The organism is Sphingomonas sp. Leaf17 (assembly GCF_001421505.1).
Classification (GTDB): Bacteria; Pseudomonadota; Alphaproteobacteria; order Sphingomonadales; family Sphingomonadaceae; genus Sphingomonas.
The window spans coordinates 1-115,343 of record NZ_LMKL01000004.1 but is presented as its reverse complement, the minus strand read 5'-3'; the positions used below and the strand labels follow the sequence as shown (position 1 = coordinate 115,343).

Genomic DNA, 115,343 nt, shown 5'->3' with positions numbered 1-115,343 from the left:
CGGGGGCCATGTGGACCAGCCCGGTGCCGGCGTCGGTCGTTACGAAGTCCCCGGCCAGCAACGGACGCGGCGTCGCGAAAAATCCGCCCAGCGCATGCATCGGATGGCGCGCAGTCGCCCCCTCCAAAGCCGCGCCCTTGATGAACGCGACGAATTCATGAGCGTCGGCCCCGATCCGCTTCAGGAAGCCCGGCAGCAAAGGCTCGGCCACCAGCATCCGCCGGCCGGCAACCTCGATCAGCAGGTAATCAAGCGCCTCGCCATAGGCGAGCGCCTGGTTGACCGGAATCGTCCACGGCGTCGTCGTCCAGATGACCGCCAGCGCCCCTTCCGCGATGCGAGCCTCGGGCGCGTCGACAATCTCGAACCCGACGTCGATCTGGGTCGACACCACGTCTTCATATTCGACCTCGGCATCGGCCAGCGCGGTCTTTTCGACCGGCGACCACATGACCGGCTTCGCCCCGCGATACAGTTGGCCGCTCTCGGCAAACTTCAGCAATTCACCGACGATTGTCGCCTCGGCGGCATAGGTCATCGTCAGATACGGGTCGGCCCAGTCGCCCATGATGCCCAGCCGCTGGAACTGGTCGCGCTGCACGTCGACCCACCGGTCGGCATAGGCGCGGCACTCGGCGCGGAACTGCGCGACCGGCACCTGATCCTTGTCGAGCTTCTTCGCGCGATACGCCTCCTCGACCTTCCACTCGATCGGCAGGCCGTGGCAGTCCCAGCCGGGGACGTAGGGCGCGTCCTTGCCCATCAGGCTCTGGCTGCGGACGATGATGTCCTTCAGCACCTTGTTCATGGCGTGACCCATGTGAATGTCGCCATTCGCATACGGTGGGCCGTCATGCAGGATGAACCGCTCGCGCCCGTCGCGCTCGGCGCGCAACCGGTCGTACAGGCCGATCTTCGCCCAGCGTTCCAGGATCGCCGGCTCCTTGGCTGCAAGCCCGGCCTTCATCGGAAAGTCGGTCTTCGGCAGGAAGACGGTGTCGCGCCAGTCGCGCTGCGGTTCGGTCGTTTCGGTCATGGTTCGTTGCGCCTTAGGATGGCCCGGGCGGTCGCGCAATCGGCGTCCATCTGGCGGATAAGCGGCTCCAGCCCGTCGAACTTCGCCTCGGGCCGGATATAGTCGATCAGGTCGACCTCCAGCCTGCGCCCGTACAGGTCGCCGGCGAAGTCGAAGAAATATGGTTCGAGCAGTTCCTTGGGCGGATCGAAGCTGGGCCGGATCCCCAGATTGGCCGCGCCTTCAAGGATCGTCCCGTCATCCAGCCGCCCGCGCACCGCATAGATGCCGTAGGCGGGGCGCAGATATTTGCCCATGTCGAGGTTGGCGGTCGGATAGCCGATCGTCCGCCCGACCTTGTCGCCGTGCTGGACGACACCCTCGATCCGATAGGGCCGCGTCAGCAGCCGCGTGGCGGTGCGCGGGTCGCCGGCGCGCAGCGCGTCGCGGATGCGGCTGGACGATACCGCCTCGCCGTCCAGCGTCACCGGGCCGACCGTCTCGACCGCAAACCCCTGCGCCGCGCCCAGCGCCGCCAGGACGCCGACATTGCCGCTGCGCGCATGACCGAAGGTGAAATCCTCGCCCGTCACCACCCCGGCGATACCCAGCCGCGAAACCAGTCGCTCGGCCACGAAGGCGGCGGCGTCCAGCCCGGCGAGCGCGGCATCGAACCCGAACACGACCATCGCATCGGCCCCGGCTTCGGCGAACAGCCGCTCGCGCTGGTCCAGCGTCGTCAGCCGGAACGGACGGACGTCGGGCCTGAAGTACCGCACCGGATGCGGATCGAACGTCGCGACCAGCGCCGGTCGCCCCTGCGCGCGCGCCAGCGCCACCGCGCGGCCGACCACCGCCTGGTGTCCCAGATGAAATCCGTCGAAGTTCCCAAGCGCGACGATGCCCCCGGCAAGCCCGGGCGGCACCTGCGCGCTGCCGTCCAGCCGCTGCATCTGCCCGGCTATACGGATCGTATCAGGTCCGCGCCAGCGTTACGAAGCTGTGTGCCGGCGCTGTGCCGTCGACCGGCCAGTCCGTCCGCGACACCTCGTGCCAGCCGGCGAACGCGGGTACATGCGCGTCCCCTGCCGGCGACACATGCACCTCGGTCAGTTCGATCCGATCGGCCAGCGGCAGGAACAGCGCAAAGATCTCCGCGCCGCCGATCACCGCCACGTCGCCATCCCCGGCCAGCGCCAGCGCCTCGTCTACCGAATGGACGACCTCCACGCCCGCCGCCGACCATTGCGGATCGCGGGTCAGGACAATGTGCCGCCGACCGGGCAGCGGCGATGGAAAGCCGTCGAACGTCTTGCGCCCCATCACCATCGGCTTGCCCATCGTCTGCGCCTTGAACCGGCGCAGGTCCGCCGGCAGCCGCCACGGCAGTTGCCCGTCGCGGCCGATGACACCGTTGTCGGCACGGGCGAGGTGGAAGGTGATCGTCATGGGTGCGGGGTAAGGCCGGTGGCGGCGCATGTCGATGGCGATCAGCGTCCTCCCGTCGTCCTCGCCTGCGCGAGGGTTACAGAATGTCAGACCGCTACGTCCCCGCGGATAGGCGGATGCGGATCATAGCCCTCGACCACGAAATCCTCGATGGCATAGTCGTCGATCGACGCCGGATGCCGCGCGAGACGCATCGTCGGCACCGGGCGCGGGACGCGGGCGATCTGCTCGCGCACCTGATCCAGATGGTTCAGATAGATATGAACGTCGCCACCGACCCACACCAGTTCACCCGGCGTCAGCCCCGCCTGTTGCGCGATCATCAGCAGCAAAGCCGACGCGCCGGTCCAGTTGAAACTGGCCCCCAGGAACAGGTCGCAGGAGCGTTGATACAACAGGCAGTTCAACCGCCCGCGCCCGTCGACATGGAATTGATAAACCATGTGGCACGGCGGCAGCGCCATCTGGTCGAGTTCGCCGACATTCCAGGCGTGAAACAACATCCGCCGGCTGGTCGGATTGCTCCTGAGCGTGTCGATCAGCGTCGCGATCTGGTCGTGCGCCCGGCCCGCGTTGTCGACCCAGCGTCGCCATTGCCTGCCGTACACCGGTCCCAGTTCGCCCCAGGCGGCGGCGAAGTCGGCATCGGCGACGATCCGCGCCTCGAACGCGGCCTGCGTGATCGTCTCGCCGGTCGTCTTGCGGTAATGCGCCAGCGGCCAGTCGCTCCAGATCGTGACGCCGTTGACCAGCAGATCGCGGATATTGGTGCCGCCGGTCAGGAACCACAGCATCTCGCGCACCGCCGTCTTCCAGTAGACGCGCTTCGTGGTCAGGATCGGCACCTGTCCCTGCGACAGATCGAACCGCACCAGCTCGCCGAACACCGACCGCGTTCCCACCCCGGTCCGGTCGATCCGCTCGTCGCCCCGATCGAGGATCCGGGCGCACAGATCCTGATATTGCTGGTCGGGCGATGCCATCAGCTGAGCCGGCATGGTCGGATCGCCGCCGGTTCGGGCCGCGTGCCGGTCGGGCGAAACGCAGCGAGATACCCGCCCGCCGACCGCATTTCCTCCATCGCCACCTGGGTATAACCGACCGCCGCGAACTCGCACTTCAGCAGCGCGGGCGGCGTCCCGTGATTCCGCGTCGACCGGTTCGCATCGACCACCACGACCAGCCCGTCGGCCTTGAGCGACGGCCGCAACCGCCACAGAAACTCATAGGGCTGCGCGATCTCGTGATACATGTGAACCATCAGCACGCGGTCGAAACTGGCCGGCGGCAATTTGGGGTCGCTCGGCTCGCCCAGTTTCACGCTGACATTGTCCAGCCGCTCGCGCGCGACCCGTTCGGCCAGCGCATCGCGAAACGGCGGCGAAATATCCTCGGCCAGCACACGCCCGTCCGGCCCGACCCGCTGCGCCAGCCGGATCGTGTAATAGCCCTCGCCCGCGCCGATATCGGCGACCGTCATGCCAGGGCGGATCATCGCCTTGTCCATGACCAGCCCGGCCTCGTTCAACCGGTCGCGCGCCTCCTCGTTCGACCAGCGCGCCGACACGATGGTCGCGACCGGCCGGTCGGCCGCGGGGAATGGCCCCACGGTGTCGGGCTTGTCGCGGATCAGCGGTTTCGACCCGTCGCAGCCGATCAGCACCGCCGACAGCGCGAATGCGCCGGCGATGACGACGACACCGAACCGGGTCGAGCGACGCATCAATCCACGTCCTCCACCTCGACCGCTTCGCCACTGACGCGCTGCGACAGGGCGGCGGACATGAACTCGTCGAGATCGCCGTCCAGCACGTCGCCCGGCGCGGTCGACACCACGCCGGTGCGCAGGTCCTTCACCATCTGGTACGGCTGCAGGACATAGGACCGGATCTGGTGACCCCAGCCGATATCGGTCTTGCTGTCGTTTTCGGCATTGGCCGCCGCCTCGCGGATCGCCAGCTCGCGCTCGTACAGGCGGGCGCGCAGCTGGTTGTACGCTTCGGCCTTGTTCTTGTGCTGCGACCGCTGGTTCTGGCACTGCACGACGATACCGGTCGGGATATGCGTGATACGCACCGCCGAGTCGGTCGTGTTGATGTGCTGACCACCCGCGCCCGATGCGCGATAGGTGTCGATCCGCAGGTCGCTTTCGTTGTATTCGACCTCGATATTGTCGTCGATCACCGGATAGACCCAGACCGACGCGAACGACGTGTGCCGCCGCGCCGCGCTGTCATAGGGGCTGATCCGCACCAGCCGGTGGACGCCGCTCTCGGTCTTGGCGAAACCGTACGCGTTCTCGCCCTTCAGCAGCAGCGTGGCCGACTTGATGCCCGCCTGCTCACCCGAATGCTGGTCGATCAGCTCGACCCTCATGCCGCGCCGTTCCGCCCAGCGGGTGTACATCCGGCTGAGCATGCCGGCCCAGTCCTGGCTCTCGGTCCCGCCCGCGCCCGCATTGACCTCGATATAGGTATCGTTGCCGTCGGCCTCGCCAGCCAGCAGCGCCTGCACCTTGTCGTGGTTCGCGCGCTTGGCGAGCGCGGCCAGCGCCTCGACGCCCTCCGCCTCCATCGCGGTGTCGCCCTCGGCCTCGGCCATCTCGATCAGTTCGACGGTGTCGCTGACCTCGGACTGGATCGCCCGCGTCGCGGTGATCGCCTCGTCCAGCCGGCGACGCTCGCGCATCACCTCCTGCGCGGCCTTGGGGTCGTTCCACAACGCCTGATCCTCGACGCGCGCATTCAGCTCGTCCAGGCGGCGCAAAGCGCGGTCCCAGTCGAGGAAGCGGCGCAGCAGCGCCAGCGCGTCGTTGATGGTGTCGACATGTGCCTGCGCTTCAGCGCGCATGGGGTATTCTCCGAATGGATCGTGACGCCCGGACATACGGGCATCGGCAATATGGGGGCGCTAGTAGATTCCGCCCTCTCTTTGCAAGAAATCGCTGTCGCGCGGGGCCTGCGCGCGCGGTGCGGTGGCGGTCGCGCGCGCGGCGGGTGCAGCCGGTCCGGCCCGGCGCGCGGCACGGCGCGGCTCGCTCTCGGGCTTGAACGCTTCCCAGATCACAGCCGGTTTCGGATCGTCGAGCGACGGCCATGTGCCATAGACCGGCCGGCCGCTCGCGCGGTCGATGCGGACCATGCGGATACCCGGCGGCGCGCGGAACGGCAGGACCGGCAGGCCCTCATACGCCTTGGTCGCGAACTGCTTGAAGATCGGCGCGGCCAGCGTACCGCCCTGCGCCGCACCGCCCAGGTTTCGCGGCGTGTCATACCCGATGTACAGGCCACCGACGAATTGCGGGGTGCCGCCGATGAACCAGACGTCGGTCGGTCCGGTGTTCGTCCCCGTCTTGCCGAAGATCGGCCGGTTCAGATCGCGCAATGTCGTGGCGGTACCGCGCTGGATCACGCCTTCGGTGATGTGGACCATCTGGAACGCGGTCTGGGCGTTCATCACCTGCTTCTGACGAGTCACCGGCCGCGGCATCGCCTTGCCGTTCCAGTCGGGCGCATTGCAGTCGTCGCACGGCTGCCATTTTTCCGGCCAGATCACCTGCCCGCGCCGGTTCTGGACGAAATCGATCAGCGTCGGCGCACCGCCGCGCCCCTGATTGGCCAGGATCGCATAGGCGTTGACCATCCGGCTGACCGTCGTCTCGCCCGCTCCCAGCGCAAACGACAGGTACGGCGCATAGGTGCCGATCCCGACGCGCTTCATCAGGCCGGTGACCGGCACCATGCCGGTCTGCGCGGCCGCGCGCACCGTCATCAGGTTGCGCGACTGTTCGATGCCCCAGCGCATCGTGTGCGGCCCCGCGCCACGCGAATTACCGAAATTGCGGAAGCATTTCTGCCCCAGCCGCGCGCCCTGATAGACGCAGAACGGCCCGTCGACGATGATCGACGCCGGCGTCATCCCGCCGTCCAGCGCGGCCGAATAGACGATCGGCTTGATCGTCGATCCCGGCTGGCGCATCGCCTGCACCGCGCGGTTGAACGACTGGATCCGCGCGTCGAACCCGCCCTGCATCGCCAGCACGCGGCCGGTCGCCGGCTCCTCGACCACGAACCCGCCCGAGATCTTGGGGATCGAGCGCAACGCGAAGTGGCCGCCCTCGGGCGCGACGGCGATGATATCGCCCGGTTGCAGCGCGGCAAAGGCAGTCCCGCCCTTCGCGCGCACCGGCATCTGCGCGGCGCTGCGCGGCAGCTCGCCGGTCTGGCCGGACGCAAAGCCGATCCGCGCGGCCGAGGAATCGCGGTCGATCACGATCGCGGCACGCCAGTCCTTGTAATCCAGCCCGATGTTGGTCGCGACCAGCGCACCAAGCCAAGCCTCGTCCTCGAACGGCTTGCGCTCGATCGGCCCGGACCAGCCACGCCCGCGCTCGAACCGCAACAGCCCGTCGCGCAGCGCGTCCTGCGCCAGTTCCTGCAACCGCGTGTCCAGCGAGGTGCGCACCCACAGCCCGCCCGAATAGACGCTGTACGGGCCGTCCTTGGCATTCTCGCCGAACCGGTCGATCAGCTCGCGGCGCACCGCCTCGACGAAATAGCCGCCGACCGGCTGGAACTTCGGTGCACGGCGAACGATCGTCCCCAGCGGCGCGGCATTCGCCTCGGCAAAACGGCGCTGGTCGATGAAACCGTTCTTCAGCATCTCGCGCAACACGTAATTGCGCCGGTCGAGCGCGCGCTGGGTATGCCGCACCGGGTTATAGTTGGACGGTCCCTTGGGCAGGATCGCGAGATAGGCCATCTGCGCCAGGCTCAGTTCGTCCAGTTCCTTGTCGAAATAGGCGTGGCTCGCCGCCTCCACCCCAAACGCGTTGCGGCCCAGCGCGATCTGGTTGAGGTACAGCTCCAGGATCTGCGGCTTGGTCAGCGTATCCTCGATCTTGTAGGCGAGGATCGCTTCCTTCAGCTTGCGCGTCGGCGAATATTCGTCGCCGATCAGCAGGTTCTTCGCGACCTGCTGGGTGATGGTCGACCCGCCCTTGGCGCGCTTGCCCGATCCGATCTTCGACGCGTAATCGACCACCGCGCCGGCAAGGCCCGGATAATCGACGCCGTGATGCTCGAAGAACGTCTTGTCCTCGGCCGCCAGAAACGCGTTGATGAGATCCTTGGGATATTCGGCGAAGGCCAGTTCGACCCGCCGTTCACGCGCATAGGACTGGATCGGCGCACCATCTATGCCGCGCACGTTGGTCGGCAGCGGCGCCTCATAAGCCCGCAGCGAGTCGACCGACGGCAATTGCCGGATCACCAGCAACCACAGCAGGGCAACGCCGATCGCGGCCAGCAGGGCCACCGCCGCGATCGCCTTGACCCACCATCGCCCCCAGGCACGCGCGGCGAACCCGCGTACACGGCTGGTGACGGGAACGGGGTCTGCCCCAGCGGGTTCGGGAAAAGGGGACGCCATGACTATGGGGCTGCGTTTAGCAGGATTGGGCCGGGTTGGAAGCCGTCGTGACTTGCGGTCGGGCCGGACGGAATGATTGAACGACCAGCGGTGGCGTGCAGTCACCCCCCAATATCAACCGCCCCGGCGAAGGCTGGGGCCTAACAGGGAACATACGCCCGGCGGCGCGGGTCGCTCGTTTACGCCCCGTCCCGAAATTGGGCCCCTGCCTTTGCCGGGGGTGAAAGACAAAAGATGTCCCGGCTGTTCCCCCGCGCAGGTGGGGATCCAGGGCCACGACTGATGGAAATATTGGGCAAACCCGTCAATTGGCCGCCGGCAACCGCAACCGGACCATCAGCCCGCCCAGATCCTCGCTCTCCTCCAGCGCCACCGTGCCCTCGTAGATTTCCGCCACATCGCGCACGATCGCCAGCCCCAGCCCGGTGCCAGGCTTGCCGGAATCGAGCCGCACGCCGCGATCGAAGATCCGAACGCGTTGTTCCTCGGGGATACCCATCCCGTCATCCTCGATCAGGAACTCGACGAACCCGGCCTGCGCGCCGACCGTGACGAAGACGCTGCCGCCGCCATATTTCGCCGCGTTTTCGATGAGATTTCCGAGCATTTCGTCCAGATCCTGCCGCTCGACATGAACCTGCAGATCCCTTGGCCCGGCGACGTCGATCCGGACATGGCGATACAGCCGCCCGACCGCGCGCTCGACCGATTCCAGGCTGGGCCAGACATCGGCCCGGCTGTGCGCCGATCCTCGCCGGCCGACCGCCCGCGCGCGCGCCAGATGATGGTCGACCTGCCGCCGCATCGTCCGCGCCTCGCGCACCACCGTTTCGGCCAGGTCATCGGCCTGCGCGGTGGCGGCGTTCATGATGACGGTCAGCGGCGTCTTCAGCGCGTGCGCCAGATTGCCGGCATGTCGCCGCGCCTCCTCTGCCTGCCGCTCATTGTGAGCGATCAGCGCGTTCAGCTCCTCGACCATCGGCGCGACCTCGTCGGGCATCGCGCCATCGACCCGGTTGGACTGGCCGGCCCGCATCCGGGCGATCTCCTCGCGCACTTTGCGCAATGGCCACAGGCCGTAGAAGGTCTGGAGCGCCGCCAGAATAATCAGCCCCAGCGCGAGCAGGGCGAAACTGCGCACCAGCGTCCGCCGCAGCGTCGCGATCTGCGCGTCCAGCCCGTCGCGGCTCTGCGCCACCTGAAACCGCCAGCGCACCGGCGATTTCGGCAGAACCAGATCGCGCTCGACGATACGCAGCTTTTCGTCCGCGAACTGGCCGCTGTCATAGAAATGGATGCCGCGATCGTTATGCACCCCGCCATAGGTCAGCCGCCGGTCCCACAGCGACCGCGACGGGAACGGCTCACGCGCCTTGGCCGACACCTGCCAGTACAGTCCCGAATAGGGTTCCAGCACGCGCTGGTCGGCCAGTTCGCGGTTGAACCGCACCTCGCCCTGCGGGTCGATTTCCGCCGACACGATCAGCGCGTTCAGCACATATTCGAGCTGGTCGTCGAAATTGCGCGTCACCGCGGTCGACAGCACCCGATCCAGCGCATAGCCGCCGCCCGCCAGCAACACGACGATCCACACCGCCGCGATCAGGATCATCCGGCGCGACAGCGATCCCGTTGTCTTGGCCGGCACGCGCGGAGTCGGGTCGATCGTGTCGGTCATCGCGTCCGGGCCTTACGCCGCGGGATCTTCCAGGCTGTAGCCAAGACCCCGGATCGTCGTGATGACATCCTGACCCAGCTTCTTGCGGATGCGCGTAACAAACACCTCGATCGTATTGGAATCGCGATCGAAGTCCTGATCGTAGATATGCTCGATCAACTCGGTCCGGCTGACCACCTTGCCCTTGTGGTGGAGCAGGTAGCTGAGCAGCTTGTATTCCTGTGCGGTCAGCTTCACCGGCTCGCCCGCCCGCGTCACCTTGCCCGACCGGGTATCGAGGCGGATGTCCCCCGCGGTCAGTTCGGACGACGCATTGCCCGATGCCCGGCGGATCAGCGCGCGCAGGCGGGCGATCAGTTCCTCGCTCTGGAACGGCTTGGCGACATAGTCGTCCGCGCCCGCGTCCAGCCCGGCCACCTTGTCCGACCAGCTGTCGCGCGCGGTCAGGACCAGCACGGGCATCACCTTGCCCTCCTTGCGCCAGCGGTCGAGCACGGTCAGCCCGTCGATCTCGGGCAGGCCCAGATCCAGCACGACCGCGTCGTAATTCTCGGTCTGGCCCAGGAACAGCCCCTCCTCGCCATCGGTGGCAAGGTCGATGGCATAGCCCGCGCCCTCCAGCGTGTTCTTCAACTGGGTTCCCAGATTCGGCTCGTCCTCGACGATCAGAACGCGCATGCTATTTCCCTTTTCGTATGGGGCTATGGCTTTTCGACAGGCGGCGGGGTCAGCGTCCGGTCCGGCCGACGACCTGACCGGTCTGGCCATCGACATCGACCCAGATGACCGATCCATCGCGCAGGAACTTCAGCGTGTAAATGCCGCTGCGCGAATCGAAGTCGAAGCCGATATACTGGGCGCCGCCCATCGTCGGCACCACCCGCCGCTCGATCTCGGGCAGCGGCAGGATGCGACCGGTGCGCCGCGCGTCGAACGCGCGTTGCTGGTCGTTGCGCCGCTGTTCGGGTGCCTGGAACGCCATCGGTTCGGCCAGCGGAGGCTGAGCGATCGGCTGAGCGGCGGCAAGGGACGCAAGGAACAGGATCATCGTCATGGGGCTTTGCATAGGTCCACTGCGTTGAACAGCCTGTGAATGCGACCGTCAGCCAAGCGAAACTTGCCGCCGGCCCGCCTGTTCCCTAGGTGGCGCGGCATGGCCGCACCGATACTCGCATATGAAGGTCTGGGACTCGTACAGGGTTCCGGCTGGTTGTTCCGCAATCTCGACATCCACATCGGCGCGCGCGATCGCCTCGCGCTCATCGGCCGCAACGGCGCTGGCAAGACCACGCTGCTGAAGCTGATCGGCGGCAAGGTCGACAGCGACGAGGGCCGCCGCACGATCGTGCCGGGCACGCGCGTCATCCTGCTCGAACAGGAACCCGACCTGCGCGGCGTCGCGACCCTGCTCGACTATGTCATGGGCGGCGACGACGCGCCGCTCCGGCACGAGGCGGATGCGATCGCCGATCAGCTTGGCATCGACCTCTCGCGCGACGCATCGTCGGCTTCCGGTGGCGAGCGTCGCCGCGCCGCGATCGTCCGCGCGCTGGCGCAGGACCCCGACGTCCTGTTGCTCGACGAGCCGACCAACCATCTCGACATCGCCGCGATCGAATGGCTGGAGGACTGGCTGAAGCGGTTCCGCGGCGCGTTCGTCGTCATCAGCCACGACCGAACCTTCCTGACCCGCCTGACGAAGCAGACGCTGTGGCTGGACCGCGGCACCATCCGCCGCGCCGAAATCGGCTTTGGCGGGTTCGAGGCGTGGACCGATCAGGTCTATGCCGACGAAGCGCGGCAGGCCGAACGGCTCGACGCGCGGCTGAAGCTGGAGGAGCATTGGCTGCTGCGCGGCGTCACTGGCCGGCGCAAACGCAACCAGGGCCGCCTGACCAAGCTGCACGAGATGCGCGCCGAACGCGCGTCGATGCTGGGACCGCAGGGTGCCGCGAACCTGACCACCGCCAGCGACGATTCCAAGACCAAGGTCGTGATCGACGTGAAGGCGGTGTCGAAGGGCTTTGGCGAGGGCGACGCCCGCCGGACCATCATCGACACGCTGAACCTGCGCGTCACGCGCGGCGACCGGATCGGTATCGTGGGCCGCAACGGCGCGGGCAAATCGACGCTGCTGAAACTTCTGACCGGCGAGATCGAACCCGACAGCGGCTTCATCCGCCTCGCCAAGACGCTCGATGCCGTCGTCATCGACCAGCAACGCAGCCTGATGGCCCCGGAAAAGACGGTGCGCGAGGTCGTGGCCGACGGCGGCGAATGGATCGACGTGCTGGGCGTGCGCAAGCACATCCACGGCTATCTGAAGGAGTTCCTGTTCGACCCCAACATGGTCGAGGCCAAGATCGGCTCGCTGTCGGGCGGCGAACGTTCGCGCCTGTTGCTGGCCCGCGAATTCGCCCGGCCGTCCAACCTGCTGGTGCTGGACGAGCCGACCAACGACCTCGACCTGGAAACGCTGGATCTGTTGCAGGAGGTGATCGCCGATTACGACGGCACCGTCCTGATCGTCAGCCACGACCGCGACTTCCTCGACCGCACGGTCACGATCACGCTGGGGCTGGACGGGTCGGGCAGCGTCGATGTGGTCGCGGGCGGCTATGCTGACTGGGAACGCCAGCGCAAGCCCGTGGCGGGCGCGAAAAAGGCGACCAAGGCCCCCTCGCCCGCCGCACCGCCGCCCGCGCCCAAGGTCAAGCTGACCTACAAGGACCAGCGCGACTATGACCTGCTGCCCAAGACCATCGAGGGGTATGACGCCGCGATCGCCCGCGACGAGGCGCTGCTGGCCGACCCCACCCTGTATGTCCGCGACCACGCCACCTTCGCCAGGCTGACCAAGGCGATCGAAAAGGCCCGCGCCGACAAGGAGGCCGCCGAAATGCGCTGGCTGGAACTGGCGGAACAGGTCGAGGCGCTGGGCTGAACCCGTTGCGGAGGGGGCAATCCCCTCCCGCAACACCGGAACGACGCGCGGTCTGCGGTCGCGGTCACGGCGTGTCGGACATTGTTCGGCGGCTTGGGACGGCACTCGAACGCGGTCCGTGCGGACTGGCGGAGGGCCTCAAATCGCTGGATGCCCCGTGAGGATTCGAACCTCAATAGGCGGTATCAGAAACCGCAGTCTTACCATTAGACGACGGGGCATCATCAGCGAAGCGCGCCATTAGGCCGCCCTGCCGGGCTTGTCAACGCCGATCCGCTTGTCCGCTCAGCATCCATGCGCTAGCGTGTGCTCCAAGCACCGGGTGGGACGGTTTTCATCCCACGGCGGCAGAACAGATAAGTGAGCACACGGCATGGGGCAGACACCCGGAATGCCGTACCGGCAGGGACCCCCTGCCCGTCCGGCGACAGGTCGGCCAGCGCGTGGGCGCGGGGCCGATGCGCGGCACTTCGCCGCCCTTGATCTCGGCACCAACAATTGCCGGCTGCTGATCGCCCGGCCGCACGGGCCGGGCTTTGCGGTCATCGACGCCTTTTCGCGAATCGTTCGTCTGGGCGAGGGGCTGGCCGCAAACGGTCGCCTCAGCGACGCGGCGATCGAACGCACCATCGCGGCCCTGCGCGTCTGCGCCGACAAATTGCGCCGCCGCAACGTCACCCTCGCCCGCTCGGTCGCGACCGAGGCCTGTCGCCAGGCGGTGAACGGCCCCGCCTTCATCGCGCGCGTGCTGGCGGAAACCGGTATCCACCTCGACATCATTTCGGCCGAGGAGGAGGCGCGGCTCGCCGTCCTTGGCTGTCACGCGCTGATCGAGCCGGGTGAGGATCCGGCCTTGGTGTTCGACATCGGCGGCGGGTCGACCGAACTCGTGCTGATCGACACCTCGACGCTGGTGCCGACCGTGCTCGACTGGCATTCCGCGCCCTGGGGCGTGGTGTCGCTGACCGAGAGTGCCGGCGGCGGCGTCGGCGCGGATGGACGCGCGGCGGCCTATGCGCGGATGCGGAGCCTCGTTGCCGACAGTTTCGCCGGGTTCGCCGCCCGCCTGCCGCGCGGACTCCGTCGCCCGCGCCTGCTCGGCACCAGCGGCACGGTAACGACGCTCGCCAGCGTGCATCTGGGCCTCAGCCATTACGACCGGTCGGTGGTCGACGGGCTGATCGTGCCGGCGCCCGCGATGCGAAAGATCAGCAGCGACCTGTCGCAGATGGCGATCGAGGACCGCGCGAAACTACCCTGCATCGGTCAGGAGCGCGCCGATCTGGTCGTCGCCGGCTGTGCGATATTGGAGACGATCATGGACCTGTGGCCCGCCGAACGGATCGGGATTGCCGATCGCGGCATCCGCGAAGGCATCTTGCGCAGCCTGATGGGCAGCCCCCGCTCGTGAGCCGGGGTGGATCGGGCGGGCGCACCCGCGTCAAGACCTCGCGCGGGCGTACGCCGCAGTCGAACCGCTGGCTCGAACGCCAGTTGAACGATCCTTATGTCCGCCGCGCCAAGGCGGAGGGGTATCGCAGCCGTGCCGCCTACAAGCTCATCGAGCTGAACGAACGCTTCGGCTTTCTGAAAAACACCAAGCGCGTCGTCGACCTCGGCATCGCGCCCGGCGGCTGGACGCAGGTCGTGCAGAAGCTGGTGAAGAACGCCAGCATCGTCGGCATCGACCTCTTGCCGGTCGACCCGATCGAGGGCGTGACGATCTTCGAACTCGACTTCATGGACGACAGCGCGCCGCACCTGCTGTCAGAGGCGCTGGGCGGCGCTCCCGACCTCGTCCTGTCCGACATGGCCGCCAACACCGTCGGCCACCCCCAGACCGATCACCTGCGCACCATGGGGCTGGTCGAGGCCGCGGTCGACTTCGCCTGCGACGTCCTGCGCCCCGGCGGCGGCTTTGTGGCGAAAGTGCTGGCCGGCGGCGCGGACGACACGCTGGTCGCCACCCTGAAGCGCAATTTCACCAGCGTGAAGCACGCCAAACCGCCGGCCAGCCGCAAGGAATCGTCGGAATGGTATGTCGTGGCCCAAGGGTTCAAGGGACGGGTCGAGCGGGTGGAGGAGCAGGTACCGGTGGGGTGAGTGTGGGGAAGGCTGACTTCGATACACCACAAGGTACAACGTGCGAGGCAGGGTCATCGCTACCGGGATCATTGGGCTGGGCTGGGCATTGGTGACACGCTACGCAGCGAGAACGAGCCGCGCGCAACAATGCAGGTCGCGTTAGGCGTGTCATAATCGTGGGGCCGGGTAAGGGGTAAACCGTCACTCGGGAGTGTTTGATTGCCCTCTCACATATCCCTGACATTTTCAGGCCGTAGGCGGGTCTGGCTATGATAACCTTTGCAGAGCATAACGCCTCTGCATGATTTTTTCACACCGTTTCCGAATGATGGCGCAAGAGGGCCACCTAGCAAGCAACGCTTTGCTTACGGGCTTGGAAGGGCTTGCCAAGTCCGATCACTACCAGCCCGGAACAATCTACACGTCGCTTTTCAATCTTTCTATCGGCCTAGAACGCCTGATGAAGATCATATTTGTAACATATCACATGGCCACAAACGATTTAAACACACCTTCAAACAATACGCTGCGAAATAAATTTCGCCATTCCTTGGTTAATATATACGACCACCTGCGAATTGTCGGAGAGGACAACGGGATTAAGGATGGTTGGTATGAAGAAGCATCATTGCACTACGATGCACTAAATTTCCTTTCTATCTTTGCAGATAAATCAAGATACCACAATCTTGACCTTCTCTCTAAGGGAATTGGTGGAAGTGATCCATTAATTACATGGTATGGATTACATCTGCGTATTGCTGACGAAAGTCTGTCGTACCAGAGGCGGGCTGCAATAAATGAGCAAGCAATAGCATATTGCGACCGTAGCAATATGCATGGGTTTGCGATGGGTATGCGCGGAGAGTATGAGCTTATAGTCGATATTGTCTATCAGCTTGAATTAACAAAGCGGACAAGGGGTCATTGCGTTTGGACGATCTTGCAGATCATCAAGCCGCTATACCGATTGTTGTGCTGGGCTTGCTCTCAAGCGCACCAGGTCGAGATAGCGAAGGGCTTGCAGGAGCCGGTTGTCCCTCATCTTGACGAAATTTTCCCCTATGGCCTCATCACAAGGGGCGATGCGATACGCCGCAAAGCGTGGACGACATTGTTCTTCATGGGAGGGCACTACTGAAGTTGCTCGCTATCTGTCGGCAGGCTAAGCCCCTTGCCCCGGCTAATACAAAGAGCTAATATAACTGTCTAGACGCCCAGAAGAATGTCCTTTTTTTGTCAGTACTTACGGATTTACGAGCCGACCCCCTAGGCTCCACCATACAGTCTCCTTGGATTTTCCAATTCGGCTGCGTTTTGGATCTAAGCGATGATTACCTGAAAAATCGCTGTCCTATTCGGCCGCGATTTGCTTCACCCCTTTCGGTACCCGCAGCCGCCATACCATCGACGATGCGCCCCGCCTCCACCGACACCCCCCCCATGTGGATGTAACCTTTGCAACCTTTCGCCACCACAGCCCGCGCGTTCGTGGCGAGCGTCTACCTGCTAACTACCCCCCCCCGAACCCCGCCCCCCCCTGTCCACTTTTACCCGCCCCAGTACGCCCCCTCAAACCATACACCACCACCTTTTCGAACATCCGGTTTGCACACCACCCTTGCCCTTAGGCCCGCACCGGGCTAGCCAGACGCACCCCGGCAGGCAGCAAGAGCGTAGACATGGCCCTCGACCCCGAAACCTTCGACGCGCTGATCGACACGGTGCGGCGCTTCGTTGCCGACCGCCTTCGTCCGCTGGAGGCGGAAGTCGAGGCGGCGGATGCGATCCCCGACGCGGTCATCGCGGAAATGAAGGATCTCGGGCTGTTCGGCCTGTCGATCGCCGAGGAATATGGCGGCCTTGCGCTGACGATGAGCGAGGAGGCGCGGGTCGCGATCGAGCTTGGCCGGACGACGCCCGCCTTCCGCTCCAGCTTCGGCACCAATGTCGGTATCGGCAGCCAGGGGCTGGTGATGGCCGGCACGCCCGAACAGAAAGCCGAATGGCTGCCGCGCATCGCCAGCGGCGCAATCATCACCAGTTTCGCGCTGACCGAACCCGATGTCGGTTCCGATTCCGGCAGCGTGAAGACCCGCGCCGTGCGTGACGGCGATGTGTACCGCCTGTCCGGCACCAAACGCTACATCACCAATGCCGACAAGGCCGACCTGTTCACCGTCATGGCCCGCACCGGCGACGAAACCGGCGCGCGCGGCGTTTCCGCGTTTCTGGTGCCGCGCACGCTTGCCGGCGTCTCGATCGGCGAGCCGGAAAAGAAGATGGGACAGAAGGGCGCGAAGGTCGCCGACGTGATCTTCGACGACGTGGCCGTACCCGCCGCCAACCGGCTGGGCGTGGAAGGCGAAGGCTTCAAGATCGCGATGCGTGTGCTGGATCGCGGGCGGCTGCACATATCGGCGGTCTGCGTCGGCGTGGCCGAGCGGCTGATCGCCGACTGCGTCGCCTATGCCACCACCCGCACCCAGTTCGGCAAACCGATCGCCGATCACCAGCTGATTCAGGGCATGATCGCCGATTCCAAGACCGAGGCGCTGGTCGCCCGCGCCATGGTGCTGGAAACCGCGGCGGCCAAGGATGCCGGCAAGGACGTCGTGATGGAGTCGGCGGCCGCCAAATATTTCGCCAGCGAGATGGTCGGCCGCGTCGCCGATCGCGCGGTGCAGATCTTCGGCGGGGCCGGCTATATCTCCGACTACGGCATCGAACGTCTGTACCGCGACGTCCGCCTGTTCCGCATCTACGAAGGCACCAGCCAGATCCAGCAGGTCATCATCGCCCGCGAGACGATCAAGCGCGGCGGCTGACCTATCTCCCCTCCCACTTGGCGGGAGGGGTCGGGGGAGGGCGTGACCGCATGCGGCCGGCCTGAGACACCCCCTCCCCTAACCCCTCCCGCTCTCGGGAGGGGAATTAAGCAGAAGGATTATCATGGACACCAGCACCCTGTTCCGTCTCGACGGTCGCGTCGCCCTGGTCACCGGCGGATCGCGCGGCATTGGCCGGATGATCGCCGCCGGCTTCGTCGCGCAAGGGGCCAAGGTCTATATCTCCGCCCGCCGGGCCGAGGCGTGCCTTGCGACCGCGCAGGAGCTGGGAGAAAACTGCATCGCCCTGCCGCAGGATGTGTCGACTGTCGCCGGGTGCACGGCGCTGGCCGCGCAACTGGCCGAGCACGAGGAGCGGCTCGACATCCTGGTCAACAACGCGGGTGCCGCCTGGGGCGAACCGTTCGCGGACTTCCCCGAAAAGGGCTGGGACAAGGTCATGGACCTGAACGTCAAATCACCCTTCTTCCTGACGCAGGCACTGCACGGCGCGTTGCAGGCCGCGGCCTCGCCCGACCGCCCGGCCAAGGTCATCAACATCACCTCGATCGACGGCCTGCGCCTGAACGCGTGGGAGACGTACAGCTATCAGGCGTCGAAGGCGGCACTGATCCACCTGACCCGGCGCATGGCCGCGCGACTGGTGAAGGATTCGATCAATGTCTCCTCGATCGCCCCCGGTGCGTTTGCCAGCGACATGAACAAGGCTGCGCGCGATCACGGCGCGGCAGTGGCGCAGAACATCCCCGCCCGCCGCATCGGCGTGGAGGAGGACATGGCCGGCACCGCCATCTACCTCGCCAGCCGCGCCGGCGACTATGTCATCGGCGAAACCATCGCGGTCGACGGCGGCCTGGTCCACGCCTCGGTCGGGGCGTCGATCGACGGATAGGTACGCTATCGCAATCCCTCCGCCGCCACAGGAAGGGTTTCCGGTAGCGGCGGGACGCCGGAAATATCCCACCGATCCATAGTCATGGCGGAACAGGCATACGTCGCACGATTGTACAATGCCGCGGGCTTCAACGCCGCACTCACCGTTGGCTGCGACACCGACAAGGTGCGCCGCGCGTCAGTGATGTTCATCGTGTGGAACAGCTTCGTAGTCGTCGTGCCATTCGCCAGCTTCGCGTTCACTACGGGCATAAAGTCGCCGATGTAGGCGACCTCTCCCGGTCCGACGTGGAAGCCGGGTGCCCCGAAGCAGTTGATGGTGGTTGCCACTTTCGCGGCCACGGCGGTCGACGCGATGACGTAATCGCCGGGTGTGACACGCATCACCTGTACCTCGTAGGGTGCCTTGCGGTCGGAACTGCCGATGGAAAGGTCATAGACGGTCTTGTCGCCGGTCTTTTTCCAATTCTTGGGCCGATAGACAAGATCACGGCCGGTCACGTCGTGACGAGCGAGCTGGACCAGCGCGGATCGCCCGGCACTCCGTGGATCGGTGCGACGAAACGCCATGACGACCGCCGCCTCTCCGGGTGCCAGGACAAGGGGCGACGCGGCGTCGACCTTCTTCCCGAGAAACACGGTCCCCGCCTCGGCCAACGGCGTATCGAGCCGGATCGCCGGATCATCGATCTGGACGAAGCTGGTCCTCTCAGTCACGACCCCGTCGACTTGGGTCGCGCCGACAACCGTGTCGAAATAACGGCTGCGCTCGGCATCGGTCATGGCCTCGACCCGGATCGCGGCCGCAGTCGGCACTTCGACCATGCGCCAGCCGCGAATGAGCAGGCAGGTTTGCCGGTTGATACGACGCTGCTTCCCCTCCGCAATTACGTCGGCCAGCAAACCGCCAAGGCCCCCTCCAATTCCGGCAGCAACAGGAGACATAACGGCCGGATTATAGAAGAAGGGAATTGATCCGGATGGTGTTCGCGAGCCGCGGGCAATCAGGCGGCATGCTTGCCAGTCGGCATCATATTGGGCCCGGGTTGCGCCCGGACGATTGTAGAATCGGCGGCCCTTCAGATCGCGAGCGGAATCCTTTGCGATTTCCTCCGGCGTATCGTTTGCATCGGCAGGCGGCGTATGCATCACGGGAGCTGGCTTTGCCCCGCCAGTGGAAATGGACATCAGCGTCTGCGCCTGTACGGCGGCCACATCCATGTAAAGACAGGTCGCAAGCATAGCTGCGACAATAGCGTTCCTTCCCATATACTCCCCTCCCAAACCATGGCCCGGGACGCAGGGTATGGCCGGACCGGACCGAAGGGCAATCGCGCTTTGATCCGATCCGGATGTTTCAGCCTTGATGACTCACCGTGCGATGCCGCCTGCCGCCAGCACGGCCAGCGTCACCAGTTCGCCGGCAGTGGACGTCATCGGTGCGACCTGCACCGGTTTTTCCAGGCCGATCAGCATCGGGCCGATCACCGAATCGCCGCCAAGCTCGCGCAGCAGCTTGGCCGAGATGTGCGCCGACTGCAGCCCCGGCATGATGAGGACGTTGGCTGGCCCCGAGAGCCGCGCGAACGGATAGTTCGCCAGTTGCTTGGGGTTCAACGCCACGTCGGGGGCCATTTCGCCCTCATATTCGAACCCGACCTGCCGCCCGTCGAGCACGGTCACCGCGTCACGGATATTGTCGAGCCATTCGCCCTTGGGATTGCCGAAGTTGGAATAGCTGAGGAACGCGACGCGCGGTTCGTGGCCCATCCGACGCGCGACGGCGGCGGTCTGCTCGGCAAAATCGGCCAGTTGCTCGGCGGTCGGCCGCTCGTTGATCGCGGTGTCGGCGATGAACACCGTGTGGCTCTGGCCGACGACCAGATGGATGCCGAACGGCGTCTTGCCGGCTGCGGGGTCGATCACGCGGTAGACCTGGCGCATCGTCTCGCCATAGGTGCGGGTGATGCCGGTAATCATCGCGTCGCCCTCACCCATCTGGAGCAGCAGCGCGCCGAAGATGTTGCGATCCTGATTGACCATCCGTTCGCAGTCGCGGCGCAGATACCCGCGCCGCTGGAGCCGGGCGTAGAGCAGTTCGACCATGCGCGGCACCAGCGGCGAGATGCGGCTGTTGTGCAGCTCGAAACTGTCGGGATCGGTAACGCCCAGCGCGCGCAACCGGTCGGGCACGTCGTCGCGGCCGACCAGCACGGGCACGCCGTAGCCGCCCTCCTTGAACGCGATGGCGGCGCGCAGGACGACCTCCTCCTCCCCTTCCGCGAAGATCACGCGCTTGGGATGCGCGCGTGCGCCCTCATAGGCCATAGACAGGACGGCGGTGGTCGGGTTCAGGCGGGCGCGCAAGCTCTGGCGATACCCCTCCATGTCGAGGATCGGCTTGGTCGCCACTCCTGAATCCATCGCCGCCCTGGCGACCGCGATCGACACCAGTTCCATCAGCCGGGGGTCGAACGGCGACGGGATGATGTATTCGGGACCGAAGCTGTGCTGCACGCCATAGGCGACCGCGACTTCCTCCGGCACGCGCTGCCGCGCCAGTTCGGCGATGGCATTGGCGGCGGCGATCTTCATCTGGTCGTTGATGCCGGTCGCGCGCACGTCGAGCGCGCCGCGGAAGATGAACGGGAAGCAGATGACGTTGTTGACCTGGTTCGGATAGTCCGACCGGCCGGTCGCGACGATCGCGTCGGGTCGCGCCGCCTTGGCCAGTTCGGGGCGGATTTCGGGTTCCGGATTGGCCATCGCGAAGATGATCGGCGACGGGGCCATGTCCTTGACCATTTCCGGCTTCAGCGCACCCGCCGCCGACAGCCCAAGGAACATGTCCGCGCCGTGCAGCGCCTCGGTCAGCGTCCGGCGTTCGGTGACGGCGGCGTGCGCCGACTGCCACTGGTTCACGTCGTCGCGGCCCTGATAGATTACGCCGGTCTTGTCGCACATGATGACGTTGGCGTGGCGCACGCCCATCGCCTTCATCAGCTCGGTGCAGGCGATCGCCGCCGCGCCCGCGCCGTTGACGACGATCTTCACGTCCTCCAGCTTGCGTCCGGTCAACCGGCAGGCGTTGATGAGGCCCGCCGCGCAGATGATCGCGGTGCCGTGCTGGTCGTCATGAAAGACGGGAATGTTCATCCGCTCGCGCAGCGTCTGCTCGATGATGAAACATTCGGGTGCCTTGATATCCTCAAGGTTGATGCCGCCGAAGGTCGGCTCCATCAGTTCGACCGCGTCGATGAAGCGGTCGACATCCTCGGTCTTCAGCTCGATGTCGATCGAATCGACGTCGGCGAACCGCTTGAACAGCACCGCCTTGCCCTCCATCACCGGCTTCGACGCCAGCGCGCCGAGATTGCCGAGGCCGAGAATGGCGGTGCCGTTGGAGATGACCGCGACCAAATTGCCCTTGGCGGTATAGTCATAGGCGGTCGCCGGATCCTCGGCGATCGCGCGCACCGGCACCGCGACGCCGGGCGAATAGGCAAGGGACAGGTCGCGCTGCGTCGCCATCGGCTTGGACGCGATGATCTCGATCTTGCCCGGCCGGCCTTCCGAATGGAACAGCAACGCCTCGCGTTCGGAAAACTGCGCGTTGGTTTCGTCGGCCATGGTCACTCTCCGGTCTGCTGGCCTACAGCCTTTACGGACGCGGGGGCGTCAAGGGAACCGGGTAACGCGTCCTGCCGGGCCCCCGCCGCCAAACCGGTCGCGCAGGGCACGCCGACGCGATAGGATCCGGCGGATCAGGCATGGGGACCAACGATGGCAGGCTTCACCAGGATTCGGCTCGTCGGCGCGATCATCGCGGCGGGTGTCCTTACCACACACGGCGTCGCCGCCGGTCCGCCAAGGCCCGCCACCTTTGCCGAGCATCAGCGGCAATGCGCCGGCAAGGACGGCTGGAGCGATCCGGCACCGCCGATCCGCATTTTCGCCAATGTGTACGACGTCGGCACCTGCGGCATCGTCGTGCTGCTGGTCACCGGGCCGCAGGGTCATGTCCTGATCGACGGCGCCACGGCCGAGGCGGTACCCTCGATCGTCGTCAATATCCGGCGGCTGGGTTTCCGCCCGGCCGATATCAAGCTGATCCTGAACAGCCACGAACATCTCGACCATGCCGGTGGCCTGCGCGCGTTGCAGCGGGCGACCGGCGCAAGGGTTGTGGCGCGGGCCGCCGCCCGGACGACGCTGGAAACCGGCGTGGCGGCGGCGGACGATCCGCAGAAGGCGTTTCTACCACCCTTCGCCGGCGTCACGGTCGACCGGATCGTGCGCGATGGGGAGGCCGTGGTACTGGGACCGCTGCGCCTGACCACCCATGCGACCCCGGGTCATGCGGCGGGCAGCACGTCCTGGTCGTGGACCTCGTGTGACGGCGGAACATGCCATGCCATCGTCTATGCCGACAGTGTCCGGGCGACAGCGGCGGGGTCGTACCGGTTTTCGGACCATCCCGCCTATGTCGCCGCGTTCCGGGCGAGCCTGGCCAGGCTGGCCCGCCTGCCCTGCGACCTGATCGTCACCCCGCACCCGTCCGCCAGCGACCTGTACGACCGGCTGGCAGGTGCGACGCCGCTCAGTGATCCCGCCGCCTGCGTCACCTATGCCGCCCGCCACCGCGCGTTGCTCGACGCGAAGCTGGCCAGCGAGGCAAAGGCCATGCCACCGCGCGGGGGATAGCGCCCTTGGCCGCCGCGCCCGCATCCGCTACCCGCCGCCCCATGTCCGCAACGCCGTCCGCACCCACCCCGATGATGGTCCAGTATCTCGGCCTGAAGGCCGAGGCCGAGGATTGCCTGCTGTTCTATCGGATGGGCGATTTCTTCGAACTGTTCATGGAGGATGCGAAGATCGCCGCCGCCGTGCTCGACATCGCGCTGACCGCGCGCGGCGAGCATGAAGGCCAGCCGATCCCGATGTGCGGGGTGCCGGTCCATGCGGCGGAAGCCTATCTGGCGCGGCTCATCAAGGCCGGACACCGCGTCGCCATCGCCGAACAGATCGAAAGCCCGGCCGCCGCGAAGGCACGCGGCGGGTCCAAGACGTTGGTCGCACGCGGCATCGTCCGCGTCGTCACCGCCGGCACGCTGACCGAGGAGGCGCTGCTCGACGCGCGCGCCGCCAACTGGTGCGTGGCGATCGGCGAGGCAGCAGGCGGCGTCGCCATCGCCGCAGTCGACGTCTCGACCGGCCGGTTCGAGATCGTCGAGACTGACGCGCTGGGGCTTGGTGCCGAACTCGCCCGGCTGGCGGCGGCGGAGGTCATCGCCAGCGACGCCGGCACCTATACCGAGGCCGCGACTTCGCTGCGCCCGCGCGCCGATTTCGACAGTGCGGCCGGCGAGGCGGCGTTGAAGCGGATCCACGGCGTCGCGACGCTCGACGGGTTCGGCCAGTTCTCGCGCGCCGGGCTGGCCGCCGCCGGTGGCCTCATCGCCTATGTCGGGCATACCGCGAAGGGGTCGCTGCCCTTCCTGCGCCCGCCACGCGGCATCCGCACTGCCCACGCGATGGCGATCGACGCGGCCACGCGCGAGAGCCTGGAACTGACCTGCACCGCCAGTGGCCAGCGGAAAGGATCGCTGCTCGACACCGTCGACCGCACGGTGACGGGCGCGGGCGCGCGGCTGCTGGCGGCTGATATCGGTGCGCCGCTGATGGACCGGGCCACCATCGAGGCGCGGCACGATCTGGTCCAGCATTTCCACGACGATGCCGCCGCGCGCGAACGGCTGCGCGCAACGCTGCGCGCGTTGCCCGATATCGGCCGTGCGCTGGGACGGCTGGCGGCCGGGCGTGGCTCGCCGCGCGATCTGGGCCAGTTGCGCGACGGACTGGACGGCGCATGGACGCTGGGCGAGCGGCTGGACGGTCTGCTCGCGCCGCCGCCGCTGCTGACCGAGCTTGCGCCGTCGCTGCGCGGACACGGCGCGCTGATCGACCTGCTGAAGCGCGCGCTCGTCCCCTCCCCGCCGATCGACGCGGCGGCCGGCGGCTATATTGCCGGCGGCTACGACGCCAGCCTCGACGACCTGCGCGACGCGGGTGCCGGTGGCCGGCGGGCGATCGCCGCGCTGGAGGCGGAATTCCGCGCCTCGACCGGCATCACGACCCTGAAGATCCGTCACAACGGCGTGCTCGGCTATCATGTCGAGGTGCCCGCCCGCAGCGCCGACGCGCTGATGCGCGCCGACAGCGGCTTTACCCACCGCCAGACGCTGGCCGGCGTCGTCCGCTTCAACACGCCCGCGCTGCACGACGTGGCAGCAAAGGTGACGCAGGCCGGCGCCCACGCGCTGGCGGCCGAGGCGGCGCATCTGGAGGATCTGACCGCCGCCGCGCTGGCCACGCGCGAGGGCATCGCCGCCACCGCCGACGCGCTCGCCCGGCTCGACGTCGCAACGGCGCTGGCCGAGCGTGCGGCGGAAGGGCACTGGGCGCGGCCGACGTTGGTCGATCACGCCTGTTTCGACATCACCGGCGGACGGCATCCGGTGGTCGAGGCGGCGGTCGCCAAGGCGGGCGGGCGCTTCGTCGCCAATGACTGTTCGCTGTCGGAATCCTCGCGCCTGTGGCTGGTGACCGGCCCCAATATGGGCGGCAAATCCACGTTCCTGCGTCAGAACGCGCTGATCGCGGTGCTGGCGCAGGCCGGCAGCTACGTCCCCGCCACCGCCGCCACCATCGGCCTGGTCGACCGGCTGTTCAGCCGCGTCGGCGCGTCGGACAACCTCGCCCGCGGCCGCTCGACCTTCATGGTCGAGATGGTCGAGACCGCCGCGATTCTCGCGCAGGCGACCCCGCGCAGCTTCGTCATCCTCGACGAGGTCGGGCGCGGCACCAGCACCTATGACGGTCTGGCCATCGCCTGGGCGGTGGTCGAGGCGATCCACGAGGACAATCGCTGCCGCTGCCTGTTCGCAACGCATTACCATGAACTGACCCGGCTCGCCGAACGCTGCGAGGCGTTGTCGCTCCACCATGTCCGTGCGCGCGAATGGAAGGGCGAACTGGTCCTGCTGCATGAACTCAGCACAGGCCCGGCGGATCGCAGCTATGGCCTGGCCGTCGCGCGGCTGGCGGGGATGCCGCCGGCGACCGTGGCCCGTGCGAAAGCGGTGCTGGCCAAACTGGAGGCGGGACGCGCCAAGACCGGTGGTCTTGCCGCCGGGCTGGACGACCTGCCGCTGTTCGCCGCCGCCGCTGCGATCGAGGAACCGGCGACCGATCCGGTGCGCGATACGCTCGGCACGCTCGATCTCGACGCGATGAGCCCACGCGACGCGCTGGAGGCGCTGTACCGGCTGAAGGCGCTCGCGGCGGAGGGGTAATAGGCCCCCGGGTACTCCTGCGAACGCAGGAGCCCAGAGCCACGAGCGGCACCTCTTGTAACCCTGGATTCCTGCGTTCGCAGGAAAACCAGGCCGCTACCCCGCCATATCCTTCAACGCCCGCCCGCTATCCGCCAGATCCGCCGCCGCCACCACGGCCCGCGCCGTCACCAGCGCCCGCCCCTGCACATAATCCTTCACCGCGTTGACGCAGTCGAGCGCGATCACCCGACCCGCCTTCAGATACACCACCGAAAAGCTGCGCGTCGCCGGGTCGCCGCGCACCACCACCGCGTCATGGCCGCCAGACAGGCCGACCGTCTGCAGTTTCAGGTCATACTGGTTCGACCAGAACCACGGTACCGAATCATAGGCAGCGGTCTCCCCGGTCAGCGTCTTCGCGACCACGCCGGCCATGTCATTGGCGTTCTGCACCGATTCCAGACGCACGACCGCGCCATCGGCAAAGCCGTTGGCATGGGCCGCACAGTCGCCGATCGCGAACACATGCGGCAGGCTGGTCCGGCACTGGGCATCGACCAGCACACCGTTGCCGCCCGCCGCCCCGGCGCTGAGCAACGGCGCGACCTCGGGCAGGATGCCAATGCCGACGACGACCATCTGGCACGCCAGCACCGACCCGTCGGCCAGCCGCACCCCCGTCACCACCCCGTCCGCGCCGACGATCGAATCGACGCTCACCCCGGTGCGCAGATCGACCCCGTGCGCGCGGTGTTCGCTCTCGAAGAAGCGCGACAGCGGCTCGCCCGCCACCCGTGCCAGCACCCGGTCCTGCGCCTCCAGCACGGTCACATGCCGGCCGAGCTTGGTCAGCACCGCCGCCGCCTCCAGCCCGATATAGCCGCCGCCGACCACCACGACGCGGGTCACCCCGGGCAGTTCGGCGATCATCCGGTCGACATCCGCGCGGGTACGGACACCGTGGATCCCGGCCAGATGATGCCCCGCGCACGACAGCCGCCGCACGCTGCCGCCGGTCGCCCAGACAAGCGTGCCATAGCCGATCCGGTCCCCCGCCGCCGTCGTCACCACCCGCGCATCGGGATCGACCGCCGCCACCGTCTCGCCCAGCCGCAGCGTCACGTCGCGCTCGTCCCAGAACGCGGCCGGGCGCAGCAAAATACGGTCGAACGCCTTGTCGTCGGCCAGATAGTCCTTCGACAGCGGCGGGCGTTCGTAGGGCAGGTCCGGTTCCGCCCCGACCAGCGCGATGCTCCCCGAAAACTTGCGCTGGCGAAGGCCGATCGCGGCCTGCGCGCCGGCATGGCCCGCCCCGACGATGACGACATCGAACCGCGTCTCGGCCATCGCCGGCAAACCCCTTTGCGTCCATTTCGACGGATCGGCCCCGTCCAGCAACGGGACGGCTACGCCGATCCTTGCGGGTTTGACAAGCCGGACGCACCGTTCCTAAAAGAACATATTAGGAACATATCATGCCCGAATCGACTGTCCCACCTGATCGCGTTCGCCCCGATCATCTGCGTCGTGCCATCGCCGGCATGGAGGGCGCGCGCGACGCCACCGACCTGTTCGCCTCGGGCCATCCCGACATGGATGCGTGGCTCGGCGGCGGGCTGGCGCGCGGGCGGATGCACGAAATTCACGGCGATGCCGCCGATGAGGCGGGGGCGGCGATGACCTTTGCCGCGCTGCTCGCCGCCCGTGCCGATCGGGGCGCGAACGCGCTGTTGTGGCTGCGCAGCGATACGGCGGAGCGGCGGTCGGGCCGGCTCTATGCGCCCGGTCTGGCCGAACTGGGGATCGACCCCGCACGGCTGGTGCTGGGCGTGGTGGAGGACGACACCGCGCTGTTGCGCAGCGCACTGGACGGCGCGCGGTGCGGCGGGCTGGGGGCGATCATCCTCGAATGCTGGGACAATCCCCGCCTGTTCGACCTGACCGCGAGCCGGCGGCTGGTGCTGGCGGCCGAAGCGTCGGGGGTCACCATCCTGCTGCTGCGGATTGCCGGCGTACCCACCGCCAACGCCGCCGACACGCGCTGGCGGATACGGGCCGCCCCCTCCACCCCGCTGCCCGCCAACGCGCCGGGCCCGCCTGTTTTTCTGGTCGAACTGCTGCGTCGACGGGCGGGCACACCCGGCGGCCCCTGGGCATTGGAATGGAATCGTGACGACCGAATCTTTCGCGCACCCGCGCTACCTGGCTCTCTGGTTCGCCTTCCTGCCGGCCGATCGCTGGCGTCGTCGCCGGTCGTCCGTTTGCGCCGGACGGGATGAGCCGGTCGCCTTCGTCGCGAAGCAGGGCGGGACGATGCGGCTGATCGCGACCGATGCCGCCGCACAGGCGCTGGGGCTGATGCCCGGCCTGACGCTGGCCGACGCGCGCGTCCGCGTGCCCGATCTGGTCGTCGTCGCACACGATCCGGTTGCAGACCGGGTCTGGCTGGAACGGCTCGCCGATGGTTGCCTGCGCTACACCCCGCAGGTGGCGCTCGACCCGCCCGACGGGCTGATTCTCGACATCGCGGGGTGCGTGCATCCGTTCGGCGGAGCGCAGGCACTGGCCGCCGACGTGCTGGCGCGGCTGGACCAGATCGCCATGACGACCGCGCACGCACTGGCCGCCACCCCGGATGCGGCGCGGGCATTGGCGCGGCATTTTCCTCGTAAGCCGGAAGCGAAAGAGGCTTTACGCAAATATGCATCGATCTCCCCCGGCGCAGGCCGGGGCGCAGTTGGGCCAGCGACGGCATCTTCTCCCGATCGTCTGCCAAACTGGGCCCCGGCCTGCGCCGGGGAACCAAAGGTAGTGACCATCTACGAATGTCACGGCTCAAGCGGAGATCAACGACTAGGGATCACAACAACTCGCAGGATGCGCGGCCCCGCCGCCCCGCCTGCGCGGGGAAACGGGGGGGGCGCATCGACGCTTCCCCGCCACCATCGTCCGAAGACCGGCCGTATCGACCATGTTCCTGCAAACGCAGGACCACCCTCGCAGATCGACCCCGTCCATCACCTCCCCGTCGCCGCCCTGCGTCTGGGTGAGGAGCGCACGACCGCCCTCATCCGCGCCGGGCTGAAGACGATCGGCGACGTCGCCCGCCGACCGCTGGCGGGAATCGCCGCGCGGTTCGGGGCGGACGCGGTCCATGCGCTGCGGCGGATGACAGGCGAGGTCGACAGCCCCCTCATCCCACACCGCGTGCCGCCCGCGATCCAGGTCGAGCGCCGCTTCGCCGAGCCGATCGCCAGCACCGACTATGCGCTTGCCATACTGGCCGAGCTGGCGGCCGAAGCGGCGATCGAACTCGACCATCGCCACCATGGCGGCCGGGCGTTTGCCGCGCTGTTCTTTCGCAGCGACGGGCAGGTCCGGCGGCTGGCGGTGGAAACGGGCATGGCCACGCGCGATCCCCTTGCGATCATGCGCCTGTTCCGCGAACGGATCGCCGGGCTGGACGACCCGCTGGACCCCGGCTTTGGCTATGATCTTGTCCAGTTCGCGGTCGCGCGCAGCGAAGCCCTGTCCGTGCGCCAGATCGATTTCGACGGCCGGACCGGCGATCACGCGATCGCCGCGCTGATCGACCGGCTCAGTACCCGGATCGGTCGCGCCCGGCTGCGGCGGTTCGCGCCCGGCGACAGCCATCTGCCCGAGCGCGCGCAACGCCTGTTTCCCGCGATCGACGGCCCGGTTTCCGGCGGCTGGGGCGTTGTCGAGATCGGCGAACCGCCGCTGCGCCCGCTGCACCTGTTCGACCCGCCGCAGGTGATCGAGGCGATCGCCGAAGTGCCCGACGGTCCCCCCTTGCGCTTTCGCTGGCGCAGCAGCCTGCACGACGTCACCCGGTTCGAGGGGCCGGAGCGGATCGCCGCCGAATGGTGGCGGCGGCGCGACGGGGCCGGGCTGACCCGCGATTACTACCGGGTCGAGGATAGCGACGGCAGGCGTTTCTGGATCTTCCGCCACGGCCTGTACGGCGACGAGGTGGCGATGCCCGGATGGTACCTCCACGGCCTGTTCGCGTGACCGGCTTTGCCGAACTGGTCGCGGCGACCAACTATTCGTTCCTGCGCGGCGCGTCCGACCCGTGCGACATGGTCGCGGGCGCGATTGCGCTGGGTCAGGCCGGCATCGGCATCGCCGACCGCAACAGCGTGGCCGGCGTCGTCCGCGCGCATGTCGCGCTGAAGGAGGCGCAGGCGGACGCGAAAGCGACGCTCGGCACGACCATCCCGTTCAAACTGGTGGTCGGCGCGCGGCTGGTCTTCGCCGACGACACGCCGGACATCGTCGCCTATCCCGCCACCCGGTTCGGCTGGGGCCGGCTTACCCGCCTGCTGACGCTGGGCAACCGGCGGACGACCAAGGGCGATTGCGTGCTGCACCTGGCCGACCTGATCGACCATGCGCAGGATCTATTGCTGATCGTCCTGCCCGGTCATGCCGATGTCGAGGCCTTGCTCGACCGGCTGGTCAGGGCCGCGCCCCGCCGGGTCTGGCTCGGCCTTGCCGCGCCGCGCGCTGGCCGCGACGATCGGCGGCTGGCCCGGCTGGCGGCGATGGCCGACGCCGCGCGTGTGCCGGTGATCGCCACCTGCGACGCGCTGTATGTGTCGCGCGACGTGCGGCCGCTGCACGATATCCTGACCTGCATCCGCGAGGGCACCACGATCCAGCAGGCCGGTCGCACGCTGGCCGCCAATGCCGAACACCACCTGAAATCCCCCGACGCCATGGCCCGCCTGTTCCGCAAATACCCGCAGGCGGTGGCGGAGACGCTCGCGTTCCTCGACCGCATCGACTTCACGCTGGACGAACTGAAATACGAATATCCGCACGAACCGGTGCCCGATGGCTGGACGCCGCAGGACTGGCTCGAACACCTGACGCTGGCCGCCGCCGCCGAACAGCATCCCGGCGGCATCCCCGATCGGCTGATGGCGATGCTGGACGAGGAATTTACCCTCATCCGCGCCCGCGAATACGCCTGCTATTTCCTGACCGTCCACGACATCGTCCGCTTCGCGCGGGCGCAGGATCCGCCGATCCTGTGCCAGGGGCGCGGGTCGGCCGCCAATTCGGCGGTCTGCTATCTGCTTGGCATCACCTCGGTCGATCCGCTGCGCTACGATCTGCTGTTCTCGCGCTTCGTGTCGAGCGAGCGCGACGAGCCGCCCGACATCGACGTCGATTTCGAGCATGAACGGCGCGAGGAGGTGATGCAGTATATCTACGCGCGCTACGGCCGCGAGCGCGCCGGTATCGCCGCCACCGTCATCCATTACCGCCCGCGCAGCGCGGTGCGCGAGGTCGGCCGCGCGCTGGGCCTGACCGAGGACGTGACCGCGCGTGTCTCCAGCACCGTGTGGGGCAGCTTTGCCGGCGAGATCGAGGAAAAACGCTTCGCCGAAACCGGCTTCAGCCTCGACAATCCGTCGATTGCGCGGCTGAAACTGCTGGTCGACCAGATCCTGCGCTTCCCCCGCCACCTGTCGCAGCATGTCGGCGGGTTCGTGCTGACGCAAGGGAGGCTGGACGAGATGGTGCCGATTCACAACGGCGCGATGCCCGACCGCACCTTCATCGAATGGGACAAGGACGATATCGACGCGCTTGGCCTGATGAAGGTCGACATCCTCGCGCTCGGCATGCTGACCTGCATCCGCAAGGCGTTCGCGTTGATGCGCACGCATGGGTTGGGCGACCATGTGCTCGCGACCGTCCCGCAGGAGGATCCGGCGGTGTACGCGATGCTCCAGCGCGGCGACAGCATCGGCGTGTTCCAGATCGAGAGCCGCGCGCAGATCAACATGCTACCGCGCCTGAAGCCGGCCGAATTCTATGATCTGGTCATCCAGGTCGCGATCGTCCGGCCGGGGCCGATCGAGGGCGACATGGTCCACCCCTATCTGCGCCGCCGCGCCGGAACCGAGGTGGTGCAATACCCCTCGCCCCACCGCGATCACGGCCCTGCCGACGAGCTGGTCCAACTGCTCGGCAAGACCAAGGGCGTGCCGCTGTTCCAGGAACAGGCAATGAAGCTGGCGATCGTGGCGGCCAAGTTCACCCCCGACGAGGCGAACCGCCTGCGCAAGGCGATGGCGACGTTCCGCAAGGTCGGCGGCATGGAGGATTTCGAGGCCAAGATGGTCGGCGGCATGACCGCGCGCGGCTACGACGCCGCCTTTGCCCGCCGGTGTTTCGAGCAGATCAGGGGGTTCGGCAGCTACGGCTTTCCCGAAAGCCACGCGCTGTCGTTCGCGATCCTCGTCTACATCTCGTCCTGGCTGAAATGCCATCATCCGGCGGTGTTCACCTGCGCGCTGCTCAACGCACAGCCGATGGGGTTCTACGCGCCCGCCCAGCTGGTCCGCGACGCGCGCGAGCACGGGGTCGAGGTGCGCGCGATCGACATCAACGCCAGCGATTGGGACAATGCGCTGGAGGTGTCGGGGATCGGCCACGCGCTGCGTCTGGGGTTCCGCCAGATCGACGGGTTTCGCGAGGCATGGGCGGAACGGATCGTCGTCGCGCGACCCTATGCCTCCGTCGAGGATCTGGCGCGGCGCGCGGACCTGCCCGCGCGGGCGCTCAGGCTGCTCGCCGATGCCGATGCCTGCCGCTCGATCGGGCAGGACCGGCGTCAGGCGTTGTGGGAGGTACGGCGGACGCCATCCGACGTCCTGCCGCTGTTCGCCGCCGCCGACGCGCGCGAACTGGCCGCCGAACCCGACGCCGCCCTGCCGCCGATGCCGCTGGTCGAGCATGTCACCGCCGATTACCAGACGACCCGCCTGTCGCTGAAGGCGCATCCGATGGCATTCCTGCGTGCCGGATTCGCCGCCGAAGGGATCATGAGCGCGGCACAGGCCAACGCGGCGAAGAACGAAGCCCGGGTGCGGATGGCGGGCATCGTTCTGGTCCGCCAGCGGCCGGGCAAGGGCAATGCGATCTTCGTCACGCTGGAGGACGAAACCGGCATCGCCAACGTGCTGATCTGGGCAAGGCTGTTCGAGCGCGACCGCCGCGCGATAATGGCCGCGCGCCTGCTGCTGGTCGAGGGCGTGGCCCAGCGCAGTCCCGAGGGCGTCGTCCACCTGATGGCCGCCCGCCTGATCGACCGCACCGATGCGCTGTCGGGCCTGTCGGATGCGACCGAGCCGACGAACCCGCCCAGCGCCGCCGCGCTTGGCCACCAGCACCCGCGCGATGTGCGGATCCTGCCGAAGTCGCGGGATTTTCATTGAGGGAGAGAGAATAAGACCATTCATCCCACAACCAAATCGCCACCCCGGCGAAGGCCGGGGCCCAAGAGGGTAAGCATCGACAATTATTCGCTAACGTCGACCGAGTTGGGCCCCGGCCTTCGCCGGGGTGGTAAAGATAAGACAATGCTCCCCCCGCATCCCCGCGCAGGCGGGGATCCAGAGCCAAGCCATGCACCAGCGCGCCAGTACCCTTGGCCCTGCCCCCCGCCTGCGCGAAGGAACACGTCTGCACAGCGACTTCCCGGCAAGCCCCAACTGCATACCGATCGCTTAACCTTTCCGCGTTATGCCCGCCACCATGTCGACGTCCCGCCTGCCCCCCGAAAAGCCCGATTCCGGCGCGTCCAACGTGCTGGCCACGGCGGTCCGCGCTTGCCGCAATCACCTGCTGTTCGCCGGTGTCTTTTCCGGTCTGGTGAACATCCTCTACCTCGTGCCGTCGATCTTCATGCTCCAGGTCTATGACCGGGTGGTGCCGACGCGCGGCGGGGCGACGCTGCTGCTGCTGACGCTCATCCTCGTGCTGTCGCTGATCGTCTTCGCCGCGCTGGACGCGGTGCGGATGCGACTGCTGCTGAAGGCGAGCCTGCGGCTGGAGCGTCAGGCCGCGCCCGGCATCCTGCTGCGGATCCTTGGCACCGACACCGCCACCACCGGCCAGCGCGCGCAGGCGATGCGCGATTTCGATACCGTGCGCGGCACGTTGACCGGGCCTACCATCCTCGCGCTGTTCGACGCGCCGTGGGCGCCGATCTATATTCTCATCGCCTTCCTCCTGCATTTCTGGATCGGGATGCTGTCGCTGGTCAGCGCGCTGCTGCTGGGTGGCATCGCCATCGCCAGCGACCGGATGACCGCGAAGGCAACGCGCGACACCAATGCCCGCGCGGTACTGGCCAACCGCGAACAGGATGTGTCGATCCAGAGTTCGGAGGTCGCGCGCGTGCTGGGCATGCGCAACGCCCTCATCACCCGCCACCTGCTCGAACGCGCCGAACTGGTCCGGCGTCAGTCGGCGCTGGCCGGCACGTCGGGGCGGTTCCTGGCGGTCACCAAGTTCCTTCGGCTGCTGCTGCAATCGCTTGCGCTGGCGCTGGGTGCGCTGCTGGCGATCCGGCAGGATATTTCGGGCGGCGCGATCTTCGCCGCCTCGCTGCTGCTGGGCCGCGCGCTGCAGCCGGTCGAACAGATCCTCGGCGCGATGAAGCCGCTGGCTGCCGCGCGCAACGCGTACCGCGATCTTGACGCGTTCTGCCGCCTGCCCGGCCCGTCGCTGACCGCCACCACTCTGCCCGCGCCCATTGGCCGGATCGCCGTCAGCGGCGTCACGGTCTTCGCCCCCGGCACCGAGCGTGCGCTGCTGTCCGACGTCGGCTTTACCATCGAACCCGGCCAGATCGTCGCACTGGTCGGCCCCAGCGGTGCCGGCAAATCGACGCTGCTGCGCGTGCTGGCCGGCGCGCTGGTACCCGACAAGGGCGAGGTGCGGATCGACGGCGCGAGCCTGTCCGACTGGAATCGCGAACAGCTTGGCCGCCACATCGGCTACATGCCGCAGACCGCGTCGCTGTTCCCGACGACGGTCCACACCAACATTTCGCGTTTCCAGTCGGTGTTGCAGGGCGAAAGCGCGGATCTCGACGCCGCCGTCGTCGCCGCCGCACAAGCCGCCGGCGTGCATGAAACCATCCTTGGCCTGTCCAACGGCTATGCCACGATGCTGTCGATGAGCGAGGGCGGCGGGGTATCGGCCGGCCAGGGCCAGTCGATCGCGCTGGCCCGCGCCCTGTTCGGCACGCCCACCATCCTGTTCCTCGACGAACCCAACGCGCACCTCGACAGCGAGGGCGAGAAACGGCTGATCGCGACCCTCGCCGCGATGCGCGCGCGCGGCGCGACCGTTGTGGTGTCGACCCACCGGACCGGCCTGTTGCAGGCGGTCGACAAGGTCATGGTCCTGCGCGGTGGCACGGTCCAGCTGTTCGACGACCGCGCCAAGGTCGTCCGACCGGCGGGACCAGCCCCCATCCCCACGCAAGCGGCCCCTCCACAGGCGGCCCCACCACAGGCACCCCCACCACAGGCCGCATCCCCGCAACCCGCACCCTCGCACGGGGTCACCACCACGCTCGGAGCGACGCGATGAGCGACACCCTGTCCGACCGTCAGAGCATTGCCGACCGGCTGCGGCTCGATGACTCCCCGCGTGGCGCGCTGCTGTTCGGCGGGATCGTAGCCGTCCTGTTTTTCGTCGTCGGCCTGATCTGGGCGGCGTCCGCCCGGCTGGACGCGGCGGCGGCGGGCGACGGGCAGGTCGTCGTCGCCGGCAACCGCCAGACCGTGCAGCACCGCGACGGCGGCATCGTGAAGGCGATGGCGGTCCGCGACGGGCAGCACGTCACCGCCGGCACCGTCCTGTTCCGGCTGGAGGGGGCGGAAGTCCAGGCCAGCGAACGCGCGCTTGCCGCCAGCGTCATCGACCTTCAGGCCCAGCGCGCCCGGCTGGAGGCCGATATTCGCGGCGGCCCGATCGTGTGGCCGGCCAGCTTCGCCACCGCGCCACCTGAGGACCGCCCGCTGATCGAGCGCGCACGGACGTTGCAGACCGCACAACGCGCCGCCCGCGCCGGTGCGCTGGCCGCCAACAGCGCCGTCCTGCGTCAGCAGGAGGCCGCCGTCGCGCAGCAGACCACCGGCTTTTCCGCACAGGCGACGGCGACCGCGCGCCAGCGCGCCAGCCTGCGTCAGCAGCTCGACAGCACGCGCAAGCTGGCCGACGAGGGCTATGTCTCGCGCAACACCGTCCGCGCGATCGAACGCTCGCTCCGGCAACTGGAGGGGACCGACGCCGAATATGTCTCGCGCTCCGCCGCCGCGCGCGAACAGATGGGCCAGAGCCGGGCCGAGATTGTCCAGAACAGCCGCAAATATGTCGAGGACAGCGCCAGCCTGCTGCGCGACACGCAGTTCCAGCTGAACGAGGTCATGCCCAAATGGGCGGCCGCGCGCGAGCAGCTCGACCGCACCATCATCCGCGCGCCGGTGACCGGGCAGGTCGTCGGCCTGCGCGTGTTCTCGGTCGGCGGCGTCATCCAGGCGGGGCAACCGATCCTCGATGTCGTGCCCGACGCAGCGCCCCTCGTGGTTCGCGCCAGTTTCCAGCCCGGCGATATCGACGGCGTGTTTCCGGGCAAGGAGGCCGAGGTGAAGTTCCTGTCGCTGCACGAACGCGACCTGCCGATCCTGATCGGCACGGTCCGCACCGTGTCCGCCGACTCCCTGCGCGACGAAGCCTCGGGCCGCAGCTATTTCAGCGCCGATATCATCGTGCCGCGCGGCCAGATCGCCAGGATCGAGGCGGTACGCGGGGGCGATGCCGGCATCCGCGCGGGTGTTCCCGTCGCCGTGCTCGTCAAGCTGCGCGCGCGCACCGCGCTCGACTATCTGCTCGATCCGCTCACCGAAGCCTTTTCACGGTCGCTCCATGAACGCTGATATCCGCCTAGCCCTTTTGGTCGGCACAATGATCGTGGCCCCCGCCCCGGCGGTTGCGCAAGCGCGCGAGATCGCCGTCACCGAAACGCTGGGTCAGGCGATCGCCGACGCCTATCGCACCAATCCGCAGCTGGAGGGGCAGCGGGCCGAACTGCGCGCGCTCGACGAACAGATCGTGCAGGCCGCCGCGCCGTATCGGCTGAACGTCGGTGTTTCGATGTCGCTGCAATATCGCGCGCAGGACCAGCGCAATCTGGTCGACGACTTCACGACCAACCGCGCGCGGACGATAGGCGCGACGCTGACCGCCTCGCAGATCCTGCTGAACGGCGGGCGCACGGCGGCGCAGGTGTCGGCGGCGGAAGCCAGCGTGCTGGCAGGCCGCGAACGCCTGCGCGAGGCGGAGAACGGCGTGCTGCTGGAGGTGGTCGACGCCTATATCGCGGTGCGCCGCGATCAGGCGCTGGTCGCGATCCAGCGCGGCTCGCTCGATTCCTATGGTCGTCAGGTGACGCAGGCGGTGGCGCGCGAACGCGGCGGCGACCTGACCCGCACCGACATCGCGCAGGCCCAGGCGCAGCGCGAGATCATCCGCGCGCAGCTGGCGCAGGCGCAGGCCAATCTGCAATCCAGCCGCGGTCGCTTCGCCGCCGTCGTAGGCCGCAATCCCGGCGACCTGCTTGCTCCCCCGCCGCTGCCCGGTCTGCCGCCCTCACTCGACAGCGCGTTCGCGGCGGTGGAGCAGGAAAGCCCCTCGCTGTGGCAGGCGATCATGGCGACGAAGGCGGGCGACGCGCGCATCGCCGCGCAGCGCGCCGAACGGGCACCGGTGGTGTCGCTGAACGGCGGCTATGGCTATGGCAGCGTCAATTCCTATCAGTTGCGCGATGCCGGCCCGCAGGCAAGCGGGGCGGTCACGCTGACCGTACCGCTGCTGACCGGCGGGCTGATCGGATCGCGCGTCCGCGCCGCGATCGCCGACCGGCAGCAACTGGGCTTCGCGGTTGAAACGGCGCGCCGTGCCGCCCTGTCCAACGTCCAGAATGCCTGGAACCAGGCGGTCGCGGCCGAGGAACAGATGGACTCTGGTCGCCTCGCCACCACGGCGGCGCAGACCGCGCTGACCGGCGTGCAGCGCGGCTTTGCGGAAGGCTTCCGCTCCAATTTCGAGGTGCTCGATTCCGAACAGCGCCTGCTGAACGCGCAGATCGTCCTGAGCAACGCCAGCTATGCGGCCTATGCCGCGCAGGCCCGATTGCTGGCGACGATCGGCCGGCTGGAGGCGGCGGCACTCGACCGCGACGTGCCGCGCTACGATCCGACGCGCAATACGCAGACCGTCCGCAAGGCGGTGTTCGGCCCGTTCGATCCATTGCTGATGCCGCTCGACCGCGCGCAGATGCCGAGCACGGCCGGCCGCCTCGCGCCGCTGTTGCCGCCCGCGACCGATACCCAGCTACGGCCAGCCACCGTCACGACGCTGCCCGGACCGCTCGGCACCACGCTGCCGATCAAGCCCGATCCCCGGCTGGCAATGCCCGGTGCGGCGGTGCTGGACGATGCGGTGGTGACGGGCGGATCGTAGGCGGGGTTCGGGTTGGATTGTTCCCCGGCGAAGGCTGGGGAACAGTAAATTGCCCCCTTACCGCGCCGCCAGTTCCGCATACAGATCCCGGTACGCGCCAATGATCGCGCCGTGATCGTAATCGCGCCGCACCCGCTCCCGCATCACCGCGCCCATCGCCTGCCGCATCGCAGGATCGCCGGCGATACGCAGGATGCCCGCCGCCGTCGCAGCCGGATTGACGAGCGGTGTCACGACCCCGCCATGCCCGCTGTCCGCGCCGCCGCGCCCCTCGATCATCTCGCGGCAACTGCCGACGTCGGGTGCCACGACGGGGATCCCGCACGCGCCGCCCTCCAGAATGACCAATGGCTGGGCTTCGGAAAGGCTGGTCAGCACCAGCAGGTCGATACGCGGCATCCATGCCTCGATCCGCACCCGGCCGGCAAAGTCCAGCACGTCGCCTAGACCGAGGTCGGCAACCAGCTGGGTACATTCGGCGGCATATTCGGGATCCTCGTCCTCCGGCCCCAGCACGGCGAAGCGGATGTCGGGCCGTTCGGCATGGACGATGGCGGCGGCGCGGATGAACGTCTTGATGTCCTTGATCGGCACCACACGGCCCAGCAGAGCGACCATCGGATGCGCCGGATCGCGCATGTCGGCCAGATGGGTGAAGCGCGCGGAATCGATCCCGTTGGGGATCACCCGGGTCCGGGCCGGCGGCGCGCCCAGCCGATGCTGCACGGCGGTATTGTCGCCGTACAGCGCGACGATCGGATCGCACACCTGGTAACAGGCGGTGGCATAGCTGGTGAACGCGCGCACCCACAGGTCGCGCAGGTCGCGGACGCTGCGCTCCAGTTCCAGCCCGGTATCGACCTGATCGCCGATCCAGTCGGCCATCATCACCTCGATCTGGCGTTCGAGCAGGTAGATGCCGTGTTCGGTGATGAACGCCGGTCGCCCGGTCTGAAGCCCCGCGCGCGCGGCGTACAACCCGGCAAAGCCGGTCGAGATGGTGTGATAGACCCGTGCGCGCGGCAACGGCGCGGTCAGTACCGCCAGCAACCCGCCGAGCAGCACCCGCATCGCCCAGAAATAATGGTGGAACGACGCCTTGGGCAGCATCGCCTGATAATGCCGCCGCAACCGCGCGAAGGTGGCGGGGTGCGACAGGATGTCACCCGCGGTGGGAAGCCGCGGCATATCGCCGACGAGGTCGATCAGCGTCCGCAACTGCGCCGCACCGCCGACCGCGATAAAGGCGACCAGCGCATCGGCGATCGCCTCGACCACGGCGTCGGGAAAGCGGCGCGGCATCGCCGCCTGCGGGGCCAGCGCGATTTCGGTGATCGACACGACGTTCGGCGGCAAGGCCAGCCGGAACGGCATCGGCGCGTCGCTCGCCTTGATCGCGGCAATGGCGAAGCGCACGTCGGGCAGGTTGGTGATGAGATCCTGCAACCAGCCGGAGACACCACCGATCACATAGGGATAGGCCCCCTCGACGATCAGGCAGATGTCGGCGTCGTCCCGTGCCATCTCCGTCTTTGCTGGTCCCGTCTTCATTGGCCCCATCTGCAAAGGCATCATGCCGCCAGTTCCGATCGCCACCAGCCCAGCCCGGCCGCCGTGGTCCGCGTCGTCCCGGGATCGGCGTCGGCATCGGCGTCGGCCAGCGCCAGCCGGTCGATCGCGGCATAGTCGCCCGCCGCCCACATCGCCTCGACCAGCACGTCGTCCTGTTCGGTATCGCCGTCGGCCATGCGGATCGCCACCGCGTCGGCGCGCAGATGCGCCCGCTGCGAATCCGACAGCAGCACGTTGGCACGCGCATGGTCAGCCAGCAGCGTGGCCAGCGCGTCGTGCGCCTCCGGATCGGTACCCGCCGCCACGCGTGCCTCGATCGCCGCGCGCGACAGCGCCAGGTTCTGGACGACGCGCGCCGATGCGGCGGCGGCCAGCGCGCGGATCGTCTGGTCGCTGTCGGTCAGCGCCAGTGCGACCAGCGGCGACAGCGCCGGCTGGAACGACCGCACTACCGTCTCCAGCGCGCGCCGCCGGTCGCCGACATCGCCGTGCCGCATCATTGTGACCAGCGAATGGGCGGTTTCCGGCTCGCCGTGATGCACCCGCCCGTCGAGCATCCGCGCGACCGCCAGCATCGCACCGCGGTGCCGGTGCCGTGCCGGCATCGGCCCGAACACCGCCTCGTCCTCGTCAACGGTCTTCGCCGCCGATGCGGACGGGCGATGCGCCAGCACGCCGACCAGCAGGCCGACCGGCCCCAATGCACCAAGGATCGCCGGCGCAAGACCGATCGCGGTCCCGTGCCGCAACCACCGAGCATAGGCGATGGCGCTGAGCACGGCGTGTCCGGCCAGCAGCCACCCAGGCCCGACCGCGCCGGTCTGCCCCACACCCAGCATCGCCAGATCGAGGATCACCAGCGCCGCAAGCGTGGCGATCACGCCACCATCTCGCGCGGCTCGGACTTGGCAGGGCCAGTCTGACGGATGCTTCCCCGCGCGACATCCGCGAGCAGCGGCGTCAGCCAGGTCGCGACCTCCGTCATCTCGGCGATGCCATGCGGAGTCAGGGCGGTAAACGGAAGGGTATGCAGCACCAGACAGCCGACGACCTGGCCATCCGCCTGCCGCAACGGGATCGCCGCGACGCCGACCCCGTCCAGCCGATCGCGATCGCTTGGCCGGGCGACGTGGAGAATACCCGTCCGGTCGCGGATCCAGCCGACAAGATCCGCAGGCAGCATGTCGCGTGCACCCGTCGGGGTCGCCCCGCGCAGCCACGCCCGCGCCGTCCCGTCAACGATTCGGTAACAGGTGAAATCCTCCGTCCTGGTCGCCATCGCGATCAGGTGCGCGACCGCGCCGCGCCGCTCCACCGGGTCGATCGAGGCCAGGCGGGTCGCGGTGGCGATGGCGTGACCGACCGTCCGCGCCTCGGTCGAAATCGTGACCTGCAAGACCCGGTTGGTGCGTGACAGGCGATGAAACGCCTCGGTCAGGCGCGCGACGTTGCGGCGCGCGGTGCCCTCGCGCCGTTCAAGCCGCCGGTGTCGTGCCAGCCGGATCATCGTCACTTCGCCGATGGCCACCGCCGCGACGAACCACAGCAGCGGCGGCAGCGACAGATGGAACAGATAGTCGAGATAATCCCGCTCGCCGCCGTTGCCATGGACATGCCCCAGCCACAGGACCGAGGCGATCGCCGCCGCCGCGATCCCCGCGCCGGTTCCGTACGCCAGCGCCATGACCAGCACCGGCAACCACAGCGGATTGGGCTGAACCCCGGCGAAACCGGTGCCGCCGGTCGTCGTCCAGTCGAGCAGCGCCAGCCCGGCAAACAGCACGATCATTTCCAGCGCGACGCGCAGGCGAACGCGCCAGGTGGTGGTACCGAACCGAATCATTCCGCGCGTCCCAGGCTGCGCGACACTTGCGCGCGGGCAAAAAGCTGGCGTCCGGTGAAACCGGGCCGCGAGATGGAGGTGACGCCGCCGCTGCCCTCGACCCGCCACAGAACGCCGATCGGCGCGGCCAGGCCAAGGCTGGCGGTCGGGCCGTCACCGCCGAACCGGTCGACGGTCCAGCCGGCCTGACCGGTGATCTGAAGATCGCCGACCGCGCCGCTGACCAGTCCCTGCACGGTATGGTTTTCCCGGTCGACCAGCGGCACGACCGCCTCGCCATTCGCGGCCAGTTGCAATTGACGGATATATTCCGCCTCGAACCGGTAGCTGAGGCCCAGCGCGGGGAACTGTCGCCGGATCAGATAATCCAGCCCGCCGCTGACCACCACCGTGTCACTCGCGCCGCGGCGTCCGGCCAGGCCGTAGCGGTTCAGGCCGACATCCGCCTGCCCGACCAGCCCCGGCGTCAGGCGATAGGTGCCACCGAAGCCCGCCCGCGAAACATAGCCGCCGGCCAACGCCTGCGCGGGCGTCGGATAGTCGGGCATGTGGCGCAGCAGTACGGCGCGAACCTGCGCATCGGACGACCCGGCGGTCAGCCGCGCGCCCCCGCCCGTGACCCCGTCGTCCAGACTGGACGAGGCCAGCAATTGCAACCGCACCGTCGTCGTCAGCGTGGCGGCCAGCGCACCGTCGACCACGGTGGTCGATGGCCGGGCGGTGCCGCCGGGCGTGTCGATCCGGCTGGCGATCTGGCGAAGCCCGCCGCCGACCGCGAACCGGTCGCCGACCGCCGCGTCGATCCGCACGCCGCCCTCGACCTGCGCCATGTCGCTGCCATCGCGCGCGACGACGCCGATGCTGGCGATACCCGGCGCGGCGGCGATGACGCGCCGCGCCGCCCGATCATTGGCCCCAAGCGCGCGGTAGCCCACCGCCGCGCCGCGCACGTCGCCGTCGATCGCCCGCACGTCGGCCACCATCCGCGCGACCTGGCGATCGTCGGGATACCGGGCGGCAAGCGCCGTCACCCGCCGTCGCGCCTGACCGGTATAGCCGGCGGCGGCATCGGCCTCGACCAGCGCCAGTGTCGAATCGATCGCGGTCCGGTCGGTCCCATCGTCCGTGGTCGCGGCCGCCGGTGCCGGCGGTGCCGGCGGTGCCACGAACGCGAGCGTCACAACCGACCCCGCCTGCGCCCAGCGCATCGTCCAGCCGGGGGCCGCCCGCAAAACCAGACTATCGTCGTTCCAGCGCAAATCGCCGATCGCCGCCCCGGCGATATCCCGGAACGCCGCGATCCGGTCCGGCGCGATCGGCTGGTCGAACCGGACGATCAGTTCGTCACCCGCATCCTCCACGCGAACCTGCGCCGCATCGGGCCAGGCCAGACGCGGTACGGGCGCGGTCACCCGCTCATCGGCGAAGACGCCCGGACCGACCGTGAGCGACGGTGGCGTGACGTCGGCGAGCATCAGAAACATCGCGATCATGGTTGCAACACCGTTCGTGCCGCGCCGGGCTGCCCCTGCGCGATCAGGAGCCTTGCCTGCATCGCCGCCAGGGCACGATCGCGCGGCGCGTCCCGACGCAGTTCCTCGACCACGCGCAGCGCCTCTGCATCACGGCCCAGCCGGTCGAGCAGTTCGGCCTGCGCGCGGCTCTTCGCCGGCGTCTGTGCCAGCGCCCGCTCCAGCCAGGGTCTGGCCGCCGCCGCGCCGCCGGTCTTCGCCTGCACATCGGCCATCAGCCGCAACGCGGCGGCATCGGTCGGCGCGTCGGCCAGATAGCCGCGCAGCCATGTCGCCGCCTGCCGCGCGTCGCCGCCGTTCCACGCCGCCCAGGCAAGATCCAGACGATCGCTGGGCGCGGCGACGCCGGTCGCCACCCGCAACCGCGTGATCGCGCTCGCCTGCGCCGCATCGAGGCCGGCGGGCTGCACCGCCGACATGGCGCGCACCTGCGCGGCGTCCAGCGCCCGGCCGTCGAGCAGGCCGGCGATCGCCGCCCGTCCGGCGGCGGCATCGCCGGCCGCCCGCGCCAGCGCCGCCCGTTTCAGCAGGATATCGGTCTGGGACGCCAGCGGATGGCGGGTAGCGAACGCCAGCGCATCGGCCGGACGGTCATGATCGGCATAGACCGCCAGCCACGCCCGCTGTTCGGCCGCGCCGCCCCGCAACGCCTGTTCGCGCAGCCATGCGCGGTCCGCCGCCGCCGGGCGCGGGCCCATGAGGTACAGCAACCGCTGGACACCGCGTGAATCGACCGGTTGGCCGACCGCTGCGCCCTTCAGCACCGCAATCGCGTCGTCGCGGTATCCCGCCGCCAGCAATTGCTCGGCCACCGTCTCCCGCGCCGCGCCGGGGGCTTCCGCGCGCGCCAGCAGCATCGACCGCAGCGCCGCCCGGTCGCCCGCCTTCGTCACGATCGCCTCGCGCGCCGCCTCCTGCTGCGCGATCGGCAGCGACGGCACCGCCGCCAGTGCGGCCGCCATGTCACCCCGGCGCGTCGCCACCCGGATCGCCAACCACGGGTCGGCCGCGCGCCAGTTCGCGGTCGTCGTCCGGTCCAGCGTCACGATCAGGTCGTCCCGCCCGGCCCGGTCGGCCCGCCGCGCCAGATCCAGCGCCAGTGCCGCATCGGGCGGCGGAATCGCACCACTGGCCGCCGCCGCGACGATCAGGTCGGGCCGATCCAGCGCATAGCCCGTCGCAATAATATCCGCCGGGGCAACGCCGCCGCGCCCGCGCACCGCCGCCGCCAGCATTGCCGCCGCCTCCGCCGGTCGGCCCGTCGCGCGCAACAGATCGGCGCGCAGCCGCCACGTCGTCGGCTCAGCCCCATCGGGCCGGGCCGCAAGATAGGCCAGCGCCACGGCCGGACGTCGGGCCGCAGCCAGATCATAGGCGACCTGCCGAGTCGTCACGCCGACACCCGCCGCGACCAGTTCGGCGGTCAGCGTCGCGAGCGTGGCAGCGTCGGCGGTCGGAATCAGCGTGGCGATCGCCGGCGGTGACGGCGGCAACGCCTGTGGCGGCGGTGCGACCGCCGCAGGTGCGGGTACGGGTGCTGCCTCGGTGGCGACAGGCTGCGCCCGCTGCTCGGCGTGGCGTACCTCCATCTGGCCGGGCAGCAGGAACAGCGCGCCGCCCAGCAACGCAACACCCACCGCCACCGGCAGGATCACGGCCAGCCGTCCGTCATGGTTGCGCGCGCTCATCCGGCGGGTTCCGCGATCAACCGGTCGAGCGCCAGCGTCGCGACATAGGGGTGAAAGCCCGCCGCCCGTTCGCGTGCGTACAGGGCCGCCACCTGCGCGGTATCGGCCGGATCCCAGTAATCGAGCGTCGTCGCGACGAGCCGGGGATTGCGCGCCTGCGCCGCGCGCAACCGGTCGGCCTGCCACGCCCAGTCCGAATCGCTGGTCCGCTCATAGCGTTTTTCGGTAAAATTCCAGCGCGATGCCATCGCCTCGCCCAGCACATAATCAATCACCGGTACGACACCCGGCAGCAGCGCGTAGCCACGGTTCAGCATCATCCGCACCTTGGGGAATCGCGCGCGGATATCCGCGATCAGCGTCGCGGCTGCGGCCACCATTCCGGCGTTGGCGATTGGATCCTGTCGTTCCATGGCTTCGGCGTTATCCATGGTATCCATGAAGATTCCGTCATACCCCAGCGCCATGACCTCCGGTACGATCCGGTCCAGCACCGCTGCACGCCATGCGGCATGGCGCAGGTCGGCCATCCGCGCGTCGGGCCAGTTCGGGTTGGCCGGCCCCAGCGCGCCGGCCGTGTCGAGACTCGCGAAATAGGGCCGGTTCCGCTCCACCTCGCCCAGGCTGACATAGCCGAGCAAGACGCTGTTCCTGCCCCGCAACGGCGCGATCGGTCGCGCGTGGTGCGGCTCCAGCACCAGCAGGTCATAGGTTCGCGCGAGCACCGGGTCGGTCGCGGGACCATAATCCACCGCCCACCGCCAGCCGTCGTCGGGCGTGGCCGCGTCCTTCCCCGGCGTCCGAAACCCCAGGGTCAGCCCGACCGCGCCAAGCGCCAGCAACCGCCGTCGGCCGATGCTGCCCATGTTCCCGAGCGCCCCCCACGTCCTTCGAATCGTCATAACAAGCGCCCCCCATGCCCGACGACCGACGGGTTGTTGCCGACGAACAGCAGATACGTCAGGTTCACCGTCGCCTGCGCGACCATCGCCAGCCCGACCGTCGCGCCGATCAGTGCGCCCGCCATATAGCCCCAGCCGAACGCCGCGAACCCCGCATCCCACTGGATCAGCGTCGCCACCGCGCTGCCCAGCGCAAAACCGGCCCAGGTCAGCAGGATGCGGCCGAACAGGTCGTAATAGGCCAGCACGACGGTGGCCGCGATCGTCACCAGATGAAAGATCGTGCCGACCGACGTCTGGCGAAACGCGAAGATCGCCCGTGCGTCCGCGCCGATCAGGTCGAACAGCGGCACCGCCAGCACCCAGGCAAGGGCGGCGACCAGCAGCTGCACCAGCATCAGCAGGCGCAATCCGTCGATCATCGTCCAGAACAGGTCGACCCGCGCCTCCTCGATCCGTTGCAGCGTCGACGTGCCCGTGCAGCGCGCGATCATGTCGCCAAACGCCCGGTCGAACCGCGTCTCGGTGACGATCAGCAGCAACGTCAGCCCTGGCACCATCGTCAGCAACCCCAGGAAGCTGCCGGAATCGTTGATCGGGTTCAGCCGCAACACGCCGATCGCCGACACGCTTTCCGGCCCCAGCCACAGCAGCCATTTGTCGACCCAGATCGCCGCGACCGCTGCAACGCCGGCGATGGCGACGATCCAGGCGAGGCGCGGCGCGATTGCATCTGCACCCGGCAGTTGTGGCGTTTGCGCGAAGTGCCGGCGAATGACGATGGTGATCGCCGCCAGCGTCAGGCCGATCCCGGCGGCGACGATCGCCAGCACGGTCGCAACACCCGCACCGGGCGCCAGCGCCAGCAGACCGGCGGCCACCACGATCCCCAGTATATAGGCCAGTGGCACCGCACGGTACCGGCGCAGCGCGGTCAGCAGCGGCGCGGCGATCCATATCTGGGTCAGCCAGGTCAGGATCAGCGTGGCCAGCGTCGCCTGTACCAGCGGCAACTGCGCCAGCACGCCGAACACCAGCGCCCCGGTCGGCAGGGCCAGCACACCACCGGCGGCCAGCGCGACCAGCATGATCCCCGACACCCCGGCGGCATCGCGCGCGAAGATCCGGTCGGCGACCATCCGCGTCGCGACGATGCCGATCGGCGCCGCCGCCAGCGCGGACAGGCTGAAACTGTAGACCAGCACGGTCTGGACGACCCGGCCACCCGACACGCCCAGATGCCGCACGGCCCAATGGTCGAGCAGGCCCATCGCGATCGCCGTCACGATCCATGGTCCGGCACTGATGAGCGCACCAAAAGCGGCGGCGCCGGCCACTCCGCCGACGCCGCCTTCGCGCGCTACTTTCGCTAACTGGAACCCGATGCCTGCCATAACCGATCCGGCAGATACGGCCGATTACATGAAGAAATCGTTGGCCGTCAGGTTGTGATGGCCCAGCAAGGCGATCGAGAACTCAGGAGCCGAACCGGTATCGGTCGTTCCCTCGACGATGGTGTATTCCTTGCCGCCGATAACCTGATAGCCAAAGCGCAACTGGGCCGCCGTCGTGAACCTTGCGCCCTGCCCGATCAGGGTGAACGCCTGGTCGCCCCTGGCCGACGACGCGGTATTGGCGTCGATTCCGGTCAGGTCGATCTTGTCCTGGCCCACGGTAAAGTCGGTGATGATATCGCGCAGGCTGGTCGACGTCAGGCTGTCGCCCTTCACCTCGAACCGGAAGATGTCCGACCCGGCACCACCCGTCATCGTGTCGGTATCGTCACCACCGATCAGCAGGTCGTTGCCGTCACCACCATTCAGGATGTCGCGGCCGTCACTACCGATCAGCGTGTCGTTGCCCGCGCCGCCGTTCAGCGTGTCGTTGCCGAGGCCACCCGTCAGACGGTCATTGCCGGCCAGACCGTTCAGCACGTCGTTGCCCCAGCTGCCGTCCAGCACGTCCTGCTCGTTGGTGCCGGTCATCGTCTCGCTGAAGATCGACCCCGTCTTGGTGATGCCGGCGACGTCGGTGACCCCGATCGACAGCGTCTGCGTGTCGGTCGCGCCCCTGGCATCGGTCGCGACGACTGTCACCGCATAGACATTGTCCTTGTTCGCGTCGGTCGGCGTCTCGAAGTCGGGCGCACTCACGAACTTCAGCACGCCGGTCGTCGCGTCGATGGCAAAGGCCGCGCCATCGCTGCCCGCCGCGATCGAATAGGTGATCTTGTCACCCAGTGCGATGTTCGCGTCGGTCGCGGCGATCGTCGTCAGCGCGGCCGTGCCGTTCTCGGCATAGGTCAGCGCCCCCGTGGTGCCACCGCCGAACGACGTCAGGACCGGACCGACATTGGCCTCATGGCCAACCGTCACGTCGTGCGTGCCGATCGCACCGATGTCGATGGTCAGGATCTCGCCGACCAGGCTGGTGACCTTGCCGCCGGTGACCGTCACCCAGTCGTTGCCGGGTGCCTTGACGTCCACGGTCACGCTGCCTTCGCCGATGACGGTGAACGACAGATCCCTGCCGTCGCCGCTCAGCGTCTGCAGCGTGGCGCGCATCGGGAGCGCGGTGATGTGGGTCACGTCGTCCGCCGCGGTACCCATCGTGATGGTGAAGGTGCCACCCGACTGCGGCAGGAACACGGTATCCGCATCATAGGCATACCAGTTCGCCACGCCCTTGATGACCTGGCCGGTCGTCTGGCCGTCCACGTCCAGCGCGAAGGTGCCGGTGCCGCCCGCCGAGGATACCTTGGCGGTGATGACGTTGCCGACCACGGTCGAGGTGATCGACGCCTGGTCGAACGCCGCGATCCGGCTGGCCAGATCGGCCAGCGTCACGAATTCCATGCCGGACTTCGACGCGCGCTCGATCCAGTTGGTGAACATCTGCGTCGTGTAGGGGCTGGGACCACCGGTCGACCACATCGCCGGACCATAATCATGCCACGGCCACACCACGACCGGCGCGTCGGCCATCGACGTGATGTTGGCGAATTCCTTGGCCCAGACCGCCTCGGCCTCGGCCACCGTCTTCTTCTGGAACTCCATCAGCGTGAAGTCGAAGGCGGTGTTCGGCGCGATATAGACCTTGCCGTCGGCGGCGTTCTGCGGCGTCATGTAGCCGAACGCGTTGGGATAGCCCGCGCCGACGCCCGAATAACCGCCGCTCAGGTACGTCACATACTTTAGGATTTCCTGGCTCGTCGCGATCTGCTCGGGCGCGCCGGGCACGGCCGCACCACCGATCGTGATGGGCTTGCCCAGGAACGCGCTCATCTGCAATTCCAGTTCGGCGCGCGATGCCCCGAACTCATAGGCGATCTGCGCATCGGTCAGCAGGTTCGTGTTTTCGGGATGCGTGTAGCTGTGCGATCCAAGCTCGTTGCCCATGTCGAGCAACGCCTTGTAATAGGGCGCGGACACCGACCAGTCGGTCGCCTGCCCGTTCAGCGAGTCCGCGCCGACGTTGACGTAATAGCTGGCGACATAGTCGTACTTCGCCTTCCAGTCGGCGAGGATCGGGATCATCTTGTCATAAATGCCGGGGGCATTGTTCTCGGGATTCACCTCATCGCGCTGCTGGCTCTGGTCCATGTCGACGCGCGATGCCACCAAACCGGTGCTGCGCGTCATCTGCAGCCCGACCGACAGGCCCTCGCCATGCACCGCATAGCCGATGGCCTTTTGCAGCATGTTGTCGTCGGCCATCACGGCCTCGCTGGAAAAGATCACATTGCGCCCGCCGGTCTGCGTCGCGATCGCCGCCGAATAGGTCTGGCCGTTGATCGTCTCGGTCGCGATCGTCTTGCCGGTGCCGCTGACGCTGGCGAACGCGTTCCAGCCCACGCCGGTGTACTGGTGAATCACCTGGCCGTCGGCGTAGCCGTCCAGCACCAGGCCCGACGCATCGGTCGCCTTAAGCGTCACGTCCGCCGGGAAGCCGCCGGTCACGCGCGTCGCGTCGAACAGCAGCTTCATGCGCGAGTAGGAATCGCCGGCCAGCGCGCTGCCGTCCGCCCCGTTGGTCATGAACTCGCCAGCGGCGACCAGGCCGATGCCGAACTGCTTGGTGGCCTGCTCCAGCGTCTGCGCGATGACGTCGGCCTTGGCGGCGTCGACGTTGCGGAACGACGGGAAGACGATGCTGTCATACTTTGCCAGCGTGGCGATATTGGTCAGGTCGTCTTCGGTCAGGATGTCGAACGGCACGCCGGCCTGCATCGCCTGGCTCTGCGCGGCCATGAACAGCTGCGAATAGGCGGTCTTGCTGAAATAATTGTTGGCGGTCGTTTCCGACCAGACGATCGCGATGCGCTGCGCCGGATCGGCGACCGCACCGGTGTCGTTGAAGACGGTGAAGGGCGCGCTGGAATAATCGCCCGGCAGGAAGACGCTGTCGTTGACGTCATAGATCGTGTCGATCGCCTGGGCGTTGCCGACCGCTGCCTTGGGCACGCGAAATTCCAGCACGGTCTTGTCGGCCGACCACGCCGCCTGCAATCCGGCCAGCACCAGCGTCTCGCCGGCCCCGCCCTTGTAAAGCGAAACCGTGCCGTCAGCGGCCACGTTGACGTTGTATTCGGCACCACCGGCAAAACCGAACACCTGATAGCCAGTGGTCGCGTTGCGGTCGGTATTCAGCCACGCGGTCGTGTTCGCGCCGATCGCGGTGGGCGACGTCATGGCGAAGACGAAATCGGCACCGTCGGCGCGCGCATAGATCGCGTAGCCGTCGCCCAGACCCTTGTCGATCCGGTCACTGGTCGCCCAGTCGTTCAGATTGCCGTCGATGGTGATCGGTGTTGCGCTTGCCATGTTTCGTTCCCGTCATCTACGCGATCGGTTCGACACCGGTGCGGCCGACTTTTCGCGATGACGGCGCTGTAGCAAGCATCGGTACCATGCGGGCGACCTATCTATCGTTAAGATTTCCTTACGCCTGTCCCATCGCGACACGTCCCGTAATGGGACAGTTTGCAAACAGCCCTGCGACTGCGTCCAACCATGACCGCCCCCTCGCCCGGTGGAGCCATCGCCATCATCACATCCGCTTGGCGGTGCGGACGCGCTGGGGTATCCGCCGGGCATGGCCGGACGCTTCGATCACCTTCCCAACCGCCGCGCGATCGTCGATCGTCGCGCCCTTGCCGAGAGGCTGGCGGTCATCGACACCGGCGATGCCGGTCAGCGGCGGATCGCGGCCAGCGCAATCCTGAAGGTCGCGCTTGACGCCGGCCGGGCGGAAATCGCCCGGCGGCTGGTCGATCACCCCTCGCGCGGGTTGGAGGCATCGAATGCGCAGGCCTATCTGATCGACCAGATCCTGCGCGTGCTGCTGGATTTCACGACCGGCAACCTCCACCCTCTCAGCAACCCGACCACCGGCCAGCGAATCACGCTGATCGCGGTCGGCGGCTATGGCCGGGCCGAGATGGCCCCGCATTCCGACGTCGATATCGGCTTCCTCACACCCGGCAAGCAGACCGGCTGGGCCGAGCAGGTCATCGAATCGATGCTCTACGCGCTGTGGGATCTGGGCCTGAAGATCGGTCATTCCAGCCGCTCGCTCGATGACATGGTTCGGCAGGCCAGGTCCGATATCACTATCCGCACCGCCCTGCTGGAGGCGCGCTATGTCTGGGGCGATGCCGATCTGTATGACGAGGCCGCGCGCCGTTTCAAGGCGGAGGTCCAGGCCGATACCGCGCGCCAGTTCATCGCCGACAAGCTGGCCGAACGCGACGCCCGCCACCGCAAGATGGGCGACACCCGCTATGTCGTCGAGCCCAATGTGAAGGAGGGCAAGGGCGGGCTGCGCGATCTGCACGCGCTGTTCTGGATCGGCAAGTACATCCATGACGTACAGCGCGCGGCCGATCTGGTCGATGTCGGGCTGTTCACCAAGGCCGAATACCGCCTGTTCCACCGCGCCGACAATTTCCTCCAGGCTGTCCGCTGCCACCTGCACAGCATCACCGGCCGGGCGGAGGACCGCCTGACCTTCGACGTGCAGCGCGAGATTGCCGAGCGGATGCGCTATTCCGACCGGCCCGGAAAATCGAAGGTCGAACGCTTCATGCAGTTCTACTTTCTCCAGGCCAAGACGGTGGGCGACCTGACCGGCGTCTTCCTCGCGCATCTCGATGAAAAATTCGCCGCGCGCGGTCGCCGGTTCGGCCTGCCGACCATCCGCCGCGCACCGCGCCGGCTGCACGGCTTCATCCTCGATCGCGGTCGGCTTGCCCTGCCCGGCGACGATTTCTTCGCGGCCGACCCGGTCCGCCTGATCGAGCTGTTCCAGCTGGCCGACAAGCACGGGCTGGAGGTGCATCCGCTGGCGATGCGGGCGGCGGCGCGCGATGCGAAACTGGCCGATGACATTCGCCGCGACCCGCGCGCCAACGCGCTGTTCCTCGACGTGCTGACCAGCCGGCGCGACCCAGAGCTTGTGCTGCGCTGGATGAACGAGGCCGGCGTGTTCGGAAGGTTCGTGCCCGACTTCGGTCGCATCGTCGGCCAGATGCAGTTCGATATGTATCACCACTACACCGTCGACGAACACACGATCCGGGCGATCGGCCTGCTCGGACGCATCGAGCGTCAGGAACTGACCGACGATCACCCATTGGCGACCGCGATCTTCCCGCAGATCGTGTCGCGCCGGACCCTGTATGTCGCGGTCCTGATCCATGATATCGCCAAGGGGCGCGGCGGCGACCATTCGATCCTTGGCGCGGAGGTCGCGATGCGGCTTTGCCCGCGCCTCGGCCTCACCGCAGCCGAAACCGAAACGGTGTCGTGGCTGGTCCGCTGGCACCTGCTGATGTCCGCCACCGCGTTCAAGCGCGACCTGTCCGACTTCAAGACGATCCTCGATTTCTGCGAAACGGTGCAAAGTCCCGAACGACTACGCCTGCTGCTGGTCCTGACCATCGTCGATATCCGCGCGGTCGGCCCGGGCGTCTGGAACGGCTGGAAGCGCCAGCTGCTCGCCAATCTGTACGACGCGGCGGAAGAAGTGCTGCGGCTCGGCCACAAACAGACGGGCCGCGAGGAACGGATTGCCGATCGCCAGGCGACGCTGCGGGCGGCGCTCGACTGGGATGAGGCGACGTTCGCCGCCTTCGTGAAGCGCCTGCCCGAGGCGTACTGGATCGCCGAACCCGACGATGTCGTGGCGCATAACGCCCGGTTCATGGCCGCCTCCGCCGACCTGCCGCTGGCGATCGACGCGCAGGTCTATGCCGAACGCGGCGCGACCCTGGTGACGATCTACGCCGCCGATCACCCGGGCCTGTTCTACCGCATCGCCGGCGCAATCCACGTCGCGGGCGGCAACATCATCGACGCGCGCATCCACACCACGCGCGACGGGATGGCGATCGACAACTTCCTGGTCCAGGATCCCTTCGGTCGCCCGTTTGCGGAAAGCACGCAGCTCGCCCGGCTGCGCACCGCGATCGAGGATGCACTGGCCAATCGCGGCAAGCTCGCCGACCGCCTGCTCGCCAAACCCGCCGCCCGCGCCCGGTCGGAGGTGTTCGACATTGCCCCCAACGTCCTGATCGACAACCGCGCCTCGAACCGGTTCACCGTGATCGAGGTCAACGCCCATGATCGCCCGGCCCTGCTCAATCAGCTCGCCCACGCGCTGTTCCAGTCGAAGGTGACGATCCATTCCGCGCACGTCGCGACCTATGGCGAGCGCGCGGTCGATACGTTTTATCTCACCGACCTGACCGGCGACCGGATCACGTCGGCCGCGCGACTGAAAACACTCGAACGCCGCCTCACCGCCGCGGCTGCGGGCGAGGATCTCGACGCGGCGGCATAAAAGCGGGCCTCTGCCGATAGAAAGGGCTACGCACCCGTTGTCCTCGCCCGGGCGGTGACGGATGGGATTGGTATAGGATTGCGCTGTCCAATACCGCAGGCTAGGCCGACCGAAAGGACCGTCGATGCTCCCCACAGACCGCGCCCTGCTGACCGCGATCGAGCGACTGACGATCGACCCGCCAGGCGCAGCGCTGACCTTTGTCGACCGGCTGGCTCGCGACAATGGCTGGGATCGCGACCACGCCACCGCCGTCGACCGCGAATATCGCCGGTTCCTGTTTCTGGCCGCCACGGCGGACGCACCGGTCACGCCATCCGACGCGGTCGATCAGGCGTGGCACCTGCACCTCGCTTACAGCCGCAGCTATTGGGATGACCTGTGCGGCCAGATTATCGGCCGACCGCTTCACCATTGCCCGACGGCCGGTGGACCGGTCGAGGATGATCGGTATGCCGGCCAGTATTCGGCCACGCTGAGGCGGTACGCCGACGCGTTCGGCGAAGCGCCACCCACCGCCATCTGGCCCCCGGTCGATCAGCGGTTCACCGAACGCTTCGTCCGCATCGCAATCACGCCGCCTGCCCCCTTCACAGCCCGACGGATCGTCGTTGGTGTCGTCATCGTCCTGATAGTCGGTCTCGCCGCCTTCTTATTGACGGGGTCCGCATTCGGAACGGCGATGGTCATCGGCGCGGTCGCCATCGGCCTGATCGCCGCCGAGGCTGGCAGCGCCGCCGAAAACCGCCCCCGGAAACGCCGAAAGGGCGATGGCGATGGCCTCGACGGTCCGGACAACGACGGCGGTGACGGCTGTGGAGCGGACAGCGGCGGGTGTGGCGGAGGCTGTGGCGGCGGCGACTGACGCGAAAAGGCCGGCCCGCTGATAGCAGCGGACCGACCCTTCACCCGCGACGAACCCCGATCAGAAGCGCGTACGCAGCGTCAGGCCATAAGTCCGCGGCTCGGCCAGGAACGAGGTGAAGATCTGGTTCGCCGTGCTGCCGAACGCCTGGGTCTGCGCCTGGCTGCCCGCACCCTGGAACGGCGCGTTGAACGCCACCTGCTGGTAGTTGGTATCGAGGATGTTCTGTGCCCAAAGTTCCAGGCCCCAGCGCTGGGCCGGACCACGGATGCCGACACGGGCGTTCATCAGGAAGAAGCCGTCCTGCGCCTTTTCCGGGAACAGATCCGACCCCGTGTTGTAGTCGCTGGTCATGCGCCCATCGACATAGAACAGCGCCGTCATGCCCGACGATCCCAGTTCCGGCGTCCAGCTGGTCGATGCCGTGACCGTATGACGCGGCGCGTTGGACATGTTGTTGCCCGACAGCAGGAACAGTGCCGGATCCAGCGCCTCGCCGGTTTCGCTGCCGACCAGGTTGTTTTTGAACTTCGTGTCGGTGAACGTGTAGCCAAGGCTGACCGCGAAGTTGCGGACGGGATACAACCCTGCCTCAAGCTCGAAGCCCTGCGACTGCACCCCGTACTTGACGCTGCCGGTGCAGGCGCCCGTCACCGCGCTCGCATCGCGATCTCCGCCGTTCAGGCTCGTGTCGCACGAGCTGATGTTCTGGACGATGAAGTTGGTGCCGTTGAAGGTATTCAGCTGGAAGTTCTTGAACTCCTGCCGGAAGCCGGCGACGTTGAACGTGAAATCCTTCGACGTGAACTTCAGACCGACTTCATAGGCGTTGACCGTTTCCGGGTCGAACCGCAGCCGGCTGGCGCTGGCATTGGTCGGCGCGGCGAACACGTTCGCGGTCAGATCGGACCGGTCGAGGTTGTAGCCCCCCGCCTTGTACCCGCGCGAGAAGCTCGCATAGACCAGCGTGTCGGTACGCGGCTTGTACGAAATGACGCCGGTGCCCGTGAACTCGCCTTCGCTGAACTCGTCGTTCAGATCCAGGCTGTTCAGCGCCGAGGTCGAGTTGCCGGTGCAGGTCAGCGTCAGGATGCCGCCGACAATCTGCTGGGCGGTCGCCGGGATCGCCGCATTGCCGACCAGGCCGCCAAGGCCACCCTGCAGGAAACTCGCTTGCTGCGCCGGGCAGACCGTGTTGTTGTTCTGGAAGTCCGAATGGAACTTCTTGGACTCATGCGTATAGCGCAGGCCGCCGGTCAGGCTGAGCTTGTCGGTCACCTTGAAGATGTTGTGGGTGAAGAACGCGTAGTTTTCGCTGTTCTGATAATAAGTGGCGCGCTGATCGCCCAGGTCGTTCAGCGTGCTCAGGCGGTTGAGGCCGCGGACCACCACAGGCCCCAGCGTCGCGCCGAATGCACCGTTGATGGTCGCCGCGCCGGTCGGGCTGAGGCAGCCTGCCGCCGCCGGGTTGCGCAGCACCGCCGCCGGATTGATCGTCGCGACGATGCGACATGCGGCAAACGCGCCATATTGCGTGCCGAACTTCAGGTTGTCGGCAACGACCAGATCTTCCTTGGAATAGTAACCGCCGATCAGCCAGTCGAGCTTGTCGCTGAACAGCGACCCGTTCAGCCGCGCTTCCTGGCTGAAGGTGTGGAACTGCCGGAACGAATTGCCATCGTCGGGACGGTAGGCAAGATCCAGGTTGCCATAGTCGATATCGGCCGCGCCGCCGGCCTTGTACTCGCGATAGGCGGTGATCGACGTCAGCTGGGCGAAACCAAGATTGGCGTCGATCTGGCCCGAGCCGCCGTAATCGGTCGTGACGTTGGAATAGGCCCGGCCCGGCGAGTTGGCGATGCGGCGGTTGTAGGGGTCGCCCCGGCTCGGGAACACCGCGCCCATGCTCTGCATGATCTGAACGATGCGGTTGCCCGCCGGGTTGATCGTGAAGTCTCCCGGGGCACCCGGCGTCGGATCAATTTTTTCGTTGGTGTTGACATAGACCGCGCCGCAGCATTTTTCATCGCGCCGGGTGTAATCGCCGATCAGGCGAACGGTGACGTCGGGCGACGCCTGCAACAGCAACTGGCCGCGCACGAAGTAACGATTGCGGTCGTTATAGTCGGTGTTGTTGATGACGTCGTAATAATAGCCGTCGCGCTTGTTGAACACGCCGTCGATGCGGAACGCCAGCGTATCCTTGATGATCGGCCCGGTCAGACCGCCGGCGACGCGCACCGCGTTGTAATTGCCGTAGCTCGCCTCGCCGTAACCGCCGAAGTCGAAGGACGGCAGCTTGGTCAGCACGTTGATCGTGCCCGCCGTGGCGTTGCGCCCGGCCAGCGTGCCCTGCGGCCCGCGCAGCACCTCGATCCGGTCGACTTCGCCCAGATCGTTCAGGCCGGAACCCGTGCGGCTGCGGTAGACGCCGTCGATAAACACCGCGACCGAGCTTTCAAGACCGGGGTTGTCACCCACCGTGCCGATGCCGCGGATACGCGCCGATGCGTTGGCTTCCGATCCGGTCGACGACACCAGCAGCGAGGGGGTCAGCTGCGTCATCTGGCGAATGTCGGTCGCGCCAGAGTTCTGCAATGCCTCCTGCCCGACGGCGGACACCGCGATCGGCACGTTCGACAACCGCTCCGACCGGCGCGTGGCGGTGATGATGATGTCGCCCGCATTGCTCTGCTCGACCATCGGCGGCTGGCCTTGGTCGGTCGAGGCGGCGGCCACCCCGGAATCCGTCGTCTGCGCCTGCGCCTGCGTGGTGGGTGCGTCCTGAGCGAACGCGGGGGCAGCCAGTGCGATGGTGGCGGCCGACAACAGATAAACGGACGAACGTAGCATCCTGGCACTCTCCATGATCGAACCGTTATCGGTTTCGAATTATCGGTTTGGAGATTGCTAGTGTGCCGACAAGGCAGCCGTCTAGGGATTTCTGCTTAGGGTCCGGCGTTTCCGCGCATAGCTGTAGCCCAAACGCAACAACGGGCCCGTCAGGGCCCGCTGTCACGTCGGATTGACGCTACGGCAAGGGCACATCGCCCCTGGCCGAACATTTCCCGGCCGGATTACTTCGGTGCGAGCACCATGAGCATCTGACGGCCTTCCATGCGCGGATAGGCCTCGACTTTCGCCACCTCGACCACGTCGTCCTGCACCCGCTTCAGCAGGTTCATGCCCAGCTGGCCATGGCTCAACTCGCGACCACGAAAACGCAGGGTGATCTTCACCTTGTCGCCTTCACCGATGAAGTCGTGCACCTTCTTCATCTTGGTGTCGTAGTCGTGGTCGTCGATGTTCGGACGCATCTTGATCTCCTTGATCTCCTGCGTCTTCTGCGACTTGCGCGCGAGGTTCGCCTTCTTCTGCGCCTCGTACTTGAACTTGCCCACGTCCAGGAACTTCGCGACGGGCGGATCGGCGTTCGGCGACACCTCGACCAGGTCCAGACCCAGTTCGGCCGCCTGCGCGATCGCTTCGCGCGTGTACATCACGCCCAGATTCTCGCCCTCGTGATCAATCACGCGGACCTTGGGACTCTGGATGAATTCGTTGAATCGCGGACCGTTCATCGCGGGCGCCTGCATCGGCCGGCGGGTCATGGGAGGACGTATGGGGCTTGCTCCTGACGTGGATGGGAAACTTGAGGTGCCGGGTATAGCGCAAAAACGCGGTCTGCGAAACCCGGCACCTCCTTACATATCGGGTGCGCGCGCCTGATCGACAAGACGGGCGATCGCCTCGTCCAGCGTCAGGATCGTCTGCGCCTGGCTGCCCAGCGTACGCAGCGCAACCTTGCCCTCCTCGGCCTCGCGCTTGCCGACAACCAGCAGGTTGGGAACCTTGGCCACGCTGTGCTCGCGCACCTTGTAGTTGATCTTCTCGTTGCGCACGTCGGTTTCGACCCGGATGCCCGCCGCCTTCAGTTTCGCCGCGACCACCAGCGCATAGTCGTCGGCGTCGGACACGATCGTCGCGACCACCGCCTGCACCGGCGACAGCCATAGCGGGAACCGTCCCGCGTGATGCTCGATCAGGATTCCCAGGAACCGCTCGAACGTACCCAGGATCGCGCGGTGCAGCATCACCGGCCGGTGCCGGGCGCCATCCTCGCCGACGTAGGACGCATCGAGCCGGTCGGGCAGCACCCGGTCCGACTGGATCGTGCCGACCTGCCACGTCCGCCCGATCGCATCGGTCAGGTGGAACTCCAGTTTCGGCGCATAGAACGCGCCCTCGCCCGGCAATTCCTCGAAATTGGCCTTGATCGTCTCGGACAGGCCGGACTGCATCACCGCTTCGCGCAATTCGGCCTCGGCGATGTCCCACATCGCGTCGTCGCCGAACCGCTTTTCGGGGCGAAGCGCCAGCTTCACCGCATAATCCTCGAAACCCAGATCCTTGTAGACGCTGTCGAGCAGCTCGCAGAACTTGCGCACCTCCTCGACCAGCTGGTCCTCGCGCACGAAGATATGCGCGTCGTCCTGCGTGAACTGGCGGACGCGCATGATGCCGTGCAGCGCGCCATGCGGCTCGTTGCGGTGGCAGCAGCCGAACTCGGCCATGCGGATCGGCAGGTCGCGATACGACTTGATCCCCTGTTTGAAGATCAGGACATGCGCCGGGCAGTTCATCGGCTTGAGCGCCATCAGGTCGCCCTTGCCGGACAGGACGGCTCCTTCGTCCTCGGTATTGGGCACTTCGTCGGGCACCACGAACATGTTCTCGCGGTACTTGCCCCAATGGCCGGACTGCTCCCACTGGCGCGCGTCCATCAGCTGCGGGGTCTTCACCTCCTCATAATCGGCCGCATCGAGCCGGCGACGCATATACGCCTCCAGCTGCCGCCACAGGATGAAACCCTTGGGGTGCCAGAACACGCTGCCTTGCGCTTCGGATTGCAGGTGGAACAGGTCCATCTCCGCGCCGATCTTGCGATGGTCGCGCTTGGCCGCTTCCTCCAGCCGGAACAGATGCTGGTCGAGCTGCTTCTTGTTCAGCCAGCCGGTGCCGTAGATACGGCTGAGCATCGCGTTCTTCTGGTCGCCGCGCCAATAGGCTCCGCTCACGCGCGTCAGCTTGAACGCCTGCGGGTCCAGCTTGCCGGTCGATACCATGTGCGGCCCCCGGCACATGTCGAGCCACTGCCCCTGACGATAGATCGTCAGCTCCTCGCCCTCGGGCAATTCGGCGGCCCATTCGGCCTTGAACGTCTCGCCCTGCTCGGTCCAGCGGTCGATCAACTGCTGACGGCTCCACACCTCGCGCACGAAGGGTTCGTTGCGGGCGATGATCGCGCGCATCTCGGCCTCGATCGCGGGCAGGTCGTCGTCCGTGAACGGGCGCTCAGCAGGCGCGAAATCGTAATAGAATCCATCGTCGGTTGCCGGACCGAAGGTGATCTGCGTCCCCGGAAACAGGTGCTGCACGGCTTCCGCCATCACATGCGCCAGATCGTGCCGAACCAGCTCCAGCGCATCCTTCTCGTCGCGGGCCGTCACCAGCGCCAGATCGGTATCGCCCTCGAACGGCCGGTTCAGGTCGCGCACCTGCCCGTCGATCCGCGCGGCCAGCGCCGCCTTGGCCAGACCCGGGCCGATCGCCGCAGCGACATCCGCGGGGGTAGTCCCGGGCGCAACCTCGCGGACGGAACCGTCGGGCAGCGTGATACGGAACATGGCGGACATTGGTCGGGACTTTCTGCTTGGACACACCGGCGACAGGCCGGACGCGTGCCTATAGCCAAGCCCGCGCCGCAGGTCACGCGATCCCGAACGGCACCACCCGGTTGCCTTGCGTATGCCCGATCTCGGCCCGTCCCAGATAGGGTACGCCCATGTCGCGGCTCCAGCGGATCATCATGTAATCCAGCGTCTCGCCCCAGGGTGGCTCGTTCGCCTGCACCGCCGTGACCGCACCAAGCCGAAGCCCGGCGATCCCCTTCAACTGCGTCGCATTGGCCAGTTTGAAAAGCATCCGGTCGATATTGTACATCGGCTCCGACACTTCCTCGACGATCAGCACATGATCGGTCAGATCGGGCAGCCAGGGCGTGCCGATCAGCGACGTCAGGATCGTCAGGTTGAACGCCGCCGTCGGCTGGCTGCCCAGTCCCGGCTCCAGCGCCTGTCGATCGCCGCGCAGCAACCAGCCAAGCGAACGCGCGACCGTCGCCTCGCCGTCACGACGATTGATGTCGCTTGCCATCGGCCCGTGTACCGGCCGGCCGATTCGCCGCGCGTACAGCGCCCCCAGCAGAAAGCCGACATCCGAATAGCCGAGATAGGCCTTGTCCCGCGCCGCACGGCCAAGGTCGGGCATGGCCATCGCAAGGATCCGGTTCGCCCCATAACCACCGCGCAGGAACCATAGCGCGTTGAACGCGGGATCATTCGCGTAATCGACGAACGCCGCCGCCCGGCGGAAGTCGGACCCGGCGAAATGACCGTCGGTGTCGGTGCATTGCGGATGGAACACGAGTTCGATTTCCGGGAACGCGGCCGCTGCATAGGCCGTGACCTTGCCGATCACATCGGGATTGGTCCGGCTCGACGCGGCGAGGACACCGATACGCATTGTTCGCCAACCCCGCTTGCCCGTTCCCGAAAGCCCCGATAGCGCGCAGTCATGGATATCAGCAAACCCTGTTTCTTCGTCGGCATCGGCGGTTCCGGCATGATGCCGCTGGCGATGATCCTCCACGCGCGCGGCGTCACCGTCGCCGGATCCGACCGGGCGCTCGACCAGGGCCGCGTGCCGGCCAAGTTCGACGACCTGCGGGCAAAGGGCATCGCCCTGTTCGCGCAGGACGGCAGCGGCATCACCTCGCCTGACCAGCGTATCGTCGCCTCGGCCGCGATCGAGGACAGCGTGGCCGACATCGTCGCCGCTGACGCGCTGGGCTGCACCCGCGCCACCCGCGCCGACATGCTGGCCGCGCTGTTCAACGCCAGCACGCTGCCGATCGGCGTTGCCGGGACCAGCGGCAAGTCGACCGTCACCGGCATGATCGGCTGGATCCTCCATGATTTGCGCAAGCGGCCAACGGTCATGAACGGCGCGGTGATGAAGAACTTCGTGAGCCCCGACGCGCCCTTTGCCAGCGCGCTGGTCGGTACCGGCGACGCCTTTGTCAGCGAGGTCGACGAAAGCGACGGGTCGATCGCGCAGTACATGCCGACGATCGCGGTGCTGAACAACGTCAGCCTCGACCACAAGTCGCTCGACGAACTGAAGACGCTGTTCAGCGATTTCACGGCCAAGGCCCGCACCGCTATCGTCAACATCGACAATATCGACGCCGCCGCGCTTGCCGCCGCCCTGCCCCCCGCCCGTGTCACCACCTTCGCGCTGGATCGCGCCGCCGACCTGCGCGCGACCGACCTGATCGAACGGCCGTTCGGGGTCGACTTCACGCTCCACGCCAGCGACACGCCGCCGTTCGCCGTGACGCTGGCGGTGCCGGGCCGCCATAATGTCTCCAACGCGCTGGCGGCGATCGGCGCGGTGGTCGCGGCGGGTATCTCGGTCCGCGACGCCGCCCGCTCCATCGCCGGGTTCACGGGGCTGCGGCGGCGAATGGAACTGGTCGGCGAGGCGGCCGGTGTCGCGGTGATCGACGATTTCGGCCACAACCCCGACAAGATCGCCGCCACGCTCGACACGCTCCACGCCTTTCCCGGCCGCCTGCGCGTGCTGTTCCAGCCGCATGGATACGGTCCGCTAAAGGTGATGCGCGCCGAACTGGTGGCGATGTTCGCCGACAAACTGGCCGACGACGACCTGCTGGTCCTGCCCGACCCCGTCTATCAGGGCGGCACGGTCGCGCGCGAGGTCACCAGCGCCGACATCGTCGCCGACGTGGTCGCGGCCGGGCGCGATGCGCGCCACGTCGCCGATCGGGCCGCGGCGGCGGCGCTGGTCGTGGCCGAGGCCGCGCCGGGCGACCGGATCATCGTGATGGGCGCGCGCGACGATACGCTGAGTGCATTGGCGGCGGACATGGTGGCGGCGCTGGCGGGGCGGGTGTAAACCTAACCCCACCCCCTCCATCAGCCTTGCACAGGCAACGCTCCCGCTTCTGCTTCTTGCGGCGGAAAGAAGTCGAAGCCTACCCCGCCGCCAGCGGCGCAAACCGCGCGACCTGCCGCCCGACCATGGCCAGTTGCTCCACAACCGCCGGGTCGTTCGCCCCGCCGGCGTCGTCGAACTTCGTCGCCTGCGTGTTGATCGCGGCCGCAAACGGCGTCGGCCAGCCGCGCAGCGCGTGGACGATCGAGCGCAGCGCGGCGATGGTCGATCCCGTCGCCTGCCAGCCATAAGCGGTGGCGATCAGCCCGACCGGCATGTCCGCCAGATACGGCCGCGCGTCACGCGCGGTTTCCTCCAGCAGGTCGAGCGCGTTCTTCACCACGCCAGAAATGCTGCCGTGATAGCCCGGGCTGGCGATGATGAGCGCGGAGGCTCCCCGCACCGCCTCGACAAACGCGATCTCGTCCGCCGTCCGGCTGTGCGCCTTGGGATCGTAGAGCGGCAGGCGGGCCATGTCGGCCCCGCCGAACATACGGGTGCGGAACCCCTGTTTCCCCGCCGCGTCGAGCGCGATCATCAGCGCGCGTTCGGTCGAGGATACGCCCCCGATGGTCCCGCCGATGCCGACGACCAGAGGAGCCGCGTCGCTGTGTATGTTGTCTGCCATGCCTGTCGCCCTAACCGCGTCCGCTCCGCCTTGCCAGCAGGAGATGCATCACATCCCCGATCTCAACGCGCCAGCGCCGCGTGGTCGATATTCGGCAACACATGCCGCGCGAACAGATCCGCCTCCGCCGCATGCGGATAACCCGACAGGATGAACGCCTCGATCCCCATGTCACGGTACATGTTCAGCTTCGCTAGCACCTGGTCGGGATCGCCGACGATCGCCGCACCGCAGCCCGATCGTGCGCGACCGACGCCGGTCCACAGATTGGCCTCGGCATAGCCGTCACCGGCCGCACCCTCGCGCAACGCGGCCTGCGCCGCGACCCCGGCCGACGCCGAATCAAGCGACTGCGCGCGGATCGCCGCCCCTTGCGCATCGTCCAGCTTCGACAGCAGCCGGTCGGCATAGGTCCGCGCCTCGGCCTCGGTATCGCGGACGATGACGTGCGCGCGGTACCCGAAGCGGAGCGTGCGGCCATAGGCGGCGGCACGGCTGGTCATGTCGGCGATGATCGCGGCCACCGTTTCCTGCCGGTCAGGCCACATCAGGAAGACATCCGCCTCCTGCGCCGCGGCATCGCGCGCCGCCGGCGACAGCCCGCCGAAATACAGCAGCGGCGCCTTGCCCGACACCATGCCGGTCCGCGCCGGATCGACCTTCAGCTTCCAGAATTCGCCGTCATGGTCCAGCGGCTGCCCGTTCAGCAGCGTCTTCAGGATCCGCATCGCCTCGACCGTGCGAGCATAGCGCGGTCCCGACGCCAGCGTCTCGCCGGGCAGGTCGGACGAAATAATGTTGATCGTCAGCCGCCCACCCAGCAACTGGTCGATCGTCGCGATCTGCCGCGCCAGTTGCGGCGGCCAGCTTTCACCGATCCGCACTGCCATCAGCAACGCCATCCGCCGCAGCATCGGCGCGATGGCGGCGGCGAACGCGGTCGTGTCGATCCCCAGTGCGTAACCCGACGGCAGCAGGATATTGTCGAACCCGCCGCTTTCGGCCTGCATGACGATATCGCGGCAATGCGCCCAGCTCGACTTCAGCCTGGCATCGGGCACCCCGAGAAACTCGTAGTCATCGTCGCAAAGCGCCGAAAACCAGCTGATTTCGCATGGGCCTCGCGTCGTCATGGCAGCTTTTCTCCCCGCGACGCGACCAGCACGTCATACCAGTCCTGTCGGCTCCAGCGCACCGTATAGGCGTCGGCCAGTTCGGCGATCCGCGCCACATTCTGCGTGCCGACGATCGGGATGACCCGCGCCGGGTGCGCCATGATCCAGCTATAGGCCGCCGCCGCGCGCCCGACCGAGTAGCGCGTCGCGACCGCATCGAGCGCGGTCGCCACCGCGATCTCGCGCGCATTGCCCGGCTCGGCGATCCGCCCGCCGCCCAGCGGCGACCAGGCCAGCGTGGCGATGTCCTGCGCCATCGCATGATCGAACAGCCCGTCCGTCATCGGCTCGGTCCATAGCGGCGAAAATTCCGGCTGCTGCGATGCGATCGGCACCGACAGGAAGGCGGCCAGCGCCCGCGTCTGTTCCAGCGTGTGGTTCGACACGCCGACGGCGCGCACCTTGCCGCTGGACACCATGGCGTCGAGCGTCCGTGCAACCTCCTGCGGGTGGGTCAGGATATCGGGCCGGTGGATCTGGTACAGGTCGACATGGTCGACGCCCATACGGGTCAACGACGCATCGAGCGCGCGCATCAGATAATCGTCGCTCGAATCATACGGCACCGGCGGGGTGATCCCGCCCTTGGTCGCCAGCACCATCCGGTCGCGCAAGGCCGGCGTCTCGGCAAAGACCTTGCCCAGCAACGCCTCCGCATCGCCGAACCCGCCCTGGCCATCGAAGCCATAGATGTCGGCGGTGTCGAACAGCGTGACGCCGGCGTCGAACGCCGCCTCGATCAGCGCGCGCCCCTCGGCCACGGTTGAGGTGCCGAAACGCCACATCCCCCAGGCAATGGGGCTGACGGTGATTCCGCTCTTGCCGAGCGGACGCGATTGCGGTGTAAGCAGGATATCAGACATCGTTGTCATATAGGGACAAGAGTTTTGGTAGAGCAAGTGCGTTATGGGCTGGTCGGGACCGGCATGATGGGGGTCGAGCACCTCAACAACCTGGCTGTGACCCCGGGTGCGGTGGTGACCGCGATCGCGGATCCGGTCGAAACTTCGCTTGGCTGGGCGCGTGACGCGCTGGGCAGCAAGGCCGATGGCGTCACCGCCTTTGCCGATTCCGCGGCGCTGGCCGCCAGCGGGCTGGTCGACGCGGTGATCGTCGCCAGCCCCAACAATACCCACCGCGACGTGCTGGCCCCGCTGTTCGATGCCGGCCTGCATATCCTGTGCGAAAAGCCGCTGGCGACGACCATTCCCGACGCGCGCTGGATCGTCGATCGCGCGGCGCAAAGCCCCGGCATCTTCTGGACCGCGATGGAATATCGCTACATGCCGCCCGCCGCCGCGTTCATCGACCAGGTCCATGGCGGCCGGATCGGCGCGCTGAAGATGCTGTCGATCCGCGAGCATCGCTTCCCGTTCCTCGTGAAGGTCGGCGACTGGAACCGGTTTGCCGAAAACACCGGCGGCACCATGGTCGAAAAATGCTGCCACTTCTTTGACCTGATGCGGTTCATCACCCGGTCCGAGGCCGTCCGCGTCTATTGTTCGGGCGGCATGGACGTGAACCATCTGGACGAGGCGTATGACGGCAAGCGCCCCGACATCATCGACAACAGCTACACCACCGTCGATTTCGCCAATGGCGTCCGCGCGATGCTCGACCTGTCGATGTTCGCCGACGGGGCGGAAAATCAGGAGGAGATCACCGCCGTCGGCAGCGACGCGCGACTCGACGTGCTGATCCCCGAAGGCCGCATCGTCCATTCCCCCCGTGTCGGCTTCATGAATCCGAAGCAGGCGACGAGCGAGGTCATCGGCGTGGACGAAACCGCCTTGAAGGCCGGCAGCCATCACGGATCCACCTTCTACGAACACCAGCGGTTCAACGCGGCGGTGCGCGGGGCCGGCCCGGTCGAGGTCAGCGCACAGGACGGCCTGATGGCGGTCGCGATCGGCACTGCGGCGGAAATCAGCGCGCGCGAACACCGGGTGGTGGCGATGACCGAACTGGGCTTCTGAGCGACACGGCTGCGATAGCCCCGCTTGGGGCGACCAAAGACAAACCGCGGATGACAGCGCGGGACATAACGATAATCCATCAAAACGATGGGATAAGGGAGATGGGCATGAAGACGCTATTGATGGCGGGTGCGGGCGTGATGGCATTGGCAACGACCGCGCCGGCGTTTGCACAGGATGCGACGGCTACCGCACCGGCAACCGCGACGACGCAGACCCCTGCGCCGGATATCGACGATGCTGCGCCTGCCGATATCGTCGTCACCGCGCAGAAGCGGTCCGAACGCCTGCAGGACGTGCCGCTCGCGGTATCGGTCATCTCGGGCGACGCGATCGCGGCGAAGGGCGGCAACAGCCTGGAAAGCGCGCAATATCTTGTCCCCACGCTCAACTTCCGCAAATCGGGCACCGCGATCAACCAGTCGCTGTTCCTGCGCGGTGTCGGCACATCGACCTTTTCGATCGCTGGTGAACCGTCGATCTCGACCGTGGTCGACGGCGTCGTCTATGCCCGCGCGGGTGAAGCGTTCAGCGACCTGATCGACATCGACCGGATCGAGGTGCTGCGCGGACCGCAAGGCACGCTGTTCGGCAAGAACGCATCCGCCGGCGTCATCAACATCGTGACGAAGCGGCCCGGCAACGATTTCGGCGGTTTTGCCGAAGCCGCTTATTATGGCGGTCAGGAATACAAGGCGCGCGCCGCGCTCGACCTGCCGCTCGGCACCTATGTCAAAAGCCGCATCACAGGCTTCTACGGCACCTATGACGGCAACATCCGCAATGTGACCCGTAACACCCGCGTCAACGGGTACGAGCATTACGGCGTGCGCGGCATGATCGTCGCCGAACCGACGCCGGACCTGAGCTTCACGCTGATCGCCGATTACCGCGAATCAAAGGACGATTGCTGCGGCGAAGTGATCGGGACCACGCCGAACAACCTGACCGTCGGCGCCCTGCCGACCGCAAAGGGCAACGAAACCCGCGAACTGGCGCAGGATCTCATCACCCGTACCGAGGAAAAGAGCTGGGGCGTATCCGGCCAGATGGACTGGACGCTGGGAACCCAGACGGTCACCGCGATCACCGCCTACCGCGAATATGACAACCGCGAAATTCGCGACGGAGATTTCCTGCCCCAGGCCTATGTCGGCTTCAACCAGTTGCACGACGACGGCCCGCAGACGTCGAATACCTTCAGCCAGGAATTGCGGCTGACGTCCCCGCAGAATCAGACGATCGAATATGTGCTGGGTGCCTATTATTCGCGCGCGCAGACCGACCGGACGTTTGCCCGCAACGATCTCGTCTGTTCGCGCACCCCCACCCCGACCGTGCTAACGCCGTGCTCGACGCCCGGTTTGACGGTCACCCGACCCAGCGGCACCGCCGTCTTCGGATCGACGTTCAAGAACTTGGCGCTGTTCGGTCAGTCGACACTGAACCTGACCGACAGCCTGCGCCTGATCGGCGGCCTGCGCTATACGGTCGACCAGCTGAACGTCTTTCACAGCCGGGTGACGACGCTAGCCGGGCCGGGCATCAACCCCAGTTTCGGCCCCTTCACCGGCAAGGCGACCAACGACAATCTGTCGGGCAAGGCCGGTGTGCAATATGACATCGTGAAGGAATCGACCGCCTATGCCAGCTTCTCGCGCGGCTATAAGGGTCCGGCGTTCAACATCTTCTACAATCTGGGCGCAACCGGCACCAACATCATCGACCCCGAGACGTCGGACAGTTATGAAATCGGCCTGAAGAACTCGCTGTTCGGCGGCAAGCTGGTGGTGAACCTCGCCGCCTATTACGCCAAATACAGCAATTTCCAGGCGAACAACCCGGACATCGTGGCCGGCGTCCTCGTCACCCGCTTCACCAACGCCGGCGACATCTCGACCCGTGGCGGCGAACTGGACCTGATCTGGCGGCCGGTCGCCGATCTCAACATATCGGGTGGCGTCGCCTATACCGATGCGAAGGTCGACCAGTTTCGCGTACCCACCAACGGCGTCGTGACCGGCGTCGTGCCCAGCGGCACCCCGCTTGGCTATGCGCCGAAATGGAAGGGATCGCTGGGGGCCGATTACACATGGCGCACCGGCGGCGCATTCAACTTCGGGCTTGGGGTACAGGGCGCGTACCAGTCGAGCCAGATCGCGCAGTTCGACGCCAACCCCGCGGTGCGCGCGGCGACGACCATTCGCGGTTACGGTCTGGTCGACCTCAACGCCTCGATCCTCGACGCGGCCGACCGGTTCAAGCTGTCGTTCCAGGTCAAGAACCTGTTCGACCAGAGCTTCGCCGCGGCCATCACGTCCGGCGGGCCAGGCGGCAGCTATCGCTACATCATCCCGCGCGAGGCCGACCGCTATTTCGGCGTGATCGGCCGGTTCAACTTCTGATCCAAACCGCCCCCCTCACCCTTCCCGCTGCCGGCGAAGGGTGAGGGTGAAGGCGGGTCCAACTGCTGGATTCCATTGTTAGATAAAGCAGGAGTTCGCCCGCAAGCCCCTGTATCCACCCCGGCGAAGGCCGGGGCCCAACAGGGTAAACGGCAGTAACTTACCGCGAACGCCGACCCGATTGGGCCCCGGCCTCCGCCGGGGTGGTCGCGGTTGGAGTGGAAGGCGCGCCCCACAATCCCCGCCCCCACCGGCCAGCGACCAGGCTCAATGCGCCATTGCCACCGCGCCCGACCCGTCATCCTCGACCGGAACGATCCGTGGCAGCAGCACCTGCACGATCCCCAGCGCCAGCAGATACGATACCGAGCAAATCGCCAGCAGCGGCCCGTATCCCCAGCCATGCGCCAGCGAAAACGCCGCCAACTGGATCAGCACGATCGACCACATGTTGCCGCAGAACGCCGCGATGCCGATCGTGGAGCCAACCGCCCGCGCCGGCACGATGTCGGTCGCCAGCCCGAACACATTGGTCGAAAACCCCTGATGCGCGAACAGCCCAAGGCCCAGCAGCATGGCCGCGCTCCACGGGCTGTCGACGAACATCACCAACGGCACCGGCAGGATCAGCAGCGCATAGATCAGGAGCGCGACCTTGCGCGCGCGGTTCACGCTCCACCCCCGCGCCATCATCCGCGTGGGCAGCCAGCCCCCCGTCAGCGCGCCGCATGCCGCCATCACATAGGCCAGCGCCACCGGCAGGCCGACCGTCCCCTGCTGCAACCCGAACATCCGGTGGAACAGGTCGGGCAACCAGGCGAGCATGAAGAACCACACCTGATCCGACAGCACCTTGGCGATCGCGATCGCCACCGTCTCGCGCTTCTTCAGCAGGCTGCGCCACGGCACCGGCACCGGCCGGACCGCGTCGGTCTGCGCCGGTACCGCCTTCACCGCGAACCACACCGCGACCCACACCAGCCCAAGCCCGCCAGCGACGAGAAACGCGGATTTCCAGCCGAATGCCAATGCCAGCGCCGGGATCACCAGCGGGGTCACGATCGCGCCGATATTGGGCGCGGTGTTGCCGATGCCCAGCGCGATCGAGCGTTCCTTCTGGGTAAAATACGTCGCCGCCGACTTGACCGCCGCCGGCGTCCCGATCGACTCCGCCGCGCCCAATACGATGCGCGAGGCGACGAACCCGCCGACCGTGGTCGCAAAGGCATGGGCCATGCCGGCAAGGCTCCAAACCGCGACTCCAAGCGCGAAGCCAAGCCGCAGGCCCACCCGGTCGATGAACCAGCCAGTGCCCAGAAACGCGACCGCCGCCGACACCTGAAACGCGGTCAGCATGTTGGCATAGTCCTGATCGGACCATGCAAACTCCGCCTCCAGCGTGGGTTTGAGCAACGCCAGGATCTGTCGATCGACGTAATTCAGCATGATCGCAAAGAAGACCAGCGCGACGATCACCCAGCGCGCGCGGTTTCCCGCCGGTGTTCCCGTTGGTGCAATAGCCATATTCGCTCCGGTCCCCTGCTTCTTTCCGATAACGTTGTCATAGGATAGCCCGACGCGCTACCCTTCCGCCGAAATTGCTGCTTTCACGGCGCAGGGATGACGCGGCGCAGCGCCGGTCATAAGGGGGATTTCATGCAGACCAAACGCCCGCTTCCGATGGCCGCCGACCTGTACGGCGATATTGAACCCAGTCCGAAATCGACGTGGCGGGGGTATCTGCCCGGGCTGCTGATCGTGCTGCTCGGTACGCTGGCGGCAGGCTTCATCTCGGATCGCTATGGAGCGCCGCTGACGCTGATGGCGCTGCTGTTCGGGCTGGCGCTCAATTTCCTGTCGGCGGATTCGCGGCTGACGCCGGGTCTGGCATTCGCGTCACGGTCGCTGCTGCGCTGGGGAATCGTGCTGGTCGGCCTGCGCATCACCTTCGGCCAGATCGTCGATCTGGGGCCGATGGCGCTGCTGTGCGTCGTCGTCATCGTCGCGGCGACGATCGGCATCGGCATCGTGATGGCGCGGCGATTCGGCTTCGACGCCGCGTTCGGCACGCTGGCGGGCGGCGCGGTCGCCATCTGCGGGGCCAGCGCGGCGATGGCGCTGGCGACGACGCTGGGCGAACGGCGGATCAGCCAGGCGCAACTGACGCTGGTGCTGGTCGGCATTTCGGCGATGAGCGCGACCGCGATGGTCCTCTATCCGATCGCGGCGCATGCGCTGCACTTCACCGATCTGAAGGCCGGGTTCCTGTTGGGTGCCTCGATCCACGACGTGGCGCAGGCGCTGGGCGCGGGCTATTCCTATTCGGAGGGCGCCGGTCAGATCGCCGCCATCGTCAAGCTGACCCGCGTGGCCCTGCTGGCCCCCGCACTGGCGATCGTCGCGCTGTTCCTGCCGCGTGGCACCGGCGCGGCCAAGGGGCCGGGGATGCCGTGGTTCGTCGTCGGCTTCTTCGTGATGGCCGGGATCAATTCCACCGGCTTTGTGCCGGTCATGGTGGCGACGGGAGCGGAAAAGCTGGCAGGGGGCCTGCTCGCCGCCGCCGTTACCGCCACCGCGATCCGGTCACCGTTGTCGCAGTTGCTGGAGGCCGGGCCGAAACCGTTGCTGGTCATCCTGGCCGCGACGATCGCCGCGTTCGCCCTGTCACTGGCCGCCGCGATGCTGCTGATCGGCTAGGCCGTCGCCTCCGACGTCGTGGATTCCCGCACCACGAGGTCGAACCCGACCTCGCGCGCCTCGACCGGCGCGTCGTCGGGGGCAAGCAGCAGGTCGGCCGCGTTCCACGCCAGCAGGCGCACCGGCTGGCGAATGGTGGTCAGCGGCGGCCAGACATAGCCGGCCAGCGCATCGTCGCCGAACCCGGCCACCGCCAGATCCTGTGGCAAACGCAGGCCAAGCCGGTGGGCGGCGGTCAGCACGCCGGCCGCCATCTCGTCGTTCGCCGCGAAGATCGCGCTCGGCCGATCGCGCATCGCCAGCAGGTCCGCGCCGGCGGCCGCACCGGACGCAAAGGTATAGCCCCCATCGCGGTCGAGCGCCGGATCGGCGGCCAGCCCCGCCGCGGCGAGCGCATCCTGATAGCCCAGCCGCCGCTGCGCGCTGGTCGCATAGTCCCGCAGGCCGCCGACAAAGCCGATCCGCCGGTGCCCGCCCGCCAGCAGATGCCCGGTCATCGCCCGCGCCGCCGCGCGGTTGTCGATGAAGGTCGAGGATGCGGGCGACGTTACCGCCCCCGGCGACACCCGCACGAACCGGACGCCGCGCTGCGTCAGCATCTCCAGAACCCCCACATGGTCGCAGATTGGCGGCGTCAGGATCAGCCCGTCCACCCGTGTCGTGTCGATCAGCCCGGCGATATCGTCCAGCAGCCGCTCCGACCCGCGATCATAGGGCTGGGCAATCATCCGCACCCCGTCCGCCTCGCACCGGTCGCGCACCCCCATCTGCATTTCATAGACATAATAGGGGCTGGGGTTGTCGCAGATCAGGCCGATCTGGAAACTGCGCCGCCCGGCCAGCGACCGCGCCGCCAGATTGGGACGGAAATGCAGTGCCGCGACCGCGGCCTGCACCCGCTCGCGCGTCGCGGTGCCGACATAGCGCTCGTTGTTGAGCACCCGCGACACCGTCTTGATCGAGACGCCCGCCTCCCGCGACACGTCCTTGATCGTTGTCCGCACGCTGTACGCTCCTGCCCGTTTCCGATAAGAGACATGGCACGCGACAGGTGCTTGCGGCAACTGTCCTATCGGCCTAATACAGTCAGTTCACCGTCCGGATCCTGTCATGCGTCCTCACCCGTTCGATACTGGCCAGCCGCGCCCCCAGCCGCACCCGGGGCAGCAGAGTGCCGACCATGGCCGGGTCGACCTGTCGCGGCCGGGGTTGCCCTATGCCGGAATCCGCGATCCGTTCGCGCCGATCGACCCGATACCGCCGCGCCAGGATTTCGGCGGCGACCCGTTTCCGCCGGCACCGCCCCCGCCGCCACGCCAACGCCGACCGATCGGCCGCTGGATCGGGCGCGGGCTTGGCGTTGGCATCATCCTGCTGGTGATCGCCATCGCGTGGCTGGCGATCACGGCACCGCTGTCCAAATCGCTGCTGCCGCCGACACCGCCGTCGATCACGCTGACCGCCGCCGACGGTACGCCGATCGCCCGGCGGGGCGCGATCATCGGCGCCCCGGTCGATGCCGCCAAGCTGCCGCCGCACGTCCGCGAAGCCTTTCTGGCGATCGAGGACCGGCGTTTCTATTCGCATTTCGGCATCGACCCGCGCGGCATCGCCCGCGCCGCGGTTCACAATCTGGGGTCCGGCGGCGTGCGCGAGGGCGGCAGCACGATCACGCAGCAGCTGGCCAAGAACGCGTTTCTCGATTCGGATCGCACCGCCGGCCGCAAGATCCGGGAAGCGATGATCGCGGTCTGGCTGGAGGCGTGGCTGACCAAGGACGAGATCCTCTCGCGCTATCTGTCGAACGTCTATTTCGGCGACAACGTCTACGGCATCACCGCCGCCGCCAAACATTATTTCGGTCGGACGCCGGCGACGCTGAACACGGGGCAAGCGGCGATGCTGGCCGGGCTGGTCAAGGCGCCCTCGCGGCTCGCCCCGACCTCCAATCTGGCGGGCGCGCGCAAACGGCAGGCGGTCGTCATCGGCGCGATGGAGGCCGCCGGCTTCCTCACCAGGCGGGAGGCGGATGCCGTCCAGCCGCAGCGGGTTCTGTCGAGCCGCCCCGACCAGTTGCCCAACGGCACCTATTTCGCCGACTGGATCCTGCCGCAGGCGCGCGATCAGGCGGGCGAGATCAAGACCGAGACGACCGTCCGCACCACGCTCGACCGCGATCTGCAACGCACCGCCGAGCGCGCCGTGAAACGCGCGGGCCTGCGCGAGGCACAGGTCGCGCTGGTGGCGATGCGGCCCGACGGCCGGGTCGTCGCGATGGTCGGCGGCAAGAATTACCGCACCAGCCCGTTCAACCGCGCGACGCAGGCCAAGCGTCAGCCGGGATCGACTTTCAAGCTGTTCGTCTATCTGGCGGCGATGCGCGACGGCATGACGCCGGATTCAATCATCGAGGACTCGCCCGTCGAGATCGCCGGTTGGAAACCCCGCAACAGCGATGGCCGCTATCTGGGGCCGATCACGCTGCAACAGGCGTTCGCGCGCTCGTCCAACGTCGCCGCCGCCCGCCTGACGCAGAAGGTGGGGGTCAAGGCGGTGATCCGCGCCGCGCGCGACCTGGGCATCAGCAGCCCGATCCCGAACGAGGCGACGATCGGCCTGGGCACCTCGACCGTCAATTTGCTGGAATTGACCGCGGCCTATGCCGCCATCGCCAACGGCAAATATCCGGTGCAGCCGCACGGGCTGACCGATGCCGAGCAAAAGCCGTGGTATCAGGCGCTGACCGAGCGCGAGCGGAGCATTCCCGAGGATATTCGCGCAAAGATGCTGACGCTGCTGTCGGCCTCGATCCGCGGCACCGGTCGCGCCGCCGGGCTTACCGTCGACGCGTTCGGCAAGACCGGCACGACGCAGGACAATCGCGACGCCCTGTTCGTCGGCTTCGCGCAGGATCTGGTCGTCGGCGTGTGGGTCGGCAACGACGACAACACGCCCAATCCGGGCCTGTCGGGCGGCGGCATCCCGGCGCGGATCTGGCGCGATTTCATGAGCGATGCGCTGAACCTGCGCCCGGTCGCGGCGCCCGTGGTGCAGGAGGCGGTCGACCCGGAAGCCGACACGACGATCCTCTACGACGACGAAGGCAACCCGATCATCCAGGCCCCCGCCGTCGGCGAGCTGGAGGGCATGGGCCTGAACCTGCGGATGGGCGAGGATGGCAGCATCACCGTCGGCCCGGCGCGGGGCGGTCGTGACGACCCGCCCCGCCCGCAAGCCGACGACCGCGCGCCGCCGTCCGACGAGGAAGGCGGGCCGGAGGAATAATCCGCCGGTTAGAACGCGCTCCAGTCATCGTCCGCCTCGACCTTCAGCGCCAGCGCACCGCGGGTGGCGGGACGCGCTGACACGGCGGCGGGGCGGCTGCGCGCGACCGGGGGCGCGGTCCGGGCGGTACGGATCGCGACCGGTGCCGACGCGGCGGCCGGGTGGCCTCCGGCTGGCAGGGTGAAGCGCCCGACCTGGCGCAGCAGCGCCTCCGCCTCGGACGACAGGGTCCGGACCGCGGCGTTGCTTTCCTCGACCATCGCCGCGTTCTGCTGGGTCACGCCGTCCATCTCGCCGACCGCGATATTGACCTGTTCCATCCCCTGCGCCTGCTGCGTGGCCGACGAGGCGATCGTCGAGACCAGCCCGCCGATTTCCTCGACCCGGCCGATGATGCGGTCGAGCGCCTTGCCCGTCTCGCCCACCAGCGCCACGCCGCGATCGACCTGCACGACGCTGGCGGTGATCCGCGTCTTCACGTCGCGGGCGGCATCGGCCGATCGCTGCGCGAGCGCGCGAACTTCGGAGGCGACGACCGCGAAGCCACGCCCGGCATCACCCGCGCGCGCGGCCTCGACACCGGCGTTCAGGGCCAGCAGATTGGTCTGGAAGGCGATGCCGTCGATGACCGAGATGATGTCCGATATCTCGGCCGATGCCCGCTCGATTCCGCCCATCGCGTCGACCGCCTGGCGGACGATACCGCCGACGGCATGCGCCTCGGCCCGGGTGTCGACGACCACCGAATCGGCCCTTGCGGCCCCGCTCGCGGCCTGGCGCACGGTCGCGGTGATCTCGTCCATCGCCGCTGCCGTTTCCTCCAGGCTGGCCGCCTGCTGCTCGGTGCGGCGCGACAGGTCGTCGGAGGCGCGCGAAATCTCGCCGGTGCCGGTTTCGATTCCCGCCGAACAGGCCCGCACCGTCTCCAGCGTGCCGGCAAGCTGCTGGATCGCGCCGTTGAAATCGCGTTCAAGCGCGGCATAGGCGGGCGGAAATCCCGACAACTGGGTCGTCAGGTCGGCGTCGGCGAGCCGGCCAAGCGCGACACCCAGCTGGGCGACCGTCTCGCGTTGTTCGGCGTCATTCTGCGCCTTGCTGATCGCGGCATCGCGGAACACCAGCACCGCCTGCGACATTCGGCCCAGTTCGTCGGAGCGCGCCGCGTCGGGAACGACCACGTCGTTCTTGCCCGCCGCCAGATCACCCATCGTCTCGGTCAGGCGCAGGATCGGCCGGGCCAGCTGGCGACCGAGCAGCAACGACAGGGCAACGGCAATACCGATCATCACGACGCCACCGATGGCCAACGCCAGCAACGCGGTGGTCAGCGCCGCCGCCTGTTCGGCCCGGCTGTCACGCAGGGTGACCGTCGCATCGGCGCGCAGCGCGCGCAACGGTGCCAGTACCGGCAGCATCGTCACCGTCTTGCTCGATTCCCGCAGGGCCGCCTGCGCGCCCATCTGGTCGCCGGCGCGAACCCGCGCGATCAGCGGGTCACCCCATTTCTCGCGCCAGTCGATGATCTTGCCATTGGAACTGGCGACCTGCGCCCGCGCCTCGGCCGTTGTCAGCAACGCATCCAGCCTAATGGCCGCCGCGGCACCATCGGCCTTCGCCTCGTCATACTGTTTCAGGTAATTCTGGTCACCGGTGATGAGGAAGCCACGCACCTGGCTGTTCTGACGCAGGATGGCGATTTCCATGTCCAGCGTGGTGGCGTGGACGTCCTCGGCCCGCACGCTGTTTTCCGCCGCCGTCTCGATCCGTGCGGTGCTGACATACAGGACCGCCATCATGGCGGCGACCGACAGTACGATGGCGGTAAAGCAGATCCCGATCTTCCGGGCTATCGGCAGGTTGGCGAACATGGACAGAGCCTCATCATCCGGGCCACGGCGCAGATGCCGCAGCGATCGGATTTCGAAGTACCAACGAATCCTCTGATTTAGATTAACGCGGACGGAACCTTCCGGTCGCGCTGATCGACATCAGCTTTTCAGGCGCCAGCCCGTGCGGAAGATCGCCGCGATCACGACGAGGCAGAGCAGCAGGAAACCGACCGTCACGGCCAGGCTGGCCCCCACCGCCACATCGCCCGAACCGAAGAAACTCCAGCGGAAGGCGCTGACCAGATAGACGACCGGATTGAACAGGCTGACCGTCCGCCACGGCTCTGGCAGCATGTCGATCGAGTAGAACGCCCCGCCAAGGAAGGTCAGCGGCGTCACGAGCAGCGACGGGACGATGGCCAGTTGCTCGAACCCGTTAGCCCAGATGCCGATGACGAAGCCGAACAGGCTGAATGCGACACTGGTCAGCAGCAGGAATGCGATCATCGCGAAGGGGTGTTCGATGTGCAACGGCACGAACAGCGCCGCGGTCGCCAGGATGATGAGGCCCAGCACGACCGATTTGGTCGCCGCCGCCCCGACATAGCCGATCACCAGTTCCATCGGCGACACCGGCGCGGACAGGAGTTCGTAGACGGTGCCGGTGAACTTCGGGAAGTAGATGCCGATCGACGCGTTCGAAATGCTCTGCGTCAGCAGCGACAGCATGACGAGGCCGGGGACGATGAAGCTGCCGTAACCGACCCCGTCGACCGCCTGCATCCGGCTGCCGATCGCGCCGCCGAACACGACGAAATAGAGCGACGTCGTGATGACCGGCGTGACCAGGCTCTGCCACAGGGTGCGCAGCGCACGCGCCATTTCGAAGCGATAGATCGCCCAGATGCCGTGGCCGTTCATGCGCGCGTCTCCACCAGATCGACAAAGATGTCTTCGAGGCTGGATTTCGACGTTTCGAGATCCTTGAAGGCGATGCCCAGGTCGCCCAGCTTGCGCAGCAGCGACGGTATGCCGGTCCGCTCCGCCTGCGCGTCGAATACATAGCGCAGGATATGCCCCTCGTCGGCCAGCGTCAGATGCCATTCGGCAAGCTCCGAGGGGATGGCGGTCATCGGATCGACCAGCGTGATATCCATCTCCCGCTTGCCCAGCTTGGCCATCAGCGCCGCCTTGTCCTCGACCAGCAGCAGGTCGCCCTTGTTGATGACGCCGACCCGATCGGCCATCTCCTCGGCCTCCTCGATATAGTGGGTCGTCAGGATGATCGTCGTGCCGCCCTCGCGCAGGCGATGAACCAGCTTCCACATGTCGCGGCGCAGGGCCACGTCAACGCCGGCGGTCGGCTCGTCGAGGAACAGCAGTTCGGGTTCGTGAGCCAGCGCCTTGGCGATCAGCACCCGGCGTTTCATGCCGCCCGACAATGCCATGATCTTGGTATCGCGCTTGTCCCAGAGCGACAGGTCGCGCAGCACCTGTTCGATATAGCCGTCGTTGGCCGACCGACCGAACAGGCGGCGGCTGAACTTCACGGTGGCGATCACCGTCTCGAACGCGTCGGTCGACAGTTCCTGCGGGACCAGCCCGATCATCCGTCGGGCCGCCTTGTAATCGGTCAGCGCGTCATGCCCGCCGACCGTGATCGTCCCCGTTGTCGGCGTCACGATACCGCACACGATGCTGATAAGCGTCGTCTTGCCGGCGCCATTCGGCCCGAGCAGCGCAAAGATTTCGCCGCGCCGGATGTCCAGGTCGACGGGCTTCAGCGCCGTGAACCCGCCCTTGTACGTCTTGGACACGCCCGCGACGGACAGGATCGTTTCGGCCATCGTTCCATTCCCCTTGTGCGTGGTGCAGGTAGGACGGCCGCTGGACCGGCACAAGCTGACGGCGGACTTATCGTCGGGCGATTACCACAGGATGCCCTTTTCCGGCGCGAGCGGCTTGGGGGCTTCGTCGCCGATCGACTGCAACAGGTCGATCTCGATCGTCCGGCACATCGCGTTCAGCGGCACGTCGTGAACCGTGTTCGCGAACGGATCGACCAGATCGTCGCCGATCTGCAGCACCGCCAGGAACATCAGCCCGGCCACCGTCGACCCAAGCGGCGTGGCGAACCCAAGCGATTCGACCAGGCCGATCGGCAACAGCACGCAGAACATGTGTGTGAACAGCGTCGGGAAGAACCGGTACTGATTGGGCAGCGGCGTATTCTTCAGCCGCTCCATGCCCCCCTGCGCATTGGCGATATCGACCAGCACGCGCTCGAACGAGGCCTGCTGGATCGTGTCGATCCAGCCATTGCGCCGGGCGAGATCAATCCGCCGGCCGGTTCCGTCGACGATCCCGTTGGCGATATTGGTCCGCTCCAGGGCGAAATCGGCTTCGCCCTTGGACAGGTATCGCAGCACTTCCTGGTCGGCGGGCTGCTTGCGCAACTGGCAGCGCAGCGCGTTCACATACGCGATCTGTCGCAGGACGATGGTGCGCTTCATGTCGAGCGCGTCGTCCTGCGGCAGATAGTTGCGGGACGCACGGGCAAGACTGCGCGAGGCATTGATCATCGACCCCCACAGGATCCGCCCCTCCCACCAGCGTTCATAGGCGGAATTGTCGCGAAACCCCAGGAACAGCGCCAGCGCGGAGCCGAACAGCGTCAACGGCAGCGACGGAGCCTTGAACGGCAGCACGTAATAGGTGACCGTGACGATGACATCCCACACGAACAGGATGAGCAGCGGTTTCCAGACTTCGGTGACGATCCGGCTCAGACGGGGCGTTGCGTCGACGATCATGATGGGTTCCCGTTTTACAAGTCCGCTCGAACGCGCGGTATTCGATTCGGATGCGCGTTGGTCGGCGGTCCCCTTACCGTGCGGTAAGCGCCCCGTCACGCAGGCCGCGCCAGATGCGCGCCGCCTGCACCGTTTCGGCGACGTCATGGACGCGCAGAACCTGTACGCCTGCCTCGATCCCCTTCATCGCCAGCGCGATCGACCCACCCAGCCGTTCGCCGACCGGTGCCTCCAGGGACAGCGCGCCGATCATCCGCTTGCGACTGGCCCCCAGCATGATCGGGCAGCCGAGACCGTGGAACAGCGCCAGACCGTTCATCAGCGCCACATTGTCGGCCAGCGACTTGCCGAAGCCGATACCCGGATCGACCATGATCCGCGAGCGGTCCACCCCGCCGGCCACAACCGCCGCGATCCGCGCCTCCAGCCAGTCGAACACATCGGTCAGGACATTGGCATAGCCGTCGCGGCCATGCCCGCCGGCCTTCGGGTCGGGCGAGTGCATCAGCACCACCGGACACCCCGCGCCAGCGACCACCGCCAGCGCGCGGTCGTCCCACAGCAGCGCCGAGACGTCGTTGACGATGTGCGCCCCGGCCTTCAAAGCCGCCGCCATGACCCCGGCCTTGCGCGTGTCGACCGATACCAGCGTGCCCGCCCCGGCCAGCCGCTCGACCACAGGCACGACACGCGCGATCTCGTCTCCCTCCCACACCGCGGCCGCCCCCGGCCGGGTGGATTCACCGCCAAGGTCGATCAGCGCCGCGCCCGCCGCCGCCAGGTCGATCCCGGCAGCAGCGGCCGCGACCGGATCATCGTGCAGGGTGCCGCCATCGGAAAAACTGTCGGGCGTGACGTTCAGGATCCCCGCCACCGCCGGCTGGTCGAACCGAAGCACGCGGTCGCCCAGCGACCAGGCGACCCGCGGGGTCGTGATCGCCCGGTGATAACCGGCCAGTCGCTCCGCGTCTGAGGTCGGCAATGTGGCGAGGTGGGCGTCGAAATCGGCGACGGCGATCGTCCGCCGCCCCTCGGCACCAATGACGTCATAGGCCGCGAACCACAGCATACCCCCGGCCAGCCGCGCGACGTGCCCGTCCCGCCCGACCGGCGTATCGACGAACTGTACGGGGCGAAGGTGCGTCATTGGCTACAGGTCCGATCTTCGGATCAACGTGTTCCCCGGCGCAGGCCGGGGTCCGGTGGGGAACACCGATGTAACCATGGACGGCGTTTCGACAATCATCGCGTGCCCAACCAGGCCCCGGCCCGCGCCGGGGAACAACCGCCTATCAAGGCTGCGTCGCCAGCAGGTACGTCTGCCGCAGGGCGTCGACCGGCTTCAGTCCGTCCGCCGCCTCATAATGCCAGAAGGTCCAGCCGTTGCAGGCCGGCGCGCCCTGCACGGTGGATCCCAGCTTATGGATCGACCCGGTCGCCCCGCAATCGCTGAGCAGCGACCCGTCGGCGCGGACAACCGCGCGGAACCGGCGTTTGCCGTCGCACAGCACCGCGCCGGGCGTCAGATAGCCGTTTTCGACCAGCACGCCGAAGGCCACCTTGGGCTGCTGGCGCGGCGACATCATCGTCGCCAGCGCGGATTCGTCCAGCGGCAGGGCGGCGGCGATCCGCTCCTTGGCGGCGGCGATATAATCATCCTCGCGCTCGATGCCGATCCAGTGCCGTCCCAGCCGCTTGGCGACCGCGCCCGTCGTGCCGGTGCCGAAGAACGGATCGAGGACCACGTCGCCGGGCTTGGTGCAGGCCAGCAGCACGCGGTACAACAGTGCCTCGGGCTTCTGCGTCGGGTGGACCTTGGTCCCATCCTTCTTCAACCGCTCCGCCCCGCCGCAGATCGGGAACTCCCAGTCGCTGCGCATCTGCAATTCGTCGTTCAGCGTCTTCATGCTGCGATAGTTGAACGTGTATTTCGCGCCCTCCGCCTTCGACGCCCAGATCAGCGTCTCGTGCGCGTTGGTGAAGCGGGTGCCGCGAAAATTGGGCATCGGGTTGGCTTTACGCCACACGATATCGTTCAGAATCCAGTAGCCCAGATCCTGCACCGCCGCGCCGACGCGGAAGATGTTGTGATAGCTGCCGATGACCCAGATCGACCCGTCATCCTTCAGGATACGCCGCGCCTCCTTCAGCCAGGCGCGGGTGAACCGGTCATAGGCGGCGAAGGTGTCGAACTTGTCCCAGTCATCGGTCACCGCATCGACATGCGTGCCGTCGGGGCGGAACAGCTCGCCGGCCAGTTGCAAATTGTAGGGCGGGTCGGCGAAGATCATGTCGACCGAGCCGGCCGGCAGCGATTTCATCTGCGCGATGCAGTCACCCTGCAGGATCCGGTCTAGCGGCAGGGTCGCGCGGTCGACCACGGGGGCCACCGGCTTCGCCCGCTTGCGCGTCATCGTGTCGACCATCACCATCTCGCCGTCTTTCCTCGTTCGACGGCCAGTTCAGCGATTCTTAACCGTATCGTCAAGCAGACGATCTTGACTCTGGCGAACGACGCTGGATTCGAGATTCCTGTCCCGAGTCGCATATCCCATATCTTGAGTCCGGGGCGGTCCACCGACTCAAGCCATGGGGGGTGTGGCCGAAAAGACTCAGGACGATAAATATGCCCGCGCCACTGGCGCGAAGCTGCGGCGATGCAGCGGGGTCGGGCCATGGTCGCGCAACGCGGCCAGATGGCGCGGGCTGCCATAGCCCTTGTTCGACGCCCAGTCGTAATGCGGATAGTCCAGCGCCGCCGCCAGCATCAGCTGGTCGCGGGTATGTTTCGCGACGATCGAGGCGGCGGCGATCGACAGCGACTTCGCGTCGCCCTTGACGATCGCCGTCGCCGGCCAGTGCCAGCGCGGCAGGCGGTTGCCGTCGACCAGCACATGGCCCGGCGCAGTACCAAGCGCGTCGACCGCCAGCGTCATCGCCTTCATCGTCGCCTGAAGAATATTCAGCCGGTCGATCTCCTCCGGCTCGACGATGCCCACCCCCACCACCGCGCATTGCATCAACAGGCCGAACAATCGTTCGCGATCCGCCGGTTTTACCTGCTTGGAATCGTTCAGCCCGTCCGGAAACCCCGATGCCGGCAGGATCACCGCCGCCGCGACCACCGGCCCCGCCAGCGGCCCGCGTCCCGCCTCGTCCACGCCGGCGACCGGGCCGGCATGCAGCGCCTCGTGCGCGAGATCGGGCATGTCAGGCCCAGCGCGCGGCGAAAGCGGCGGCGTCCCAGCCGTCGGTGCTGGTGGCGGCCAGCAGGTGATAGAAGGGCACCGCCCCCATCGCCGGTCCCATCGGCCCGTGACCACCGCCGACGCCGGGTGCGTGCGCCAGCGCGGCGCGGACGAAACAGATGGCGCGATCGACCGCGACGTCCAGCGCCAGTCCCTGCGCCAGCCCCGTCGCGACCGCGCTGGCCAGTGTACAGCCGGTGCCGTGGCTGTGCCGCGTGGCGATGCGTGGGCCGGACCAGCGCGCCTCACCACCGCCTGGATAGGCCAGCCGGTCGATCACATCGTCGCCCGCGTCATGCCCGCCCTTGACCAGCAACGTGACACCGTCGGCCAGCAACGCCGCCTCTCCGCCGAGCGCAGCCAGTTCGGGAAGATTGGGCGTGGTAACCGTCGCCACGCGCATCAGCCGCGCGAACGCGCCGATCGTTGCCGCGTCGGCCAGCACCGACCCGCTGGTCGCGACCATCACCGGATCGAACACGATCGGCACGCCCAGCGTCGCCAGCCGGTCCGCCACCGCGTTGGATGTCGCGGCCGATCCGATCATCCCGATCTTTACCGCATCGACACCGATGTCGGACACGACGGAGTCGATCTGCGCGAGCACCATATCGGTCGGCACAGCGTGGACCGCCTGCACCCCCAGCGTGTTCTGCGCGGTGATCGCGGTGATCGCCGTCATCGCATGGCCGCCCAGCATCGTGACGGTCTTGATGTCCGTCTGAATGCCGGCACCACCGCCGGAATCTGACCCGGCGATGACGAGGACGCGCGCGATCACGACTGGAACGTGCGATCGGTGGAGGCCGGGTTCCGCTTCAGCGCCGCTCCGACCCGCGTCGGCCGGTCGAGCAGTTCGCCGCCGCAATTGGGGCAGCGTTCGTCCAGCGCATCCGCACAATCCGCGCAGAACGTACACTCGAACGAACAGATGAACGCGCCACCGGCCTGTGCCGGCAGGTCCGCGCCGCAGCGCTCGCAATCGGGCTTCATCGCCAGCATCAGGCGGCCGCCGTCCGCACCGCGTCGCAGATGCGATCGACCACTGCCTCGACCTGAGCGGGATCGTCGCCTTCCGCCATCACCCGGATGACGGGTTCGGTGCCCGACGGGCGGATGACCAGCCGACCCCGGCCCGCCAGTTCCTCCTCGGCGGCGGTGATCACGTCCTTCACGCCTTGCGCCTCCAGCGGCTTGCCGCCGGCGAAGCGGACATTCTTCAGCAACTGCGGCAACGGATCGAACCGGTGCAGCACCTCGCTGGCCGGTGCGCCCGCACGCTTGACCTCGGCCAGGATCTGCAGGCCGGCGACCAGCCCGTCACCGGTCGTCGCATAGTCGGACAGGATGATGTGCCCCGACTGCTCGCCGCCGATATTGTACCCCCGTGTCCGCATCGCCTCCAGCACATGCCGGTCGCCGACGCCGGTACGGACCAGCCCCAGCCCCTGCGCCGACAGATGCCGCTCCAGCCCCAGATTGGACATGACGGTGGCGACCAGTCCACCGCCCGCCAGCCGGCCGGCGCGTGCCCAGCTGGTCGCGATCGTGGCCATCAGCTGGTCACCATCGACCACCCGGCCCTTTTCATCGACGACGATCAGCCGGTCGGCGTCGCCGTCCAGCGCGATGCCGATCGCGGCCCCGCTGGACACCACCGTCTCCGACAAAGTCTGCGGTGCGGTCGATCCGACCTGATCGTTGATGTTGGTGCCGTTGGGCGACACGCCGATCGCCACGACCTCCGCCCCCAGTTCCCACAGCGCGGACGGCGCGACGCGGTAGGCGGCCCCGTTCGCGCAGTCGACGACGATCCGCATCCCGTCGAGCCGCAGGTTTTCAGGGAAGGTCGACTTGGCGAAGTGGATATAGCGGCCCTGCGCGTCCTCGACCCGGCGGGCGCGGCCGATGTCGCGCGCGGGCACCAGCGGCACGTCGTCACGGTCGATCAGCGCCTCGATCGCGTGTTCGGCATCGTCGGACAGCTTGAACCCGTCCGGTCCGAACAGCTTGATGCCGTTGTCATGAAACGGATTGTGGCTGGCCGAGATCATGACGCCCAGGTCGGCGCGCATCGAATGGGTCAGCATCGCCACCGCCGGTGTCGGCATCGGCCCGACCAGCACGACGTCCATGCCGACACTGGTAAAGCCGGCGACCAGCGCCGATTCGAGCATGTAGCCCGACAGCCGCGTATCCTTGCCGATCACGACCCGGTGGCGGTGGTTGCCACGCTGGAAATAGGCACCGGCAGCCATGCCGACCTTCATCGCCATCGCCGCCGTCATCGGCGACACGTTGGTCAAGCCGCGAATGCCATCGGTACCGAAATATTTTCTAGCCATGCCAATTCCATCCGCTTGCCGGTACGTCGATAATCCCAATAGCGTTACAGACCATGAAGGGCGAGTATGTCGCAGGCCTCCCGAATACTTATATCGCTGGTGGCCGGCCTGCTGGCGGGCATCGCGCTGGCGGCACTCGTTCCCCAGGCCGTTGATCCGACCATCGCGGTCGCCCAGCCGATCGGCACCGCATGGCTGAACGCATTGCAGATGACGATCGTCCCGCTGGTCGTGGCACTGCTCATCACCGGCGTTGCCGCCACCGCGGAAGCCGCGCAGGCCGGACGCCTCGCGGGACGGGCGATCGTCCTGTATCTCTCGGCGCTTTGCGCATCCGCGCTGATCGCCGCGATCCTGACCCCGCTGACCCTGCGGATCGCCCCCATTCCGACCGAATCGGCGGCCAGCCTGCGCGCGGCCCTGAGCGGAATCACCGCGATCGCGCCATCGCCGCCACTCGGCGCGTTCCTGGCCGCGATCGTTCCGACGAATATCGTCAAGGCGGCGGGCGACAACGCGTTCCTCTCGCTGATCCTGTTCACGCTGATCTTCGCCTTCGCATTGATGCGGATCGAGCGAGAGGGGCGTGCGCTGCTCACCCGGTTCTTCACTGCGGTCCGCGATACGATGCTGGTGGTGATCGGATGGATCCTGTGGGTCGCCCCGGTCGGCGTCTTCGCACTGGCCATCGTCGTCGGCGCGCGTGCCGGAACCGGCGCGTTCGGCGCGCTGGTCCATTATATCCTGTGCGTCAGCGCGGTCGGCGTGGTCGTGTCGCTGGTCGCCTATCCGATCGCGGTATTCGGCGGGCGGGTGCGATTGCGGGACTATGCCCGCGCGGTGTTGCCAAGCCAGGCCGTCGCGATCAGCACCCAGTCGTCGATCGCCACCCTGCCCGCGATGATCGAGGGGGCAAGCCGACTGGGCGTGCCGGTCGCGACATCGGGCGTCACCCTGCCGCTGGCGGTCGCGATCTTCCGCGCGACCGGCCCGGCGATGAACCTGGCGGTCGCGATTTATATCGCCGAATGGTTCGGCGTATCGCTCAGCCCGGCCACGCTCGCGATCGGCGTCGTGGTCGCCGCCCTCACCTCGCTCGGCTCGGTCAGCCTGCCGGGTACGATCAGCTATGTCAGCGCAATCGCGCCGATCGCCTCGTCGATCGGGGCACCCGTCGCGCCGCTGGGGCTGCTGGTCGCGGTCGAGACGATTCCCGATATCGTCCGGACGCTTGGCAACGTTATGATGGATCTTGCCACCACGGCCATGCTGTCCCGCCGGGGGCCGGCCGTGCCCGACGCCCCACCTCCGCCCATCGCAAAGGCTGTTCCATGAAATATCGCACGCTCGGCCCCGACCTGACTGTCTCCGCGCTTGGCCTTGGCTGCATGCCGATGGCCGGCGTCGGCAAGGACATGTACGGCGTCGCGACCGAGAGCGAGAGCATCGCCACGATCCACCGCGCGATCGACCTTGGCGTCACGCTGTTCGACACCGCCGAGGTCTATGGCCCGCACCTCAACGAAGAGCTGGTCGGCCGTGCCATCAAGGGCCGCCGCGACGGGCTGGTCATCGCTACCAAATTCGGGTTCAAGATTGGCGGGGGCGGCGTGACCGCGACCGACAGCAGCCCGGCCAACGTCCGTGCAGCATGCGAAGGATCGTTGAAGCGCCTCGGCATCGAAACGATCGACCTGTTCTACCAGCACCGCGTCGACCCGGCCGTGCCGATCGAGGAGACGGTCGGCGCGATGGCCGATCTGGTTGCCGAGGGCAAGGTGCGGTATCTGGGGCTGTCAGAGGCCGGCGTCGACACGCTGCGCCGCGCCGCCGCCGTCCACCCGATCGCCGCGCTGCAATCCGAATATTCGTTGTGGGAACGCGATGTCGAGGCAGAGATCCTCCCCGTGGCACGCGAGCTCGGCATCGGTTTCGTGCCGTACAGCCCGCTGGGCCGCGGCTTCCTGACCGGGCAGATCACCCGACGCGAGGATTTGCCGGAGGGCGATTACCGACTGAACGACCCGCGCTACTCGGCGGACAATTTCGCGCAGAACCTGAAACTTGTCGACGTCGTGCGCGCCATCGCGGACGGCCACGGCGCCAGCCCGGCGCAGGTCGCGATTGCGTGGCTGCTGGCGCAAGGGACCGACATCGTGCCGATTCCGGGATCGAAACGCCGCCTCACGCTGGAGGACAGCATGAAGGCGGCAGACGTGACGCTCACCGCCGGCGATCTGGCCGCGCTGGATGCCGCCGCGCCGCGTGGCGTAACGGCCGGGCCGCGCTACGGCGAAAAGGCCCTGGCGATGACCCGGCTGTAACCGGCCTGTTCCATCCGCCCGTCATCCCGGCGAGTGCCGGGATAACGGAGGAGCTTTCGTCTCACTGTACGCCGTGCATCCACTTGCGGATCAGCGGCGAGAGCAGCAGAAGGAACACACCGACCCCGGCCGAGACCAGACCGATGGTCCAGAACACGCCGGCATAGGTTTCCAGGCTGACCTTCAGGTTGGTGACCTGTCCGCCGACCGTCTCGACGCTGGCGACCTGCGCCACCACACCCGCGACATATTGCGCGACCGAGATCGACAGGAACCACACGCCCATCATCAGGCCGACGATCCGCGCGATCGACAGCTTGGTAATCATGCTGAGGCCCACGGGCGAGATGCACAGCTCGGCGAACGAATGGATCAGGTACAGGCCGGCCAGCCACCAGATCGCGACCTTGAAGGTCGGCCCGACCATGCTCGCGCCCCAGACGAGGAACAGGAAGCCCAGGCCGACGCCGATCAGGGCGATACCGAACTTCACCGGGATCGACGGTTCGATTCCGCGCGCGGCCAGCTTGGTCCAGACGATCGACATCACCGGGGCCAGAGCGACGATGAAGAAGGCGTTGAAGAACTGCGTCTGCCCGGCGGAAATGCTGAACAGGCCAAAGATCGAAAGGTCGGTGTTGCGATCGGCGAACAGCGTCAGGCTCGACCCCGCCTGCTCGAACAGGGTCCAGAACACGACGTTGAAGACGATCAGGATCATCGCCGCCATCATCATCTGGAATTCGCGCCGGTCACCCGCCACGAACGACCAGATCAGGATGCCGGGCACCGCGACCAGGAAGGTGCCGAACAGCAGTTTGCCCATCAGCGACAGCGAGGCGATATAGCCGATGATACCCGACCCGGGCACTGGTTCGGACGCATTCATCAGGTTGGTGAACAGGAAGTACAGCACCGGCACCGCGACCAGCGCGCCCAGATAGATCAGCAGCGCCCTGTCGCCGCCCTCGCGCTTCGGCGGCTCGCCGATACCGCCCAGCTTGCCGCCGTCGAACTGGATCAGCGTCCACGAAAACAGCATGCCGATCGCGGCAAGGCCGAACCCGGCCCACCATCCGACCGCGACCGCCAGGAACGGGCACAACAGCTGCGAGAACAGCGACCCGATGTTGATCCCCATGTAGAAGATCGTGAAGCCGGAATCGCGCCGTCGATCGCCCTGCGCATAAAGCGAGCCGACCATCGTCGAGATATTCGGTTTGAAGAACCCGTTGCCGACCGACACCAGGCTCAGCGCAATCAGCATGACCATGACATAGAACGGGCTGCGATCCGCCTCGGACTGGAACCCGCCCTTCGGGATCGTGCGGTCGACGCCGCCGCCCGCGTTCAGCAGCGATACCGTACCATCGTCATTACCCTCGATCTGCAGGCGGCGATCCTGCTCGACCACATATCGCGTCTCGGTGCCGGCGACGCTTTCGACCTGCACCTCGTACCGCTGGCCATCGACCACCGCGAAGGGCTTTGCGGTTTCGCCGCCGAAGCACAGGACGAAATAACCGATCGCCATGACGATCGCGCCGAACTTCACCGCCCGCTTCGACCCCAGATACTGGTCGGCCAGATAGCCGCCGATCAGCGGCGTCAGGTACACTAGCGCGGTGAACCCGCCGTACAGGCCGGTCGCGGTGCGGTCGTTGAAGATGAAATGCTGCGTCAGGTACAACGTCAGCAGTGCGCGCATGCCGTAGAAGCCGAACCGCTCCCACATCTCGGTCGTGAACAACCGGGCCAACTGGCGCGGATGGCCGAACCAGGTTGCCTCGTCCGCCGGATTTACATGACTGATGTCCGGCTCTCGCGGATTGTCCGCGGTCGGGGTTTCCACCATGTCGATTACGCTCCCTGCAATACCGGCCCATCTGAAGCGGGCATGTGATGCGGCGTAGAAGTAGCGGCAAACGCGGTGGTGTAAATGGTCGGGCGCGTGCGCTACATCACCGGTCATGTTCAACGACCTGTCCTCCCCCCTCGCCTATCTCGCCAGCCGCCGGTCGGGAAAGCCGCGCGACCTTGTCGCCCCCGGCCCCGCCCCGGCCCAGCTGAAGCAGATCGTCACGATCGCGGCCCGCACGCCCGATCACGGCAAGCTGGCCCCGTGGCGGTTCGTCGTCGTCGACACCGACCGCCGCGACGCGCTCGCCACGTTGCTGGCCGATGGCTACCGGCAGGAAAAGCCGACCGCCAAACCCGCCGAGGTCGAGGCGATGGTGCAGTTCGCGCATCAGGCCCCGACGCTGGTCGTCGTCGTATCCGCGCCCGACGCTGCCAGTCACATTCCGGTGTGGGAGCAGGAGCTGTCGGCGGGGGCCGCCTGCATGAACCTGCTGCACGCCGCCCATGCCAGCGGGTTTGCCGGTGGCTGGCTGACCGGCTGGCCGACCTACAATCCGGTGGTCCGGGCAGCGTTTGCGCGCGAAACCGAGCGGATCGTCGGGTTCGTCTTCATCGGCACCCCGTCCCGTCCGCTGGACGAACGCCCACGTCCCGCATTGGACCGCATCCTGACGCACTGGTAGAAAGTGCTGCTCGACGGCGCGCGCAATTGGTGTATTAAAGCAGCATGACAGTGCTCAATGGCGACGATAGCCCGGTCTACATCCGTTTGCGCGGGACGATCGCGGCCGGCATCCTGCGCGGCGACTTCCGCGCCGGCGACCAGCTTCCCTCGGTCCGGGCGCTGGCCGCCGAACACGGTGCCAATCCGCTGACGGTTGCCAAGGCCTATCAGAGCTTTCAGGACGACGGCTATGTCGAGGTGCGGCGCGGGGTCGGCATGTTCGTCCTGCCCGGCGCGGTCGACCGGCTGCGCCAGGCCGAACGCGCCGCGTTCGTCAACACCCAGTGGCCGCGCATCCGCGATCATATCGACCTGCTCGGCCTTGATCCGGCGGCGCTGCTGGAGCGTGAGCGCGCCTGACCGGTTATCTGCCCGGAATGGCAGTCAGCGTCGCGACCTCCTCGACGCTCAGGCTGATGCCGAACATCAGGCTCAGCCGCATCCGATAGACGCGTGGATCGGTGATCGTCATGCTCGCCTCGTCCTCGCCCGCGCGGCGACGATATTCACCATCGGTGAGGCTCGCGAACCCGGTCGGCAGGACGATGCTGACGATGCGATGCTGGCAGAAGCGGCTGGTCGGCGCGGTCGACACCCAGTGGTTGCTCATCACGAGATCAACGTCCCACGCCCAGTCGAGCGTGAAGCTGTATTGCGGCTGCCACCCCTCGCCCGTGCCACGTCCGTCGGTGGTGGCGGGGTGCCCGTCACGCGACAGCATCCAGCCATGCTCCAGCGTCTGCGACAGGCGGAACCGCGCGCCGTCCGGCCCGTCGACCTCGATCCCGTCCACCAGCGGCATCGGCGGGGCGTAGCTGCCGCCGAACCCCGGATCGGCGATCCACGCCTGACCGTCGATCGTGACGAGGCTCAGCGTGTGCGTCAGCGGCGGCACGCTGGTCGCCCCCAGCCACACCCGCGCCAGCAGCGGCCGCGCCTCGAACCCGCACGCGGCCAGCGCGTCGAGGAACAGCCGGTTATGCTCGAAGCAATAGCCGCCGCGCGTTGCGGTCACCAGCTTGGCGAACACGCCGGCGCTGTCGATCGCGATCGGCCGCCCGAGCAGGATGTCAAGATTTTCGAACGGGATCGCCAAGCGGTGCGCGCGTTGCAGATCGAACAGCCCGTCCGCGTCGGCGGCGGGCGTGACAGGTAGGGCGATGCGGGCGAGATAGCCGGAAAGATCGAACATGGGCGCGTATCTAGGGACGATCGCGCCGTCGGGAAAGCCGGCGGCGCGATCGGCGTATCATCTCACGCCGCGAACACCTCAGCCTCGACCGCGTACAGGGCCTCGGCGGTGGCGGTCGCGGCCGCGCGCAGGCCCATCGCCTCGGGCACGATCTGGTCGAGATAGAAGCGGACGGCGGCGCGCTTCATCGCCATGCCGGCGTCGTCACCGGTCGCCGCCCGGCCCATCCGCTCCATCAGCCAGCCGCAGGTCGCGACCGACAGCATCGTCAGGAACGGATAGCTCGCCGCCAGCCGGTCGTCGGCATCCGCCGTCGCCAGCCGCCGGCCGACCGCCTCGCAGGCGTCGATCAGCGCGGTGAGTTCGGCATGCGTCGCCTCCCCCCGCATGTCGGCGATCAGCGCCGCGAAGACGCCGCCATTTCCCATCGCCAGCTTGCGGCCGACCAGATCGGCGGCCTGGATGCCGTTGGTGCCCTCATAGATCGGCGTGATCCGGGCATCGCGGAAGAACTGCGCCGCCCCCGTCTCCTCGACATAGCCCATGCCGCCATGGACCTGGATGCCGATGCTCGCGACCTCGTTGCCGATGTCGGTGCCGTGCGCCTTGGCCAGCGGCGTGACGAGTTCCAGCCGATCGCGCGCCGCCGTATCCCCCAGCGTCGCGCGGTCGACCTGTCCGGCCGCGTAATAAACCAGCGCACGCGCCGCCTGCGTCTGCGCCTTCATCCGCATCAGCATCCGGCGGACGTCGGGATGCTCGACGATACGGACCGGCTCACGGCTGGGCGACCCCGCGCGCGCCGACTGGACCCGATCCAGCGCATAGGCAACGGCGGCCTGCGTCGCCCCTTCGGCCACCTGTACGCCCTGCAATCCGACGTTCAGCCGTGCATTGTTCATCATCGTGAACATCGCGCGCAGGCCCGCATGTTCCGCGCCGATCAGCTCGCCGACGCAATCGTCGTGATCGCCAAAGCTCAGCACGCAGGTCGGCGAGGCGTGCAACCCCATCTTGTGTTCGATCGACACGACCCGCACATCGTTGAAATCACCGGGCTTGCCGTCGGCATCCAGCCGATATTTGGGCACCAGGAACAGCGAGATACCGCGCGTCCCCTCCGGCGCATCGGGGGTCCGCGCGAGCACAAGGTGGACGATGTTTTCGGCCATGTCGTGGTCGCCGAACGAGATGTAGATCTTCGTCCCCTTGATATTCCAGGTTCCGTCGCCGCGCGGCGTCGCGCGGGCGCGCAGGGCACCGACGTCGGACCCCGCCTGCGGTTCGGTCAGGTTCATCGTGCCGGTCCACGCGCCCGTCGCCAGATGCGGCAGGTACAGCGCCTGCTGCTCGGCACTGCCGTGATGCGCCAGCGCCTCGATCGCGCCGACCGTCAGGGTCGGGCACAGCGCGAAGCCCATGTTTGCCGACCCCAGCGTATCGAGCACCGCGGTCTGGATCGCGAAGGGCAGCCCCTGCCCGCCATGTTCCTCCGGCACGCCGATCGTACCCCAGCCGCCCTCGACATAATCGTGGTATGCCTGTGCGAAGCCGTCGGGCATGACGACTCCGTCCGGCGTCCATTTCGCGCCGACCGTGTCGCCGGTGCGCGCCAGCGGTGCCCATTCGCCGGCCGCGAACTGACTCACACCCTCCAGCACCGCGTCGACCACATCGTCACTGGCGGCGGCGAACCGGTCGGTGGCGGCCAGTTCCCCGACCCCGACGACATGGGTCAGGACGAAACGCTGGTCGGCGACGGGCGGGGTGAACGGCATGGGGCAGCATCCTCTTATATGTCGGCTTTGTACTCTTTATAGGGCGTTGCGATGGACGCTCCAAACGCTTGCATATTCCCCTACGGCACGGCTGGCCTTGCGACCGCGGCCGCGCGAATCATCGCCGGGGGACTCGTGGCGGTGCCGACCGAGACGGTCTACGGCCTGGCCGCCGACGCCACCAATGGCGCCGCGGTCGCCGGGATCTACGCGGCCAAGGGGCGGCCGTCGTTCAACCCGCTGATCGTCCACGTCGCCGATCTGGCGGCGGCGGAACGGCTGGCGGTGTTCGACGCGGATGCGCGCGCGCTCGCAGTCGCCTTCTGGCCGGGTCCGCTGACGCTGGTGCTGCCGCTGAGAGGCAATGCCGGGATCGCCGGACTGGTGACGGCCGGGCTGGATACGATCGCGATCCGGGTGCCGCGCCACCGCGCGATGCAGGCGCTGATCGCCGCGACCGACCGGCCGCTGGCTGCCCCGTCCGCCAATGCAAGCGGCGGGATCAGCCCGACCTGCGCCGCGCACGTCGCGGCCAGCCTCGGTGCGGCCGTCGCGGTCATCCTTGACGACGGGCCGACCGAGGCGGGGATCGAATCCACCATCGTCGCCACGACGCCGGCACTGGCGTTGCTTCGCCCGGGGCCGGTGACTTCGGAGGCGATCACCGCCCTGCTGAGTCGCGTGCCGGTCGCCCATGCCGGCGGGATCGTCGCGCCGGGCCAGCTTGCCAGCCACTATGCGCCGACAAAGCCCCTGCGGCTCGACGCGACGCAGGCCGGAGCCAACGAATGGCTGATCGGCTTTGGAGCAGTCGCCGGCGACGACACGCTGTCCGACGACGGCGATCTGATCGAGGCGGCAGCCCGGCTGTTCGGTGCGTTGCACCGCGCCGACGCGTCCGACAGACGTATGATAGCGGTCGCGCCGGTGCCGCATCACGGCATCGGCGCGGCGATCAACGACCGGCTGGCCCGCGCCGCGCACCGCTGAACGTTCAGGCCGAAACCGCCGCCTTCGATCGCTCGGCAAAGCTCTTGCGCAGCTTGGCGAGCTTCGGCGGAATGACGGCCATGCAATAGGGGTTCTGCCGCCCCGACGTTTCCCAGTAATCCTGGTGATACCCCTCGGCCGGATACCATGTCGCCATCGGTTCGATCGTGGTCACGATCGGCTTGTCGCTCGACGCCTGCGCACGGTCGATCGCCGCGCGGAACGCCGTTTCCTGCGCATCGTCGGCAGGAAACATCGCCGAGCGATACTGCGTACCGACGTCGTTCCCCTGCCGGTTCAGCTGGGTCGCATCATGCGTGGCGAAGTGGATATCGAGCAGATCGTCGAGCGACAGTTGCTCCGGGTTGTACCCGATGCGGATCGCCTCGGCATGGCCGGTGTCGCCGCCACAAATCTGCTTGTAGGTCGGATCGGGCAGGTGCCCGCCGATATAGCCGCTCTCGACGGTTTCGACGCCGATGACGTCCTTAAACACCGCCTCCGTGCACCAGAAACAGCCGCCGGCCAGAATTACATGATCCGTCATTGCGTTAAACTCCTGTGTTGCTGTCCAAGATAGGAAGGGCGTGGCGCAACACAATCGCAGCCTGTATCGACGGGCATATCGGATAGAAGAGGACGGGCATGACGATCGACGGCAAGGTAATGGTGACCGGCGGTGCCGGCTATATCGGCAGTCACGCGGTTCTCGCGCTGCTGGACTCCGGCTACGACGTCGTCGTGGTCGATAATCTGGTCACCGGATTCGACTGGGCGGTCGACCCGCGCGCGACGCTGGTCCGCGCCGATGTCAGTGACGACGCGGTCGTGCGCGCGACGATCCGCGATCACCGGGTCCGCGCGATCCTGCATTTCGCCGGATCGGTGGTGGTGCCGGAATCGGTCAGCGATCCGCTGAAATACTATCGCAACAACACCGCTGCCAGCCGGTCGCTGATCGAAAGCGCCGTGGCGGAGAATGTCCCGCACTTCATCTTCTCCTCCACCGCCGCGACCTATGGCACGCCGGCCACGACGAAGGTCGCCGAAACCGACCCGACGGTGCCGATCAACCCGTATGGCATGTCGAAGCTGATGACCGAAATCATGCTGCGCGACGTCGCCGCCGCCCATCCGATGAACTATTGCGTGCTGCGCTATTTCAACGTCGCCGGGGCCGATCCGCAGGGGCGCACCGGCCAATCGACCGCCGGGGCCACCCATCTCATCAAGGTCGCGGTCGAGGCCGCGACCGGCCAGCGTGACCGCGTCGGCGTGTTCGGGACCGACTTCGACACCCCCGATGGCACCGGCGTGCGCGACTATATCCACGTCACCGACCTGACCGCAGCGCATGTCGATGCGCTGGACCTGCTGGTCGCACGCCCGACCGAATCGCACACGCTGAACTGCGGCTATGGCAAAGGCTTTTCCGTGCTCGACGTGCTCGACGCGGTCGGGCGGGTCACCAACGTGACGATCACGCGCGATCTTCAGGGCCGCCGTGCCGGCGATCCGGCGATGCTCACCGCCGACAACAGCGCCATTCTCGCCACCCTGCCCTGGCGTCCCAAGCATGACGACCTCGACGGCATCGTCCGTGACGCGGTGAACTGGGAGCGCAAGCTGGCCGAGCGACGCGCATGAAGCTGCGGTCGCTGCTGTTCGTGCCCGGGGACCGGCCGGAGCGGATGACCAAGGCGCTGGCGGTCAGGGCCGACGCCCTGATCCTGGATCTGGAGGATGCGGTCGCGCTGTCGGCGAAACCGGCCGCGCGGGCCGCGGTGGCGAACTTTCTGGGCCAGCCCCACACGATGCCGCTGTTCGTGCGGATCAACCCGCTCGACACGCCGCTGGCCGATGACGATCTTGCCGCAATCCTGCCCGGACGGCCAGACGGGATCGTGCTGCCCAAGGCGCAAGGGGCCGCAACGCTGGCCGCGCTCGACGCAAGGCTGTCCGGCGACATCGCGATCCTGCCGATCGCCACCGAAACGCCGGCGGCGATCTTCGCGCTTGGCACCTATGGCGGCGTGACCCGGCGACTATGCGGACTGACCTGGGGCGCGGAGGACCTGCCCGCCGCGATTGGCGCGGCGACATCGCGCGAGGCGGACGGCAGCTATACCGCGCCTTATCAACTGGCGCGGTCGCTGACGCTGTTCGGGGCGCATGCCGCCGAGGTGCCGGCGATCGAGACGGTCTATCCCGACTTTCGCGATCTCGACGGTCTGGCCGCCTATGCCGCGCGTGGGCGTCGCGACGGCTTTGCCGGCATGATGGCGATCCACCCGGCACAGGTGCCGGTCATCAACACTGCCTTTTCACCCAGCGCGGCGGAGATCGACGCGGCGCAGGCGATCGTCGACCTGTTCGCCGCCAATCCGGGCGCGGGCGCGCTGGCGCTCGACGGCCGCATGGTCGACGCGCCGCACCTCAAGGCCGCGCGCCGGGTGCTATCGCTCGCCGCCGATTGACGCCCGCGCCCGCGCGGTCACCAGCCACCAGCCAAGCGCCCACAGGGTGCCGAAGCTCCACCCGGCGAGCACGTCGCTTGGCCAGTGTACGCCCAGATACACCCGGCTGCATCCGATCGCCCCGACCAGCAGGATCGCGACGGCCAGCAGATAACGCTGCGCGATCCTGTTGGGCGTGACCTGCGAGGCAAGTCCGGCGATCGTCAGATACACCACCGCGCTGCTGGCGGCATGACCCGACGGGAAGCTCATGTGACTGACCTCGACCAGATGTGGCACGACGTCCGGTCGCGGTCGCCCGACCTGCAGCTTGATAAGCTCGACCGCCCAGCCGCCGGTCAGGCTGGCCGCAATCGTCGCACCCGCCGTCAGCCACAGCCGCTCGGCCGCCAGCAGCCCGGCGACCAGCACGACGATGATCGTCAGCACCGTACCCCCGCCAAGCGCCGTCACGTCGACCGCCACCGCCCGCAACCATGTCGGCCCGCCCCAGTGGCGCAGCCCCAGCAGAATGTCGGCATCGAACGCGAACGGCCCATGGTCGACGATCAGGCCCAGCAGCAGCAGAACCGCGATCGCACCGGCAATCAGCCCGGCACCGGTCAAAATCGGCGGCATGCGTCGCCGGGGCGACGACAGGGACTGGGAGGGATCGGCAGCCATGGTTCGGCAATCCAGACGATGAGGGTGAACGATCCTCAGCCCCTGTCGCACCGGAAAGTTCCGCCACGACGCTGATGGTTACCGCGCATTAACGACCTCCACGGTATCACGGTATACGAATTGCCGAACGGGACCGCCGTATGCCACGTCGAATCAGATCGCTCATTACCGCGTTGAATACGGAAGTCCGCAAGCACGTCGCTGAATCGGCCGAGATCGCCAGCCGTACCAACATGCTGGCGCTGAACGCCACGATCGAGGCGGCGCGCTCCGGCGAGGCCGGACGCGGGTTCGCCGTTGTGGCGCAGGAAGTGAAGAATCTTGCCAGCCAGGCCCGTCAATCCTCCATCCGTTTTCGCGACGACGTGCTGGGCCGGCTGGATCAGGCCCTTGGCATTGCCGACGACCTGCTGCGTGACGTCGAGGGCGGACGGTTGTGCGAACTTGCCCAGTCGATCGCCGACACATTGGCCCGGACATTGTACGACCGCTCGATCGACGTTCGGATGCTCGCCTCCGACCACAGCGTTGTCGGTGCCCTGATGGCGGAGGTTTCCGAATCCCGCGTGCACGCGCGCGCGCTTGATCGGTTGCGGACGCTGCTGACCTATTCCCCCTATTTCCTGAACGCCTTCCTGGTGGATGCGGACGGTCGGGTCGTGGTGTCGGCGCATGAGAACGCGGCCGTCAAGACCGTCGATTTCCGGGGGTATCCGCAATTTCAGACGGTGGTGGCCGGGCATTGCACCGGCGGCTGGCTCGCCGACGAAGTCTGGGACAACCCCTGGTCGGATCATCGCAAGGTGCTGGTCTATGTATCGCCGGTCGCGTGCGAGGGCACGATCATCGGCGTCTGCTATCTCGAATATGATTTCGAGGGGCAGGCGCGGACGATCATCGACATCGACCGCCTTCACCGATCGAAGAGTACGACATCAATCGTCGACCATGCCGGCCGCGTCGTGGCGACCACCGGCAGCTACGATTTCCACGCCCCCCATCCCTATGCGATGGCCGGTGGATCATCGCACCTCGACGCGCGCGACGGCGTGACGATCGCCCAGGCTGCGACACCGACCGACCATGGCATGCCGGGCCTCGCCTTCCGCTGCATCATCGAGGACCATATCGCCAGCGACGCGCAGATTACGGCCGCGCTGCGCCAGCGTATCGACGGTGGCCGCGACCCCGGCCGCCCCCTGACACCCCGGCTGCGCCTTACGGCGTGACGCCCGCCGCATAGGCAATGCCGCGCTCAAGCCCGCGCAGTTCGGCAAGCCCGCGCAACCGGCCAAGCAGCGAATAGCCCGGGTTGGTCGTCCGCTGGAGATCGTCGAGCATCTGATGGCCGTGATCGGGCCGCATCGGAATGCTGCGCGCCTCGCGGCGGGACAATCGGTGAACGGCCGCCATCACCGCTGTCATACGCGCGTCTCCTTCAAGATGCGCGGCCTCGTGAAACGCGCCGCCCGGCTCTCGCTGCACCGACCGCAGGTGCAGGAAGCCGATCCTCGACCCCAGCCGGTCGACCATGCCGGGCAGGTCGTTGTCCGCGCGGACACCGAAGGATCCGGTGCACATGCACAGGCCGTTCGACGCATTGGGGACGCGCGTGAACAGATCGGTCACGTCGGCTTCGGTACTCACCACGCGCGGCAAACCAAAAATCGGGAATGGCGGATCGTCCGGGTGCACGACCAGCTTGATATCGAGTTCGTCGGCCAGCGGGCAGACGGCCTGCAGGAAGGCAACGTGATTGTCGCGCAACGTGGTCGCATCAATGCCGTCATATGTGCTGATCGCTTGGCGAAATTCAGCGGACGTGAACCCCTCCTCGCTGCCCGGCAGGCCGGCGATGATCGTGCGTTCAAGTGCGGCACGCGCCTCATCGTCCATCGCCGCGTAGCGCGTCTCGGCCGCAGCCTGTGTCGCCGCGTCGTAATCCCCGGCCGCACCGGCACGCCGCAGGATGAACAGGTCGTACGCCGCCACCGCGATCGGTTCGAAGCGCAGCGCGCGCGCGCCGTCCGGCAATTCCCAGCCAAGATCGGTCCGCGTCCAGTCCAGCAGCGGCATGAAATTATAGGTGACGACGCGGATCCCGCATGCCGCCAGATTGCGCAGACTCTGGCGGTAATGGTCGATCAGCCGATCCCAGTCGCCCGAGCGGGTCTTCAGCGCCTCGTCGACCGGCAGGCTTTCGACCACCGTCCAGTCAAGCCCGGCGGCCTGCACGACGGCCTTGCGCGCGGCGATGGCGTCGCGTTGCCACACCGCGCCATTGGGAACCTCGTGCAGCGCGGTCACGACTTCGGTCGCACCGGCCTGACGGATGTCGCGCAGCCGCACCGTATCGCCCGGCCCGAACCACCGCATCGTTTGTGTCATCAGCACGCTTATCGGCCCTCCTGAGCAACTTGAGCCGCGCGCGATGACGCGCGCAAAAGGCTCCACAACACACCCGCCGCCAGCAGATCGAGCGCTGCCAGCGCCGCGAACAGCGGGTCATACCCCCAGGCATCCGCGCTCTGCCCGATCAGCAGGGTGAACAGCATCCCGCCGACCCAGGCCGACGTTCCCGCCATGCCGCTCGCGGTACCCACCGCGCGGCTGTCGAACAGGTCGGTGCACAGCGTTATCAACGCGCCGCTGACCATCTGGTGCGCAAATCCACCGATGCAGAACAACAGGATCGCCACACCCGGCGACGCGGCAAGCCCGATACAGGCCGGCCCGATCATGCACGCGGCCCCCACGGTCATGGTGATCTTGCGCGACACCACCAGGGGCACGCCACGCTTCATCAACCACCCCGGCAGCACGCCCGCGGCCAGACTGCCGAAATCCGCCGCGAGAAAGGGCATCCATGCCCATAACGCGATGCTTTTCAGATCGAGCTGCCAGACCGATACGAGATAGAGCGGGATGAAGAAATTGAACGTCTGCCAGGCCGGCTCGGCCAGGAAGCGCGGCACCGCGATTCCCCAGAAACTGCGGCTGCGCAACAGGTCGCGCCGGGTCGTGGGCTTGGCGGCGACATCCTCGCCCCGCGCAGCGATCATACCCGCGCGGTCCGCCTCGGTCAGTTCGGGATGGTCGGCCGGACTGCGATAGCTCCAGTACCACAGGCCCGCCCAAACCAGGCTCAACCCGCCGGTCACGATGAAGGCCGCCTGCCAGTTCACGGCCAGGATGCAGAACGCGACCAGCGGCGGAGCGATCATGTTGCCGACGCTGGTTCCCATCTGGAACACGCTGGTCGCAAGCGGGCGTTCGCGCGGCGGAAACCATTCCGACACGCTCTTGGCCCCGGCGGGAATCGCGGCGGCTTCACTGGCCCCCAGCAAGGCGCGAAACAGCGCCAGACTTGGCCATCCGGTCGCCAGCGCATGCGCCATGTTGGCCAACGCCCAGCCAACCGCGAAAAGGAAGAAGCCGAGCCGCGTGCCCAATGCGTCGAGAACGCTGCCGGCGACGGTCTGCATCACCGTGTAGCTGGCCTGAAACGCGAGCACGACCCAGCTATAATCCTCGGTCGTCATCCCGAATTCGGACTTCAGCTGCGGTGCGGCGACCGACAGGGTCGAACGGGCCAGATAATTGAGGATCGTCCCCAGCGTCACCAGTCCGATCAGCCGCCAGCGCAACGGAACGGTGCGCCAGACCCGACGGAAACGGCCCCGGGAAGGATTCATCGCCGCATCCCGACACCAGCCAGAATCGCATCGTCGCCCTTGCCACCGCCGGACCGCGCGCCGACGCGGCCGATCGCCGTCCCGACACATCCATCGGCAGACGCGTCGGCGAGCGCGGGCGGAACGCTGGTAAAACAGGTTCCCGTGCCGATCTGCCGCATGACACGGTCGACGATCATGATTCCTCCCCTCATCCCATGATCGTAGCAGCCTGTAATTGGCCTTACCAGATAAAACCAACCCTTATGTCGGGTTGCGGTCTTTTGGTCGAGACACGCTGGTTTGACCGGGCACTATGCGATCAGACGACCACCATCGTGATCGAGCAGGGTCGGCACTCCGGCACCGCGACGCGACGATGCGCGCACCCGTCCGACCGGAGTATCATCGACGCGCGTCTATGCATCGCTGGCGCAGTAACCTACACGAGCAATGAAATGGACCTGAACTGGTAATGGTGGTGTAATCGTCGATGACTATCCGCAATCCATCCGATAGCGACGGGACCGACGCGGCGTCGCCCGCGTCGAACGACCGGCTGTATCAGCGGATCGCCCGAAAACTGTTTGACCAATTGAACGCGGGCGCGTTCGAGGTTGGTGACCGGCTTCCCTCCGAGCGCGAACTTGCGATTGATTACAGCGCGAGCCGCCCCGTCGTGCGCGAAGCGCTGATCGCGCTGGAGGTACAGGGCTTCATCGAAGTACGGCTCGGCTCGGGCGCCTATGTCACCCGGTTGCCGGGGCAGGACGAACAGCCCGGCTTTGCCATCACCGCATTTGAATTGACCGAGGCGCGACTGGCGTTCGAGGGGGAGGCGGCGGCTCTGGCCGCGCTGCAGATTACCGACGATCAGCTCGACCGACTCGACACGCTGGTCAAGGCCATGACCGCCGAAAACCTGCGGCCGGAGGTGACCGAGGAAGCCGACCGCGACTTCCACCTGACCATTGCCGCCGCCACGCGCAATGCCGGCATCCTGCGGACCATCGAGGATCTCTGGCACCTGCGATCGACCTCGCCGGAATGCGCCCTGCTCCACGCCAAGGCCCGCGACGCCAAGATCCGTCCGGTCGTCGAAGAGCATGCGCTGATCGTCAGGGCCCTGCGGGCGGGCGATGCGAATGCCGCGCGGGCGGCAATGCGCGCGCATCTTGCCTCGGTAATGGACCATCTGCTGTTCAGGACGGAAGAACTGGCGGTCGAGGAGGCGCGCCGGTCACTCGCCAAAACCCGTCGCCGATATGCGGTCGATACCAGGCCAACGCCCTGACGGGTTCACGCACACGGCAATGACCGCCGGCACCGTTACCCTGCGTCCGCACCAACCACAGAGAGCGACTGACAGGGCGACTGGTCGGGCACGATGCGATACGGCCCGGAACCGTGCGCCCGCGCCGCGTTAACGATCGCCCCTGCCCCGGAACTCGTTCACCGCGACGCCCCCGTCCCCAAATCGCGAGCCGTTTCGGATCTGCACAACACGATAATTGGCCGTTTGACACATCAAACCAGTTACGCCATGATTGTCTTACCAAATAAATCGACCATGCGCGTCGGTGGTATGACAACATCTGGTCAGTGCAGAATGCGCCGGATGATGTCGACAAACTCCGAGGGGAGAGGGGAAATGAACGTGTTCGATAAGAGGCTTTCGCCATCGGTCGCACTCTTGCTGGCCGCAACGGCACTCGCCGGAACGCCGGCGCTGGCGCAGGAACGACCGGCATCCGCCCCGCCCGCCGATCCGGCCACCCCCACCGTCACGACACCGACCAATCCCGACCAGACGACGGCCGCCCCGGATGCGGCGTCGCCGGTCGGTGCCGACGCGGACGGCGAGATCGTCGTCACCGGCTTTCGTCAAAGCTATGCCAATGCAATCCGATCGAAGCGGACCGAAGTCGCGATCACCGACGGCATCTCGTCGGACGGCCTCGGGCGGTTTCCCGACCTCAACGTCGGCGAGGCGTTGCAGCGTGTCCCCGGCGTGCAGATCAACCGCGAGGCGGAGGGGCGCAATGCGACCATCAACCTGCGCGGCCTTCCCGGCGAATATGCGCGTCTGACCATCAACGGCGTCGCCTTTGCCGAACCCGTTCTGGCCGATGCCGCACCGCTCGGGGCGTTCAATTCCGATATCTTCAGCGCGATCGTCGTCGACAAATCGCCGCTGGCCAATGCCCAGTCGGGCGGGCTGTCCGGCAACGTCGACCTTCAGATCGCCCCTGCCCTCGACCGCAAGGAAGGCGGATTCGTCAAGGCCGCGCTCGAATACAACCAGCTTGGCGACAAGTTCGCACCGGCGGCGACGCTTGGCTACAATCACCTGTTCTCCGACAGTTTCGCGGTCTTCGGCGTGCTGGCGTACAAGAAGGAGAATTTCCGCCGCGATACGCTGCAGTTCAACAGCTATTCCGCCTTCTCCGCGGCTCAGGCTCAGGCGAACGCGTCGATCCTGGGAGCCTATTATCCGCGCTCGGCGGCGTGCCCGTCCTGCACCGGCACGACATCGACGACCGGTGTTCTCTACAATTCGCAGCTGCGGCAATATTCACGGCTCAATCCAGGCAATCTGTACACCGGCGCGGCCGGTGCCGAATGGAAGCCCGATGACAACACGCGCGTCGGCGTCACCGGTTTCTACACGGATCGGCGACTGCCCAAAACGACGCAGTATCTGTCGATCGTCGGCAATAACGACGTCAGCCGCCTGACCGCGCTGTCGAGTCCGGTCGCGCTGGACGACGGGCGCTACGTCGTTACCGACATTGATTTTGCCAACGCCGCCGATCCGCGCGCGTCGACCCGTCGCCTTGGTATCGTTCAGCGCGCCTGGGGCATCAATGGCAAGGCCGAGTATAACGACGACAACTGGCGGCTCAGCTCGATCCTGACCGCGTCGAAGGCGCGCAACGAATCGGCGGAATTGTCGCTTGATTTCGATCGCCTCCAGACGACGAGCGGGAATGGTGGGTCGGGTACGCTGCGCACCGGTGCCGGCAATCTCGACGATTTCAGCTACACCCTCAATCCCACCCCGCTCATCAGCAGCGCGGTGCCGACATGGTATTGGGGCGGCGTTGCCGATCCCACGCAATATTACAATTCGCCGACCGCCGCCGGACGCACCAACCGGCTTCAGCTGACCGGCACCGAAAGCTATGTCACGACCGAAGTGCTCGCCTATCAGTGGGACGTCGAGCGGACCTTCACCGATAGCGCGATCAGCGGTATCCAGGCCGGGTTCCGGTTTGAACACAATGACTTCAAATCAGAAGGCTATCGCATCTCCGCCTTCGGGATCCAGACGCAGAACATCGACGGCAGCTTCATCACGCAAAGCCCGACGGCCAGCGACTTCTTCGGCGGCAAGGGCGGGGCCTACAGCACCAACTGGCAGGTCACGCCGTTTGAACAGGCGATCGCGCGGTTGCAGCCCGTCACCGTCTTCCCGGGCGGAGCGCTGTCGCCGCAGGGTTTCAACATCCGCTACAACGACAACAACTATTCGCTCTACAATTTCGACAACACCACCGACCTCGCGATTGGCTATGCCCAGGTCAAATACAAGATGGACCTTGGCGGGATCACCATCCGCGGCAATGGCGGCCTGCGCTACGAATATGCGCGCAATACGATCGACGCCCTCAACCGCGTGTCGCTGACCGGGACGATCGGCTCTCCCACTGACTTCCGCACGGTCACCTACAAGAACACCTACGGCAAGCTGCTGCCGTCGTTTATCCTCGTGGCCGATCTCAGCGACAAGCTGTTGCTGCGCGGTGCGGCCTATCGCACCTATGTCCGTCCGCAACCGCGCCAGTTCACGCCGGTCACGATTGTCGGCAATCCCGTCAACGGCGTCTATTCGCTGACGCTGGGCAACCCGGACCTCAAACCCTATGACTCGACGTCGTTCGACGTGTCGCTGGAATGGTATAACCGGCCCAACGGGATCGTGTCGCTGGCCGGGTTCCAGAAGCGGATCACCGGCCTGATCGCCAACATTTCCGATCCGCGCCAATTGTGCCCGCCCGATGCGACCGCGCTGGGACTGGGTCGACTGACCGTGAACGGCGACCGGTGCGAAAGCAGCCTGATCTACACGGGCGGTGCCGTGCCGACGCCGTTCCTGGTCGCCGCCAGCGGCTTCGTGAACCAGACCAGCCCGATCACGGTCCGTGGCCTGGAGGTGAACGTACAGCAGAGCCTGGACTTCCTGCCGGGGGCGCTCAGCCACCTTGGCGGCGGCTTCAACTATGCCTTCACCGACATCAGCGGCAAAACCGCATCGGGTGCCCAGGCGACCCTGCCGGGCGTGTCGAAGCACAACGCCAACCTGATCGGCTATTATGAAACCACCGATTATGGCCTGCGTCTGGTCTACAACGTGCGCAGCAAATACGACCTGGCGTCGGCCGGAACCTTCACCGGGGCCGCACGACAGGTCCGGTCGCGTGGCCAGCTCGACATGTCGGCCTCGTACAACGTCAACGACCGGGTTTCACTGTCGTTCGATGCCTACAACCTCACCAATGCGATCCGCGTCGAATATGAGAATGATCCGCGGCTCATCCGTCGCGCGGACTATGACGGCCGGACCTTTACCGTGACTGCGCGTTCGACCTTCTAATCCTACCCTGTCCCCCACGACTGGCGGCGCCCCTCCTTCCGGAGCGGGCGCCGTCCTTTTATCAGCGCTCTGCGCCGTACCGGAGGCGTGCGCGGTCCAGCACGATCTCGACCCGGTCGAGGATCACGCCGGGATCGAGCGCCTTTATCGCCAGCCGGTGCGTGCCGGCGGCAAGCTGGGACAGCGGCACAGCGGCTATGGCGGTATTGGACAGCACATTGCCGCGCCAACGGTCGCTGCGGCCGGTGGTCGCGAGATCGAGCGTGATGGCCGGACCATCGTCCAGCGATACCGCAACCCGCACGCCATGCGCGGGATTGATCGGATGTGTCGGCAACGCCACGACACGCAGCGTCGCGTCCGCCGTGGTGACGGTGGCGAAGCGATACCGCGCGGGTGCGGTGGGTCCGGCCTTGCCGATGGGTGCGACAAGGCTCGCGCCCATGCTGCCCAGTCCCGGTTGCAGGATCCATCCGCCCCTGCCCTCTGCGCCACCGGCCGGTATCGTCACCCGTCGATCGCGCTCGACAAACGGACCCGACGCCGCCGGTGGTCGTGCCACCGCCGCGGCATGCAGCAGCAGCGGCGCGCCATCGCAGGCGATTTGCAGCGTGCCGGGTGTTCCGACGCCGTCATAGCGCACGGTCAGCCGCGCCTCGTAGGCGCTGGCCTTGGACAAGGTGCCAGCCGTCGTCTGAAGCGACAGCCCGCCCGTCGCCTTGACCAGTCGCCATGCGGTGTCCTGCGGCCGATAGCCGAACAGCGTGACCTGTCGCTCGGCGGGCTGGCCGGGCACGAACGACAGGGTGTTCTCATCCCCGATCCACGCGCCCCACGCCGCAAGCGCACAGCCGGTGCGCGCCGACGGCGTCCAGTGCGGCCACACCGGTTCGTCGAACACCGGCAGGCGACGGGGTGCCATGTCCATGATCCCGCGCCACTTGCCACCACCCAGTGCGTTGAAGGCCGCGGTATCCGCGACCAGCGCGGCGTGTGCCGCGCGCGCGCGATCGACATAGACATTGGCACCCGCGCGCTGCTGGCGGGCATACAGGTTGGCAAGGTCCAGCGACAGGATCCGGTCGTTCAGCCCCGCCGCCCCCCGCACGGGATACAGCACCAGTTCGAAATAGGCATCGCGCCGATCGGCGGGCAGGCGCGCCGCGATCGCCGCTGCCCGGGCGGCCAGATCGCGATAGGCCGCGACACGCGCCTGCGCCTCCTCGCCGTCCGACTGGACATAGTCGGACGGGCGGTTCGGCGTGACCCATTCGGTTTCGCCGAAGCCCATGAACTCGGGTCGCCGTTCCCATGCCAGGTCGTAGAAGCGGGTCATGATCGCGGCGATCGCAGGCCCGTCGGCGCTGCCGAACTGTTCGGCCATGAATCGCGTCAGGTGTGCCTCTGGCGTTTCGTCGAACAGCCGTGCGTCAAAGGCGAGATCGAGGAAATACTGGCTGAGATACTCGATCGGCTTGATATCGCCGACATTGACGATCCACATACGCCGCGCGTCCGTGTCCCACGCGCGGCGCATCTGCTCGCGGATCAGGGCGGGATGGGTCGTGCCAAGCCAGAGATAGTCGTGCGGCCGTCCCCAATAGGACAAGTGATAATAGACTCCGGCCCCACCACGGCGGGTCCGCTCGGCAGGCGTGCTCAGCCGTCGCAGATAGCCGTAATTGTCGTCGGTCCACATCAACGTAACGTCGTCCGGTACCTTCAGGCCGGCGTCATAGGCCTCCTGCAACTCATGATAGGCGACGAACACCTGCGGGATGTCCGACAGCGGCCGCTTCACCATGCTGGCCAGCAGGGCCTGCTGCCGCGCGAACACCGTCTCCAGGATGGCTCGCCGCTCGTCATTGGTGGTCGCACCCTGCATCGGTCCGTCGTGGATGCCGCGCAGGCCGAGCGTGTAGATGCTGTCCCATTGCCGCGTGGATGCGATGCGGTCGCGCCAATAGTCCACGATGGCGTCCGGGCGGCGGGTGAAGTCGAACGCGCCGCGCTTGCTTTCATCCCATTCGCGCAGGTTGTTGCGCATCATCGGTTCGGCGTGGCTGGTGCCGATGACGATCCCGTAGGCGTCGGCCAGCGGTGCGTTGCCGGGGTCGCCGTAGAAAGGCGTCGAGATGCTGTGCATCGCCGGCCACAGCGTGTTCGCCTTCAGCCGCCACATCAACTCGAACACCCGGGCATAGGTTCGCGGGCCGATATTGCCCTTGGCCGGATCGTAGGTCTTTGCCGCCCAGGGCTGAAGGCCCCAGTCCTCGTCGTTCAGGAAGATACCGCGATACCGCACCGACGGACTGCGCGACACGACCGTCGCATCGTCGATCGCGAGATGCGGTCGCTTGCGGGGGGCGACATCGGCCCACCAGCGCCAGGGCGAAACGCCCAGCGCGCGCGACAGATCGACCGCACCATAAACGGTGCCGCGCCGGTCGGATCCGGCAATCAGCAGGATGGTACGCCCGTCGACGCGCAGGGTCGCACGGACGTTGCGTTCCCACGCACCGGCCAGCATCGACAGGTCGACGCCGCCCTGCCTCGTCAGGCGGGCGATCAGCGGCGAGTCGTAGCGGCCCAGCACGATGCAGGTCGCCGCGCAGGCGGACAGCGCGGTCACCACCGCCGGGCGTGCGGCACCCAGGCTGGCAAGATCGTCGGCAAGCATACCGGCGGCCAGCGTCGCCGTCTCGCCCATCCCGGCGGAGTCGATCAGGACGGTCGTCCGGTCGAGCGACACCGGTGCCGCGGAGGCCGCCGTCCCGCCAGCCAGCGTCGTCGTACTCGCCAATACTACCCAGAGCAATCGTCGCATCCTGAGAACTCCTAATTGGTCTTGCCACTCTGTCGCGAACGGTCAAATATGGTCATGCCACTCGGCATACGCTAAGTCGAGCGACAGACAAGAAACGGGAGGCGAGGATGAGGAACGGAACGTCGCGCATGGCAGTGTCCATCGCGCTGGTGGTGGCCGCAACACACGCGGTGGCGGCGGAACCCGGCGCCCAACGCGATACCCTGTATCGCCATATCGACCCGCGTGTCGGCACGGGCAATGACGATCAGGGCGACACCGTGCCGGGTCCGACACGGCCCGGCGGTTCGATCCATCCCAGCCCCGAAACGCTGGTCGGCAGCAACGCCGGTTACGACAAGGACGCGCCGGTCAGCGGCTTTGCGCAACTGCACACACAAGGGTCGGGCGGGCGGACGACCTATGGCACGTTCCTCGTGTCGCCGCAGACGGGCGATCCCGTATTCGACGAGACGCAGCACCTGTCACCGAAAGCGGACGAACGGCTCGCGGCGGACGCCTATGGCGTGACGCTGACACGCTACGGCATCCGGGCAGAGGTCACGCCCGCCCCCTATGCCGCCATGTACCGCTTCAGCTATCCGACGGGCAAACCGGCGACGATGGTGTTCGACATCACCCGCAAGATTCGCGGCGAGCTGGCAAGCGCGGGGGCCGACGTGACACTCGACCCCGCACGCGGAAGGATCACCGCGCGCGTGCGGGCCAGGAGCTACTGGAACCCGGCAGAGGTCGATATCTGGTTCGTGGCCCAGCTCGATCGCAAGCCTACCCGCTGGGGCGTGCGCGTCGGCGAGCAGGATCGGGCCGGCGCCACGCAAGCCAGCGCGGGGGCCGACACCCGGCTGGCGGGATGGTGGCAGTTCGATGCAAAACCGGGGACGCCGGTGCAGATGAAGGTCGCGGTATCCTTCACCAGCGCCGAGCGCGCCGGCGAATTGCTCGCCGAGGATATTCCCGACTGGAACTACGATGCCGTCCGTCGCGGTGCACAGGCCGACTGGAACCGGGAGCTTGCCCGCGCGACGATCGACGGGGTCGGCGATGCGGATAAACGCCGCTTCTACACCGCGCTTTATCACAGCGCGATCCAGCCGCGCGACCGCACCCGGGATCAGCCGCCGGCGGATCGCGCGACACCGCATTGGGACGATTATTACACGCTGTGGGACACCTACCACACCGGCTTCCCACTGATGACGCTGCTACGACCCACCGCCTATCGCGGCAATGTCGCGTCCATCGTGCGAACCTTCGAACGCTTTGGTGCGGCACACACCGCCTTCATCGCCGGGCGAAACTATCACGTCGGCCAGGGCGGGGACGAGGTCGACAATGTGCTGGGCGAAGGCCTGATCCGCGGTGTCCCCGGCGTCGACTGGAACCGGGCGGCGGCGGTCGCGCTGCACAACGCGCACGAGGAACGCCGGCCGCGCTATCTGATCGATGGCTGGTTCGCGGTGGGCGACCGCAGCCCCGAACCCGACAACCAGCGCGCACGGTCCGGTTCCTCCACGCCCGCCTTCGCGCTCAACGATTTCTATGCCGGGCGACTAGCGGCGGTGGCGGGGCAGCCCGACGAGGCGGCGGCGCTGCTGAAGCGGTCGGGCAACTGGCGCAACGTGTGGAATGCCGGCGCGACCAGCGACGGCTACAGCGGGTTCATCATCCCCCGCCATGCCGACGGGCGCTTCCAGACGATCGACCCCAAGACCGGATGGGACGGCAAGAAGTATGAAAATGTCGGCTTCTACGAAGGAACGGCCTGGGTCTATTCCTACACCATGCTCCACGACCTGCCCGGCATGGTCGCGGCGATGGGTGGGCGCGACCGGTTCATCCAGCGGCTGCGCCACGCTCTCGACACCAACCTGATCGACATCACCAACGAACCGAGCTTCGCGACGCCGTGGCTGTTCAGCGATGTCGGCCGGCCCGACCTGGCCAGCTACTGGGCGAACCGCATCTTTCAGCGCTTCACGCCGGACGCCTATCCCGGTGACGAGGACAATGGCGCGATGAGCTCGCACTATGTCTTCAACCGGCTGGGCCTGTTTCCCAAGCTGACGACCGACCTGTATTATCTCCACGCGCCGCACCAGCCGCACGCAGTCATCACCGGCGAGGACGGCAAGCGTTTCGCCATCACGGCAAGGGACTGGGCACCGGACAAGATCTACATCGCCAGCGCCACGCTGAACGGCCGCCCGCTCACCACCCCCTTCGTGCGACAGGCGGATATCACGGGCGGCGGCGAGCTGGTGCTGACGGTCTCGGCGACGCCGACGCGGTGGGGGCAGTAAGCGCCCCTATTCGGCGCGCCCCGGGCGCGCCGCCGCCACCGCCGTTCCGGCACCACTGAACGGAGACAGGCGGAACGAAAAATGGCGCGGTGCCAGCGGCACGCGATAGCGCGGCATCGGTCGCCCGTCCGCATTCCACTGCGTGTCGCCGCCCACCCCCGTCTGGACCGCGTCGACCAGCAGCGAGACGTGATCGCTCGGCACGATATCGGTGCTCTTGCGCGTTCCCGGCGCGCGGCGCGACAGGTCCTCGTACGGGAAGGCAAGCGCGTTGACCGACAATGGCTCGGCACCAGCGACCCGCAGGCCGGGCTGGCCCGCACCGGTCAGTTCGAGCCAGCGGACATCCACCTTGTTGCCGGTTTCCTGCGGTCGCATGTAGTCATGGTTCTGCTCGGCGATCGCACCACGCCACAGACCGATCGCGGCGGATGTCTTGCGATCCTGATAGGTTTCGTGCGGACCGCGGCCATACCAGCCGATCGTCGTGTACGTCTGCGGCATCGCATAGGAAAAGCCGATCCGCGCCGGATCGGGCAGATCGCGTTTGAGCGGCGTGAAATCGCCGTCGACCTCGACCGATCCATCCCCATTCATGCGGTAGCGGGTGACGAAGCGCACCGCGCCATCGCCCATGACGTGGCGGACGGTTACCTGTGCGCCGCCACCGGGAACCGGCACGGCCTCGACCCCCTCGACCCGCCGATTGCGCGACATGGCATCCCACACGGCGTGATCGGCGGCGGGGCGCGTGCCGATGTCGTTGTCGGTCAGCGGCCGGCTGAAATTCGGTGCGCCGCCGCGTAGCATGTCCGCCCGACCGACCGCATAGCGCGCCAGCAGCCCCGTCGCGCGGTCGATCGCCAGCGTCGCCCCCTTGGCGGCAAGCGTGATCGTGCCGCCCTGCGTCGTGATCGCGACCGGTCCGGCGGGCGCGACGCCAGGCGCGGCTGGAGCGGTAAGCGGGAACTGCTCCCAGCCGACGACCTGCCCGGCCGGGACCAGCGGAATGGTATCCGCACCCGCCATCGCGCGGATCATGACCAGATATTCGACTCCGGCCTTGCGCGGCAACCGTGCGATCGGCAACGTGAACGTCTCGCTTCCTCGGGCCACGGTACGCAATGCCGGGCCACGGCCATGCGCGACGGGCACGCCGTCGGCGGTCACCTGCCAGTCGAACGTGAAGCCCGACAGGTCGCGAAAATCATGGCGGTTGACGACGGTGAAGCGCCCGGCGGCGGCATCGGCGGCGGCGAACTGGACCGGCGCATAGACTTTCTGCACCTCGTACGCTTGCGGATTGGGCGTCCGGTCCGGCTGGTAGAGTCCATCCCCGAACTCGATTTCCCCGCCCGGATTGGGACCATATTCGCTGCCGTCGCCCCAATAGCGGCGACCGTCCTTCGTATAGCGATACATCGACTGGTCGACCCAGTCCCAGATGAAGCCACCCTGCAACCGGTCGGGATGCGCGTAGATCGCAGTCCAGTACTCGACCAGATTGCCGCCCGAATTGCCCTGCATATGCGCATATTCGCACTGGATCATCGGCTGGCGGAACGCGGTATGCCGGGCATAGTCCACCATGTCGTCGACGCTGTCGTACATCGGCGCATAGATGTCGGCGAAGGCGTTTGGCCGGTGATCCGACAATTGCGTCCAGCCAAGGTACGAGATCAGTCGTGTCGGGTCGATCGCCCGCGCCGCGGCCGCCGCCGCCTCGAAATTGGGGCCGTTGCCGGATTCGTTGCCGAGGGACCAGAAGATCACGGATGGATGGTTCTTGTCGCGCTCCACCATATTGACCACGCGGCTGACCTGCGCGGCCCGCCAGGCCGGATCATAGCCGATCTCGACCTTGGTCCGGTCGATTCCCGTCTGCCGCGCGTTGACCAGATAGCCGTGGCTCTCGATATTGGCCTCGTCCATCACATACAGGCCATAGCGGTCGGCAAGCGCATACAGCCGCTCGTCATTGGGGTAGTGCGAGGTGCGGACCGCGTTGATGTTGTTGCGCTTCATCAGTTCGATGTCGCTACGCATCGACGCCTCGGAGATGACGTGGAATGCCTCGGGATCATGCTCGTGACGGTTGACGCCGCGAATGGTGATCGGACGCCCATTGACCGTGACAAGGCCGTTGCGGATTGCGACGGTCCGGAAACCGATGTCCTGCGCGGTCGCCTGAACGACCCTGCCCTGCGCGTCGAGCAGTTCGACCAGCACCGTATACAGGTTGGGGGTTTCCGCGGTCCATGCACGCACCGCCGGCGTCGTCGCGGCAATGGTCGTCACGTCCCCTGTGACCGGGACGGTCCGCGCCAACACCGGGCGGCGACCGTCGAGCAGTTGCGCGCGCACGGTCATTCCCCGTGCGGCCGCGCTCGTCTTCAATGTCAGGTCGAGCGTTCCGTCGCGATACCCGTTCGCCAGGCCTGCGCGAACACCGATATCGGCGATTCTGGCGCGGGGCGCGGCGATCAGATACACCGACCGCTCGATTCCCGACACGCGCCAGAAATCCTGGTCCTCCAGATAGCTGCCGTCGGACCAGCGAAAGACCTGAATCGCAATCGTATTGCGACCGGCGCGGGCAAACCGCGTGACGTCGAACTCGGATGGCAGCTTGGAATCCTCGGCATAGCCGGCCTCCTGCCCGTTCACCCAGACGCGGTAGGCCGATCCGGCCGCGCCGATATGCAGGATGACGTCGCTGCCGGTCCAGTCGGCGGGCAGCGTCACGTCGCGGCGATACGATCCGACCGGATTGCTGGCATGCGGAATCAACGGGCGGTTTGCGGGAAAGGGATAGGTGATGTTGTTGTAGCGCGGCTGGTCATATCCGTGCGCCTGCCAGTCCGCGGGGACCGGGATCGTCTTCCATGTCGATACATCGTAATCCGGGCGCTCGAATCCCGTTGGCAGGCGATCGGCATCGGTGGACAACGCGAAATGCCAGTCGCCATCCAGCGACACGTAGCGCGAAGACGACGCCATCGTCCCTGCCAATGCCTTTGCGCGCGTCTCGAACGGAAAGCCGGTCGCGCGTGCGGGCAATCTATTTCGCGCGAAGACCGCCGGATTTTCCCAGTCGGGGCGGCGCGGATCGACCTGCACTTCGCGTGGCGCGGTCTGTGCCGCCGACGGTGCTATCGGCAGGAGGAGCACCAACGGCGTCCAGCGCAGGAAGGTCATTGATCGGACTCCGGAAAACGCCATTCTAGGATCGGCGCGGCATCGGCAAACACCAGTCGAACATAACGCGCGCGACCCGCCACGGGCAGCGCGATTGGCGATCCCGTCGCGGTCCGGGCCGTACCGACATCGCGCCATCGCTGGCCGTCGAGCGACGTCTGCAGCGTCCAGGTCAGGGGTGATGTGACGAAGGCGGGGCGCAGTTCGCTGGCCCCGATCGACATCGGTACGCCGAAATCGGCCTGCAACCATGCCGGACCTTTACCCGCGTCCCAGCCGGTCGCGTAATTATCGTCCCCCGCTGCACCCGCCGCATGAACGGTATCGACGACGTGCGAAGCGGTCAGCCGCGGCGTGCGTGTCGGGCCGCGATCCTTGGCAAGGCCGGGAAGCACCGGCCCCGCATGCGTCGGACGCACCGGATCCAGCCGGTTGCCCCGAACCACCAGCCGGTCAATCGCCACCTGTCGCAACACCGTGTCACCGGCGGGCGGGTATGGCAGCGCCTGACGGTGATAGAGGATATAGGGCTGCGTTCCGATCCGCGCGATCGCGTGATGACCGGGGCTGATGATATTGCGCGACGAGTCGGTGGCGAGCAACGGCGCATCGCGGGGTTCGGTGAAGGGACCAAGCGGGGAAGCGCCGACGGCATAGCGCACCTGGTAGGTATCCCTGGTCGTATTGCCCCAGCTATAGGTCAGGAAATAGTGGCCGTTCGCCTTGAACATGAACGGTGCCTCGAAATAATGGGCCGGCGTCACGTCGACCGGCTCGCCATCGAAGGTCACCATGTCGGGCTTCAGCCGCACCGCGAAGCAGTGGCCGTTCACCCAGTTCAGTCCCGACCCCCAATAGAGATAGGGTGTCCCGTCATCATCGACGAACACCTCCGCATCGATCATGTGATAGCCGGGACGAAAGTTACCCGGGATCAACGGGCGATCGCCAAGTGCGTTGCGCCAGGGACCGGCGGGATGGTTCGCCACGCCGACCCAGACTTCGCTCCCGACCGACACATACATCCAGAAACGCCCGTCTCGCGCCCGGACGACCGACGGCGCCCACACGCGGCTTGTGTTGGATGTCGGGCTGCTTGCGGCTGATTTGGTCGGCCAGTTCAGCGTAGAAAACGTCCAGTGCCGAAAATCACGCGAACGCCACAACCCCAGCGTCTCGCCCCCCCAGGGGTCGATTGTCGCGTAGATGAACCACTCGCCGTCATGACGAACGATCGACGGATCGGCGAAATAGCCCGGAAGCAACGGGTTGCCGGCACCGGGTGCTGTCCATCCGACTGGCTCGGCCGTGACCGCTGTTCCAACGACCGATGCGACAAGCGCCAGTGAGGCCCATAACAGTCTTGGCATATGCCGTCGATTATCCCCGCCCCTATGACCGGCTTCATGACGACGGCCTGCCTCTGCTTGCCCCAGGATAACTGGTCAGTCAAAGGGCTTTGCGGTGGTCTACCACTAATCTTCTGAGCGTGCAGAACGTGCAGCACAAGAACGAATGGCTGCACCGCGTTAGTTACACCTCGCCGGTTGGATGAATGCACGCGGCGACGGGACTGGTGGTTTCAGCTTTGTCGCCGGCGTGAGAACCGGGTTCTGAGAGCGGGCGTTGAGGTGGCTCGTCCGGCGGACTGCTACGGGAGGTATGTGGTAAGTTGTCGCGCTTACATCGCCTTGGCGCTGTTCTGGATATTTCGGTTCACGGCTCCGACGAGCATTGTCGCTATGTGCTGGAGCGGAAACGCAAAAAGGCCCCGGAGCCGTTGGCTTCCGAGGTATTATAAATGAGGTTGGTTGCGGGGACAGGATTTGAACCTGTGACCTTCAGGTTATGAGCCTGACGAGCTACCGGGCTGCTCCACCCCGCGACGTTGTGTAGTATTGTGAATGGGTTTTT

General features: G+C 67.1%; 83 protein-coding genes and 2 tRNA genes (1 of these 85 running past the window's edge). 32 read left to right on the top strand and 53 right to left on the bottom strand.

The features are described from left to right. The 10 genes from ileS to ASE75_RS04690 form a co-directional block, all read right to left on the bottom strand. Positions 1–1,036, bottom strand: the start of a protein-coding gene (ileS, locus tag ASE75_RS04735) for an isoleucine--tRNA ligase (protein ID WP_055929760.1). The gene continues 1,814 nt to the left of window position 1, outside the view; 1,036 of the gene's 2,850 nt are visible here — the first part of the coding sequence; it begins with the start codon at positions 1,034–1,036; its stop codon lies off the left edge, out of view. After that, positions 1,033–1,968, bottom strand: coding sequence for a bifunctional riboflavin kinase/FAD synthetase (locus ASE75_RS04730; RefSeq protein WP_055929757.1), 936 nt, complete (start codon positions 1,966–1,968; stop codon positions 1,033–1,035). Before ASE75_RS04730 ends, ileS begins: the two co-directional genes overlap by 4 nt. Positions 1,969–1,990: 22 nt before the next feature. Next, positions 1,991–2,464 carry a dihydrofolate reductase gene (locus ASE75_RS04725; protein WP_055929754.1) on the bottom strand — a complete coding sequence of 158 codons (474 nt, stop codon included), beginning with the start codon at positions 2,462–2,464 and terminating at the stop codon, positions 1,991–1,993. Between the two features lie 86 nt (positions 2,465–2,550). Then, complete coding sequence (locus ASE75_RS04720) at positions 2,551–3,447, bottom strand: thymidylate synthase (RefSeq protein WP_055930971.1); 897 nt, start codon at positions 3,445–3,447, stop codon at positions 2,551–2,553. Further along, positions 3,447–4,187, bottom strand: coding sequence for a class I SAM-dependent methyltransferase (locus tag ASE75_RS04715; RefSeq protein WP_082463816.1), 741 nt, complete (start codon positions 4,185–4,187; stop codon positions 3,447–3,449). Before ASE75_RS04715 ends, ASE75_RS04720 begins: the two co-directional genes overlap by 1 nt. Beyond that, entirely contained in the window at positions 4,187–5,314 is a 1,128-nt protein-coding gene (gene prfB / locus ASE75_RS04710; protein ID WP_055929751.1) for a peptide chain release factor 2, read from the bottom strand. The genes ASE75_RS04715 and prfB overlap by 1 nt, the downstream gene beginning before the upstream one ends. Positions 5,315–5,374: 60 nt before the next feature. Continuing rightward, on the bottom strand, positions 5,375–7,894 hold the full coding sequence (locus ASE75_RS04705; protein ID WP_055929746.1) for a penicillin-binding protein 1A: 2,520 nt from the start codon (positions 7,892–7,894) through the stop codon (positions 5,375–5,377). 304 nt (positions 7,895–8,198) lie between these two features. Then, positions 8,199–9,572 carry a sensor histidine kinase gene (locus ASE75_RS04700; RefSeq protein ID WP_055929742.1) on the bottom strand — a complete coding sequence of 458 codons (1,374 nt, stop codon included), beginning with the start codon at positions 9,570–9,572 and terminating at the stop codon, positions 8,199–8,201. A gap of 12 nt (positions 9,573–9,584) precedes the next feature. Next, positions 9,585–10,250 carry a response regulator transcription factor gene (locus ASE75_RS04695; protein ID WP_055929739.1) on the bottom strand — a complete coding sequence of 222 codons (666 nt, stop codon included), beginning with the start codon at positions 10,248–10,250 and terminating at the stop codon, positions 9,585–9,587. A gap of 49 nt (positions 10,251–10,299) precedes the next feature. Then, positions 10,300–10,626: a hypothetical protein gene (locus ASE75_RS04690; RefSeq protein WP_200922311.1), complete on the bottom strand. Its 327-nt coding sequence runs from the start codon at positions 10,624–10,626 to the stop codon at positions 10,300–10,302. 99 nt (positions 10,627–10,725) lie between these two features. On the opposite strand from ASE75_RS04690, the gene ASE75_RS04685 reads away from it, so the two are divergent. Next, a complete protein-coding gene (locus tag ASE75_RS04685; RefSeq protein ID WP_055929735.1) occupies positions 10,726–12,516 on the top strand; it encodes an ABC-F family ATP-binding cassette domain-containing protein in 1,791 nt (596 codons plus the stop codon). Between the two features lie 147 nt (positions 12,517–12,663). Here ASE75_RS04685 and ASE75_RS04680 read toward each other — a convergent pair. Next, positions 12,664–12,737: transfer RNA gene (locus tag ASE75_RS04680), tRNA-Gln, on the bottom strand. A 170-nt stretch (positions 12,738–12,907) separates the two neighbouring features. On the opposite strand from ASE75_RS04680, the gene ASE75_RS04675 reads away from it, so the two are divergent. From ASE75_RS04675 to ASE75_RS04655, 5 genes are all read left to right on the top strand, one after another. Then, on the top strand, positions 12,908–13,927 hold the full coding sequence (locus ASE75_RS04675; protein ID WP_055929732.1) for a Ppx/GppA phosphatase family protein: 1,020 nt from the start codon (positions 12,908–12,910) through the stop codon (positions 13,925–13,927). Next, the gene (locus ASE75_RS04670; protein ID WP_055929728.1) at positions 13,924–14,619 is read left to right on the top strand and encodes an RlmE family RNA methyltransferase; all 696 of its coding nucleotides are present in this window, start codon (positions 13,924–13,926) and stop codon (positions 14,617–14,619) included. Before ASE75_RS04675 ends, ASE75_RS04670 begins: the two co-directional genes overlap by 4 nt. Before the next feature lie 283 nt (positions 14,620–14,902). Beyond that, entirely contained in the window at positions 14,903–15,742 is an 840-nt protein-coding gene (locus tag ASE75_RS15355) for a hypothetical protein (protein ID WP_156340165.1), read from the top strand. A gap of 541 nt (positions 15,743–16,283) precedes the next feature. Next, positions 16,284–17,429 (top strand): acyl-CoA dehydrogenase family protein, encoded by a 1,146-nt coding sequence (locus ASE75_RS04660; protein WP_055929722.1) that lies wholly within the window; start codon positions 16,284–16,286, stop codon positions 17,427–17,429. A 124-nt stretch (positions 17,430–17,553) separates the two neighbouring features. Then, a complete protein-coding gene (locus ASE75_RS04655; protein ID WP_055929719.1) occupies positions 17,554–18,342 on the top strand; it encodes an SDR family oxidoreductase in 789 nt (262 codons plus the stop codon). Between the two features lie 5 nt (positions 18,343–18,347). Here the strand turns inward: ASE75_RS04655 and ASE75_RS04650 are convergent, their stop codons facing one another. Together ASE75_RS04650 and ASE75_RS04645 are read right to left on the bottom strand one after the other, a co-directional pair. Then, complete coding sequence (locus tag ASE75_RS04650; RefSeq protein WP_235512513.1) at positions 18,348–19,586, bottom strand: hypothetical protein; 1,239 nt, start codon at positions 19,584–19,586, stop codon at positions 18,348–18,350. Between the two features lie 129 nt (positions 19,587–19,715). Continuing rightward, positions 19,716–21,974: an NADP-dependent malic enzyme gene (locus ASE75_RS04645; protein ID WP_055929713.1), complete on the bottom strand. Its 2,259-nt coding sequence runs from the start codon at positions 21,972–21,974 to the stop codon at positions 19,716–19,718. 153 nt (positions 21,975–22,127) lie between these two features. Between ASE75_RS04645 and bla the strand changes: the two genes are divergently transcribed. After that, on the top strand, positions 22,128–23,048 hold the full coding sequence (gene bla / locus ASE75_RS04640) for a subclass B3 metallo-beta-lactamase (protein ID WP_055929703.1): 921 nt from the start codon (positions 22,128–22,130) through the stop codon (positions 23,046–23,048). 71 nt (positions 23,049–23,119) lie between these two features. Next, positions 23,120–25,699, top strand: a complete 2,580-nt coding sequence (mutS, locus tag ASE75_RS04635; RefSeq protein WP_055929699.1) for a DNA mismatch repair protein MutS — start codon at positions 23,120–23,122, stop codon at positions 25,697–25,699. Positions 25,700–25,795: 96 nt separating this feature from the next. Here mutS and ASE75_RS04630 read toward each other — a convergent pair whose 3' ends face one another. Next, positions 25,796–27,028, bottom strand: coding sequence for an NAD(P)/FAD-dependent oxidoreductase (locus ASE75_RS04630; RefSeq protein WP_055929696.1), 1,233 nt, complete (start codon positions 27,026–27,028; stop codon positions 25,796–25,798). A gap of 128 nt (positions 27,029–27,156) precedes the next feature. Here ASE75_RS04630 and ASE75_RS04625 point away from each other — a divergent pair, with 128 nt between their 5' ends. The 6 genes from ASE75_RS04625 (at position 27,157) to ASE75_RS04600 (ending at position 38,038) form a co-directional block, all read left to right on the top strand. After that, positions 27,157–27,960, top strand: coding sequence for an ImuA family protein (locus ASE75_RS04625; protein ID WP_055929693.1), 804 nt, complete (start codon positions 27,157–27,159; stop codon positions 27,958–27,960). Then, positions 27,851–29,716 carry a Y-family DNA polymerase gene (locus ASE75_RS04620; RefSeq protein ID WP_156340162.1) on the top strand — a complete coding sequence of 622 codons (1,866 nt, stop codon included), beginning with the start codon at positions 27,851–27,853 and terminating at the stop codon, positions 29,714–29,716. The genes ASE75_RS04625 and ASE75_RS04620 overlap by 110 nt, the downstream gene beginning before the upstream one ends. Beyond that, complete coding sequence (locus ASE75_RS04615; protein ID WP_055929687.1) at positions 29,689–32,937, top strand: error-prone DNA polymerase; 3,249 nt, start codon at positions 29,689–29,691, stop codon at positions 32,935–32,937. Before ASE75_RS04620 ends, ASE75_RS04615 begins: the two co-directional genes overlap by 28 nt. A 319-nt stretch (positions 32,938–33,256) precedes the next feature. Continuing rightward, positions 33,257–35,104, top strand: coding sequence for a type I secretion system permease/ATPase (locus tag ASE75_RS04610; RefSeq protein WP_162233714.1), 1,848 nt, complete (start codon positions 33,257–33,259; stop codon positions 35,102–35,104). Next, positions 35,101–36,453 carry an HlyD family type I secretion periplasmic adaptor subunit gene (locus ASE75_RS04605; protein WP_055929681.1) on the top strand — a complete coding sequence of 451 codons (1,353 nt, stop codon included), beginning with the start codon at positions 35,101–35,103 and terminating at the stop codon, positions 36,451–36,453. Before ASE75_RS04610 ends, ASE75_RS04605 begins: the two co-directional genes overlap by 4 nt. Beyond that, positions 36,443–38,038: a TolC family outer membrane protein gene (locus ASE75_RS04600; RefSeq protein WP_082463815.1), complete on the top strand. Its 1,596-nt coding sequence runs from the start codon at positions 36,443–36,445 to the stop codon at positions 38,036–38,038. Before ASE75_RS04605 ends, ASE75_RS04600 begins: the two co-directional genes overlap by 11 nt. 57 nt (positions 38,039–38,095) lie before the next feature. Here the strand turns inward: ASE75_RS04600 and pelF are convergent, their stop codons facing one another. The 8 genes from pelF to ASE75_RS16010 are packed head-to-tail and all read right to left on the bottom strand — an operon-like array spanning position 38,096 to position 50,398. Continuing rightward, on the bottom strand, positions 38,096–39,562 hold the full coding sequence (gene pelF / locus ASE75_RS04595; protein ID WP_055929676.1) for a GT4 family glycosyltransferase PelF: 1,467 nt from the start codon (positions 39,560–39,562) through the stop codon (positions 38,096–38,098). A 47-nt stretch (positions 39,563–39,609) separates the two neighbouring features. Continuing rightward, positions 39,610–40,491, bottom strand: coding sequence for a hypothetical protein (locus ASE75_RS04590; protein WP_055929673.1), 882 nt, complete (start codon positions 40,489–40,491; stop codon positions 39,610–39,612). Continuing rightward, entirely contained in the window at positions 40,488–41,453 is a 966-nt protein-coding gene (locus tag ASE75_RS04585) for a hypothetical protein (protein ID WP_055929670.1), read from the bottom strand. The genes ASE75_RS04590 and ASE75_RS04585 overlap by 4 nt, the downstream gene beginning before the upstream one ends. Further along, the gene (locus ASE75_RS04580) at positions 41,450–42,946 is read right to left on the bottom strand and encodes a hypothetical protein (RefSeq protein WP_055929667.1); all 1,497 of its coding nucleotides are present in this window, start codon (positions 42,944–42,946) and stop codon (positions 41,450–41,452) included. Before ASE75_RS04580 ends, ASE75_RS04585 begins: the two co-directional genes overlap by 4 nt. Beyond that, positions 42,943–44,673, bottom strand: a complete 1,731-nt coding sequence (locus ASE75_RS04575) for a hypothetical protein (RefSeq protein ID WP_055929663.1) — start codon at positions 44,671–44,673, stop codon at positions 42,943–42,945. The genes ASE75_RS04580 and ASE75_RS04575 overlap by 4 nt, the downstream gene beginning before the upstream one ends. Beyond that, on the bottom strand, positions 44,670–45,539 hold the full coding sequence (locus tag ASE75_RS04570) for an endo alpha-1,4 polygalactosaminidase (RefSeq protein ID WP_055929660.1): 870 nt from the start codon (positions 45,537–45,539) through the stop codon (positions 44,670–44,672). Before ASE75_RS04570 ends, ASE75_RS04575 begins: the two co-directional genes overlap by 4 nt. Before the next feature lie 32 nt (positions 45,540–45,571). After that, the gene (pelG, locus tag ASE75_RS04565; protein ID WP_055929656.1) at positions 45,572–46,969 is read right to left on the bottom strand and encodes an exopolysaccharide Pel transporter PelG; all 1,398 of its coding nucleotides are present in this window, start codon (positions 46,967–46,969) and stop codon (positions 45,572–45,574) included. 24 nt (positions 46,970–46,993) lie between these two features. After that, entirely contained in the window at positions 46,994–50,398 is a 3,405-nt protein-coding gene (locus tag ASE75_RS16010) for a M10 family metallopeptidase C-terminal domain-containing protein (RefSeq protein ID WP_055929653.1), read from the bottom strand. Positions 50,399–50,669: 271 nt separating this feature from the next. On the opposite strand from ASE75_RS16010, the gene ASE75_RS04555 reads away from it, so the two are divergent. Both ASE75_RS04555 and ASE75_RS04550 read left to right on the top strand, forming a co-directional pair. After that, on the top strand, positions 50,670–53,417 hold the full coding sequence (locus ASE75_RS04555) for a [protein-PII] uridylyltransferase (RefSeq protein WP_055929651.1): 2,748 nt from the start codon (positions 50,670–50,672) through the stop codon (positions 53,415–53,417). A gap of 124 nt (positions 53,418–53,541) precedes the next feature. Further along, on the top strand, positions 53,542–54,282 hold the full coding sequence (locus tag ASE75_RS04550) for a glycine-rich domain-containing protein (protein ID WP_156340156.1): 741 nt from the start codon (positions 53,542–53,544) through the stop codon (positions 54,280–54,282). A 60-nt stretch (positions 54,283–54,342) separates the two neighbouring features. On the opposite strand, the gene ASE75_RS04545 is transcribed toward ASE75_RS04550, so the two are convergent. The 4 genes from ASE75_RS04545 to ASE75_RS04530 form a co-directional block, all read right to left on the bottom strand. After that, positions 54,343–57,135: a TonB-dependent receptor gene (locus tag ASE75_RS04545; protein ID WP_156340153.1), complete on the bottom strand. Its 2,793-nt coding sequence runs from the start codon at positions 57,133–57,135 to the stop codon at positions 54,343–54,345. A 224-nt stretch (positions 57,136–57,359) separates the two neighbouring features. Beyond that, a complete protein-coding gene (gene infC, locus ASE75_RS04540; RefSeq protein ID WP_055929640.1) occupies positions 57,360–57,893 on the bottom strand; it encodes a translation initiation factor IF-3 in 534 nt (177 codons plus the stop codon). A gap of 93 nt (positions 57,894–57,986) precedes the next feature. Further along, positions 57,987–59,978, bottom strand: a complete 1,992-nt coding sequence (gene thrS, locus ASE75_RS04535) for a threonine--tRNA ligase (protein WP_055929637.1) — start codon at positions 59,976–59,978, stop codon at positions 57,987–57,989. A 73-nt stretch (positions 59,979–60,051) separates the two neighbouring features. Beyond that, positions 60,052–60,867 carry an LD-carboxypeptidase gene (locus ASE75_RS04530; protein ID WP_055929633.1) on the bottom strand — a complete coding sequence of 272 codons (816 nt, stop codon included), beginning with the start codon at positions 60,865–60,867 and terminating at the stop codon, positions 60,052–60,054. A 51-nt stretch (positions 60,868–60,918) separates the two neighbouring features. Between ASE75_RS04530 and ASE75_RS04525 the strand changes: the two genes are divergently transcribed. Beyond that, positions 60,919–62,322 (top strand): Mur ligase family protein, encoded by a 1,404-nt coding sequence (locus tag ASE75_RS04525; RefSeq protein WP_055929630.1) that lies wholly within the window; start codon positions 60,919–60,921, stop codon positions 62,320–62,322. A gap of 79 nt (positions 62,323–62,401) precedes the next feature. On the opposite strand, the gene ASE75_RS04520 is transcribed toward ASE75_RS04525, so the two are convergent. From ASE75_RS04520 to ASE75_RS04510, 3 genes are all read right to left on the bottom strand, one after another. After that, entirely contained in the window at positions 62,402–62,989 is a 588-nt protein-coding gene (locus tag ASE75_RS04520) for an NADPH-dependent FMN reductase (RefSeq protein WP_055929627.1), read from the bottom strand. Between the two features lie 62 nt (positions 62,990–63,051). Then, positions 63,052–64,122, bottom strand: coding sequence for an LLM class flavin-dependent oxidoreductase (locus ASE75_RS04515; protein WP_055929624.1), 1,071 nt, complete (start codon positions 64,120–64,122; stop codon positions 63,052–63,054). Then, complete coding sequence (locus ASE75_RS04510; RefSeq protein ID WP_082463814.1) at positions 64,119–65,027, bottom strand: aldo/keto reductase; 909 nt, start codon at positions 65,025–65,027, stop codon at positions 64,119–64,121. Before ASE75_RS04510 ends, ASE75_RS04515 begins: the two co-directional genes overlap by 4 nt. Positions 65,028–65,063: 36 nt before the next feature. Here ASE75_RS04510 and ASE75_RS04505 point away from each other — a divergent pair, with 36 nt between their 5' ends. Continuing rightward, entirely contained in the window at positions 65,064–66,140 is a 1,077-nt protein-coding gene (locus ASE75_RS04505) for a Gfo/Idh/MocA family protein (protein ID WP_055929618.1), read from the top strand. 107 nt (positions 66,141–66,247) lie between these two features. Beyond that, positions 66,248–68,545, top strand: coding sequence for a TonB-dependent receptor (locus ASE75_RS04500; protein ID WP_055930965.1), 2,298 nt, complete (start codon positions 66,248–66,250; stop codon positions 68,543–68,545). A 267-nt stretch (positions 68,546–68,812) separates the two neighbouring features. Here ASE75_RS04500 and ASE75_RS04495 read toward each other — a convergent pair whose 3' ends face one another. Further along, a complete protein-coding gene (locus ASE75_RS04495) occupies positions 68,813–70,069 on the bottom strand; it encodes an MFS transporter (RefSeq protein ID WP_055929615.1) in 1,257 nt (418 codons plus the stop codon). Positions 70,070–70,201: 132 nt separating this feature from the next. Between ASE75_RS04495 and ASE75_RS04490 the strand changes: the two genes are divergently transcribed. Next, positions 70,202–71,242 carry a YeiH family protein gene (locus tag ASE75_RS04490; protein ID WP_235512510.1) on the top strand — a complete coding sequence of 347 codons (1,041 nt, stop codon included), beginning with the start codon at positions 70,202–70,204 and terminating at the stop codon, positions 71,240–71,242. Here ASE75_RS04490 and ASE75_RS04485 read toward each other — a convergent pair. Beyond that, on the bottom strand, positions 71,239–72,246 hold the full coding sequence (locus ASE75_RS04485) for a LacI family DNA-binding transcriptional regulator (protein WP_055929612.1): 1,008 nt from the start codon (positions 72,244–72,246) through the stop codon (positions 71,239–71,241). The genes ASE75_RS04490 and ASE75_RS04485 overlap by 4 nt on opposite strands. Before the next feature lie 106 nt (positions 72,247–72,352). Here ASE75_RS04485 and ASE75_RS04480 point away from each other — a divergent pair, with 106 nt between their 5' ends. Next, complete coding sequence (locus ASE75_RS04480; RefSeq protein ID WP_055929609.1) at positions 72,353–74,527, top strand: transglycosylase domain-containing protein; 2,175 nt, start codon at positions 72,353–72,355, stop codon at positions 74,525–74,527. A gap of 8 nt (positions 74,528–74,535) precedes the next feature. On the opposite strand, the gene ASE75_RS04475 is transcribed toward ASE75_RS04480, so the two are convergent. The 10 genes from ASE75_RS04475 to glmM all read right to left on the bottom strand — a co-directional run bounded on the left by ASE75_RS04475 (position 74,536) and on the right by glmM (position 84,762). After that, the gene (locus ASE75_RS04475; protein ID WP_055929606.1) at positions 74,536–76,395 is read right to left on the bottom strand and encodes a methyl-accepting chemotaxis protein; all 1,860 of its coding nucleotides are present in this window, start codon (positions 76,393–76,395) and stop codon (positions 74,536–74,538) included. 120 nt (positions 76,396–76,515) lie between these two features. Next, complete coding sequence (locus ASE75_RS04470) at positions 76,516–77,277, bottom strand: ABC transporter permease (RefSeq protein ID WP_055929603.1); 762 nt, start codon at positions 77,275–77,277, stop codon at positions 76,516–76,518. Next, entirely contained in the window at positions 77,274–78,203 is a 930-nt protein-coding gene (locus ASE75_RS04465) for an ABC transporter ATP-binding protein (RefSeq protein ID WP_055929600.1), read from the bottom strand. Before ASE75_RS04465 ends, ASE75_RS04470 begins: the two co-directional genes overlap by 4 nt. An 81-nt stretch (positions 78,204–78,284) precedes the next feature. Then, complete coding sequence (locus ASE75_RS04460; RefSeq protein WP_055929597.1) at positions 78,285–79,169, bottom strand: bestrophin family protein; 885 nt, start codon at positions 79,167–79,169, stop codon at positions 78,285–78,287. A 73-nt stretch (positions 79,170–79,242) separates the two neighbouring features. Further along, positions 79,243–80,316 carry a dihydropteroate synthase gene (gene folP / locus ASE75_RS04455; protein ID WP_055929594.1) on the bottom strand — a complete coding sequence of 358 codons (1,074 nt, stop codon included), beginning with the start codon at positions 80,314–80,316 and terminating at the stop codon, positions 79,243–79,245. Positions 80,317–80,461: 145 nt separating this feature from the next. After that, positions 80,462–81,595: a site-specific DNA-methyltransferase gene (locus ASE75_RS04450; protein WP_443025290.1), complete on the bottom strand. Its 1,134-nt coding sequence runs from the start codon at positions 81,593–81,595 to the stop codon at positions 80,462–80,464. A 186-nt stretch (positions 81,596–81,781) separates the two neighbouring features. Further along, a complete protein-coding gene (locus ASE75_RS04445) occupies positions 81,782–82,378 on the bottom strand; it encodes a ribonuclease HII (protein WP_055929588.1) in 597 nt (198 codons plus the stop codon). A gap of 1 nt (position 82,379) precedes the next feature. Beyond that, positions 82,380–83,198 (bottom strand): bifunctional hydroxymethylpyrimidine kinase/phosphomethylpyrimidine kinase, encoded by an 819-nt coding sequence (gene thiD / locus ASE75_RS04440; protein ID WP_055929586.1) that lies wholly within the window; start codon positions 83,196–83,198, stop codon positions 82,380–82,382. Then, the gene (locus ASE75_RS04435; protein WP_055929583.1) at positions 83,195–83,419 is read right to left on the bottom strand and encodes a DUF1272 domain-containing protein; all 225 of its coding nucleotides are present in this window, start codon (positions 83,417–83,419) and stop codon (positions 83,195–83,197) included. Before ASE75_RS04435 ends, thiD begins: the two co-directional genes overlap by 4 nt. Next, positions 83,419–84,762 carry a phosphoglucosamine mutase gene (glmM, locus tag ASE75_RS04430; protein WP_055929580.1) on the bottom strand — a complete coding sequence of 448 codons (1,344 nt, stop codon included), beginning with the start codon at positions 84,760–84,762 and terminating at the stop codon, positions 83,419–83,421. The genes ASE75_RS04435 and glmM overlap by 1 nt, the downstream gene beginning before the upstream one ends. Before the next feature lie 66 nt (positions 84,763–84,828). Here glmM and ASE75_RS04425 point away from each other — a divergent pair, with 66 nt between their 5' ends. Together ASE75_RS04425 and ASE75_RS04420 are read left to right on the top strand one after the other, a co-directional pair. Next, complete coding sequence (locus ASE75_RS04425) at positions 84,829–86,097, top strand: dicarboxylate/amino acid:cation symporter (RefSeq protein ID WP_055929577.1); 1,269 nt, start codon at positions 84,829–84,831, stop codon at positions 86,095–86,097. Beyond that, positions 86,094–87,086: an aldo/keto reductase gene (locus ASE75_RS04420; RefSeq protein ID WP_055929574.1), complete on the top strand. Its 993-nt coding sequence runs from the start codon at positions 86,094–86,096 to the stop codon at positions 87,084–87,086. The genes ASE75_RS04425 and ASE75_RS04420 overlap by 4 nt, the downstream gene beginning before the upstream one ends. 61 nt (positions 87,087–87,147) lie before the next feature. On the opposite strand, the gene ASE75_RS04415 is transcribed toward ASE75_RS04420, so the two are convergent. Next, a complete protein-coding gene (locus ASE75_RS04415) occupies positions 87,148–88,941 on the bottom strand; it encodes a peptide MFS transporter (protein WP_055929571.1) in 1,794 nt (597 codons plus the stop codon). Positions 88,942–89,056: 115 nt separating this feature from the next. Here ASE75_RS04415 and ASE75_RS04410 point away from each other — a divergent pair, with 115 nt between their 5' ends. Then, a complete protein-coding gene (locus ASE75_RS04410) occupies positions 89,057–89,629 on the top strand; it encodes a nitroreductase family protein (protein WP_055929568.1) in 573 nt (190 codons plus the stop codon). Positions 89,630–89,673: 44 nt separating this feature from the next. Next, the gene (locus ASE75_RS04405; protein WP_055929566.1) at positions 89,674–90,030 is read left to right on the top strand and encodes a GntR family transcriptional regulator; all 357 of its coding nucleotides are present in this window, start codon (positions 89,674–89,676) and stop codon (positions 90,028–90,030) included. 4 nt (positions 90,031–90,034) lie between these two features. Here the strand turns inward: ASE75_RS04405 and ASE75_RS04400 are convergent, their stop codons facing one another. Together ASE75_RS04400 and ASE75_RS04395 are read right to left on the bottom strand one after the other, a co-directional pair. Continuing rightward, entirely contained in the window at positions 90,035–90,862 is an 828-nt protein-coding gene (locus ASE75_RS04400) for an arylamine N-acetyltransferase family protein (RefSeq protein WP_055929563.1), read from the bottom strand. Between the two features lie 62 nt (positions 90,863–90,924). Beyond that, on the bottom strand, positions 90,925–92,640 hold the full coding sequence (locus ASE75_RS04395; RefSeq protein ID WP_055929561.1) for an acyl-CoA dehydrogenase: 1,716 nt from the start codon (positions 92,638–92,640) through the stop codon (positions 90,925–90,927). A 51-nt stretch (positions 92,641–92,691) separates the two neighbouring features. On the opposite strand from ASE75_RS04395, the gene ASE75_RS04390 reads away from it, so the two are divergent. Then, entirely contained in the window at positions 92,692–93,630 is a 939-nt protein-coding gene (locus ASE75_RS04390; protein ID WP_055929558.1) for an L-threonylcarbamoyladenylate synthase, read from the top strand. Between the two features lie 4 nt (positions 93,631–93,634). Here the strand turns inward: ASE75_RS04390 and msrA are convergent, their stop codons facing one another. Then, on the bottom strand, positions 93,635–94,177 hold the full coding sequence (gene msrA, locus ASE75_RS04385) for a peptide-methionine (S)-S-oxide reductase MsrA (RefSeq protein WP_055929555.1): 543 nt from the start codon (positions 94,175–94,177) through the stop codon (positions 93,635–93,637). Positions 94,178–94,275: 98 nt separating this feature from the next. On the opposite strand from msrA, the gene galE reads away from it, so the two are divergent. Both galE and ASE75_RS04375 read left to right on the top strand, forming a co-directional pair. Continuing rightward, positions 94,276–95,277: a UDP-glucose 4-epimerase GalE gene (gene galE, locus ASE75_RS04380; RefSeq protein ID WP_055929552.1), complete on the top strand. Its 1,002-nt coding sequence runs from the start codon at positions 94,276–94,278 to the stop codon at positions 95,275–95,277. After that, the gene (locus ASE75_RS04375; protein ID WP_055929549.1) at positions 95,274–96,107 is read left to right on the top strand and encodes an HpcH/HpaI aldolase/citrate lyase family protein; all 834 of its coding nucleotides are present in this window, start codon (positions 95,274–95,276) and stop codon (positions 96,105–96,107) included. Before galE ends, ASE75_RS04375 begins: the two co-directional genes overlap by 4 nt. On the opposite strand, the gene ASE75_RS04370 is transcribed toward ASE75_RS04375, so the two are convergent. Beyond that, on the bottom strand, positions 96,087–96,725 hold the full coding sequence (locus ASE75_RS04370) for a phosphatase PAP2 family protein (protein ID WP_055929546.1): 639 nt from the start codon (positions 96,723–96,725) through the stop codon (positions 96,087–96,089). The two genes, ASE75_RS04375 and ASE75_RS04370, sit on opposite strands and share 21 nt — an antisense overlap. A 218-nt stretch (positions 96,726–96,943) precedes the next feature. Here ASE75_RS04370 and ASE75_RS16100 point away from each other — a divergent pair, with 218 nt between their 5' ends. Beyond that, on the top strand, positions 96,944–97,999 hold the full coding sequence (locus ASE75_RS16100) for a cache domain-containing protein (protein ID WP_327196309.1): 1,056 nt from the start codon (positions 96,944–96,946) through the stop codon (positions 97,997–97,999). Here ASE75_RS16100 and uxuA read toward each other — a convergent pair. Genes uxuA through ASE75_RS04350 form a run of 3 tightly spaced genes read right to left on the bottom strand, consistent with a single transcriptional unit; the run spans position 97,989 to position 100,644 of the window. After that, positions 97,989–99,158, bottom strand: a complete 1,170-nt coding sequence (gene uxuA, locus ASE75_RS04360; RefSeq protein ID WP_055930959.1) for a mannonate dehydratase — start codon at positions 99,156–99,158, stop codon at positions 97,989–97,991. The genes ASE75_RS16100 and uxuA overlap by 11 nt on opposite strands. A gap of 8 nt (positions 99,159–99,166) precedes the next feature. Further along, on the bottom strand, positions 99,167–100,465 hold the full coding sequence (locus ASE75_RS04355) for an MFS transporter (RefSeq protein WP_055929544.1): 1,299 nt from the start codon (positions 100,463–100,465) through the stop codon (positions 99,167–99,169). Continuing rightward, positions 100,462–100,644, bottom strand: a complete 183-nt coding sequence (locus tag ASE75_RS04350; protein WP_055929542.1) for a hypothetical protein — start codon at positions 100,642–100,644, stop codon at positions 100,462–100,464. Before ASE75_RS04350 ends, ASE75_RS04355 begins: the two co-directional genes overlap by 4 nt. A 293-nt stretch (positions 100,645–100,937) precedes the next feature. On the opposite strand from ASE75_RS04350, the gene ASE75_RS04345 reads away from it, so the two are divergent. Next, complete coding sequence (locus tag ASE75_RS04345; RefSeq protein WP_082463812.1) at positions 100,938–101,738, top strand: FadR/GntR family transcriptional regulator; 801 nt, start codon at positions 100,938–100,940, stop codon at positions 101,736–101,738. A 357-nt stretch (positions 101,739–102,095) separates the two neighbouring features. Then, on the top strand, positions 102,096–105,101 hold the full coding sequence (locus ASE75_RS04340) for a TonB-dependent receptor (protein WP_055929539.1): 3,006 nt from the start codon (positions 102,096–102,098) through the stop codon (positions 105,099–105,101). Between the two features lie 61 nt (positions 105,102–105,162). Here the strand turns inward: ASE75_RS04340 and ASE75_RS04335 are convergent, their stop codons facing one another. Beyond that, positions 105,163–107,928, bottom strand: a complete 2,766-nt coding sequence (locus ASE75_RS04335; RefSeq protein WP_055929538.1) for a glycosyl hydrolase 115 family protein — start codon at positions 107,926–107,928, stop codon at positions 105,163–105,165. Positions 107,929–108,056: 128 nt separating this feature from the next. Here ASE75_RS04335 and ASE75_RS04330 point away from each other — a divergent pair, with 128 nt between their 5' ends. Then, complete coding sequence (locus tag ASE75_RS04330) at positions 108,057–110,231, top strand: GH92 family glycosyl hydrolase (protein ID WP_235512509.1); 2,175 nt, start codon at positions 108,057–108,059, stop codon at positions 110,229–110,231. A gap of 6 nt (positions 110,232–110,237) precedes the next feature. On the opposite strand, the gene ASE75_RS04325 is transcribed toward ASE75_RS04330, so the two are convergent. The 3 genes from ASE75_RS04325 to ASE75_RS04315 all read right to left on the bottom strand — a co-directional run bounded on the left by ASE75_RS04325 (position 110,238) and on the right by ASE75_RS04315 (position 115,314). Beyond that, complete coding sequence (locus ASE75_RS04325; RefSeq protein WP_055929534.1) at positions 110,238–113,429, bottom strand: glycoside hydrolase family 2 TIM barrel-domain containing protein; 3,192 nt, start codon at positions 113,427–113,429, stop codon at positions 110,238–110,240. Continuing rightward, the gene (locus tag ASE75_RS04320) at positions 113,426–114,799 is read right to left on the bottom strand and encodes a family 43 glycosylhydrolase (RefSeq protein ID WP_055929531.1); all 1,374 of its coding nucleotides are present in this window, start codon (positions 114,797–114,799) and stop codon (positions 113,426–113,428) included. The genes ASE75_RS04325 and ASE75_RS04320 overlap by 4 nt, the downstream gene beginning before the upstream one ends. Positions 114,800–115,237: 438 nt before the next feature. After that, positions 115,238–115,314, bottom strand: a tRNA-Met gene (locus ASE75_RS04315). Positions 115,315–115,343 lie beyond the last annotated feature (29 nt).

What these genes read in the sequence shown, in the direction of transcription:
- ASE75_RS04555 (WP_055929651.1), top strand. Translation starts at nt 50,670, where the DNA reads ATGGCCGGACGCTTCGATCACCTTCCCAACCGCCGCGCGATCGTCGAT.
- ASE75_RS04435 (WP_055929583.1), bottom strand. Translation starts at nt 83,419, where the DNA reads ATGCTGGCGATGAAGCCCGATTGCGAGCGCTGCGGCGCGGACCTGCCG.
- ASE75_RS04650 (WP_235512513.1), bottom strand. Translation starts at nt 19,586, where the DNA reads ATGCTTGCGACCTGTCTTTACATGGATGTGGCCGCCGTACAGGCGCAG.
- ASE75_RS16010 (WP_055929653.1), bottom strand. Translation starts at nt 50,398, where the DNA reads ATGGCAAGCGCAACACCGATCACCATCGACGGCAATCTGAACGACTGG.
- ASE75_RS04375 (WP_055929549.1), top strand. Translation starts at nt 95,274, where the DNA reads ATGAAGCTGCGGTCGCTGCTGTTCGTGCCCGGGGACCGGCCGGAGCGG.
- ASE75_RS04530 (WP_055929633.1), bottom strand. Translation starts at nt 60,867, where the DNA reads ATGCGTATCGGTGTCCTCGCCGCGTCGAGCCGGACCAATCCCGATGTG.
- ASE75_RS04570 (WP_055929660.1), bottom strand. Translation starts at nt 45,539, where the DNA reads ATGGGCAGCATCGGCCGACGGCGGTTGCTGGCGCTTGGCGCGGTCGGG.
- glmM (WP_055929580.1), bottom strand. Translation starts at nt 84,762, where the DNA reads ATGGCTAGAAAATATTTCGGTACCGATGGCATTCGCGGCTTGACCAAC.
- ASE75_RS04460 (WP_055929597.1), bottom strand. Translation starts at nt 79,169, where the DNA reads ATGATCGTCGACGCAACGCCCCGTCTGAGCCGGATCGTCACCGAAGTC.
- ASE75_RS04585 (WP_055929670.1), bottom strand. Translation starts at nt 41,453, where the DNA reads ATGATTCGGTTCGGTACCACCACCTGGCGCGTTCGCCTGCGCGTCGCG.
- ASE75_RS04625 (WP_055929693.1), top strand. Translation starts at nt 27,157, where the DNA reads ATGCCCGAATCGACTGTCCCACCTGATCGCGTTCGCCCCGATCATCTG.
- ASE75_RS04525 (WP_055929630.1), top strand. Translation starts at nt 60,919, where the DNA reads ATGGATATCAGCAAACCCTGTTTCTTCGTCGGCATCGGCGGTTCCGGC.
- ASE75_RS04550 (WP_156340156.1), top strand. Translation starts at nt 53,542, where the DNA reads ATGCTCCCCACAGACCGCGCCCTGCTGACCGCGATCGAGCGACTGACG.
- ASE75_RS04425 (WP_055929577.1), top strand. Translation starts at nt 84,829, where the DNA reads ATGTCGCAGGCCTCCCGAATACTTATATCGCTGGTGGCCGGCCTGCTG.
- ASE75_RS04575 (WP_055929663.1), bottom strand. Translation starts at nt 44,673, where the DNA reads ATGAGCGCGCGCAACCATGACGGACGGCTGGCCGTGATCCTGCCGGTG.
- ASE75_RS04645 (WP_055929713.1), bottom strand. Translation starts at nt 21,974, where the DNA reads ATGGCCGACGAAACCAACGCGCAGTTTTCCGAACGCGAGGCGTTGCTG.
- ASE75_RS04515 (WP_055929624.1), bottom strand. Translation starts at nt 64,122, where the DNA reads ATGACGACGCGAGGCCCATGCGAAATCAGCTGGTTTTCGGCGCTTTGC.
- ASE75_RS04400 (WP_055929563.1), bottom strand. Translation starts at nt 90,862, where the DNA reads ATGTTCGATCTTTCCGGCTATCTCGCCCGCATCGCCCTACCTGTCACG.
- ASE75_RS04520 (WP_055929627.1), bottom strand. Translation starts at nt 62,989, where the DNA reads ATGGCAGACAACATACACAGCGACGCGGCTCCTCTGGTCGTCGGCATC.
- ASE75_RS04580 (WP_055929667.1), bottom strand. Translation starts at nt 42,946, where the DNA reads ATGATCGCGATGTTTCTGATGCTCGCCGACGTCACGCCACCGTCGCTC.
- ASE75_RS04615 (WP_055929687.1), top strand. Translation starts at nt 29,689, where the DNA reads ATGGTACCTCCACGGCCTGTTCGCGTGACCGGCTTTGCCGAACTGGTC.
- ASE75_RS04340 (WP_055929539.1), top strand. Translation starts at nt 102,096, where the DNA reads ATGAACGTGTTCGATAAGAGGCTTTCGCCATCGGTCGCACTCTTGCTG.
- ASE75_RS04470 (WP_055929603.1), bottom strand. Translation starts at nt 77,277, where the DNA reads ATGAACGGCCACGGCATCTGGGCGATCTATCGCTTCGAAATGGCGCGT.
- ASE75_RS04325 (WP_055929534.1), bottom strand. Translation starts at nt 113,429, where the DNA reads ATGACCTTCCTGCGCTGGACGCCGTTGGTGCTCCTCCTGCCGATAGCA.
- folP (WP_055929594.1), bottom strand. Translation starts at nt 80,316, where the DNA reads ATGACGCACCTTCGCCCCGTACAGTTCGTCGATACGCCGGTCGGGCGG.
- ASE75_RS04395 (WP_055929561.1), bottom strand. Translation starts at nt 92,640, where the DNA reads ATGCCGTTCACCCCGCCCGTCGCCGACCAGCGTTTCGTCCTGACCCAT.
- ASE75_RS04350 (WP_055929542.1), bottom strand. Translation starts at nt 100,644, where the DNA reads ATGATCGTCGACCGTGTCATGCGGCAGATCGGCACGGGAACCTGTTTT.
- pelG (WP_055929656.1), bottom strand. Translation starts at nt 46,969, where the DNA reads ATGGCAGGCATCGGGTTCCAGTTAGCGAAAGTAGCGCGCGAAGGCGGC.
- uxuA (WP_055930959.1), bottom strand. Translation starts at nt 99,158, where the DNA reads ATGACACAAACGATGCGGTGGTTCGGGCCGGGCGATACGGTGCGGCTG.
- ASE75_RS04705 (WP_055929746.1), bottom strand. Translation starts at nt 7,894, where the DNA reads ATGGCGTCCCCTTTTCCCGAACCCGCTGGGGCAGACCCCGTTCCCGTC.
- ASE75_RS04500 (WP_055930965.1), top strand. Translation starts at nt 66,248, where the DNA reads ATGAAGACGCTATTGATGGCGGGTGCGGGCGTGATGGCATTGGCAACG.
- ASE75_RS04545 (WP_156340153.1), bottom strand. Translation starts at nt 57,135, where the DNA reads ATGCTACGTTCGTCCGTTTATCTGTTGTCGGCCGCCACCATCGCACTG.
- galE (WP_055929552.1), top strand. Translation starts at nt 94,276, where the DNA reads ATGACGATCGACGGCAAGGTAATGGTGACCGGCGGTGCCGGCTATATC.
- ASE75_RS04720 (WP_055930971.1), bottom strand. Translation starts at nt 3,447, where the DNA reads ATGGCATCGCCCGACCAGCAATATCAGGATCTGTGCGCCCGGATCCTC.
- ASE75_RS04415 (WP_055929571.1), bottom strand. Translation starts at nt 88,941, where the DNA reads ATGGTGGAAACCCCGACCGCGGACAATCCGCGAGAGCCGGACATCAGT.
- bla (WP_055929703.1), top strand. Translation starts at nt 22,128, where the DNA reads ATGGCAGGCTTCACCAGGATTCGGCTCGTCGGCGCGATCATCGCGGCG.
- ASE75_RS04355 (WP_055929544.1), bottom strand. Translation starts at nt 100,465, where the DNA reads ATGAATCCTTCCCGGGGCCGTTTCCGTCGGGTCTGGCGCACCGTTCCG.
- ASE75_RS04390 (WP_055929558.1), top strand. Translation starts at nt 92,692, where the DNA reads ATGGACGCTCCAAACGCTTGCATATTCCCCTACGGCACGGCTGGCCTT.
- ASE75_RS04715 (WP_082463816.1), bottom strand. Translation starts at nt 4,187, where the DNA reads ATGCGTCGCTCGACCCGGTTCGGTGTCGTCGTCATCGCCGGCGCATTC.
- ASE75_RS04700 (WP_055929742.1), bottom strand. Translation starts at nt 9,572, where the DNA reads ATGACCGACACGATCGACCCGACTCCGCGCGTGCCGGCCAAGACAACG.
- ASE75_RS04475 (WP_055929606.1), bottom strand. Translation starts at nt 76,395, where the DNA reads ATGTTCGCCAACCTGCCGATAGCCCGGAAGATCGGGATCTGCTTTACC.
- ASE75_RS04345 (WP_082463812.1), top strand. Translation starts at nt 100,938, where the DNA reads ATGACTATCCGCAATCCATCCGATAGCGACGGGACCGACGCGGCGTCG.
- ASE75_RS04610 (WP_162233714.1), top strand. Translation starts at nt 33,257, where the DNA reads ATGTCGACGTCCCGCCTGCCCCCCGAAAAGCCCGATTCCGGCGCGTCC.
- ASE75_RS04600 (WP_082463815.1), top strand. Translation starts at nt 36,443, where the DNA reads ATGAACGCTGATATCCGCCTAGCCCTTTTGGTCGGCACAATGATCGTG.
- ASE75_RS04495 (WP_055929615.1), bottom strand. Translation starts at nt 70,069, where the DNA reads ATGGCTATTGCACCAACGGGAACACCGGCGGGAAACCGCGCGCGCTGG.
- pelF (WP_055929676.1), bottom strand. Translation starts at nt 39,562, where the DNA reads ATGGCACGGGACGACGCCGACATCTGCCTGATCGTCGAGGGGGCCTAT.
- ASE75_RS04490 (WP_235512510.1), top strand. Translation starts at nt 70,202, where the DNA reads ATGCAGACCAAACGCCCGCTTCCGATGGCCGCCGACCTGTACGGCGAT.
- ASE75_RS04605 (WP_055929681.1), top strand. Translation starts at nt 35,101, where the DNA reads ATGAGCGACACCCTGTCCGACCGTCAGAGCATTGCCGACCGGCTGCGG.
- ASE75_RS04320 (WP_055929531.1), bottom strand. Translation starts at nt 114,799, where the DNA reads ATGCCAAGACTGTTATGGGCCTCACTGGCGCTTGTCGCATCGGTCGTT.
- infC (WP_055929640.1), bottom strand. Translation starts at nt 57,893, where the DNA reads ATGACCCGCCGGCCGATGCAGGCGCCCGCGATGAACGGTCCGCGATTC.
- ASE75_RS04695 (WP_055929739.1), bottom strand. Translation starts at nt 10,250, where the DNA reads ATGCGCGTTCTGATCGTCGAGGACGAGCCGAATCTGGGAACCCAGTTG.
- ASE75_RS04480 (WP_055929609.1), top strand. Translation starts at nt 72,353, where the DNA reads ATGCGTCCTCACCCGTTCGATACTGGCCAGCCGCGCCCCCAGCCGCAC.
- ASE75_RS04685 (WP_055929735.1), top strand. Translation starts at nt 10,726, where the DNA reads ATGGCCGCACCGATACTCGCATATGAAGGTCTGGGACTCGTACAGGGT.
- ASE75_RS04725 (WP_055929754.1), bottom strand. Translation starts at nt 2,464, where the DNA reads ATGACGATCACCTTCCACCTCGCCCGTGCCGACAACGGTGTCATCGGC.
- ASE75_RS04660 (WP_055929722.1), top strand. Translation starts at nt 16,284, where the DNA reads ATGGCCCTCGACCCCGAAACCTTCGACGCGCTGATCGACACGGTGCGG.
- ASE75_RS04655 (WP_055929719.1), top strand. Translation starts at nt 17,554, where the DNA reads ATGGACACCAGCACCCTGTTCCGTCTCGACGGTCGCGTCGCCCTGGTC.
- ASE75_RS04630 (WP_055929696.1), bottom strand. Translation starts at nt 27,028, where the DNA reads ATGGCCGAGACGCGGTTCGATGTCGTCATCGTCGGGGCGGGCCATGCC.
- ASE75_RS04335 (WP_055929538.1), bottom strand. Translation starts at nt 107,928, where the DNA reads ATGCGACGATTGCTCTGGGTAGTATTGGCGAGTACGACGACGCTGGCT.
- mutS (WP_055929699.1), top strand. Translation starts at nt 23,120, where the DNA reads ATGATGGTCCAGTATCTCGGCCTGAAGGCCGAGGCCGAGGATTGCCTG.
- msrA (WP_055929555.1), bottom strand. Translation starts at nt 94,177, where the DNA reads ATGACGGATCATGTAATTCTGGCCGGCGGCTGTTTCTGGTGCACGGAG.
- ASE75_RS04675 (WP_055929732.1), top strand. Translation starts at nt 12,908, where the DNA reads ATGCCGTACCGGCAGGGACCCCCTGCCCGTCCGGCGACAGGTCGGCCA.
- ASE75_RS04450 (WP_443025290.1), bottom strand. Translation starts at nt 81,595, where the DNA reads ATGGTCGACACGATGACGCGCAAGCGGGCGAAGCCGGTGGCCCCCGTG.
- ASE75_RS04730 (WP_055929757.1), bottom strand. Translation starts at nt 1,968, where the DNA reads ATGCAGCGGCTGGACGGCAGCGCGCAGGTGCCGCCCGGGCTTGCCGGG.
- ASE75_RS15355 (WP_156340165.1), top strand. Translation starts at nt 14,903, where the DNA reads ATGATTTTTTCACACCGTTTCCGAATGATGGCGCAAGAGGGCCACCTA.
- ASE75_RS04405 (WP_055929566.1), top strand. Translation starts at nt 89,674, where the DNA reads ATGACAGTGCTCAATGGCGACGATAGCCCGGTCTACATCCGTTTGCGC.
- ASE75_RS04410 (WP_055929568.1), top strand. Translation starts at nt 89,057, where the DNA reads ATGTTCAACGACCTGTCCTCCCCCCTCGCCTATCTCGCCAGCCGCCGG.
- ASE75_RS04445 (WP_055929588.1), bottom strand. Translation starts at nt 82,378, where the DNA reads ATGCCCGATCTCGCGCACGAGGCGCTGCATGCCGGCCCGGTCGCCGGC.
- prfB (WP_055929751.1), bottom strand. Translation starts at nt 5,314, where the DNA reads ATGCGCGCTGAAGCGCAGGCACATGTCGACACCATCAACGACGCGCTG.
- ASE75_RS04510 (WP_082463814.1), bottom strand. Translation starts at nt 65,027, where the DNA reads ATGTCTGATATCCTGCTTACACCGCAATCGCGTCCGCTCGGCAAGAGC.
- ASE75_RS04420 (WP_055929574.1), top strand. Translation starts at nt 86,094, where the DNA reads ATGAAATATCGCACGCTCGGCCCCGACCTGACTGTCTCCGCGCTTGGC.
- ASE75_RS04330 (WP_235512509.1), top strand. Translation starts at nt 108,057, where the DNA reads ATGGCAGTGTCCATCGCGCTGGTGGTGGCCGCAACACACGCGGTGGCG.
- ASE75_RS04370 (WP_055929546.1), bottom strand. Translation starts at nt 96,725, where the DNA reads ATGCCGCCGATTTTGACCGGTGCCGGGCTGATTGCCGGTGCGATCGCG.
- ASE75_RS04690 (WP_200922311.1), bottom strand. Translation starts at nt 10,626, where the DNA reads ATGACGATGATCCTGTTCCTTGCGTCCCTTGCCGCCGCTCAGCCGATC.
- thrS (WP_055929637.1), bottom strand. Translation starts at nt 59,978, where the DNA reads ATGTCCGCCATGTTCCGTATCACGCTGCCCGACGGTTCCGTCCGCGAG.
- ASE75_RS04465 (WP_055929600.1), bottom strand. Translation starts at nt 78,203, where the DNA reads ATGGCCGAAACGATCCTGTCCGTCGCGGGCGTGTCCAAGACGTACAAG.